General features: G+C 61.5%; 97 protein-coding genes and 1 riboswitch (2 of these 98 cut by a window edge). Of the genes, 57 read left to right on the forward strand and 40 right to left on the reverse strand.

What is annotated here, in order from left to right; genetic code table 11:
• A protein-coding gene (locus E4633_RS07810) for an aconitate hydratase (RefSeq protein WP_135869698.1) crosses the window boundary here: on the forward strand, window positions 1-85 show its 3' end. 1,862 nt of this gene lie to the left of the window's left edge; only the last 85 of its 1,947 coding nucleotides appear in the window; its start codon lies off the left edge, out of view; it ends in the stop codon at window positions 83-85.
• Window positions 69-1,046 (forward strand): pyruvate dehydrogenase (acetyl-transferring) E1 component subunit alpha, encoded by a 978-nt coding sequence (gene pdhA / locus E4633_RS07815; protein ID WP_135869699.1) that lies wholly within the window; start codon window positions 69-71, stop codon window positions 1,044-1,046. The genes E4633_RS07810 and pdhA overlap by 17 nt, the downstream gene beginning before the upstream one ends.
• On the opposite strand, the gene E4633_RS07820 is transcribed toward pdhA, so the two are convergent.
• Together E4633_RS07820 and secF are read right to left on the reverse strand one after the other, a co-directional pair.
• On the reverse strand, window positions 1,037-2,794 hold the full coding sequence (locus tag E4633_RS07820) for a cation:proton antiporter (protein WP_135869700.1): 1,758 nt from the start codon (window positions 2,792-2,794) through the stop codon (window positions 1,037-1,039). The two genes, pdhA and E4633_RS07820, sit on opposite strands and share 10 nt — an antisense overlap.
• A gap of 13 nt (window positions 2,795-2,807) precedes the next feature.
• Window positions 2,808-3,749 (reverse strand): protein translocase subunit SecF, encoded by a 942-nt coding sequence (secF, locus tag E4633_RS07825; protein WP_135869701.1) that lies wholly within the window; start codon window positions 3,747-3,749, stop codon window positions 2,808-2,810.
• 826 nt (window positions 3,750-4,575) lie between these two features.
• On the opposite strand from secF, the gene E4633_RS07830 reads away from it, so the two are divergent.
• The 4 genes from E4633_RS07830 to E4633_RS07845 all read left to right on the forward strand — a co-directional run bounded on the left by E4633_RS07830 (window position 4,576) and on the right by E4633_RS07845 (window position 8,621).
• Window positions 4,576-5,562, forward strand: coding sequence for an alpha-ketoacid dehydrogenase subunit beta (locus E4633_RS07830; RefSeq protein WP_135869702.1), 987 nt, complete (start codon window positions 4,576-4,578; stop codon window positions 5,560-5,562).
• 9 nt (window positions 5,563-5,571) lie between these two features.
• Entirely contained in the window at window positions 5,572-7,062 is a 1,491-nt protein-coding gene (locus tag E4633_RS20875; RefSeq protein ID WP_135869703.1) for a dihydrolipoamide acetyltransferase family protein, read from the forward strand.
• A gap of 237 nt (window positions 7,063-7,299) precedes the next feature.
• Window positions 7,300-7,695: a response regulator gene (locus E4633_RS07840; RefSeq protein WP_135869704.1), complete on the forward strand. Its 396-nt coding sequence runs from the start codon at window positions 7,300-7,302 to the stop codon at window positions 7,693-7,695.
• Between the two features lie 485 nt (window positions 7,696-8,180).
• Window positions 8,181-8,621 (forward strand): hypothetical protein, encoded by a 441-nt coding sequence (locus E4633_RS07845; RefSeq protein ID WP_135869705.1) that lies wholly within the window; start codon window positions 8,181-8,183, stop codon window positions 8,619-8,621.
• A gap of 4 nt (window positions 8,622-8,625) precedes the next feature.
• Here E4633_RS07845 and E4633_RS07850 read toward each other — a convergent pair whose 3' ends face one another.
• A complete protein-coding gene (locus E4633_RS07850) occupies window positions 8,626-9,666 on the reverse strand; it encodes a rhomboid family intramembrane serine protease (protein ID WP_135869706.1) in 1,041 nt (346 codons plus the stop codon).
• 124 nt (window positions 9,667-9,790) lie between these two features.
• Here E4633_RS07850 and E4633_RS07855 point away from each other — a divergent pair, with 124 nt between their 5' ends.
• Window positions 9,791-10,324, forward strand: coding sequence for a pyridoxamine 5'-phosphate oxidase family protein (locus E4633_RS07855; protein WP_246037975.1), 534 nt, complete (start codon window positions 9,791-9,793; stop codon window positions 10,322-10,324).
• Between the two features lie 15 nt (window positions 10,325-10,339).
• Here E4633_RS07855 and E4633_RS07860 read toward each other — a convergent pair whose 3' ends face one another.
• Window positions 10,340-10,519 carry a putative signal transducing protein gene (locus tag E4633_RS07860; protein ID WP_135869707.1) on the reverse strand — a complete coding sequence of 60 codons (180 nt, stop codon included), beginning with the start codon at window positions 10,517-10,519 and terminating at the stop codon, window positions 10,340-10,342.
• Window positions 10,520-10,977: 458 nt separating this feature from the next.
• Here E4633_RS07860 and E4633_RS07865 point away from each other — a divergent pair, with 458 nt between their 5' ends.
• Both E4633_RS07865 and E4633_RS07870 read left to right on the forward strand, forming a co-directional pair.
• Entirely contained in the window at window positions 10,978-11,334 is a 357-nt protein-coding gene (locus E4633_RS07865) for a response regulator (protein ID WP_135869708.1), read from the forward strand.
• Window positions 11,335-11,785: 451 nt separating this feature from the next.
• A complete protein-coding gene (locus E4633_RS07870) occupies window positions 11,786-12,661 on the forward strand; it encodes a hypothetical protein (protein ID WP_135869709.1) in 876 nt (291 codons plus the stop codon).
• A gap of 145 nt (window positions 12,662-12,806) precedes the next feature.
• Here the strand turns inward: E4633_RS07870 and E4633_RS07875 are convergent, their stop codons facing one another.
• The 3 genes from E4633_RS07875 to E4633_RS07885 are packed head-to-tail and all read right to left on the reverse strand — an operon-like array spanning window position 12,807 to window position 16,654.
• Window positions 12,807-13,217, reverse strand: a complete 411-nt coding sequence (locus tag E4633_RS07875; protein WP_135869710.1) for a bacteriohemerythrin — start codon at window positions 13,215-13,217, stop codon at window positions 12,807-12,809.
• Between the two features lie 60 nt (window positions 13,218-13,277).
• A complete protein-coding gene (locus E4633_RS07880) occupies window positions 13,278-15,278 on the reverse strand; it encodes a cache domain-containing protein (RefSeq protein ID WP_135869711.1) in 2,001 nt (666 codons plus the stop codon).
• The gene (locus tag E4633_RS07885) at window positions 15,278-16,654 is read right to left on the reverse strand and encodes a sigma-54-dependent transcriptional regulator (RefSeq protein WP_135869712.1); all 1,377 of its coding nucleotides are present in this window, start codon (window positions 16,652-16,654) and stop codon (window positions 15,278-15,280) included. The genes E4633_RS07880 and E4633_RS07885 overlap by 1 nt, the downstream gene beginning before the upstream one ends.
• 482 nt (window positions 16,655-17,136) lie before the next feature.
• Here E4633_RS07885 and E4633_RS07890 point away from each other — a divergent pair, with 482 nt between their 5' ends.
• The 7 genes from E4633_RS07890 (at window position 17,137) to E4633_RS07925 (ending at window position 27,099) form a co-directional block, all read left to right on the forward strand.
• Window positions 17,137-17,616: a DUF3124 domain-containing protein gene (locus E4633_RS07890; RefSeq protein WP_135869713.1), complete on the forward strand. Its 480-nt coding sequence runs from the start codon at window positions 17,137-17,139 to the stop codon at window positions 17,614-17,616.
• 54 nt (window positions 17,617-17,670) lie between these two features.
• A complete protein-coding gene (locus tag E4633_RS07895; protein WP_246037976.1) occupies window positions 17,671-20,421 on the forward strand; it encodes a cation-translocating P-type ATPase in 2,751 nt (916 codons plus the stop codon).
• A gap of 33 nt (window positions 20,422-20,454) precedes the next feature.
• On the forward strand, window positions 20,455-22,434 hold the full coding sequence (locus E4633_RS07900; RefSeq protein WP_135869715.1) for a monovalent cation:proton antiporter family protein: 1,980 nt from the start codon (window positions 20,455-20,457) through the stop codon (window positions 22,432-22,434).
• A gap of 101 nt (window positions 22,435-22,535) precedes the next feature.
• Window positions 22,536-25,034, forward strand: a complete 2,499-nt coding sequence (locus E4633_RS07905) for a glycogen/starch/alpha-glucan phosphorylase (protein WP_135869716.1) — start codon at window positions 22,536-22,538, stop codon at window positions 25,032-25,034.
• Window positions 25,035-25,151: 117 nt separating this feature from the next.
• Window positions 25,152-25,649, forward strand: a complete 498-nt coding sequence (locus E4633_RS07910; RefSeq protein ID WP_135869717.1) for a chemotaxis protein CheW — start codon at window positions 25,152-25,154, stop codon at window positions 25,647-25,649.
• A 798-nt stretch (window positions 25,650-26,447) separates the two neighbouring features.
• Window positions 26,448-26,651, forward strand: coding sequence for a 2-hydroxymuconate tautomerase family protein (locus E4633_RS07920; protein WP_129126198.1), 204 nt, complete (start codon window positions 26,448-26,450; stop codon window positions 26,649-26,651).
• Between the two features lie 265 nt (window positions 26,652-26,916).
• Window positions 26,917-27,099 (forward strand): hypothetical protein, encoded by a 183-nt coding sequence (locus E4633_RS07925; RefSeq protein WP_135869719.1) that lies wholly within the window; start codon window positions 26,917-26,919, stop codon window positions 27,097-27,099.
• Window positions 27,100-27,239: 140 nt separating this feature from the next.
• On the opposite strand, the gene E4633_RS07930 is transcribed toward E4633_RS07925, so the two are convergent.
• From E4633_RS07930 to E4633_RS07960, 7 genes are all read right to left on the reverse strand, one after another.
• On the reverse strand, window positions 27,240-27,944 hold the full coding sequence (locus E4633_RS07930) for a zinc ribbon domain-containing protein (protein WP_135869720.1): 705 nt from the start codon (window positions 27,942-27,944) through the stop codon (window positions 27,240-27,242).
• A gap of 127 nt (window positions 27,945-28,071) precedes the next feature.
• Window positions 28,072-29,613, reverse strand: a complete 1,542-nt coding sequence (locus E4633_RS07935; RefSeq protein ID WP_135869721.1) for a Ppx/GppA phosphatase family protein — start codon at window positions 29,611-29,613, stop codon at window positions 28,072-28,074.
• 41 nt (window positions 29,614-29,654) lie between these two features.
• Window positions 29,655-30,179 carry a helix-hairpin-helix domain-containing protein gene (locus E4633_RS07940; RefSeq protein WP_135869722.1) on the reverse strand — a complete coding sequence of 175 codons (525 nt, stop codon included), beginning with the start codon at window positions 30,177-30,179 and terminating at the stop codon, window positions 29,655-29,657.
• Between the two features lie 26 nt (window positions 30,180-30,205).
• Window positions 30,206-30,727, reverse strand: a complete 522-nt coding sequence (locus tag E4633_RS07945; RefSeq protein ID WP_135869723.1) for a SixA phosphatase family protein — start codon at window positions 30,725-30,727, stop codon at window positions 30,206-30,208.
• 167 nt (window positions 30,728-30,894) lie between these two features.
• Entirely contained in the window at window positions 30,895-31,470 is a 576-nt protein-coding gene (locus E4633_RS07950; RefSeq protein WP_135869724.1) for a hypothetical protein, read from the reverse strand.
• Window positions 31,471-31,611: 141 nt separating this feature from the next.
• Window positions 31,612-31,911 carry a hypothetical protein gene (locus E4633_RS07955; RefSeq protein WP_135869725.1) on the reverse strand — a complete coding sequence of 100 codons (300 nt, stop codon included), beginning with the start codon at window positions 31,909-31,911 and terminating at the stop codon, window positions 31,612-31,614.
• Between the two features lie 8 nt (window positions 31,912-31,919).
• Window positions 31,920-32,162: a hypothetical protein gene (locus E4633_RS07960; protein WP_135869726.1), complete on the reverse strand. Its 243-nt coding sequence runs from the start codon at window positions 32,160-32,162 to the stop codon at window positions 31,920-31,922.
• 389 nt (window positions 32,163-32,551) lie between these two features.
• On the opposite strand from E4633_RS07960, the gene E4633_RS07965 reads away from it, so the two are divergent.
• Entirely contained in the window at window positions 32,552-33,850 is a 1,299-nt protein-coding gene (locus tag E4633_RS07965; protein ID WP_135869727.1) for an amidohydrolase, read from the forward strand.
• Between the two features lie 268 nt (window positions 33,851-34,118).
• Here the strand turns inward: E4633_RS07965 and E4633_RS20755 are convergent, their stop codons facing one another.
• Window positions 34,119-35,792 carry a DUF3300 domain-containing protein gene (locus E4633_RS20755; RefSeq protein WP_246037977.1) on the reverse strand — a complete coding sequence of 558 codons (1,674 nt, stop codon included), beginning with the start codon at window positions 35,790-35,792 and terminating at the stop codon, window positions 34,119-34,121.
• Between the two features lie 87 nt (window positions 35,793-35,879).
• Window positions 35,880-38,276, reverse strand: a complete 2,397-nt coding sequence (locus E4633_RS07975; protein WP_135869728.1) for a hybrid sensor histidine kinase/response regulator — start codon at window positions 38,274-38,276, stop codon at window positions 35,880-35,882.
• A 297-nt stretch (window positions 38,277-38,573) separates the two neighbouring features.
• Between E4633_RS07975 and E4633_RS07980 the strand changes: the two genes are divergently transcribed.
• From E4633_RS07980 to E4633_RS07990, 3 genes are read left to right on the forward strand one after another with little or no spacing between them, the layout of a single operon-like run.
• Window positions 38,574-39,584, forward strand: a complete 1,011-nt coding sequence (locus E4633_RS07980; RefSeq protein WP_135869729.1) for an energy-coupling factor ABC transporter permease — start codon at window positions 38,574-38,576, stop codon at window positions 39,582-39,584.
• A 35-nt stretch (window positions 39,585-39,619) separates the two neighbouring features.
• Window positions 39,620-40,432 (forward strand): cobalt ECF transporter T component CbiQ, encoded by an 813-nt coding sequence (gene cbiQ / locus E4633_RS07985; RefSeq protein WP_135869730.1) that lies wholly within the window; start codon window positions 39,620-39,622, stop codon window positions 40,430-40,432.
• Complete coding sequence (locus E4633_RS07990; RefSeq protein WP_135869731.1) at window positions 40,429-41,178, forward strand: energy-coupling factor ABC transporter ATP-binding protein; 750 nt, start codon at window positions 40,429-40,431, stop codon at window positions 41,176-41,178. Before cbiQ ends, E4633_RS07990 begins: the two co-directional genes overlap by 4 nt.
• A gap of 66 nt (window positions 41,179-41,244) precedes the next feature.
• Here the strand turns inward: E4633_RS07990 and E4633_RS07995 are convergent, their stop codons facing one another.
• Window positions 41,245-41,445, reverse strand: a complete 201-nt coding sequence (locus tag E4633_RS07995; protein WP_129126184.1) for a cold-shock protein — start codon at window positions 41,443-41,445, stop codon at window positions 41,245-41,247.
• Window positions 41,446-41,912: 467 nt separating this feature from the next.
• On the opposite strand from E4633_RS07995, the gene E4633_RS08000 reads away from it, so the two are divergent.
• Window positions 41,913-43,268 (forward strand): J domain-containing protein, encoded by a 1,356-nt coding sequence (locus E4633_RS08000; protein ID WP_135869732.1) that lies wholly within the window; start codon window positions 41,913-41,915, stop codon window positions 43,266-43,268.
• A gap of 89 nt (window positions 43,269-43,357) precedes the next feature.
• Here E4633_RS08000 and E4633_RS08005 read toward each other — a convergent pair whose 3' ends face one another.
• Both E4633_RS08005 and E4633_RS08010 read right to left on the reverse strand, forming a co-directional pair.
• On the reverse strand, window positions 43,358-44,494 hold the full coding sequence (locus tag E4633_RS08005; protein ID WP_135869733.1) for a trans-sulfuration enzyme family protein: 1,137 nt from the start codon (window positions 44,492-44,494) through the stop codon (window positions 43,358-43,360).
• Window positions 44,495-44,505: 11 nt separating this feature from the next.
• The gene (locus tag E4633_RS08010) at window positions 44,506-45,639 is read right to left on the reverse strand and encodes a trans-sulfuration enzyme family protein (protein ID WP_135869734.1); all 1,134 of its coding nucleotides are present in this window, start codon (window positions 45,637-45,639) and stop codon (window positions 44,506-44,508) included.
• Between the two features lie 68 nt (window positions 45,640-45,707).
• Window positions 45,708-45,814, reverse strand: a riboswitch (SAM riboswitch).
• Window positions 45,815-46,267: 453 nt separating this feature from the next.
• Here E4633_RS08010 and E4633_RS08015 point away from each other — a divergent pair.
• Window positions 46,268-46,774 carry a MucR family transcriptional regulator gene (locus E4633_RS08015; RefSeq protein ID WP_135869735.1) on the forward strand — a complete coding sequence of 169 codons (507 nt, stop codon included), beginning with the start codon at window positions 46,268-46,270 and terminating at the stop codon, window positions 46,772-46,774.
• A gap of 90 nt (window positions 46,775-46,864) precedes the next feature.
• Here E4633_RS08015 and E4633_RS08020 read toward each other — a convergent pair whose 3' ends face one another.
• The 5 genes from E4633_RS08020 to E4633_RS08040 all read right to left on the reverse strand — a co-directional run bounded on the left by E4633_RS08020 (window position 46,865) and on the right by E4633_RS08040 (window position 53,785).
• Window positions 46,865-48,421 (reverse strand): DHA2 family efflux MFS transporter permease subunit, encoded by a 1,557-nt coding sequence (locus E4633_RS08020; RefSeq protein ID WP_135869736.1) that lies wholly within the window; start codon window positions 48,419-48,421, stop codon window positions 46,865-46,867.
• 150 nt (window positions 48,422-48,571) lie between these two features.
• Window positions 48,572-49,654 (reverse strand): HlyD family secretion protein, encoded by a 1,083-nt coding sequence (locus E4633_RS08025; protein WP_135869737.1) that lies wholly within the window; start codon window positions 49,652-49,654, stop codon window positions 48,572-48,574.
• Window positions 49,655-49,717: 63 nt separating this feature from the next.
• Complete coding sequence (locus tag E4633_RS08030; RefSeq protein ID WP_135869738.1) at window positions 49,718-50,983, reverse strand: TolC family protein; 1,266 nt, start codon at window positions 50,981-50,983, stop codon at window positions 49,718-49,720.
• A gap of 13 nt (window positions 50,984-50,996) precedes the next feature.
• Window positions 50,997-51,431: a MarR family winged helix-turn-helix transcriptional regulator gene (locus tag E4633_RS08035; RefSeq protein ID WP_135869739.1), complete on the reverse strand. Its 435-nt coding sequence runs from the start codon at window positions 51,429-51,431 to the stop codon at window positions 50,997-50,999.
• A 212-nt stretch (window positions 51,432-51,643) separates the two neighbouring features.
• On the reverse strand, window positions 51,644-53,785 hold the full coding sequence (locus tag E4633_RS08040; protein ID WP_135869740.1) for a lytic transglycosylase domain-containing protein: 2,142 nt from the start codon (window positions 53,783-53,785) through the stop codon (window positions 51,644-51,646).
• A 147-nt stretch (window positions 53,786-53,932) separates the two neighbouring features.
• Here E4633_RS08040 and E4633_RS08045 point away from each other — a divergent pair, with 147 nt between their 5' ends.
• The 31 genes from E4633_RS08045 to E4633_RS08195 all read left to right on the forward strand — a co-directional run bounded on the left by E4633_RS08045 (window position 53,933) and on the right by E4633_RS08195 (window position 86,908).
• Window positions 53,933-54,469: a ribosomal eL19 family protein gene (locus E4633_RS08045; protein ID WP_135869741.1), complete on the forward strand. Its 537-nt coding sequence runs from the start codon at window positions 53,933-53,935 to the stop codon at window positions 54,467-54,469.
• A 66-nt stretch (window positions 54,470-54,535) separates the two neighbouring features.
• Window positions 54,536-56,749 (forward strand): ribonuclease R, encoded by a 2,214-nt coding sequence (rnr, locus tag E4633_RS08050; RefSeq protein WP_135869742.1) that lies wholly within the window; start codon window positions 54,536-54,538, stop codon window positions 56,747-56,749.
• A gap of 81 nt (window positions 56,750-56,830) precedes the next feature.
• Window positions 56,831-57,676: a twin-arginine translocase subunit TatC gene (gene tatC, locus E4633_RS08055; protein ID WP_135869743.1), complete on the forward strand. Its 846-nt coding sequence runs from the start codon at window positions 56,831-56,833 to the stop codon at window positions 57,674-57,676.
• 15 nt (window positions 57,677-57,691) lie between these two features.
• Window positions 57,692-58,684 (forward strand): bifunctional riboflavin kinase/FAD synthetase, encoded by a 993-nt coding sequence (locus tag E4633_RS08060; RefSeq protein ID WP_135869744.1) that lies wholly within the window; start codon window positions 57,692-57,694, stop codon window positions 58,682-58,684.
• Between the two features lie 26 nt (window positions 58,685-58,710).
• Window positions 58,711-59,739: a lysylphosphatidylglycerol synthase transmembrane domain-containing protein gene (locus E4633_RS08065; protein ID WP_198419410.1), complete on the forward strand. Its 1,029-nt coding sequence runs from the start codon at window positions 58,711-58,713 to the stop codon at window positions 59,737-59,739.
• Window positions 59,729-61,588 carry a glycosyltransferase family 117 protein gene (locus E4633_RS08070; RefSeq protein ID WP_135869746.1) on the forward strand — a complete coding sequence of 620 codons (1,860 nt, stop codon included), beginning with the start codon at window positions 59,729-59,731 and terminating at the stop codon, window positions 61,586-61,588. The genes E4633_RS08065 and E4633_RS08070 overlap by 11 nt, the downstream gene beginning before the upstream one ends.
• Window positions 61,585-62,457 (forward strand): shikimate dehydrogenase, encoded by an 873-nt coding sequence (gene aroE, locus E4633_RS08075; RefSeq protein WP_135869747.1) that lies wholly within the window; start codon window positions 61,585-61,587, stop codon window positions 62,455-62,457. The genes E4633_RS08070 and aroE overlap by 4 nt, the downstream gene beginning before the upstream one ends.
• A gap of 57 nt (window positions 62,458-62,514) precedes the next feature.
• Window positions 62,515-64,221: a type IV-A pilus assembly ATPase PilB gene (gene pilB / locus E4633_RS08080; protein WP_135869748.1), complete on the forward strand. Its 1,707-nt coding sequence runs from the start codon at window positions 62,515-62,517 to the stop codon at window positions 64,219-64,221.
• A 35-nt stretch (window positions 64,222-64,256) separates the two neighbouring features.
• A complete protein-coding gene (locus E4633_RS08085) occupies window positions 64,257-65,354 on the forward strand; it encodes a type IV pilus twitching motility protein PilT (protein WP_135869749.1) in 1,098 nt (365 codons plus the stop codon).
• Between the two features lie 39 nt (window positions 65,355-65,393).
• On the forward strand, window positions 65,394-66,617 hold the full coding sequence (locus E4633_RS08090) for a type II secretion system F family protein (protein WP_135869750.1): 1,224 nt from the start codon (window positions 65,394-65,396) through the stop codon (window positions 66,615-66,617).
• A gap of 4 nt (window positions 66,618-66,621) precedes the next feature.
• Entirely contained in the window at window positions 66,622-68,247 is a 1,626-nt protein-coding gene (locus E4633_RS08095) for a two-component system sensor histidine kinase NtrB (RefSeq protein ID WP_135869751.1), read from the forward strand.
• A gap of 69 nt (window positions 68,248-68,316) precedes the next feature.
• On the forward strand, window positions 68,317-69,705 hold the full coding sequence (locus tag E4633_RS08100; protein WP_135869752.1) for a sigma-54-dependent transcriptional regulator: 1,389 nt from the start codon (window positions 68,317-68,319) through the stop codon (window positions 69,703-69,705).
• A gap of 16 nt (window positions 69,706-69,721) precedes the next feature.
• Window positions 69,722-69,928, forward strand: coding sequence for a type IV pilin protein (locus E4633_RS08105; RefSeq protein ID WP_135869753.1), 207 nt, complete (start codon window positions 69,722-69,724; stop codon window positions 69,926-69,928).
• Window positions 69,929-70,138: 210 nt separating this feature from the next.
• On the forward strand, window positions 70,139-70,345 hold the full coding sequence (locus tag E4633_RS08110; protein WP_129126162.1) for a type IV pilin protein: 207 nt from the start codon (window positions 70,139-70,141) through the stop codon (window positions 70,343-70,345).
• 54 nt (window positions 70,346-70,399) lie between these two features.
• Complete coding sequence (locus E4633_RS08115; protein WP_135869754.1) at window positions 70,400-70,774, forward strand: hypothetical protein; 375 nt, start codon at window positions 70,400-70,402, stop codon at window positions 70,772-70,774.
• An 88-nt stretch (window positions 70,775-70,862) separates the two neighbouring features.
• Window positions 70,863-71,669, forward strand: a complete 807-nt coding sequence (locus E4633_RS08120; RefSeq protein ID WP_162604959.1) for an ABC transporter permease — start codon at window positions 70,863-70,865, stop codon at window positions 71,667-71,669.
• A complete protein-coding gene (locus tag E4633_RS08125; RefSeq protein ID WP_135869756.1) occupies window positions 71,666-72,514 on the forward strand; it encodes a tetratricopeptide repeat protein in 849 nt (282 codons plus the stop codon). Before E4633_RS08120 ends, E4633_RS08125 begins: the two co-directional genes overlap by 4 nt.
• Entirely contained in the window at window positions 72,501-73,433 is a 933-nt protein-coding gene (locus E4633_RS08130; protein ID WP_135869757.1) for an ABC transporter ATP-binding protein, read from the forward strand. Before E4633_RS08125 ends, E4633_RS08130 begins: the two co-directional genes overlap by 14 nt.
• Window positions 73,430-75,106 (forward strand): hypothetical protein, encoded by a 1,677-nt coding sequence (locus tag E4633_RS08135; RefSeq protein ID WP_135869758.1) that lies wholly within the window; start codon window positions 73,430-73,432, stop codon window positions 75,104-75,106. The genes E4633_RS08130 and E4633_RS08135 overlap by 4 nt, the downstream gene beginning before the upstream one ends.
• A 72-nt stretch (window positions 75,107-75,178) precedes the next feature.
• Window positions 75,179-76,024 (forward strand): decaprenyl-phosphate phosphoribosyltransferase, encoded by an 846-nt coding sequence (locus E4633_RS08140; protein ID WP_246037978.1) that lies wholly within the window; start codon window positions 75,179-75,181, stop codon window positions 76,022-76,024.
• Window positions 76,021-76,836 carry an FkbM family methyltransferase gene (locus tag E4633_RS08145; protein ID WP_135869759.1) on the forward strand — a complete coding sequence of 272 codons (816 nt, stop codon included), beginning with the start codon at window positions 76,021-76,023 and terminating at the stop codon, window positions 76,834-76,836. Before E4633_RS08140 ends, E4633_RS08145 begins: the two co-directional genes overlap by 4 nt.
• Window positions 76,833-77,873, forward strand: a complete 1,041-nt coding sequence (locus tag E4633_RS08150; protein WP_135869760.1) for a glycosyltransferase family 4 protein — start codon at window positions 76,833-76,835, stop codon at window positions 77,871-77,873. The genes E4633_RS08145 and E4633_RS08150 overlap by 4 nt, the downstream gene beginning before the upstream one ends.
• Window positions 77,874-77,888: 15 nt before the next feature.
• Window positions 77,889-78,722 (forward strand): ABC transporter permease, encoded by an 834-nt coding sequence (locus E4633_RS08155; RefSeq protein WP_135869761.1) that lies wholly within the window; start codon window positions 77,889-77,891, stop codon window positions 78,720-78,722.
• 7 nt (window positions 78,723-78,729) lie between these two features.
• Window positions 78,730-79,980 carry an ABC transporter ATP-binding protein gene (locus E4633_RS08160; RefSeq protein WP_135869762.1) on the forward strand — a complete coding sequence of 417 codons (1,251 nt, stop codon included), beginning with the start codon at window positions 78,730-78,732 and terminating at the stop codon, window positions 79,978-79,980.
• A gap of 11 nt (window positions 79,981-79,991) precedes the next feature.
• A complete protein-coding gene (locus E4633_RS08165; RefSeq protein WP_135869763.1) occupies window positions 79,992-80,876 on the forward strand; it encodes a glycosyltransferase family 2 protein in 885 nt (294 codons plus the stop codon).
• Window positions 80,866-81,615: a DUF268 domain-containing protein gene (locus E4633_RS08170; protein ID WP_246037979.1), complete on the forward strand. Its 750-nt coding sequence runs from the start codon at window positions 80,866-80,868 to the stop codon at window positions 81,613-81,615. Before E4633_RS08165 ends, E4633_RS08170 begins: the two co-directional genes overlap by 11 nt.
• A gap of 30 nt (window positions 81,616-81,645) precedes the next feature.
• Window positions 81,646-82,620 carry a glycosyltransferase family 2 protein gene (locus tag E4633_RS08175; protein ID WP_135869764.1) on the forward strand — a complete coding sequence of 325 codons (975 nt, stop codon included), beginning with the start codon at window positions 81,646-81,648 and terminating at the stop codon, window positions 82,618-82,620.
• Window positions 82,617-83,561: an NAD-dependent epimerase/dehydratase family protein gene (locus E4633_RS08180; protein ID WP_135869765.1), complete on the forward strand. Its 945-nt coding sequence runs from the start codon at window positions 82,617-82,619 to the stop codon at window positions 83,559-83,561. The genes E4633_RS08175 and E4633_RS08180 overlap by 4 nt, the downstream gene beginning before the upstream one ends.
• Window positions 83,562-83,647: 86 nt before the next feature.
• Complete coding sequence (locus tag E4633_RS08185) at window positions 83,648-84,469, forward strand: FkbM family methyltransferase (protein ID WP_135869766.1); 822 nt, start codon at window positions 83,648-83,650, stop codon at window positions 84,467-84,469.
• Window positions 84,470-84,512: 43 nt separating this feature from the next.
• Entirely contained in the window at window positions 84,513-85,724 is a 1,212-nt protein-coding gene (locus tag E4633_RS08190; RefSeq protein WP_135869767.1) for a glycosyltransferase family 4 protein, read from the forward strand.
• The gene (locus E4633_RS08195) at window positions 85,721-86,908 is read left to right on the forward strand and encodes an acyltransferase family protein (RefSeq protein ID WP_135869768.1); all 1,188 of its coding nucleotides are present in this window, start codon (window positions 85,721-85,723) and stop codon (window positions 86,906-86,908) included. Before E4633_RS08190 ends, E4633_RS08195 begins: the two co-directional genes overlap by 4 nt.
• Before the next feature lie 86 nt (window positions 86,909-86,994).
• Here E4633_RS08195 and E4633_RS08200 read toward each other — a convergent pair whose 3' ends face one another.
• On the reverse strand, window positions 86,995-87,867 hold the full coding sequence (locus tag E4633_RS08200; RefSeq protein ID WP_135869769.1) for an alpha-1,2-fucosyltransferase: 873 nt from the start codon (window positions 87,865-87,867) through the stop codon (window positions 86,995-86,997).
• A gap of 25 nt (window positions 87,868-87,892) precedes the next feature.
• Complete coding sequence (locus E4633_RS08205) at window positions 87,893-88,945, reverse strand: NAD-dependent epimerase/dehydratase family protein (RefSeq protein ID WP_135869770.1); 1,053 nt, start codon at window positions 88,943-88,945, stop codon at window positions 87,893-87,895.
• 385 nt (window positions 88,946-89,330) lie between these two features.
• Between E4633_RS08205 and E4633_RS08210 the strand changes: the two genes are divergently transcribed.
• Both E4633_RS08210 and E4633_RS08215 read left to right on the forward strand, forming a co-directional pair.
• Window positions 89,331-90,404 carry a glycosyltransferase family 2 protein gene (locus E4633_RS08210; RefSeq protein ID WP_135869771.1) on the forward strand — a complete coding sequence of 358 codons (1,074 nt, stop codon included), beginning with the start codon at window positions 89,331-89,333 and terminating at the stop codon, window positions 90,402-90,404.
• Between the two features lie 105 nt (window positions 90,405-90,509).
• Entirely contained in the window at window positions 90,510-90,917 is a 408-nt protein-coding gene (locus tag E4633_RS08215; RefSeq protein ID WP_129126135.1) for a hemerythrin domain-containing protein, read from the forward strand.
• A 45-nt stretch (window positions 90,918-90,962) separates the two neighbouring features.
• Here E4633_RS08215 and E4633_RS08220 read toward each other — a convergent pair whose 3' ends face one another.
• Window positions 90,963-92,342: a DUF6056 family protein gene (locus E4633_RS08220; protein ID WP_135869772.1), complete on the reverse strand. Its 1,380-nt coding sequence runs from the start codon at window positions 92,340-92,342 to the stop codon at window positions 90,963-90,965.
• Window positions 92,343-92,626: 284 nt separating this feature from the next.
• Between E4633_RS08220 and E4633_RS08225 the strand changes: the two genes are divergently transcribed.
• Window positions 92,627-93,391 carry an undecaprenyl-diphosphate phosphatase gene (locus E4633_RS08225; RefSeq protein WP_135869773.1) on the forward strand — a complete coding sequence of 255 codons (765 nt, stop codon included), beginning with the start codon at window positions 92,627-92,629 and terminating at the stop codon, window positions 93,389-93,391.
• An 8-nt stretch (window positions 93,392-93,399) separates the two neighbouring features.
• Here the strand turns inward: E4633_RS08225 and E4633_RS08230 are convergent, their stop codons facing one another.
• The 8 genes from E4633_RS08230 to E4633_RS08265 all read right to left on the reverse strand — a co-directional run bounded on the left by E4633_RS08230 (window position 93,400) and on the right by E4633_RS08265 (window position 104,327).
• Complete coding sequence (locus tag E4633_RS08230; protein WP_135869774.1) at window positions 93,400-94,137, reverse strand: sulfite exporter TauE/SafE family protein; 738 nt, start codon at window positions 94,135-94,137, stop codon at window positions 93,400-93,402.
• A gap of 114 nt (window positions 94,138-94,251) precedes the next feature.
• Window positions 94,252-95,637 carry a NarK family nitrate/nitrite MFS transporter gene (locus E4633_RS08235; RefSeq protein ID WP_135869775.1) on the reverse strand — a complete coding sequence of 462 codons (1,386 nt, stop codon included), beginning with the start codon at window positions 95,635-95,637 and terminating at the stop codon, window positions 94,252-94,254.
• 26 nt (window positions 95,638-95,663) lie between these two features.
• Complete coding sequence (locus E4633_RS08240) at window positions 95,664-96,329, reverse strand: respiratory nitrate reductase subunit gamma (RefSeq protein ID WP_135869776.1); 666 nt, start codon at window positions 96,327-96,329, stop codon at window positions 95,664-95,666.
• Window positions 96,323-96,868 carry a nitrate reductase molybdenum cofactor assembly chaperone gene (narJ, locus tag E4633_RS08245; RefSeq protein WP_135869777.1) on the reverse strand — a complete coding sequence of 182 codons (546 nt, stop codon included), beginning with the start codon at window positions 96,866-96,868 and terminating at the stop codon, window positions 96,323-96,325. Before narJ ends, E4633_RS08240 begins: the two co-directional genes overlap by 7 nt.
• Window positions 96,865-98,319, reverse strand: a complete 1,455-nt coding sequence (narH, locus tag E4633_RS08250; RefSeq protein ID WP_135869778.1) for a nitrate reductase subunit beta — start codon at window positions 98,317-98,319, stop codon at window positions 96,865-96,867. Before narH ends, narJ begins: the two co-directional genes overlap by 4 nt.
• 16 nt (window positions 98,320-98,335) lie before the next feature.
• Window positions 98,336-101,908 (reverse strand): nitrate reductase subunit alpha, encoded by a 3,573-nt coding sequence (locus E4633_RS08255; RefSeq protein WP_135869779.1) that lies wholly within the window; start codon window positions 101,906-101,908, stop codon window positions 98,336-98,338.
• Window positions 101,908-102,732, reverse strand: coding sequence for a c-type cytochrome (locus E4633_RS08260; RefSeq protein ID WP_135869780.1), 825 nt, complete (start codon window positions 102,730-102,732; stop codon window positions 101,908-101,910). Before E4633_RS08260 ends, E4633_RS08255 begins: the two co-directional genes overlap by 1 nt.
• Before the next feature lie 380 nt (window positions 102,733-103,112).
• Window positions 103,113-104,327: a molybdopterin molybdotransferase MoeA gene (locus E4633_RS08265; protein ID WP_135869781.1), complete on the reverse strand. Its 1,215-nt coding sequence runs from the start codon at window positions 104,325-104,327 to the stop codon at window positions 103,113-103,115.
• Window positions 104,328-104,473: 146 nt separating this feature from the next.
• On the opposite strand from E4633_RS08265, the gene E4633_RS08270 reads away from it, so the two are divergent.
• Window positions 104,474-104,950, forward strand: a complete 477-nt coding sequence (locus E4633_RS08270) for a hypothetical protein (RefSeq protein ID WP_246037980.1) — start codon at window positions 104,474-104,476, stop codon at window positions 104,948-104,950.
• Between the two features lie 103 nt (window positions 104,951-105,053).
• Here E4633_RS08270 and E4633_RS08275 read toward each other — a convergent pair whose 3' ends face one another.
• From E4633_RS08275 to E4633_RS08295, 5 genes are all read right to left on the reverse strand, one after another.
• Entirely contained in the window at window positions 105,054-106,406 is a 1,353-nt protein-coding gene (locus tag E4633_RS08275; protein ID WP_135869783.1) for an ATP-binding protein, read from the reverse strand.
• Window positions 106,393-107,022, reverse strand: a complete 630-nt coding sequence (locus tag E4633_RS08280; protein ID WP_135869784.1) for a hypothetical protein — start codon at window positions 107,020-107,022, stop codon at window positions 106,393-106,395. The genes E4633_RS08275 and E4633_RS08280 overlap by 14 nt, the downstream gene beginning before the upstream one ends.
• The gene (locus tag E4633_RS08285; RefSeq protein WP_135869785.1) at window positions 107,019-110,669 is read right to left on the reverse strand and encodes an eCIS core domain-containing protein; all 3,651 of its coding nucleotides are present in this window, start codon (window positions 110,667-110,669) and stop codon (window positions 107,019-107,021) included. Before E4633_RS08285 ends, E4633_RS08280 begins: the two co-directional genes overlap by 4 nt.
• Before the next feature lie 10 nt (window positions 110,670-110,679).
• The gene (locus E4633_RS08290; protein WP_135869786.1) at window positions 110,680-112,098 is read right to left on the reverse strand and encodes a contractile injection system tape measure protein; all 1,419 of its coding nucleotides are present in this window, start codon (window positions 112,096-112,098) and stop codon (window positions 110,680-110,682) included.
• A 176-nt stretch (window positions 112,099-112,274) separates the two neighbouring features.
• Window positions 112,275-115,343, reverse strand: partial view of a hypothetical protein gene (locus E4633_RS08295; protein WP_135869787.1) — the 3' portion only. Its footprint extends 1,344 nt past the window's final position; only the last 3,069 of its 4,413 coding nucleotides appear in the window; the start codon falls outside the window, past its right edge — the gene reads right to left on this strand; it ends in the stop codon at window positions 112,275-112,277.

Raw genomic sequence — 115,343 nt, forward strand, 5'->3', positions numbered from 1 at the left:
GGCCTCGGAGCGCGAGCGCCGCGAACTGCTGGCAGGCGGGCTACTGAACGCGGTGAAGGAGGAGAGTCATGGCAGAAAAGCTTAGCGATCTGCTCCAGGCTGAGGAGCTAGTTGGATTTTACGAGCAGATGGTGCTCTGCCGCGAGTTCGAGGAGAGCTGCGCTGAGCAGTATTCGAAGGGGCACATCACCGGCTTCCTGCATCTCTACACCGGGCAGGAGGCGGTCGCCGTTGGGTGCACGGCGGGGCTCAAGAAGACGGACTACATGCTCTCCGCGTACCGCGACCACGCCCAGGCCATCGTGCGCGGCGCCGATCCCAAAAAGGTGATGGCGGAGCTCTTCGGCAAGGCGACCGGACTTTGCCGCGGGAAGGGGGGCTCCATGCACCTTTTCCAGCCCGACATCAACTTCATGGGGGGGTACGCCATCGTCGGCGGCCAGTTCCCCATCGCCACCGGTCTCGCCTGGGCGAGCCAGCTCCTCGACGAGGACCGCGTCACCGCCTGCTTCTTCGGTGACGGCTCGATGAACCAGGGGACCTTTCACGAAGCGCTCAACTGGTCGCGCCTTTGGGACCTCCCCGTCCTCTTCATCTGCGAGAACAACTTCTACGGCATCGGCACCGAGGTGCACCGCGCCTCCGCCCAGGCGGCGTTGCACCGGCGCACCTGCGGTTACGACATCCCGAGCGAGAAGGTGGACGGCATGGACGTGATCGCCATGTACGAGGCGACGAAAAGGGCGGCCGAGTGGGTCCGCGAGCGGCAGCGCCCCTATTTCATCGAGGCGGTCACCTACCGCTTCCGCGGCCACTCCATGTCCGACCCGGCGAAGTACCGAAGCGTCCAGGAGACCGACGTATGGAAGAGCCGCGACCCGATCCCGAACCTGTCGCGCCGGCTTTTGGAAGAGGGACTGGCGACCCGGGAGCAGCTCGAGGAGATCGACAGGCGCTGCCTCGCCCTGGTCGAGGAGAGCGTGCGCTTCGCCGAGGAGTCGCCCTGGCCCGAGGACGCCGAGGTCTATGAGGATATCTACGTGTGAGTGAGCACCGGACCGATGGGGCGGCCGGCTACGGCCAGTTCGCCCCTGACCCGGTCCCGCTCCCGTTCGATCTGTTCGTCAGTTGCACCGAGGGCGCGCATCATGTGCTCGGTCATGTTGAGCGCGACCTCTCCTTCGCCCGAGAACACCGCGTCAGCCCCGGCGCGGTAGAGTCCCGGGACATCCCGCAAGTAGGTGGCGCGCGCGAGGATGCGCACCTCCGGGTTCAGCTCCCTTGCCAGCTTTATCACGTCCTCTTCCCCCTGCATCCCGGCCGAAGTCAAAACTAGCGCCACGGCGGAGGCCATCCCGGCGGCCTCTAGGGTGTCCCTTAGCGTCACGTCTCCGTACAGGGCGGCGGTTCCCTCCTTTTGCAGCTGGCGAACGGTCTGCAGGTTCATCTCCACCACGAAGGGCTCGATGCCGTTTTCCGCGAGAAGGCGGGCGAGGGTCTTGCCCGTCGGGCCGTAGCCCACGACTACGGCGCGATCGGCGCCGTGCACCTCGTCGGCCGTCTCGACGCCGTCCCGCCCGGGTCGCGCGCGCTCCTCGAGATAACGCCAAAAGCGGGTCGTCTTCGCCCGCCGCTCCAACCCGGGGATCATGCGGTACAAAAGCGGGTTCAGGCTGATCGATATGATCGCGGCGGCCACTATGGTGTTGGCGCCGCTCTCCCCGAGCACCTTCAGATCCCTTCCCACCGATGCGAGGATGAAGGAGAACTCCCCGATCTGTGCGAGCGCCACGGCGACGGCCAGGGCGACCCGCGGCGGGTAGCGCAGGGCGAGCACGATCACCAGGGCGGCAAGCGGCTTGCCGAGCATGATGATGCCGAGCGTAGCGAGGACGAGGCCCGGGTGCTGCACCAGATGGGAGGGATCGAAGAGCATCCCGACCGAGACGAAGAAGAGCACCGCGAAGGCGTCCCTCATCGGGAGCGCCTCGGAGGCCGCCCGGAAGCTGAAATCCGACTGCTTCACCACCATCCCTGCCAAAAAGGCGCCGAGCGCCATGGACACCCCGAAGAAGCTGGCGGAGGCGACGGCGATACCGAGGGCCAGCACCAGGACGGCAAGGGTGAAGAGCTCCCGTGAATGCGTCGCGGCCACGTGCTCCAGGATGCGCGGGATCAGTTTCCCCCCCACCAGGAAGGTGACCGCGACCAGCAGCGCGATCTTCAATAGGGCGAAGGCGACCGCTGTGGCGAGGCCGGTCTCTGCGGTTCCCTGCGAGCCGAACAGCACCGGGAGGATGACCAGCAGGAACACGGTCAGGATGTCCTCCACCACGAGCCAGCCGACCGCGATGTGGCCGGCCTGGGTGTGCAGCTCGTTGTTGTCCACCAGGACGCGCAGAAGTACCACGGTACTCGCGACGGATACCGCGAAGCCGAAGATGATCGCCGCCGGCCAGCTCCAGCCAAGCCCAAGCGCCACCAGGGCGCTCAGGATGGTGGCCACCGCACTCTGTCCCAAGGCCCCCGGTATGGCGGCGCGTCGCACCTCGAGCAGTTCCTTGAAGTGGAACTGCAGCCCGACGCCGAACATGAGCAGGATGACGCCGATCTCGGCGAACTGCTCGGCCATGTGCCGGTCCGCCACGAAGCCCGGGGTGCGCGGGCCTACCGCGATGCCGGCCAGGAGGAAGCCGACGATCGAGGAAAGGCCGATGCGGTGCGCCAGGTAGCCGAAGACGAGGGCGGCCAGAAAGCCGCCGGTGACCGTCGTGATCAGGTTAAACTCGTGCATAAATCTCCTCCCGTTACGGCTCGTACCTTGGTGCTGCCAGGTCCCGCTTTAAGTGTCTTGCGTCCTGCCTTTTCTCCAGTTCCAGCACGATGGGGCTCGCGATGAAGATGGAGGAATATGTCGCCACTACCACCCCCGATACCAGGGCGAGCGCGAAGTCGTTTATTGCGGTGCCGCCGAAGATGTAGAGCGAGACGGCGGCCAGAAACGTCGTGAGTGAGGTGATCACCGTCCTTGGCAGTACCTCGTTGATGCTTCTGTTGAATAGGACATCCTTTTCTTCGGGTACGAACTTGCCGAGGCTCTCCCTGATCCGGTCGAAGATGACCACCGTATCGGTCAAAGAATAACCTGCAATGGTCAAAACGGCAGTAACGAATAGCAGGTTTATCTCTTTGCCGAGCAGGTAGAAGAGGGCGATCATGAAGAGGACGTCGTGCAAGGTGGCAGCTATCGCACCTATGCCGAAATTGAAATCGAAGCGCCACGCTATGTAGAGCACTATGCCGACCATGGAGAACGCTACTGCCTTCAGGGTATCCTTTTTGAGCTTGTCGCCGATGGACGGTCCCACCTCGTTGGAGCTTTCCACTGTCAGAGCGTTGTCGGGAAATTCCTGCTGCAGTCGTGCGGTAACCGTGTCGGCCACGTTCAGCGAGGCGGTTGCCGACCTGCCGACCTTGATCAACAGTTGGTTCGCACCGGTTATCTCCTGCAGGTGCACTTCCTTGTTGAGCTTCTCCGAGAGGATGTGCTGCACGCGCTCGAGAGGGACCGGCCGTGCAAAACTCACCTGCACCGACGTCCCGCCGGAGAAGTCGATCCCCATGTTGGCCTTGTTCCTTGCGATCTGCAGCGAGCCGATGAGACCGATGATGGCGATTAACGACGAGATGGCGAAGCTTATTTTCCGTTTTCCGATGAAGTCTATGCTGGTGTTTTTTATCAGTTCCATATGCGCTCCTTGAGCCGGTTGAATACCGGCCCCGTCTTTTGGTGGATGAATGGTCCGACCCGGGGCGCAGGCGCAGGTTGCACGAATCCCGCAATACCTTCTTTCAGATGCGGAAGGGGGGCGACGCTCTTTCGGGTGTCTCCGGTGCTGTGGGTACACGACAGCGCAGCCGCAGGCTTCACAACGAAGGTTGCCGGTGGTTACGGGAGGACCTAAAAAGGCGAGGGTGCAGGTTGCGGCGGATGTGCATGCCGTGCCTGGTACGAGCGGACTATGTGGAGATGTGACGCTGGAGGCTAGGCTGGAGGTGCTCTGGCCGAAACGGCAGAGGTGTCCGCCGGAGAAAAGAAGTTCCGTACGGGCGTTAGGTGAGCGGGAAGGGACGAAAGAAGCCTGATCGCCGGTGGTGTCGGGGCGAGCGCGGGGGCGGCTGACGTCTTGGCCGCCTTTACCTGCGCACCCTTGCCGGCGTTTTTCAGGAAGGCGTCCTGGGTGTCGCGGGTTACATGCTTTGCACTGAGCAGCGGGGTATGGAGGCGGCAGGGATCAGGTACCGCCGCTCCCTGAGTGAGGAAGACGACGGTGAAGACAGCGACCAATGTCAGGAGGGCTGTTCTGGATATCGATGACAGTGTCGCGGCAGGCTTCATGGCCTGTGACCGTACCGTAAATGGCCAATCGTTGCAAGGTATTTGCTCAGTGCCCTTCATGACGGCGGCATTATTTCTTTAATGTCGCTGTCACGTTGTTTTCCAAGCCTCCTTTGTTAAGATTGGAACCTTGTGTGCACTCGAAAGACCAACAACTGCATCAATGGAGAGGGTGTATGGCTGAGATGACCTACCGTGACGCCATCAACCTGGCGCTTAAAGAGGAGATGCGGCGCGACAAGAACGTCGTGGTTTACGGCGAGGACGTGGCACAGTACGAGGGGGCCTTCAAGGTGACCCGCGGACTGTTGGCCGAGTTCGGCGAACTGCGCGTGCGCGACTGCCCGATCTCCGAGAACACCATCGTAGGCGTCGCCGTCGGAGCGGCCATGGGGGGGATTCGACCGGTGGCCGAGCTGATGACGGTCAACTTCGCCCTGCTCGCCATGGATCAGATCGTGAACCACATGGCGAAGGTGCGCTACATGTTCGGCGGACAGACAAGGGTCCCCATGGTGGTGCGCATGCCGGGGGGCGGCGGGAGCCAGCTCGGCGCACAGCACTCGCAGAGTCTCGAGAGCTACTTCATGCACTGCCCCGGAATGCTGGTCGCCTACCCGGCGACACCTGCCGACGCGAAAGGGCTCTTGAAAAGTTCGATCAGGGACGACAACCCGGTCATCTTCCTCGAGCACGAGCTTCTATACAACAGCAAGGGCGAAGTCCCGGAGGACCCCGAGTTCCTGGTCCCCTTCGGGAAGGCGAACGTCCTCAAAAACGGTGAGCAGGTAACCGTCGTCGGCTACGGCCGCATGGCGATCCTGGCGCTGCAGGCAGCACTCGCGCTGGAAAAGGAAGGGGTGTCCTGCGAGGTGATCGACCTGCGCACCCTGGTGCCGCTCGACATGGAGACCGTCCTCGCGTCGGTGACGAAGACCGGCCGCGCCGTTGTGATCGAGGAATGCTGGAAAAGCGCGGGGCTTGGCGGGGATATCGCCTCGCGCATCTACGAGGGGTGCTTCGATACGCTGCTCGCCCCGGTGCGCCGCATCTCCGGGCTCGACGTCCCCATGCCGTACTCACGCAAGATCGAGAAGCTGTGCATCCCGCAGCTCGACGGGATCGTGCAGGGCGTACGTGATCTTCTGAACGAACCGTACTGAGGTGCCGCCATGAACGATATCGTGATGCCGAAGCTCTCCGATACCATGACCGAAGGGAGGCTCGTCTCCTGGAAAAAGCGGGTAGGGGATGAGGTGCGCCGCGGCGAGGTGATCGCGGAGGTTGAGACCGACAAGGCGAACATGGAGCTCGAGGCCTACGCGTCGGGGGTGATCCTGGAGCTAAAGGCGCAGCCGGGGGACCTGGTCCAGGTGGGGACGGTGATCGCCGTCGTAGGCAAGCCCGAGGAGAAGGGGGCGCCCGCACCGCAGGCCCAGGCCCCAGGAAAAGAGACGCCGACCGCCGGGCAGGCGCCCGAACCGGAGCCTGAAAAGGTGCCGGAGCCTGAAAAGGTACCGGAACCGGAAAAGGTACCGGAACCGGAGAAGGAACGGGTGGCGCAGGAGAAAGGAGACGAGTCATCCCAGGCCGCGCCTCCCCCCGCCGGGGCGAAGGAAGCCAAAGAGGCCGACCTCTTCCCCATGGAAGGGGAGAAGCAGGCTCCGGCCGCGCCCCCCGTCCCTGGTACCGATCAGGAACAGCCGGGAAAAGCGGCCGCGGGGCCGACGGAATACATCCACACGAGGGCTCCTGCCCCCGGCAAAGAGGCCCCCGAGTTCACCCCATCGGCGGCAGGGCGTGAACGCGCGGCTCCCGTGGTGCGCAGGCGTGCCCGCGAGCTTGGGATGGATCTCGCCCAGGTGCGCGGCAGCGGACCCGACGGGCGCATCCTTTTGCAGGACCTCGAGGGGACCGCCGGGTCCGAAGGCGCTGCGGCTCCAGAGCAGCCGCGCAAGGAACTGGCGCCGGCCGCCGGGCCGCGTCTCGTCGAGGAGGTGCGGACCATGTCCCGGCTGCGGGCCGCCGTGGCGAAGACGGTCGCCGATTCGTGGGAGCACATCCCGCACTTCAGCGTCACCATGGATATCCTCATGGACGAAGCGGAGGCTATAAGGCGCCAGTTGAAACAGGGCGGTATGCGCGTCACGGTGAACGACGTCATCGTAAAGGGGGTGGCCCTCGCCCTGGTGCAATACCCGCAGTTGAACGCACGTTACACGCCGGACGGCATCTCGTATCATGGCGAGGTCAACGTGAGCGTAGCGGTAGGTGTGCCGGAGGGTGTGCTCATGCCCGTGGTGCACCGGTGCCATGCATTAACCCTGCTGGAGATCGCCCAGGAGTCGGAGCGGCTCGTTAAACGTGCCCGCTCTGGTGCCCTGACCGAACAGGAGATGAACGGCGGTACCTTCTCCGTATCCAACCTCGGCATGTTCGGCGTGGACTGTTTCAGCGCCATCATCCATCCCGCCCAGGCGGGCGTACTCGCCGTCGGCGCGGTGCTCGACGCACCCGTGGTGCGCTCCGGGGTGCTGACGAGCGCCAAGGTGATGAAGGTGACCCTCTCGGCCGACCATCGCGTTGCGGACGGCGCATATGCCGCGGAATTTCTGAAGGCCCTGAAGGAGGTGCTGGAGAACCCGGTGCGCCTCTTGATCTGAGACCGCTGCGGGGGCGGGCCTTGCGCCTGCCCCCGCCTCATACCTCACCATGGTGCCCCGTGCGGCACCCCCCTCCAGCAACGCTTCCCTTCCAGCGATCCAATAGTCTCACGGCTTCATAAAGCCGCTAAAGTCTCATTCCAATGAACCGATACGGTTAAAAGCGCAGGGGCGCGGCTATTGGCTGCGGGCTCCCCCGGCGTCATCGAACATCACAACAGACACCTGGGGGAAGCTATGAAGTGCTTGATAGTAGATGACGAGTCTTTTTGCCGTGACTTTGTCGCCACCTTACTCAGTGCGACCGCGGATTGCCACCAGGCGAGCAGCGGCCAGGAGGCGCTCGAGAAGTACAAAGCCGCCCTTGCCTCCGGCGAACCTTTCGACCTGGTGATCATGGACATCATGATGCCCGGCATGAGCGGCCATGACGCCGCAAAGGCCATCAGGCACATCGAGAAGGAGCAAAAGCCGGCCAAGAGGGTGAACATAGTCATGCTCACCGCGCTCAACTCCTCCAACGACGCCATGGAGTCATTCTGCAACGCGCAATCGGCCGCCTACCTGGTCAAGCCGGTCTCCAAGGAAGGGCTCTTCAACGTCCTCTCCAAGCTCGGACTGATGAAACGTTAGATGTCGCAACCTTGTGGAGTGGCAGCACCGGTGCGTCCGGTGCTGTCGCTCCCGGTCGTCGGCTCTTCGCACCTGGCGCGTTTCGTGTCTCTCCTACCGCGTACCGTTCCACCCGTTGTCCCCCCTCGGCCCCGACCTTGCGCCCGACCGCTTAAATGCATGGCATCCGGCACCCACCTTTCTCACTGATTCTCACATCTCACTTTGCAGCGTGACATTTTGCCGTGCCAGGTTCTTGCCGTTTTCGAAACCGATCCCTTTATGTGAGTGATGTCGTAACTACTGACAGTAATATGTCGCGGAGATATAATGGGTGCAGTCTCGGCATCCAGACCCGGCGCCTTGTATGACTGTGCTTCGCGGTCTGTAGTCGGCGCGACTAGTTCTCCTCCTGCGGTAAGCGGGCGGATGTCGCCCCGTCGTGTGGGGAAGGTGAGGTCCTGGCGCGAGAAAACGGAATAAGCCGAGCCTGTTGAGGAGGAGTTATGAAGAGAACCTTTGTAAATAGTCTTCTCTCTGCCGTACTGCTTTTCGGGATGATTGCCGGCAACGCCGCGGCCGAGGTAAGCCTGAGCATCAACATCGGTCCGCCGGTAATAGTGGGGCCTCCCTCCGCCATGGTGATGGTCCCGGGAACCGGCGTCTACTTCGCCCCCGGCTTCGATGTCGACATCTTCTTCTATGGAGGGTACTGGTGGTCGCCGCGAGGTGAAAGGTGGTATCGCTCGAGCGATTACGGCGGACCGTGGCACGTTGTGCGTCGCGCTGCCGTACCGCGCGCCGTGTACCGCGTGCCCGGGGACTACCGGCAGGCTTACGCAAGAGAGCACCACATCCCCTACGGGCAGTGGAAGCAGGAACACGGGCGCGGCAAGGGGCATGGGCCTGGTAGGGGGCATGGGCGAGGGCATGGCCGGGGTGACTGAGGCATTATTGCCCTGAGTGCAGGATGGCCAGTCGCCACGCCCAGACGACCACCGAGGCGCTGGTGAGCGCAAGGAGAGCGTTGACCAGCCGTTTCGGCCTCCCTAGCCATCCCACGAGCATCTCCGCAAGGAGCCCGGCGAGCGTTCCGAACGCGAATCCGAAGAGGTGCGCCCCGAGGTCGGTCCGCTCCCCCTCCGTGCCCAGAAGCACCAGGAGCGAGAGCGCCGCGGCGATGGGAAGCGGCCAGCGCCTGCGCAGGTGGTGCCGGTAACGCACCATGCTGATGGCGCCGAGGATCCCGACGGCCCCGAAGACCGCCGTCGAGGCGCCGACCGAGGTGTGGCTTGGCAGTTGGAACCAGGCGTTGGCGAGATTGCCGCAGATGCCCGAGGCGAGGATGAGGGTCCAGGCAAGGCCCGAGCCCAAGTCGCGGCAGAGGTAGAGGATGAAAACGCCGCCGATGGCGAGGTTGCTGATGAGATGCAGCGCATCGGCGTGCAGGGTGAGGGCCGTGACGAGGCGCCACCACTCACCATGCAGGATAAGCCCGGCATGGGCGTTGCCGATCTCGAGCCAGTCGACCGGGTAGTGCCCCATGACCTTCAGGTCCAGGCTGGTCAGGTTGTGGAAGGTGGCCAGGAGGATCAGCACCGACAGGGTGGGGAGGGTGTTCTCCTTCATCGGGTGGACCGGAGGCATGAAGGGGGGCCAGTTGCGGTTCTCCTGCGCGTAGAGGTTCAGTTCGCGGCACGCCGTGTCGTAGCTCTCGGGCGGCACCCAGACCTGCCATCCCTTCTGGCCGGGCTCCACGCGGCACTCGATGAAGCGTGACTCCAAAACGAGCGCCCACAGCCGCGCCTGGCGCAGGGTGAGCCTCCTTCCCCTTTCCTCCACCCGCCATACCGGCACGATGCGCCAGCCGTCGCCAAGCTCCTTGTCCTGATCCCCGTCCCCAATCATGCCGGACAGTATGGCAGATCCTTCTTGCGCCGTCATCTCCAAAGGGGAGGGCTCGCCGCCCCCCTCTTCATGATCCCGCTGCATCCCGTCATCCACTAAGGCGCCCCCAAACTTGACTATTTATCACCCGGTGCTACAAGAACGTAACGCTGACGCGCGGTTAAATCAAGGGGGCGGCAAAGGATTGTTCCGGAAGGGGGCATCCACGATGCGATCGAAACCCATGATGATGCACGCGGGGACTGAGAACCAGGGGGGACGGCATCACCACCCCTCGCGCAGGTGGCCGATACGCCTGCGCTGGCATAGACGGCTGATCCGTATCGGCAAGAGGAGGTACGTCAACATGATCACTCAGGCGGTCAAGGACTTGGCCGAGAGGGTAGGGCATGCTTTCGTTGCGACTTCCGATGCGGGAGGCAACCCGCACCTTGCGGCGGGGAGGGGAGTGGCGCTTTTCGAGCCGAACCGGCTGGTGTTCGAGGCCTGGTTTTGCCCCACCACGATGCGCAACCTGCAGGACAACCGGCACGTAGCTGTGGTGGTGGCCGATCCCGACACGGGGAACGGCTTCCAGTTCGTGGGGGTGGTGGAGAGGAGTGCGGATACCGCCGTTTTGGACGGCTACATCCCCGATCTCGAGCCTCCCGGCTTGCCGCAGGTGCAATGGAGGCTGGAGATCAGGGTGGAGAAGGTCATGGCATTCAGCGCCGATGCCCACTCCGATCGACCGCTTGGGTGATCCTTCCGTTCCGTATTACCTGTTCTTGAGGAGGAGCTCTTCCGCCTTGGGAAGGTCCTCCTCCGCAACCTCGATCTCTCCGGATACGGCAGGCTCGGACAGGCTGCTTACGCTATACTCGATCCCCGCCTGTTTCAGTACCGTCTCGACCCGCGAGAGGTCCGCTTCTGTTTTGGCATCGTAGAATTTCACCATCGTTTTTTCCTCCTTCTTATGCGGTGCGATACCTCCAAGACCATCGTAGCAGATTTACGCCGCGTAGAAAAATAGCTTGCCGGCGCTCACCGCTTCCGTCATATCCCCGCACCTCCTTTGCCGCGCCATTTGCCACTGCTATACGTCATTTCACACAGCCTTGGTGATTTCACCGTGAAAAGACGCAGTGCGCTTTGGGTGTAAACGCGTCCTGAAACGGTATTTTTAACGCGTCATCATGTGTGCAGAGAATCATAGCCAGGTCTCCATATCACGAATCTCCTAAGGATTCCCGACATTTGGTATACGCGGTCTCGCGTACGCCCCCTCGAAGATGGCGTCCCAGTCGCAGAATGTTCGAATGTTGCACAATTTGGGCACGTTTTCGGCAAATAACTTTGTCAAATGCCGTGCATCGGTCAGGGTTTTCGTTTTATGCAGTTGTTATGAGGGGTGAAATGAAAAGAAGGGTCCTGATAGTTGATGATGTCGAAGACATCAGGCTGATGCTGCGTTTCATGATGGAGCGAGAGGGGTACGACGTGGTGGCTGAGGCCGCCAACGGCGTGGAGGCGGTGGAAAAGTACCGCCAGCACAGCCCCGACATCACCATCATGGACATCGATATGCCGGTGATGACCGGTGTCGAAGCGGCCCGAGTCATTCGCGCGATGGGGGGAAGCTCAAGGATCGTTTTCTGCACCGGCGGTTATTCCAAGTACGAGACGCCGCCGCAGGAGCTTCGCACCGAAGGGAACATGCTGCTGCGTAAACCCTTCCTCCCCGCGCAACTGTTCCAGGCTCTGGCCGCCTAATGTACTGATGTAATGCTTTTAGTGTACTGATGTAATGCTTTTAGTGTTCTGCTATGAATGTTTTGTTCTGTTATGTCTGTAGATGCGATTTAATGTTATGTCCTGTAATTTGATGACCTGTAATGCAATGCTTTGTATCTTGTGCTGATGATTGTTGTGTTATGTGTTGCGATGTTATGATGTGATGTGTTGTATGTAATGTTCTTTTAAATGCAATGTCTTTGATGCTATTGTTTTGAATGGAGATCGCAGGAGTTTCAATGTAGCGGCTGTGTGTGGCCGCGTGTACTGACTGGTTAATGTTTGTTTTTTCATCGTGTATGGGAGCCTCCGGCTCCCATTTTTTTTGCGAGATGCGCCGGCTTATGTTAGGGTAGAGACGCTGCACGCGGCAGGGCGCCCAAAGCCCGGGCCGATACGAAATACAAGGACGGCAGGACGGAATTTCACCATGACATCACAGTATCTGCAAAGCGTAACGAACCAGCTCAACAACCTGCACGGCCACGCCTATTTCCGGGCCACCGACGGTCCTCTCAAGGAGTGCCTGACCGGTATCATCCTCGATGCCGCAGAGGGGGACCTTGCCGAACAGCTTTCCGACGGCAGGTTCGATCTCGAGGTGAGCATAGGCGTACAGGAGGGGGACAGCGAGGCTACCGTGGATTTCAGGGTGGACCGTCCGGGCGTCATTTACCGCGCAGACACCCAGGTTTCCAGCCTTTCCGAAGCCGCGCTGGAGGACCTCACCCGTTACCTTGCGCATCTGGCCCAAGAAACGCCCGTGGTCGAGGAGAATGCGGAAGGTGGCGTCATCGTCCGCAAGAAGGTCGAGCACGACCACCACGAGAAGGAGGCCGCCGCGGCCCGTCTCAAGGTGACGCCGCAGTGGCTGAAGAGCGTTATTCCCTGCACCGAGTACAGCTACGACGAAATCGACGGCAAGAAATACATCAGGGAGTACTACTGGTCCCGCGACCTGATCGAGCGGCTTTTCAAAATCAAGACCATGAAGGCCACACCCGACGACGTGCAGTATGTCGCCAAGGAATGCTGCGACGGCGACGTCGACTGGGCCCGTGACCTGATCGCGCGGCTTAAATCACCGAACCGCCCCGAGCAGCAGAAGGAGCAGCAGCCAAAGGGGCAACCCCAAAAGGACAAGGAAAGGGAGAAGGAGAAGGGCGGAGCGCAGCAGCCCCAGCAGGCGAAGCCTGCCGGTGAGCGGAGCCGCCGTTCCCGGCACCGGAAGTCCTTCCGCCAGGGCAAGGACGGCGCGCGCAAGGAAGGTCAGCCCTCCGAAGCGAGAAAGCCGCAGGCCCCCTGACCGTTTCACAGCCAGGCTGCTTTCCCTGCGAAGGCAACGACGAAAAAAGGTCCCCCCTTGATAAAGGGAGGACCTTTTTTCCAGATGGGGCGGAAGGGTGTCGTGACGCCGGCTCGGTTCGAACGAGCGGTGCTGCCACCGGCACCTATATCTTTTTCTGCTCGCGCAGGTAACCCGCGAAGGCGGTGTCGACCCTCTTTATGTGCTGGATGAGCCAGGAGGAGAGGGTCTTGTTGGTCTGGATCACGAGCGGCAGGGTCGCCCCCTCGTCGCGGAACTCCCTGGTCAGCTTCTCCACGTCAGCCACGAACTGATGGTGCGCCGCCTTATGCGCGGGGTAATCCGGGTAGCCGCTGCGCATCTGCAGGTGCTCCTCGGCGGAGAAATGCTCCTTCACGTAATCGTCGAGAAAAAGCAGCAGTTTGAGCACTTCCTCCTTGCCCCTCCCCTCGCCACAGGCGGCGAAAAGGCTGTCGAACCTTCTGAAGATCTCCTTGTGCTGATTGTCGATTTCGTCCACGCCGATGGCGAGGTCGCTGGTCCATTCGATGTGCATCTGATTGCTCCTTTTCGTGGTAGTTCGCAGCCTGCCCTCATGCCGCCGAGGCGGTCGTCGCTATCCTTCGTGCTGTTCCATCGGGTCCACCCCGGGGAGCTCGATCTCGAAACAGGTCCCCATGCCGGGCGTGCTCGAGACCCTGATGTCGCCGCCGTGGTCCTTGACGATGCCGTAGGAGACCGAGAGACCGAGCCCGGTACCGCTGTCCTTGGTGGTGAAGAAGGGGGTGAAGATCTTTTCCAGGTGCTCTGCGTCGATCCCCTTGCCGGTGTCGCATATCTGGATGATGCAGCCGTTGCCGGGACCGTGAGGGCGGGTGGTGAGCCTCAACGTGCCGCCGGCCGGGAGCATCGCCTGCACCGCGTTCAGTATGATGTTGCTGAAGACCTGGCGCAACTGGTCCGTGTCGCCCGTCACCGGACCTAGGTTCAGATCGTACTCCCACTTGACCGAGATGGCGTCCATCGGGACCTGGTGCCTGATCTGGGCAACGATGTCGTCCAGCACCTCGTGCACCATGAACTGGCGCTGGTTGAGCGATTTTTGGCGTGCAAAGGTGAGCAGGTTCCCGACGATCTTCGCCATCCGCTCGGTCTGCTGGCTGATGATCTCGACCTCTTCGTGGTTCGGGTGCTCGGCTGGGAGGCACATCTCGAGGACTTCGGTGTTCCCCCGGATGATGGCAAGCGGCGTGTTGATCTCGTGGGCGACGCCGGCGGCGACGATGCCGAGGTCGGCGAGCTTCTCGGCGCGGGCGAGGTCGGCCTGCGTCTGGGCAAGAAGCCGCGTCTTGTCCGACAGCTGCGCGGTACGCTCCTCAATCTTGAGCTCGAGGGCGCGGTGCAGGAGCCCGATCTCGGCCTCCTGGCGCCCGAGGGCTCGGGTCATCAGGTTGAAGGCCTCGGCGAGGTCGCCCACCTCGTCGGTTGAGTGCACCTCGATCTGCAGGTTGCGCTCCCCCCGGGCGACCCGGTGCGCGAGTTTTTCCAGCTCCTTGATGGGGCGGGCGAGCAGGGTGCCGATGAAGCCCGATACCGCGATGCCGATCAGCGAGGTGAGGAAGAGCACCAGGTAGAGGATCGAGTTCACGCTCTTTTGCATGTGGGTGTACGGCTTTTCCAGCATACCCACGTAGAGCGAGCCGACCGCCTTCCCTTGCAGGTCGAGGATCGGCTCGTAGGCGGTGAAGTACCAGTCGTTAACGACGAAGGCGCGCCGGATCCACTTCTTCTTCTCGACGATGACGCGCTGGTACACCTCCTGCGACACCCGCGTGCCGATGGCCCGGGCTCCGTCGGTGGTGCGCACGTTGGTGGCGATGCGGGCGTCGCCCAGGAAGATGGTGGCGCTCCCGACGTCGGTCCCCCGGAACTTGACCCCCTCGTAGACGATATCCTTGATCTTGTCGACGAGGGCGTTGTTGTTGTTCAAAAGGATGCCGCCGTAAAGCGCCCCGATCACCTTCCCGTCGCGGTTTTTAAGGGGAAAGGCTGAGACCATGACCATCCCGGAGCGCTCGCTCTTGTCGGTGCGCGGGCGTGCGTGCGGCGTGCTGATGAGTGGGATGGTGGCGCGGTTAACGAGGGTGATACCCTCCTGGGAGAGCTGTTCCGGGGTGAGCACCGAGGTGCCCGTGACGGCGACCCCTTTGAGCGCCTGCTCCACGAAGTAGGTGGACTGCCGGTCGCCGCGCAGTTGCGGAGAATGGGCGCGGTAGAGTACCTTGCCGGTTGCGTCCACCGCGGTCAGGATATCCAGGTGCTTGTTCTGCAGGCGGTTGCGCAGCAGCTGCCGGATGCTTTCCTCGCCGGCGACGATGGAGGATGAGTTGTAGGGGTTGGTGGCGGTCAGATCCATGAGCTCGCGGATCCGCTCCAGTTCGTTGCGGTAGATCTCGCGGGCGGAGTTCAGGTCGGTCCGGACCTTCTCCTGGGCCTGGCTTGCGATCTTGTCGTTGATTATGTAGAGCCCGGCCAGGGAGCAGATGAAAAAGGCGACGAAGAGCGGGGCGACGGAGCCTACGGTGAGCTTCGCCCGGATCGGGAAGCGTCCCAGCATCAGCGGATCCCCTCGTCCTCAAGGCCGTATTCTTCTATCTTGCGGTCCAGGGTACGCCTGGCGATCTCGAGGATCTTCGCGGCGCGGCTTTTGTTATTGCCGGAGGCCTTCAGCACGTGCAGGATGTGCTCGCGCTCGATGGTTTCCAGTGAAACGAGCCTCTTGCCGCCGTTTTGCTTCGGTTCGGGCACCTGTGCCGTGCGCCAGACCGGCAGGGTCTCGGCGGTGATGGTGTTGCCGCGGGTGAGGATGGCGGCGCGCTCGATGGCGTTTTCCAGCTCGCGGATGTTGCCCGGCCAGTTGTACGACTTGAGCAGCTGCATCGCCTCGCGCGTGAAGTCGGTGATCTCACGCTTCATGCGCGCCGCGTACTTGGTGAGGAAATGCCGCGCGAGAAGCTCGATGTCCTCGCCCCGGTCACGCAGCGGGGGGAGGTGGAGCGAGATGACGTTCAAGCGGAAGAAAAGATCCTCGCGGAAGCGCTTTTCACGCACCTCCTCCTCGAGGTCCTTGTTCGTCGCGGCGACGAACCTTATGTCCACGCTCCTCGCCTTGGTGTCCCCAACCGGTATGAAATCACCTTCCTGAAGCACGCGCAGAAGCTTCGCCTGGATGGCCGGGCTCATGTCGCCTACCTCGTCGAGGAAGAGGGTGCCGTGGTTGGCGGCTTCAAGCAGGCCTTTCTGGGCGTTGATGGCGCCGGTGAAGGCACCCTTCACGTGCCCGAAGAGCTGGCTCTCGAGCAGGGTGTCGGAAAGGGCCGCGCAGTTTATGGTGAGGAAGCGCTCCTTGGCGCGCGGGCTGTTGTTGTGGATGAGGCTCGCGATGAGTTCCTTGCCGGTGCCGGATTCCCCCAGGATCACCACGTTCGACTCGCTCTGCGCCACGAGCATCGCCATGTCGTGCACGCGGCGGAAGGTCTCCGAAGCGAAGATAAGCGGGGTGGCGCCCGACGGTATGCCGAGCTCGTCCTTGAGCGCCGAGTTTTCCTTGAGAAGCTCCCTGCGCTCCAACACCTTTTCCAGGATGCCGAAGATCTTCTCCTTGGGGAAGGGCTTGGTCACATAGTCGTAGGCGCCGAGTTTCATCGCCTCGATGGCCGAGTTGATCGAGGCGTAGGCGGTCATCATAACGACCGGCACCTCGAGCTTCATCCTCTTCACGCGCTGCAGGATCTCCAGACCGTCAACGTCCGGCATCTTCACGTCGAGGAGCATCAGGTCGACATCGTCCATGCCGCGGTTTTCCATGACGCTCATCAGGGAAGTGCCGGAACTGAACACCTCCAGCTCAAGCCCCTTGGCCGAAAGTATCTTGCTCAGATACCTGAGGATCTCGACCTCGTCGTCACAAATGATCACCTTGCCGTTATACATGTTTTTCACCTGTTGCCGCGCCTTTCTGCCTGATTCCTTCCCGTCGCGCCCTCGCGTAAGAGCCGGGAGCAGGGTCCTGTAAACATTCGACCACTATCTTTCGCCGAAGGCGGCTTTGTCAAGGGAAAATCCCTATTTGCCTTCACGCAGTGCCCCTGTGCATGTAACCGCGGCTCACGATGGAACCGGGGCTTGTCCGCTATTTTATCCCGGTTGCCGCTTCACACGATGGCATTCGCCTGATGTGGTTGGTTACCCTACTGTTTGAGCGCAGGATCATACCACGTATTGGACCGTATAACCAGATCACGCGGGTGCCATATCCTGTCCCTGATGATGTTTTTAGTAACCGGTGCAGCAAAATATCCTGTCGCGGCAGCGGCTGTGCTATTTTTTTGCTATCCTATTGACTGAGCGTTGTCGCAACGCAGCTCTTAAAGCCTGTCGTGGCCATGCCACCTGCTATTAAACGGAGGGTCCCCATGCGTCTCATCGCCACCGCACTGCTGTTTGCACTTCTTGCACTCCCAAGGCACGGTTACTCCGCCACCCAGGAGATCCGCCTCTCGAAGGGACAGACGGTGTACGTACCGGTTTACTCCAACGTCTTCACCGGCCCGCGCAGCCTGCCGTTCCAGTTGGCTGCAACCCTTGGCGTCAGGAACACCGATCCCAACTCCTGGATCCGCATCACCTCGATCGAATATTACGACACGAGCGGGAAGCTGATCCGGCGCTACCAGGACAAGGACAAACCGCTCTCGCTCGCCCCGCTTGCCACCACCTACGTTCATATCGAGGAGAAGGACACCGCGGGCGGCTTCGGGGCTAACTTCATCGTCAGGTGGCAGGCCGACCGCGCCGTCAACGCCCCCATCGTGGAATGCGTCATGATCGGTGCCACTTCCGGGCAGGGGATCTCCTTCGTGAGTCCGGGGCAGGCGATACGCGAGGTGAGATGATCCGGCGCTGCCGGCATGACTAAGCGCCGTCGGACGGCGTACCTAGGAGTTGCTGTGGGCGAAACCGCAAGGGACACGCAACATCCCTCCTGGCATACCCTTGGAACGGGGGAGGTGCTATCTCTGCTCGAGAGCTCTCCCGAGGGGCTCGCGGCCGCCGAGGCTGCACGTCGCCTGGTCCGTTATGGCCCCAACGAGTTGGAGCCGCCCCGCTCGGTCTCGCCGTGGTCCGTCCTTATCCGGCAGTTCAAGAACGTCCTCATCCTAATCCTGCTGGTTTCCACCCTGTTGTCCGCTTTCCTCGGCCACGCCATGGAGGCCGCGGCGATCGCCGTGATCGTGCTCTTCGCCGTCCTTCTCGGTTTCATCCAGGAGTACCGCGCCGAGCGTGCCCTGGAGGCGCTGCGCCTCATGGCGGCCCCCGATGCCGTGCTCATAAGGGAAGGGAAGCTGGTGACCGCCCCTGCCCGCGAACTTGTGCCGGGCGACCTGCTCATGCTCCGCCCCGGCGACCGGGTCGCCGCTGACGTGCGCCTTGTCGAGGCGGTGAACCTCCAACTCGACGAGGCGGCGCTGACCGGCGAATCGGTGCCGGTCGAGAAGGATGCCGCGCCACTTGTCGACCCGGACGCCGCGCTGGCCGAGCGTAAGTGCATGGCCTACGCCGGGACCGTGGTGAGCAACGGGCGCGGACGCGGCGTCGTTGTCGCCACTGCCATGGGGACCGAGTTCGGCTCCATCGCCCGGATGCTCACCGGCATCGAGACCGGCAGGACGCCGTTGCAGGAGAACCTCGACCGGGTGGGGAACCTGCTTGCGCGCGCCGCTCTTGCCGTGGTGGCGGCCATCGTTATCCTCGGTTTGTGGCGCGGCGAGGCGCTCGTTGCGATGCTTCTCTTCGGCGTGGCGCTAGGCGTCGCCGCCGTTCCCGAGGCGCTTCCAGCTGTGGTCACCATTTCACTTGCCCTGGGCGTACAGCGCATGGTGAGGCGTCATGCGCTCATGCGCCGCCTTGCCGCCGTGGAAACGCTCGGGAGCACCACGGTGATCTGTTCCGACAAGACCGGTACGCTCACCCGCGACGAGATGACGGTGCGCAACTGCTACGCCGCAGGTACCTGGTACGATCTCACCGGCTCAGGGTACGCTCCCGAGGGGGAGTTCCTGCGCGAGGGGAGGGTGGTGCCCCCTTCGGCCGAACTTGCCGAGCTATTGAGGGTCGGGGTCCTTGCCTGCGACGCGTGCCTTGCCAGGGACGAGGAGACCGGGCGTTACCGCGTGCAGGGAGACCCGACCGAGGGCGCCCTGGTGGTGGCGGCCTCCAAGGCGGGCCTGGAGAGGGACGCCCTCAACGCGCGTTATCCGCGCGTCGACGAGATACCCTTCACCTCCGAGCGAAAGTGCATGACCACCCTGAACCGGGACGGAGCAGCACTCACCGCCTGCGTGAAAGGCGCCCCGGAAGTGGTCCTCGCCGCCTGCGCCTCGGAGCTTGCCGAGGACGGCGAACGACCTCTTGACGAAGCGGCGCGCCGGCGGCACCTGGAAGCGGCACGCATCATGGCCGAAGGTGCGCTCCGCGTGCTGGCGGTCGCGCGCAAGGAAGTGACGGGACGAAGCGACGCGGAAAAAGGCCTCACCTTTTTGGGGCTTGTCGGCATGATCGACCCGCCGCGCAGCGAGGCACGCGAAGCGATCGCCACCTGCAGGGAGGCGGGCATCATCCCGGTCATGATCACCGGCGATCACCCGGTCACCGCGGCAGCGGTGGCGCGGGAACTGGGGCTCATCGCGGACGGCCGCGTGGTCACCGGCGCCGAGCTGTCCGCAATGGACGACGACCTCCTCGAGCGCGAGGCGCAGGAGATCCGGGTCTACGCGCGGGTCTCTCCGGAGCACAAGCTCCGCGTGGTGAGCGCGCTGCAAAAGCGGGGACACGTGGTCGCCATGACCGGCGACGGGGTGAACGACGCGCCTGCGCTCAAGAAGGCGGATATCGGCATCGCCATGGGGATCACCGGGACCGAGGTGAGCAAGGAGGCCGCGGCCATGACGCTTACCGACGACAACTTCGCCTCCATCGTGGCCGCCGTGGAGGAAGGGCGCGGCATATTCGACAACATCAGGAAGTACCTTATGTACCTCCTCTCATCGAACATAGGGGAGATAGGCCTTATGGCCGGTACGATGCTGGCGGGCTTGCCACTTCCCCTGAGTGCGGTGCAGATCCTTTACGTCAATCTCGCCACCGACGGCCTCCCTGCACTGGCGCTCGCCGTCGACCCGGCCGAGGCGGATATCATGCGCCGCCCCCCGCGCCGCGCCTCCGGCGGCATCTTCACGAGGGGGGTGGTGGCGCTGATCCTCGTCGGCGGGATCTGGTCGGCGCTCGTCAACCTGCTCCTTTTCGCCTGGGCGCGCGCCTCCGGGTGCTCCGACCGCGAGGCGATGACCATGGCCTTCGTCTCACTGGTGCTGATCCAGTTTTTCAAGGCCTACAACTTCCGCTCGGACCGTCACTCGGTTTTCCGTCGTCCCTTCGCCAACCGGTGGCTGAACGGGGCGATCCTCTGGGAGTTCGCGCTACTGCTCCTGGTGGTGTATCTGCCGTTTTTGCACCGCCCCTTCGGCACCTTCTCCTTGACCCGGGGCGACTGGGGCGTCATTATTCTTGCCTCGGGCTCGATCTTCCCCGTGCTCGAGCTGGCGAAGTGGTTCCTGAGACGCCGGGACACCGGCCGCTCCGAACCAGCCGAGAAAAAAGATCCCCCCTGTCCCCCCTTCGCAAAGGGGGGAACCCAATAGGCAAGTGGTTGCTTTTTAAAACAGCGAGGTTTCATGGATTTTCATGCTTTACGCGATATCGTCGTCCTCTTCGGACTTGCCCTCTTTACCGTGGTCGTGCTGCGCAAGCTCAGGCTCCCCTCCATCATCGGCTTTCTGATCACCGGTTTCCTCGCCGGTCCCTACGCCCTCGGCTTCATCAGGAACACGCACCAGGTCGAACAGATGGCGGAGTACGGCGTGGTGCTCCTTCTTTTCACCATCGGCATGGAGTTCTCGCTTAAGGAGCTCATGCGCATCCGACACATGGTGCTGATCGGCGGCGGGCTGCAGCTTGTTCTCACCATCGTAGCGGTCGCCGTCATCGGGTCCCTGGACCATTTCCCCCTGTCGCAGGCCATCTTCTTCGGGTTTTTGGTCGCGCTCTCCTCCACCGCCATCGTCATGAAACTGATGATGGACGCCGGGGAGATGGACACCCCGCAGGGCAAGGCCGCGCTTGGCATCCTCATCTTCCAGGACCTCTGCATCGTCCCGCTCATGCTCTTCACCCCGTTTCTGGCCGGAGGTGGGGAGGGGCTCGCCGACATCGCCGTCGTCTCTGCCAAGGCGGGTGCCGTCGTCCTCGGCGCGCACTACGGCTCCCGCTTCGTGGTGCCGTGGCTCTTCGAACAGGTGGTGAAGACGAGAAGCCGCGAGCTCTTCGTCCTCTCCATCATCTTCATCGGCATGGGGACGGCCTGGCTCACCGCCCAGGTCGGGCTCTCACTCGCCCTGGGTGCCTTCATCGCAGGTCTCGCCATCTCCGAATCCGAGTACAGCCACCAGGCGCTGAGCGACATCATGCCCTTCCGCGAAGCCTTCATGAGCCTCTTTTTCATCTCGGTGGGGATGCTCTTGAAGCCGGTCATCCTGTTGAAGTTCCCGCTCCTCCTGATCGGCCTCGTCGTCTCGATCATCCTCATAAAGGCCGTGCTCACGACGGCGGTCGGTTTCGCCCTCGGGCTTCCCATGCGCATCGCGGTGATCGCCGGGCTTTCCCTCGCCCAGATCGGTGAATTCTCCTTCGTTCTTTCCAGAAGCGGGCTCTCCTACGGACTGCTTACCCGTGAGACCTACCAGCTCTTTCTGGGCGCGTCGATCGCCACCATGGCCCTGACTCCGCTCTGCCTGAAGATCTCCGGGCCGGTAGCGGACTTTCTCATCGGGGTATTACCGCACCACTGGACCCGCGGCCGGAGCAGCCTGGCGCAAAACGGCGACAAGGTCGCCTTGCGGGACCACGTCATCGTCGTAGGCTATGGCGTGAACGGGAAAAACCTGGCGGGCGTGCTGAAGAACCTCGAGATACCTCGCGTCATCATCGAGACAAACCCCTTCACGGTGCGCAGCCTGCGCAACCAGGGGGAATCGATCATCTTCGGCGACGCCTCCAAGCCGGAGATCCTCGAGCACGCCGCGATAGGGGACGCCCGCATCGTCGTCATCGCCATCTCGGACGCCGCCGCCAGTCGGCGCATCGCTGCCCTCGTCCGCCAGATGAACCCTTCCATTCACGTCATCGTGCGCACGCGCTACCTCCTCGAGATGGAGCCGCTCTTCAAACTGGGGGCGAACGAGGTGATTCCGGAGGAGTTCGAGACCTCGGTGGAGATACTGTCCCGCGTACTCAAGCGTTTCCTGATCCCACAGGACGTGATCGAGGAGTGCATTGCGGACGTGAGGCGCGACGGCTACGATATGCTGCGCAGCGCCTCGAAGCGCCACAGCCACGCCGTCGGGATTGCGGGCTTTCTCTCCGGAGCCGAGATCGGCAGCTTCCGGGTGCGCAAGAACGCCCCGCTCGAGGGGGAGAGCCTGAGGGGAGGGCTGCTGCGCACCCAGTCCGGTGCCACGGTGGTCGCCATCAAGCGTGGAGACCAGATCACCGCCAATCCCGACCCCATCTGGGAGTTCCAAACCGACGACATCGCACTGCTGCTTGCCACTCCCGAGCAGATGCGCGTCGCCGCCAGGCTCTTTGAGCCGGGGTGATTGCCTTCCTTCTTCAAGTTTATCCATCTCCAACCGAATGAAGTACCACGTGCCGGACCGGTTTTTTCGGACCAGCTTTCTCAGCAAAAGGAGTATCCGACATGAAACAGAAGAAATCCAAGGCGCTTTCTTCGCTAGATTTCTGTGACCTTTCCCCTCTTTCCATGGACCAGCAGGGGCTCGTGGATGATTTCATACACCACTACTGCCATCACCTGGGGCGTGACAAGTACTGCAGCAGTATGCGCTACCGTTACCAGGCCATAGCCCACACCATCCGTGAGCGCCTCATAGAGCGCTGGAACAACACGCGCTACGCCTACATAAACGCCGACTGCAAAACAGGTTATTACCTCTCCCTCGAGTTCCTGATGGGGCGCGCCATGGGAAACGCCCTTTTGAACCTCGGCATCTGCGGCCCGACCGGCGAAGCCATGCAGCAACTCGGGATGGATCTCGAGGAACTGGCTGAACAGGAGGTGGACGCGGGGCTCGGCAACGGCGGCCTTGGGCGCCTCGCTGCCTGCTTCCTGGACAGTTGCGCAACACTGCAGCTGCCGGTGATGGGTTACGGCATCCGCTATGAATACGGCATGTTCCGGCAGGACATCAAGGACGGCCGCCAGGTCGAGGAGCCCGATCACTGGCTTAGAGACGGCAACCCGTGGGAGATGGAGCGCCCCGAGTACACCCAGCGGGTGCGCTTCGGCGGCCGCTGTGAGATACGGCGCAACGACGACGGCACGCAGAGCTACTGCTGGCTCGACACGCATGACGTCCTCGCCGTCCCCTACGACATCCCGATCCCCGGGTACCGAAACGGCACCGTCAACACCCTGAGGCTCTGGAAGGCGGCGGCGACCGATGTCTTCGACCTCGACGAGTTCAACGCGGGAAGCTACACCGAATCGGTCGCCATGAAAAACGAGGCGGAGAACATCACCATGGTGCTCTACCCCAACGACGCGAGCGAAAACGGCAAGGCCCTGCGCCTGAGGCAGCAGTACTTCCTCGCCTCGGCGAGCCTGCAGGACGTCATGGAGCGTTGGATCTACCGCCAGGGGAAGGTGTTCGACCACTTCGCCGAGCGCAACTGCTTCCAACTGAACGACACCCATCCTAGCTGCGCCGTGCCCGAACTCATGCGGCTACTCATGGACGAACAGGGGCTTGGCTGGGACGAGGCCTGGGCCATCACCACGAGCACCATGGCCTACACGAACCACACCCTGCTCCCCGAGGCCCTGGAGAAGTGGTCGGTACCGCTTTTCAGGCAGCTCATGCCGCGGCTTCTCGATATCATCCTCGAGATCAACGCGCGCTTCCTGGCCGAGGTGGCGGCGCGCTGGCCCGGCGACGGGGAGCGTCTGGCCAGGATGTCCATCATCGAGGAAGGGGAGGTGCAGCAGGTCCGCATGGCTTACCTCGCCATCGTCGGGAGCTTCTCGGTGAACGGCGTCGCCGCGCTGCACTCGGAACTGCTGGTGCAGGGGCTTTTCCGCGATTTCTATGAACTTTGGCCCGAGAAGTTCAACAACAAGACCAATGGCGTCACGCCGCGCCGCTGGCTTGCGCGCTGCAACCCGGGCCTCACCACGCTCCTTGCCTCCAGGATCGGGGACGGCTTCGTGGCCGACCTCGCGAGGATATCCGGGGCCGCGCCCCTTGCCGATGATCCCGAATTCCGCGCTGCGTGGCACGCGGTGAAGAAGGCGAACAAGGAGCGGCTGGCTGCCCTCGTGCGTGAGCAGTGCGGCGTCGCCTTCAACACGGAAGGGCTCTTCGACGTCCAGGTGAAGCGCATCCACGAGTACAAGCGACAGCTCCTTAACGTGCTGCATGTGATACACCTCTACGACCGTATCAAGCGCGGCGACACCGCCGACTGGACCAACCGCTGCGTGCTCATCGGCGGCAAGGCGGCCCCTGGCTATTACATGGCAAAGTTGATCATCAAGCTGATCAACAACGTGGCGCGCGTGGTGAACGACGACCCCGAGGTGGGCGACCGCTTGAAGGTCGCCTTCTTACCCAATTACCGAGTCACCGCGATGGAGGTGATCTGCCCCGGGACCGACCTCTCCGAGCAGATCTCCACAGCCGGCAAGGAGGCATCCGGCACGGGCAACATGAAATTCATGATGAACGGCGCCATCACCATCGGCACCCTGGACGGCGCCAACATCGAGATCCGCGAGGAGGTGGGGGACGACAACTTCTTCGTCTTCGGGCTCACCGCCGAAGAGGTGGAGGGGCTGCGCAAAAGCTACAACCCGGCTGGCATCGTCGCCTCCTATCCCGACCTGGAGCGGGTCATGCAGCTTCTCGCCAGCGGACGCTTCAACATGTTCGAAAAGGGGATCTTCGACCCGATCATCGCCGCCATCATGAGCCCGGCTGATCCCTGGATGGTAGCCGCAGACTTCCGCAGCTACGTGAAGGCGCAGCGCAAGGCCGCAGAGAAGTACCGTGCACGCGAGGCCTGGACCAGGATGAGCATCATCAACAGTGCACGCAGCGGGAAGTTCTCCACGGACCGGACCATCTCGGAGTACAACGAGGGGATATGGCACCTGCGGCCGGTGCAGCCGAAGCGGTAAACGGTATCTGCGCAGGATTACGATAACTTTTCCTTAAGATAAGCGCAGAGGTGCCGATACGTCTGACAAAGTAGTGGAAGAGTGGTCGACACATTCATGGCAACTGCGGAGGAAGCGATGTCTACGGCAAATTTACCGGTTAAAAAGGGTGAGTCCAGCAGCGAGCTGATCCAGCTGGTGAGCTTCAATCTCGGGGCGGAGGAGTACGCCGTCGAGGTGCTCAAGGTACGCGAGATCATCAGGATGACCCCCATCACCCATATCCCCAATACCCCTCCGAGCGTGGAAGGGATCATCAACCTGCGCGGCAAGGTGATACCTATCGTGTCGCTCAGGAGCAGGTTCGGCATGAACAGCACCGAGGACGACCAGCACACGCGCATCATGGTCATGGACATCGACGGCAAGCTCATGGGGTTCATCGTCGACGGGGTATCCGAAGTGATCAGGATATCTAGCGGCGAGATACAGCCCCCGCCGAGCATCGCCGCCGGCGGCGTAGACCAGGACTTTATCTGCGGCGTCATCAAGCACGGCGAGCAGCTGCTCCTCATGTTGCAGCTCGACCGCATGTTCACCGGCGCCGAGCAGGACGCCTTCTCAAGCTTCGCTTAGCCAATCGCATTTCACACCCGCCCCTTCAAGCGCTCCCTCCCCCGGAGGGGGAGGGCAGGGGAGGGGGGAACTCTCAAAAATGAAGGGGAAGAACGGCTCCGGCCCTTCTTCCCCTTATGCTTTAAATAACCGTTCACCGACTCCCAACGTTGCGGCGCGGAGGCAGACCCCTTTGTCCCGTTCGAGCGCGTAGCTTCGCCAATCTGTCACTTTGACTCCTTAATTTGTCACTTTGCCCTCTAATTTGCACTTTTACCTCTCTAATTTGAAGATTTACCCCTCTAATTTGCAATTTAACCCTTCTAATTCGTCACTTTGACCCCTTAATTTGTCGTTTTGGTCATCCAATTTGACTATTGTAGTGCTACTTCGTCGATTTGCGCTCTGATATGACGGTTTACCCCCTCTCTTTGTTGATTTGATCCTGTAACTGTCGATTTCCCCGCTAAATTGGCGGATGACTATCGATTTTGCCGAATGGTCTTGAGCAGCATCGAAGAGAGCCGGTCGAGAAAGGCTCTCCTGTCCTTGTCATCGTAGAAGATGTCTCCTTTCTCGTTGCCTCGGAAGATCACATGCTGAAGGCTGCTATCTGTCGGCGGGAAGGTGCCCGTGCATGTCACCGGCAGGGTGGGGACACTGAGCTTCGAAGGTGGCGATATCATACAGGTCATTCAGTGACTACGGCTTTCCGCCTGAGTTTTGAAGGACCAACTTTGGGGTGTGCTCAGGTGCATTGTGTGGTAGAGTGGCGCTTCCCCGCTGCTGGGGGGATTTCGTGAGAAAAGGGGGGGGGACATGCCATTCGTCAACATCAAGATCACCAAAGACGGTGCCACTGCGGAACAGAAGGCGACGCTTATCAAGGGGGTAACGCAGTTGCTGGTGGATACCCTCGGCAAGAACCCGGCTACAACGGTCGTCGTCATCGAGGAGGTGGATACGGATAACTGGGGGATCGGCGGCGAGTCCGTCACCGCACGTAGGAAGGCGGGCATATAGCGGGGCATCTGTTCAATTTATCGACACTTCTGTTCAAAAAAAGTGTCGAAATGTTTTACACTTTACTCAGTTGACTGTAAAGGTCGCTGCCGATGAACTGGCGCGGGGCCTTGATGGCCGTATTTACGACCTTTTCAACGCAGTGAATAAACCTGCACTCCCATGCTGCCATGGCATCGTCTATGCTACATGTTTGACAACAGACGGCGGACCCCGAAACGGGGGCGGGCCAGACACCGTTTCCGCCAAGAGAAGGAGGTGGCCAATGGGATACTTAAGCTATGGCCACGAGTTCATACTATCGATTGTCTTACTGCTGGTGGTTCTGCATTTCGTTCTGGATCTGCTGCCGATGCTTTATAGCCGCGTGCGCCTGTTGTTCGCATCTACACCGGTGAGAATAACCAGCGGGCTCGTCATCATCATCGCCGCCTTCTTCCTGCTGTAAGGGTGCGTAGCAGTCTCACAGTACGCTCCCTTGCATGAAGCTGGCGAAGAGTTCTGCCACCTAAAACTAAAGCCGGATGGGTCATTCAGCGACCTTCCGGCTTTCGTGTTTATTTGAGCTTAGGGGCGGGGCCGAGTCCGCTAAATCGGGCGGCGCCTCGACTGAATCTGCCGGTACAGGATGCCGGCTCCCCAGGCGAGCCCGCCGATCATGAAGAGCGTACCGCAGAAGAAAGAGATCCGCGCGATGACATGGTCGTATTGAAGGAGCCCCAACCGTGTCAGGATAATTTCCCAGTCATGGTAGTCTTCGACTTCGCTCCCCGTTACTCCGCCGAGCAGCATCAATTGCCCAGCCCTAGCGTCGTCCATGTACGGCGCTATGTCCATGAAACTCTGGCCGAGCCACCAAACACCTACCGTAGCGGCGAAGTGATCCTTCCTTCGCAGAAAGGAAGCGGTTACCACCGCAGGCATGAGCCATTGGCCTAGTGTCCCACCCAGCACCTGGATGAAGCGCCCGAACGGAGCAAAGATGACGTGCCCGGCTTCGTGGAAGGGGAGGTTTACAAGGTGCATGTACGAGCGTGAAAAATCTTCGCCACTGATCGGCATGAAAATGAACTTGCCGCCCCACACAAGTAGTATCGCCCAGATCACAAGCCTACCCGCAAGCTGAAGGGTATCCATGCCCCCTGGTGTCTCTTCGATCGTCCCTTCATGGATGGAGGTCGGCGGGGACTGGGAAGCTGAGTGGTCGACACGCACCTTGGCAAAGATGACACCGCAGCGCAGACATACCTCGGTACCGTCGGGCTGTGCATGGGCGCATTTCGGGCAGATCATGAGGGTCCTTGTCGCTTGCGGGGGATGAGAATGGCTCTGGCCGCAGAATCTCGGGCATGCCGACCGACTATATGACAAGGCATGGCATGGTGTAAATCTCAGAAATGACGGACCGGCAGCCGAAAGATCATTGCGACTCGGAAACTCCGCAATGCAGCACGAGCCTCACCTTGCAGGCTTCCTGCAGCAGATCGCTCTTCGCCTTGGCGCCGTAAAGCTCGACGGACATCTCTTCCTCACCGTTCAGGGTGAGTTCCAAGGTGTCCTGGGTGAGGGCGCAGTCGACTCCATGCACCACGGCGTTGCGGCGGCGGTCGAGGCCGTCGCACAGGCGCAGGATCCCGCCCAGGCGGGCTACCAGCAGCTGGTCGTCCGGGGATAACCGGGTGAACTCCTCGTGCTTCTTCTTCGGGACCGATTTGCGGTGGTACCGCGCGATATTGGCCATCAGCTCGCGCTCGCGCGGCGTGAAGCCGAAGAGGTCGGCGTGGCGGATCAAGTGGTAGGAGTGCTTGTGGTGGCTTGAATAGCTTATGAAGTAGCCGACGTCGTGCATGATGGCGGCGGCATCTAATAGCCGCATCTCCTTCGGCCCCCAGCCGTAGCGTGGGGCAAGGGCCTTGAAGAGCTGCAAGGAGAGCCGCGCCACATGCTCGGCGTGTCCTTCGTCGATGTGGCAGGAGTGGGCGAATTCGAGCGCGCTGTCGCGCCAGGAGCGCAGTTTTTTTTCGGGCAGGAGGTTCCGTCTGCGCAGTCCGCGCAGGATGAGCCCTTCGCGGATGCCGCGCTCGTTCACCTTCAGGTGGTTCACCTGGAAGAAGTCCATCAGCTCGTCCACAACGGTCACTCCCGCGACGATGATGTCGGAGCGCTCCGGGTTGAGCCCCGGGACGGCGCGTCTCTCCTTGTCGCTCTTTCTGGCGAGCATGGCCAGCAGATGAACGATTTCCGAGCGCAGCAGCTCGTAGCCGTGCAGCGAGTCGAACTTCTCCTTACGCGCTGCCGCGACCATGGCGGCGATCGCGGTGACGGTGCCCCCGGAGCCGACGAGGCATTGCATCCCCGTCCGCTCGCCGGTGTAGGCTGTTTTCAGCGACTTGCGGATGTGCTTGCGCAGTTTCTGGTGCTCCGTGCCCAGTACCGGGTCGCTTTTTAAAAAGCTCTCGGTGAGGAATACGGCACCAAGCTCAAGGGAGAGCATCTCCTCGGTATGCGTGCCGAGGGCGGATATGAGCTCCAGGCTGCCGCCGCCGATGTCGAAGATCAGGTGCCGCACCCCCTCAAGCTCGAAGTTGTGCTGGGCCGAGAGAGCGGCAAGTTCCGCTTCCTCTTCGCCGCTGACCACCTCGATCTCGAGACCGGTGCTTTTCTTTATCGCCCGCACCAGTTCGGCACCATTGGACGCCTTGCGCACGGCGCTGGTGGCGACCGCATCGATGGCGCTCACCTTGTAACCGTCGATGATTTTTTTCTGGCGGGTGAGGGCCTCGATGGCGCGCTCCCACGCCGCGGGCGCGATGGCCCCGGTCTGGTGCAGTCCTTCGCCCAGGCGTGCCAGGACCTTCTCGTCGTCCAGGATCCTGTACTTGCCGTTTCCCGAGGTCTCTATGACGATGCTGCGGATGGAGTTGGTGCCGATGTCTATTGCGGCGAGCCTGGTCTGTTTCAACTGCTGCTCCTTGGACTGCGGTAGGAGGGGAGGGGGGATCGCTAGGCGAGAGCCCTCAGCACAACCTTTCTCGCTTTCTTGAAACCCTTGCGCACTTTCTTGAGGCTTGCCTCTTCCAGGCCCGTCACCTTCTTGCCGGCCTTTTGAAGCGCCTTTGCAAGGCGCTTTGAGCGCTTCTTCCCTACGTCCTGCATCTGCGCCAGCGCGTTTTCGATTCGCTCCAGGTCCGAGCCGAGCTTTCTGCCGCATTTCTCCGACATCTGCTCGGCAAACCTGTCGCGCGTGGTCTGTGCCAGGTTTTCCACCTTCTCGCGCACCTCGCTCACGCGCGCGAGCATCTGCTGTGCCGAGGCATTTTGATGCTCTTCAGCCATCCCGGCCAGCTCTGTCGCCTGTTGCAATATGGACTGGATGTGGCGCGTATTGATGCCGCGCACCTTGCGCAGCCCTTCCTCTCCGGCCTGGGCGATCTTGGCGAAGCTGTCATAACCTGCATCGTACAGCCGTTTGCCGAGGATCTCGCCGACCCCTTTCAACTGTCTGAAGTCTGCTGCCGACTGAACCATCGTAAGTGCTCCTTCTTTGTGTACTGTTATCCGCCTTGGCGCAGGCGGTCCATCGCCTTGCCGCGCGTGGTGACGATGCGTCCCCCGCCGGTCACCATTTGCAGAAAATGTGCGTCGCCCGTTCCGTCCGCGGCCCGCTTGAAGGAGACGGTGCTCCCCTTGGGAAGGGTGAGGGTGTCGGTCTCGCCAAAGAGCGCCTGCGTGACGAGGCCCAGGTCCGGCTCATGCCCTACCAGCGCTACTTCACCGGCCTGCGGGTAGAGCCCCAAAAGCTCATCCAGCGCTTCGGGGCGGAAACCGGGGGCGAGCTGCGTGGCGACGATCAGTTCTCGCTTGTAGGAGAGTTTCTCTGCGAGTATGTCCGCCGTCTGCACGGCGCGGATGAGTGGGCTGGTGAGGATGAGGTCAGGGGATATACCCAGGGTGGCCAGGCTTTTTGCCGCTTTCCTGAAACGTCGTCTGCCGCGGCGGGTGAGGTAGCGATGCTCTTCCTGTATCTCAGCTGTTCTCTCAACTGCTTCTGCGTGGCGCACGATATGGATGATCATGGCTTTCTCCATAGATTAGGCAACGCTAAAGACTTTAACCAATCTCTCTGGTTTTGCAACCGGTACTTTTATTTTAGTGCAGTAAGCGCACCGGGAAGGGATGGTGTGGCAGAGAGGGGCTTGCATGGTCCCTCCCCGTCGGGGGAGGGACTGATTGAGGGAGGTGGCTAGCGCTTTTCAACCAGAAGCTGTGCCAGGCTCTGCCTGACAGAGTCGGTGATGGCTTCGGAAGGAAGGGAGCCGCCTACGCCTCTGAGCCAGAAACGGTCTACCGCGGTATCGCCCAGTGTGTCGATGGTCATCTTGACCGGGAACAGGCAACGCATGCTGAAGTGATCCAACAGGTCGCCCAGGAAACCGAGCCGGTCGATTCCCTTGATCTCGATGAACACGCTTCCTTCATGGCGTGCGGCCGGTTCCATCCTGAATTCGAGAAGCTCGATCCGTGCCGCCTTGTGGTCCGGCTCGGTGGCGGCGAGGGCGAGGAAGTCGATGCCCTCCGGGCTCTTGACGAAGGGGGCACTCTTCAGTTCGAAGCGCGAGCGCCAGTGGCTGGCGTTCACCTTTTCGGCGGATCCGTTTATGATGCTGACGCGGTGATCGGCAAGGCCCGCTGCAAGCCTGCCGGTCCAGCCGGGGGCTAGAAAGCCGGAGAGTTCCAGCAGGTAGCCGTTCGGCCTAGCCGTCATCGGTACGATGGTGAAGCCGGCCGGCGCGAAGTCGGTAAGTGTTCTGTCGGTCATTGACTCTCTTTTCATGGCTAAGCTGTTCATTGCCGCTCCTTTATTTTCAGTGACGCGAGATATCTGCGAGTCCCCGCCCCCGTAGGGGGGAGGGCCAGGGAGGGGGCTCCACTGTCCGTTGTTTGTGCGCCGTCAGGGCGCTCATGGTCGGTGCTGCAGCATCTCCCTGCCGCATCCTGCGAGAAAGGCGAAGACCTCGCCGCGGCTCTCCAGAAAACGCGGCAGGTCGCGGTTCATAAGGTCCTCGAGAAAGTGCATGGTGTCTGCGTCATCGCACTGTAACTCGTCCATGACTGCGGTCAGCATTGGAACGATGTCGTAGAGGTCGTCGCGGTTGAAGGGTGAGGGATCGCCGGGGCCTGCGAATTTGGCCTCGTACTTCTGCTCCGTCACTTTCGGATACCGGTACTTAAGGTCTGAGGGGTGAACGGTGATACCCATGGCGCCTCCTAGCGGCATCCGCAGGTTGAACTGCTGCAGCTCGTCCTGCAGCTGAGCTGTGCTTGCGGGTTTCCGGCGTCTTGGTCGAAGGAGTCCAAGGACTCCCTGGTAATGAACCACCCTTGTTCTGAGAGGGTCCCCTGCAGGGCCTTTTGCTTCAGCAGCATGAGGATCTTCGTCTCGGTGGTTGAGAGCTCCGCCGCGGCTTCGGCGGCTGTGACGTGTTCCTTCCCGTCGATCATCTCGGTCATGGCAGTCCCTCCTTGAATTTGGGACTTTACACGGAGCATGCCAGTCAAGCTTCTTTGGGTGCAGGGAATGGTATTTCAGGGTGTTAGCTGTTAAGCGCTCTGTATGGCTTTAAGTCTGTTGCTGATTTAATAGCCATGGTGCTCTGCATGGGGCACTGGATTCAGCAGAGAGCGCGAAGGTTCGGGGCATTTTCTGGTAAGGCAAATCCCCTCTGTCCCCCCTTCGCGGAGGCGCTACGGGGGGCAGGCTCCCCCTTCGCACAGGGGACAGGCACCTGCGGAGCCAGTCCCCTGTGTTGCTGCTGCGGCGGGTGCAGTTGGCGGTTGATAACGTCGGCGGAACATAGTAACCTGCGGCGGTATTTTCATCGCCACGTCCGAGAGACTTTATGCTGACAAAATCGCTACGCGACTCCCTGGAGACGCTGGTCGAGGCCGAACTCCCTTCGCTGGTCGAGTCGTACAAGAAACTGCACGCCCATCCCGAGCTCTCGGGTCAGGAGCGGGAAACCGCCGCTTTCCTGGCGGGTGAGTTCCGCACGCTCGGCTTCGCGGTCAGTGAGGGAATCGGCAGGTACCAGCGCTTCGACTGGCCCGGCTACGGCATCGTGGCGGTGCTGGAGAACGGGGACGGGCCGACGGTCCTTCTCCGCGCCGACATGGACGCGCTTCCGGTGGAGGAAAAGACGGGGCTTCCCTATGCGAGCATGGCAAGGGGGACCTATCGCGACGGTAGCGAAGGGGCGGTCATGCATGCCTGCGGGCATGACGTGCACATGTCCTGCCTGCTGGGGGCGGCGCGCGTGCTTTCCCGCTGCCGCGCGAACTGGTCCGGTACGCTTGTGCTGGCGGCTCAGCCGGGAGAAGAGGGGGGCGACGGGGCACAGGCTATGATCGACGACGGTGCGTATCGGCTCTGCCCGAGACCCGATTTCGCCCTTGCGCTGCACAGCACGCTGTTTCTGAAGGCGGGGACCGCAGGCTGGGCGCCGGGGAATTTCCTTGCCAGTTTCACCGAGGTCGAGGTGGTGGTGCGCGGGGTAGGGGCGCACGGTTCGGCACCCGAATGCGGCAAGGACCCGGTGGTGCTTGCCGCGCAGCTTGTACTTGCCTTCCAGACCATCGTGAGTCGAGAGATATCGCCGCACGAACCTGCGGTACTCACCGTGGGGGCGATTCACGGCGGAGCCGCCTGCAACGTCATCCCTGAAGAGGTGGTGCTGCAACTTTCTATACGGAGCTTCGACGATCGGGTGCGCGACCGCATCATCGAGTCGGTGCGGCGTATCTGCGAGGGGACTGCGCTTGCCGCCGGGGTGCCGCAGGAGCTTTCGCCCGTGGTGCGGGTGCTTGCCGCGCATCCGGCGACCTGCAACGACCCGGTGCTCGCTGAGCGTCTGGCCGGTGCCTTGCGCTTGGCGCTTGGGGAGGCAAACGTGGTCCGGTCGGCGGCGCGCATGGTGAGCGAGGATTTCGGTTCCTGGGGGCTCGGAGGTGAGATTCCCATCTGCATGTTCTGGCTGGGTGCTGCGGACCCGAGCCGTTTCGAGGAGTGCGCGGCTTCTGGAGGGTCTCTTCCATCGCAGCATTCGCCGCTCTACGCTCCGGCTCCGGAGCCGACTTTGAGGGGCGGGGTGATGGCGTTAGCTACGGCGGTGTGCGAACTGCTGCAGGTGGGAAGTAGGTAGAGGTTCTATAAAAGGCAAATCCCCCCTGTCCCCCCTTCGCGGAGGCCGCTACGGGCGGCAGGCTCCCCCTTCGTAAAGTGGGGAACGCGAGGGCTCGAGCAGCGCCGTTGTGATACACACAGGCTGCTTCGTGGAACATTTCGGGTAGAACCAAAAGAGAAGGGGCGCACCGTGCGGTGCGCCCCTTCTTTATTGCCTTCGGCCGTCTTATTTCCTGTTCTGCGCTCTTGACGGCGTTTTGTGTCTTGTTCTTCGCTGCTATGTTGCGTCAGCGATCTTCCCTTTGCCGGGCGGGTGCATCTTCACGGCCGCGTCCACGGGAAGGCTCGGCCTCACGTGCTGGGGGCTCTGCGCGTTTTGGTGCCGGTTCCACGCCCTGCGGCTGAGGCGGTTTGACGCCCTGCGGCTGTGGCGGTTTGACGACGGGTGCGGGTCGTGTTGCGGCCGGATGGGGCGCCACGGGACGCGTCTGGGGCGCTGGGACAACGGCTGGTTCTTTTACCGCAGGCTCGGCAGCGGGGGGATGCCTTACCCCGCGTGGCGCGGTACCGCGCTCGGCCGGTTTTACCGGCGTAGGCGCGGGGACTGCCGGCGGCGCGGGTGTATGGGGCGCTGACGCGGGAGCTTGAGGTGTCGCAGCTGGTGCTTGCGGTTGCGGCTTGACGGCAGGACCCGGGCTCCTGCGCCTTTGTTCTCCCTTGCCTCGCTCGGCACCACGCTCGCCGGTGGTGGCGGAAGGCTGCGGCTTCCCGGTGGAGGGCGTTGCAGACGGCGGTGACGGCTTGCCGGGAGCGGCAGGCTGTACGCGGGTCGGTTGACCTTGCTGCGGAACCACCTGTCCTTTCGGCGCCTGAGGGGCGCGCGGCTGCGTGGCCCCAGGCTCGCGTTGTTTCGTGGCCGGCGGGGTGACACCGGGTTTCGTTGCGGGTGCCGTTGGTGTCGTCACGCCCGGGCGTAACGGCTCTCTACCGGTCCAGGGCTCACTGCGTCTTTCGGTTCTCGGGCGCGGCGCTTGTACGCCGCCGGGGCGAGGCGCCGAAGGTCTCGGCTGACGCGACACGCCCGCCGGCAGCGGCGGCATCCTTCTCTCGTCACGATGCCTTTTGGTCTCAACGCGAAGCTGCTCGCGGTACATGCGCGTGTCACGCTGGACCACCCGCTCGTTCACGCTGATCACGGCGGCCCTGCGGTTTATGTAGATGTTGCGCCGGTCATGCACGTAGGGACGTGAGCGCCGGACCCACCCGGAACCCCTCCAGCCGTGGTAGTACACGCGATGTCCGCGCCAGTCGCAGTCACGGTTGAGCCACGGACCAAGGGTAAAGGCGACACCGAAGGAGATGGCCGGGGTGGCTGGATAGAAACGCTCCACGTAGACCACGTAAGGGTCGTAAACCGGGACGTAGACGTACTGCGGTCTAGCCGGGACGATCCTTATCATGTCACCGTCGAAGAACACCTCCTGCTGGCGTGTCGAATAGAGGTTCCCCTGGTCGTACGCCCATCGGCGCAGCCGCTGGATCGAATCCATCACGTCCTGGGGCTGCTCAATGTAGGCCTGCCCGAGCGAAGCGGTCCACTGGTACTCCCGGTCCATCATGTAGAGGATCTGAGGGTAGTGGGCGACGGCACGCACGCTTATGTCCCAGGACTGGTAGTCGATGTCCGGCGTGTTGCCGTAGAACCTCACGTAGCGGGCTGCATCGTGGATCTGGTCCACGAAGGTCGCGGCAGGTAGGATCTGGGCGATGAGCGGGTCCGCGTAGAGTGCGATGGGAGCGAGCAGGTCGTCAAGTTCTTCCGGGTAGAGAAGATCTCCCTCGTACTGGTATTGATCGGAAGCGGTGTAATACCCGGGTTCTGATTGAGCTCTGAGCGGGGTGACTGCAAAGGAAAGGGAAAACAGCAGGGCCAGCATCAACGGTATATAGGATCTTTTCATGGTTTCTCCCGGTGGGATCTACTGTTAAGGCTTACCGTCCCAGTCTATCAAAGTCGGGCGACGATGGCAAAACTGGGTTGGAACTGGTCAGCAGCCGGACTGCACGGCCATGATCTTCTCGTGCAGCCCTTCCATGTTGAAGGGCTTCTGTATGTAATGCAGCTCTTTCTCAGGTTGAATGCCGCGCCTTGCGATCATCTCATCGGAGTAGCCGGTCATGAAAAGTACCTTGGTCTCCGGGCGCATGGTCGCTATGCCACGGGCCATATCGAAGCCGTTCATCTCCGGCATGATCACGTCGGATAGCACCATGTCGATCTTCTTGCTGATGTCGCCGCAGATGGCGAGGGCGAGATGGGGGCTGGCTGCCTGGATCACCTGGTAGCCTATCTTCTCTAGCATCTGCGTCGCCATGAGGCGCAGCATGTCGTCATCCTCGACAACGAGCACGGTGCCCGATCCGATCATCGCTGTCGGCTTGCTCTCCTGCTGGACTACGGCGTCGCCGGTTAGTTTCGGGAGGTAGATCTTGAAACAGGTGCCCCGTCCCGGTTCGCTTTCCACGTCGATGAAGCCGCCGTTTTGGGTGACGATGCCGTAGACCGTGGCAAGGCCTAGGCCGGTGCCGCGTCCCACCTCCTTGGTGGTGAAAAATGGCTCGAAGATGCGCCGCACCACCTCGCGCTCCATCCCGGTGCCGGTGTCGATGACACTCAGGCACGCATAGGGGCCGGGCTTCGCATCGAGGCGGAAGTCGCAGAACTCGGTATCGACGGTGATGTTACCGGTCGCAACGGTAAGCGTGCCTCCTTCGGGCATGGCGTCGCGGGCGTTTACCGCCAGGTTCATGAGGATCTGGTCTACCTGGGAGGGGTCGATGCGTACCGGCCAGAGCTCGTCGTCCGGTACGAAATCGAAACAGATCTCCTCACCGATCAGGCGGCTTAACGTCTTCTTCATCTCCAGGCAGTGATCGTTTAGGTTCACGCGTCTCGGGGAGATGATTTCCTTGCGGGAGAAAGCGAGGAGCTTGCGTACCATGTCGCGGGAGCGCTCCCCGGCCTTGATGACCTCATCGAGGTAAAGGGAGAGGGGGGACGCGCCGGCCGCTTCGAGCTGGCAGAGTTGGGCGTAACCGAGCATGACGCTCAGCATGTTGTTGAAGTCGTGCGCCACCCCGCCGGCCAACTGGCCGATCGACTCCATTTTCTGCGAGTGCCTTAACTGCGCCTCTACCTTCCTGTGCTCGGTTATGTCGATGCCGAAGCAGAGGGTGCCGACGACGGTCCCCTTTTCCACGATGGCGCTGTTGCGCCAGGAAATGGTGCGCATGGCCGCCGCTTTGGTCACGATTTGCCCCTCGCAGGCGCAACCTCCGGTGCCGGCCCCCGCCTCCTGCGGGATGCAGCACATCTTGTGGAAGGCCTCGGCACCCATCACGGTTTCGAACCAGCTCTTCCCCAGGAGCTCCTCCTGCCGATAGCCGGTCATCTCCTCGCCGGCACGGTTGATGAGGGTTACCTCCCCTTTCAGGTTAAGCCCCAGGATCATCACGCAGGCTGCCTGGATCAGGTTCTCGGTGTACTCCTTTGCAGCGGTGAGCGCCTCCACCGACTGCCTGCGCTCGGTGATGTTTTCGATGGAGAGCACGGTGCAGGCGATGCGCCCCTCCTGGTAGACCGGCGTGGCGCCGCAGGCGATCGATACCGTGCCGCCGTCTTTGGTGAGAAATTCCGCTTCGAACTTCACTATCTCGGCGGTGCCGGACGTGACGAGATGCAGCTGTCGCCGCACCATGTCGATGCAGTAGGGACAGACGAACGTGCCGATGTCGTGCCCGATAAATTCCGGGGGCTGAAATCCAGAGAGCTCGGTACAGCGCGCGTTGGCCATGTCCACGGTGCCGTCGAGGTTGAGGACGATGAGCGCGTTAGCGCTGCTTTCCATGACTTTTTTCAGGAAGGTGTAGGAGTCCTGCAGTTGTCGGTTGGCCTGGTTGATGACGCGGAAGGGGAGTAGTACGAAGACGATGAGGGAGACGCTGAAACCTGCGACCGCTACCAGGGCGGCCCTTTTGATGATGGGGCGCAGCGACCGGCTGATTTCGACGCTTCCGATGACCTTGTCGCCGTAGAGGATGGGGTGGGTACGCTGGATAACCGGTGCTGCGAGCTGCCCCCCGCTTGCGGCCAGTTCCCTTCCCCCTGCGTCCAGGATGCGGTGCCTCTCTGAGGTGGTGGGGGTGCCGTGGCTGGAGAGGATGGCATCCAGTCGGTGCGCTTCCTCATGCCAGGAGTCTGGGCGGATATTGCCAAGGGAGGTGATGATGCGGGCGTTGATCTCGGTCTCGGTCTCGAGGCTGCCCAGCGCATGCTGGTAGCTGACCGCAAAATAGCCGAACGGGAAAAAGAGGGTTACGAGAAGGGCGAGAACAACCGTGCAGTTGATGGTGAAATGGCCTGTCTGCTTCTCGGAACCGTTCATTGGGAGCGCTCCTTGCGCATCAACCAGGTGCGGGACTTCGTTGTCCGGTATCGTTGCCCGGCCCATCTGCACCTCGGCGCGCAGATTAGCATTGTATTAATAAAAAGAGAAGCGATTTGTAGGAAAAAAACCTCACGGAAGAGGGTTGGTGAAACGTATACGCGATCGTTGCCGTGACGGCCGCGTTCCCGGGGGATATGCGTTGACAGGGTAGAGGGCATCCTGTATAAAAAACCGTGTCACTGAATTGAAATTCGTGCTACGCGGTTTTGACCGGGAAGCACGCGGAGGAAACTGATGCATATGGCGGACGCTCTGCTATCCCCGTCGGTCGGGGGGACCATGTGGGCCGTCTCCGCAGGCGCCATCGCCTGGGGATCGGCGCGCCTTGGCCGCGAGAGCGACGATCGCATCGCCCCGCTTATGGGTGTGCTGGGCGGCTTTCTCTTCGCCGCCCAGATGATCAACTTCTCCATCCCCGGCACCGGCTCGAGCGGGCATCTAACCGGCGGTCTGCTCCTCGCCATTCTATTAGGCCCGAGCGCCGCCTTTCTCACCGTGGCGTCGGTGCTCGTCGTGCAGGCGCTCTTCTTCGCCGACGGCGGCCTCTTGGCCCTCGGGTGCAACATCTTCAACCTCGGGGTGATCCCCGCCTTCATCATCTATCCGCTTTTGTACAAAAGGCTGATCGGCACAGCACCGGGGCCCCGCCGCGAGGCGGCGGTGACGCTTTTCGCAGCGCTCTGCGCCATGCAACTGGGCGCTCTCTGCGTGGTGCTGGAGACGGCGCTCTCCGGGGTATCCGAGCTGCCGCTTGTGAAGTTCCTCGCGCTCATGCTCCCCATCCACTTGGCCATCGGCGCGGTCGAGGGGGCGGTTACCCTCGCCGTGGTCTCCTTCCTGCGCAAGGCCCGTCCGGAGTTGCTCGCCCGCCGGGCTCACGAAGAGGCCGCACCTTCGCTCAAGCCGTTTCTCGCCGCTGCCCTTGTCTGCGCCTTGCTGGTTGCAGGCGGGATCTCCCGTTTCGCCTCCGATAAGCCTGACGGGCTTGAATGGTCCGTCGCCGGTGCGTCCGGTAGCGCTGCGCCGGTTGCCCTGCATGGCGTGACCGCTTACCTGCACGCGCTGCAGGGAAGGTTCGCGTGGTTCGCCGAGTATCGCGTGCCGGCTGGGGACGGGGTGGCCGCTCAACAGGCGGGGCCGGGTGCCGCCGGTGTGGTCGGCACGCTCATCACCCTCGTTATCGTGGTCGCGGTGGCGGCGCTTCTGCGCCGGGCGAAAAGGGGAGGGGCCGCTCCCGAGGCGTAGGCGCGCTCGGCTGTGGTTTCGGCGAGGAAAAGGGCATGGCATCGGTACATGGGGCACTGCTTGATTTGAAGCGGCTGGATCGGCTCGCGGGGGGAGATACCGTGCTGCACCGACTGGATCCCCGCGCCAAGGTGCTCGCCACCTTAATCTTCATCCTCTGCGTCGTCTCCTTCGGGAGGTACGAGCTCTCCGCTTTGGTTCCCTTCCTGATTTACCCTGCCGTGCTCATCGCCGTCGGGCGGCTTCCCGCCGGGTACCTCGCATCGCGTGTTCTCCTGGTCTTCCCCTTCGTCGTCGCGGTCGGCATCTTCAACCCGTTTCTCGATAGGGAGGTACTCTTCCGTCTCGGTGACATCGGGGTGACCGGCGGCTGGATCTCCTTCGCCTCCATCATGCTGAGGACCGCGCTCACCGTGGCCGCCGCACTCACCTTGACCGCGCTTACCGGCTTCGTCCCCATCTGCCGCGCCCTTGTCGGGCTAGGCATGCCCAAGGTGTTCGCCATGCAGCTCCTTTTTCTCTACCGCTACCTCTTCGTGCTGGCCGATGAGGGGGGACGTGCGGCGCGGGCAAGGGAGATGCGCTCCTTTGGCGGCAAGGGGAGGGGGCTTGCGAGCTACGCTCCCCTGCTCGGGCACCTGCTCCTGCGCACCTGGCAGCGCGCGGAGCGCACCCACATGGCGATGCTGGCCCGCGGTTACAACGGCATGCTTCCCGCTGCCGAATCCAGGCGCCCGGGGCTTTCGGACTTTCTTTTCGTACTTTTCTGGGGCGGCCTCCTCGTCACCCTTAGGCTGTGCAACCTTCCCCGTCTCCTCGGGGCGCTGGTAACGGGAACCCTGTCATGAGCCATCACATCATCGAGATCGAACACCTGCGCCACGTTTACCCGGACGGCACCGAGGCGCTGCACGACGTAACCTTCAGCGTCACCCACGGCGAGTCCGTCGCCGTCATCGGCGCGAACGGGGCGGGAAAGTCGACGCTCCTAGCCCACCTGAACGGGCACCTGCTTTCCGAGTCGGGAGAGGTGCGCATAGGCCACGTACCGGTCAGCGGCGCGACCCTCGAACAGGTGCGGCGCACCGTCGGGATGGTGTTCCAGGACCCCGATGATCAGCTTTTCATGCCCACGGTCCGCGAGGATGTCGCCTTTGGTCCCATGAACCTGGGGATCACCGGCGAGGAGCTGAAGCGATGCGTGGCCGATGCGCTGTGCCGGGTGGACGCGGAGCATCTTGCAGAGAAGGCGCCGTATCATCTCTCCGCAGGCGAGAAGCGCAGGGTGGCCATCGCGACGGTGCTTTCCATGTCCCCAAACGTGCTGGTGATGGATGAGCCGACAAACGGCCTGGACCCTTACGCCCGCAGGCAGCTGATCGGGCTTTTGAAGGATTTCAGGCACAGCAAGATCATCACGAGCCACGATCTCGACATGGTGCTTGAGGTGTGCGAGCGGACCATCGTCCTCTCAGGGGGGGCGGTGCGCGCGGACGGTCCGACGAGGGAGATATTCAGGGACGAGCGGCTTTTGAGGGAGTGCCGTCTTGAGAAGCCGCTATCCATGCAGGGATGCCCGGTCTGCGGCGGGTGAGGGGAAACGAAAAAAGCCCCGAATCGCTCCGGGGCTTTTGATAAAGTTCTACGCTATATGTCGGACTTAGACCCTGGAAACGTTGGCCGCCTGAAGACCTTTCGGTCCCTTGACGATCTCGAAGGTCACGGAGTCACCCTCGGTGAGGGATTTGAAGCCGTCGCTGTTGATGGCGGAGAAGTGAACGAAGACATCCTCGCCGTTCTCCTGCTCAAGAAAACCAAACCCCTTGCTGTCGTTGAACCATTTTACCGTGCCGTTTACCATTTACTTACTTCTCCCTGTACTTCCGTTTTGTTATAACCTGCGGGAATTCGCGGGTGCGTAACCATACCAGTCTGCATACTCCGTGTCAATCATTTTTTAAGATCGGTTTAAAGTGTTCTGCTTAGTATACAGGGTCTGCCTGTACTGGCCTTGGCTTTGCCGTGCTGTCGGCTTTGTCAGGAGAGCCACGTCGCTTCGGGTACTTATGCCGATGATACGGTACGTCTGTGTCGTGTCGCTGGTGCATTTACTCTCACTGCATGAGGATGCCAAAATCTCATGTCTCGACGTATACGTCTCTGTCGGCGGCGCATCCTGTCGGTGCTGGTGCCCATGACAGTGGTTTACTTCCCTCAGACAATTTCCCTTTCATCTGATAAAATCCTTTTGTGTCAGAGCGCCTGCTCGTGTTAAGGTGCTATGATAAAGATCCGTTTTTAAAACAATCCTGAACTGCGTGACAATCCATGACCGCCCGTTACCAACAGAGATCACCTGAGGAAATAGAACTCGAGCAGAGGCGCGCCGAACTCGCTTCGCTGCGCGCACGCCATGCCGAGGCGAGCGCCGTGCTGCACCAGTTGCGCCAGGAGATCGCGGGCTTCGAGCGGAACTACCAGGAGACGCTGGGCAAACGGATGGCCGAGCTGGAAGGGATCGAAGCCGAGATCGACCGGCTCACCGGCGCCGGTAGCGTCGCGGAAGATGACTTCTGCGAGGGGACCGCTTCCGCACCGGACGACCAGGATGACTACCTGGACGGCCGCACCTACCAAAGCGGCAAGGCCTTCCGGGGCGGCGACGCGCACGGAAGCCGCGGTCGGGTCTGGAAGGCGGATGAGCAGGACATCAAGGCCCTGTACCGCGAGGTCGCCAAGGCGATCCATCCCGATCTCGCCGGTGACGGTCCCAATTCGGTGCGGCACGAACTGATGCTGAAGGCGAACCGCGCTTACGCCGAGGAGGATCACCGCACCCTCAGGGAGATCCTGAGGAACTGGCGGCGGCACTTCCCCGAGCAGGCCGAGCAGAGCGACATCCGGGCGGAGCTTGTCCGGGTGAAGCGGCAGATCGCTGTGGAGATGGAGGCGATCCGTGAGGTGAACGAGCAGATCGAGGAACTCCGTGCCAGTTACGTGCACCGCTTCAAGCTGCGGGTCGACGAGAGCATGGCGGCGGGGAGCGATCTCTTCGCGGAGATGGTGGCGGCGGCCGAGATCAACATCGCCCGTGCGCTGAGGCGTCTGGCCGCGCTCAAAGGGGAGAAGGCACGCAGCTCCGTGCGCGGTGCGACGAGGCAGGCGCGCATCGTCTCCTTCCCGGCCGATGCCGCGTGCGGCGACCTTTACCTGCGCGACCTGCGTTCTGCGAACTTCAGCGACTGGAAAAAGGGCGGGCCGGCCATCGGTTCGGTGCGGGTGTATCTCGATCAGGCGCTGCGCCTGGACGTGAAGGACGGGGTAGGGGAGAAGTTGAAGCTTTTGCAGGGGCTGAACCCGGAAGATCTGCAGGCGCTCTTTCTTTACGACGCGCTCGACGCCGATTTAGACCACATCGTGCATCTGACCGGCCTGGAGGAACTCTACCTCTGTGGGACCGCCCTGACCGACGCCGCGCTCCTCGGGATCTCGACGCTAACCGCGTTGAAGAGGATCTACCTGTACCAGACCAGCATCTCCGACCGCGGCCTCGTCTACCTGCAGGGGATGCAGGGACTGCAGGGGCTTACCAGCAGCGGCAACAGCATCACGGACGAGGGTCTGGCCGGGTTCCAGAGGGCATTCCCTGGGGTGAAGACGGTGAGTTTCAAGTGGAGGCGCTGAGGTATCAGGCGCTGCCAGCTCTTTTGAAAGAAGAAAGCCCGGGAGACGATTCTCCCGGGCTTTCTTGCGTTGGGGCTTGGCGGGGGAAATTAGATGTCCAGGAAACGCGCCATGTCGGCGATCAGGTCGTCCGGGTCCTCGAGACCTACGGAGAGACGCACCAGGGTGTCCTTGATGCCGCGTGCTTCCCTCTCTGCGGGGGGCATCGCGGCGTGGGACATCTTCGCCGGGTAGGAGAGGATGCTCTCCACGCCACCGAGGCTGACGGCAAAGGCGGCGAGTTTCACTCCCTCGAGCAGGCGCGTGGTGAGCTCGAAGCTCGAAAGCTCGAAGGAGAGCACGGCGCCCGGGCCGCTCGACTGGCGCTTGTGCACCTCGTAGCCCGGATGGTCGGGTAGCCCCGGGTAGTACACCCGCTCCACCTGCTTCTGCTCCTTCAGCCATAGCGCTATTTTTTGCGCACTTGCCTGGTGTTCCTCCATGCGAACCTTAAGTGTTTTCAGGCCGCGCAGCACGAGCCAGCAGTCCTGGGGGCCAAGCACCGCGCCGAAGGCGTTCTGGATGAAGCGGAGCCTCTTGCCGAGCTCGGGCTCGCGGGCGACGGCGAAACCGCAGATCACGTCGGAGTGACCGTTAAGAAACTTGGTGCCGCTGTGCAGCACGATGTCGCAGCCAAGCTCGAGCGGCCGCTGCAGGTACGGGGTCATGAAGGTGTTGTCCACGATGGTCAGGATGCCGTGCTCCGCCGCCAGCGCGACCGCCGCGGCAAGGTCGGTGATCTTTATGAGCGGGTTCGACGGGGTCTCCAGGTAGAGCGCCTTGGTCTCCGGGCGGATCGCGGCGGCAAGGGCCGCCGTGTCGGTGGCGTCCACGAAGGTGGCCTCGAGTCCCCACCCCTTGAACAGGGTGGACAGGAGCCTGAAGGTCCCGCCGTAGACGTCCTCGCACACGACGAGGTGGTCCCCCGGGGCGAAGAGGAGGATGGTGGATGCGATGGCCGCCATTCCCGAGGCGAAGGCAAGCCCGGTGGCACCCTTCTCGAGTCCCGCGACCGCTTCTTCCAGCGCCTCCCTGGTCGGGTTGCCGGATCGTGCGTAGTCGTAGCGGCCGAAATGATCCATCGACTGCTGGGCGAAGGTGGAGGTGTGGTAGATGGGGTGGCTCACCGAGCCGTGCTGGGGATCGATGGGGTCGCCGCCGTGGATCAGTTCGGTTGCGAATTTCATGCGTGCTCTCCTTATGCGAATGCCTGCGCCAGGTCGGCGATCAGGTCGTCCTTGTCTTCTATGCCTACCGAAAGCCGCAGCAGCAGGTCGTTGATGCCGAGGCGCTGCAGCGTCTCCGGCTCGATATCCGCGTGGGTCTGCACCTTCGGGAAGGTGATCAGGCTCTCGACGCCGCCGAGGCTTTCCGCGAAGGAGATGAGCCGTGTCTTCATAAGCAGCCGCTCGACGAGTTCTGGACGGGCCACCTCGAAGGCGATCATCGCACCGAAACCGGTGCACTGGCGCTGCATGAGGTCGTGGCCGGGATGTTCCGGCAGCCCCGGGTAATAGACCCGCCCGACGCCTGGGTGCTCCTTCAGCCACAAGGCGAGGGCGAGCGCGTTCTCCTGCTGGCGCTCCATCCGGATGGTGAGCGTCTTGATGCCGCGTATGGTGAGCCAGGAATCCTGGGGGCCGAGCACCGCGCCCGCGCCGTTTTGGTGGAAGTACACCTTTTCGGCGAGGGCGGCGTCCTTCACGGCGACGAGGCCGCACACCGTGTCGTTGTGGCCGGAGAGGTACTTGCTACCCGAGTAGACCGTGATGTCGGCGCCGAGATCGAGACAACGCACAAGGTACGGCGTCAGGAAGGTGTTGTCGACGATGCAGAGCATCCCCTTTTCCTTGCAGAGCGCCGCGAGCGCCGCCACGTCGGCCACCTTTAGAAGCGGGTTGGTGAGCGACTCGACGAAGAGGGCACGCGTGTTGGGGCGGATCGCCTGCCTGACCAGCTCGACGTCGCTCGTGTCGACGTAGCTGAAGCTCAGGCCGAACTGCTGGAACAGTTTTTCGAAGAGCCGGTAGCTCCCGCCGTAGAGGTCCTCGGTGACCACAAGGTGATCGCCGCGCTCGAAAAGGAACATGAGGCTCGTGATGGCCGCCATGCCGGAGGCGTAGGCAAAACCGCGGCTGCCCCCTTCCAGGCGCGCCATTCCCTCTTCGAGGGCCTGGCGGGTGGGGTTACCCGAGCGGCTGTAGTCGTAGCCGGTGCTCTGTCCAAGGCCTGGATGGCGGAAGGTCGCCGTCTGGTAAATCGGAACCGTTACCGCGCCGGTTCTCGTCTCGCGCTCCAGGCCGATCTGTGCTGCAGTTGTCGCGATGTTCATGTCTGCCTCCAATGCAAAAAGTCCCCTTCCGGGGGTGGAAGGGGACTTCGTTGGTATCGGTCCGCACTTCCTTATCTTCCGGAACGTTTCGTTCCGCAGGATTTGGCACCTTCCCCCCTGAGGGGAGGTTGCCGCGATGTCATAGGGCCAGTCCCTCGATCGCTCTGGATAAGTCATGCTATTCGGTTGTAAGGGGTCAATCCTTGAATACTAGTGAGATACTAATACAAGAGTGGTGCAGTTCTGTCAACGCTAAAAGTCTACTTCTTGACTAAAGTAAAAGTTATTTGCGGCCAATGTTTCCCTCGCACGCGACTGGGATGGCTGTGCATGTGCGTTGCGAAGTCATAGCGTTACCGGTGTGATGCCTTGTGGTGGCTTCCAGTCCTGTTTCATGGGCATCTTGCGGATGCACGCCAGTCTTTGTGGCAGCAATGTTTTGAGTTTGTGAATTCCTCTTTGGTCACAGCACTGGCAGATAAAACAAACCGCTGTCATTGGGCATCAAGTGCTGCTTCAGTCTCTTAGCTAAAGACGCTCTGTAATATAATTGAAAATACCAATTTGACAATGCAAAGAAACCTGCCACTATAATGCCAGCAAGTAATGATCAATGGAGGGAAAATAAATGGCCACTTTGGTAGAGATCGCGGCACAGATCGTAGCTTCGCATGCGTCGAGTACTCCCATGACCTCGGATCAGCTTATATTCGAAATCAGCAAAGTGCACAACGCGCTCAAAAACCTTGAAGCGGGTGAACCAGTCGAGGGATTAGAGGAAGCGAAGCCTTCCGTTTCTGTGAAGGATGCATTCAAGAAGGGCGAAGTCGTTTGCATGCTGTGTGGCAAGGGCGGTTTCAAGACGCTGGCGCGACATCTCAATACCGCCCACGGCATGAAACCGGGAGAGTACAAGAAGCAGTTCGGCATCCCGGGCAAGCAGCCGCTCGCCGCCAAGAACTATTCCGAGGCGCGCCGCAAGATGGCCCTCGATCGCGGTCTTGCCGACAACCTCGCCAAGGCCCGCGGTGTACGCATGGCCAACATCGAGGCAAAGAAATCGACCCCGGTGAAGCCCAGGGCAGCCAAGGCGTCCAAGGCCCCGAAAGAGACGGCCAAAGCGAAGACCGCCTGAGGTTCGTCACAGGTTCATGTGAAAATGGCCGCCCCGTTACGGGCGGCCATTTTTTTTGTCCTGAAGTATGGGTCGCAAACGCCTTTGTGGTTAATGCACCGCCCCCGGCGGCAGGTGTTTCACGGGTTTCTTCAGAAGCAGCAATAGCGGGATGATCACCACGAAGGCGATGCCTACGATGAAGAAGATCCTGTTGTAGGAGAGCATGTAGGCTTGCCGCGAGATCTTGCCGTAGATGATGGCAAGCGCGCCCTGTTCGGCGGCGACCGGTCCCAGGCCGCGCCCCATCATGGCCTGTTTGAGTACCGCGATCTGGGACTGCGCGAGCGGGTTGTACGGGGTCACGTGGGCTACCAGGCTGGTCTGGTAGAACTGGCCGTAACGCGCGAGGAGCGTGGCGGCGATGGCGATCCCGACGCTGCCGCCGATGTTGCGCAACAGGCTGAAGATGCCGGTCGCGTTTCCCATCTCCTCCCTCGTTATGGTGGCGAGGGTGACCGTGGTCAGCGGGACGAAGATCATGGCAAGCCCCACGCCCAGCACGACGCGCGGCCATACGAAGTCGCGGTAGGCTGCCTCCAGCGTGAAACCCTGCATCATGTGCATCGAGTAGGCGGCGATGATGAGGCCGACAAAGACGACCTTCCTGCCGTCGTAGCGCTGGATGATCGCACCGACGAAGGGCATGCAGATGAGCGTCGCGACACCCCCCGGGGCGAGCACCATGCCGGCCATGGTCGCGTTGTACCCCATGAGGGTCTGCAGGAACATCGGTATGAGCATGATCGAGCTGTAAAGGCAGAAACCCACCGCGAACATGATCAGGTTCCCCGCCGAGAAGGAGACGTTCTTGAACAGGCGCAGATTGACGACCGGGTGCGGGTGATTGAGCTCCACGTAGATCAGCGCGCTGAGCGCGACGGCGGTGACGACCGAACAGGCGACGATGAAGCCGGAGTTGAACCAGTCGTCCTGTTGTCCCTTGTCGAGTACGATCTGCAGTGCGCCGAGTCCCACCGTCAGGAGCATGAGTCCCCAGTAGTCGATCGATGTTCGGGCCCGCTTGATGTAGCTCGGGTCGTAGATGAAGAAGGTCGCCATGACCACGGCCACAATGCCGATCGGGATGTTGATGTAGAAGATCCAACGCCAGTTCAGGTTGTCGGTGATCCATCCCCCGAGGGCCGGGCCGATGATCGGGCCGAACATGGCCCCGACGCCGAAGATGGCCATCGCCATACCCTGCTGGTACGGCGGGAAGGTCTCCATCATGATCGCCTGGCTCATCGGTATGAGCGCGCCCCCGGCGGCCCCCTGCAGCACCCGGAAGAAGATGAGGAGACCTAGGTTGGGTGCCGCGCCGCACATGAGCGAGGCGAGGGTGAAGAGGGTGATGCAGGTGATGAGGAAGCGCTTGCGACCGAAGATCCCCGCGAGCCAGCCGGTCATGGGGAGGACGACGGCGTTACTCACGAGATACGAGGTGAGCACCCAGGTGACCTCGTCGGTACCTGCGTTAAGGCTCCCCTGCATGTGCGGCAGCGCCACGTTGGCGACCGAGGTGTCGACGATCTCCATGATCGCCGGCAGCATCACCGTTATCGTGATCAGCCACTTGTTGATGTTCTTTTCTTCAGCGCTTTTCATCGAACCGCCGCAGGTTATTGGTTAAGGGCGCGCAGGTGACCTCGCGCTCCCCCCTTTGCGAAGGGGGGACGGGGGGGATTTGCCTTTGCTCCCGGTTTCAAGCACCCGAGTTGCAGGCATCCCTTCGCAAAGGGATGGGATGTCCGCAATTTATCGGTTATGGTCCAGCCCGACGACCTGCCCGAAGCTCTGCCCGGTCAGGATGGTCGGCACCACGCTCATGCCTACGCGCAGGACGTGTTCCGGATCGCTCGTCTTGTCGATGGCGATGCGGACCGGGATCCTTTGTGTCACCTTCACGTAGTTGCCTGTGGCGTTCTCCGGCGGCAGCAGGGAAAAGGCGGCACCGGTGCCCGCCATGATGCTTTCCACCTTGCCGGAGAAGTGGCGCCCGGGGTAGCCGTCCACGGTGAACTCGACGGACTGCCCGGGGCGTACGGCGTTCAGCTGGCTTTCCTTGTAGTTCGCGGTGATCCAGGCGTCCTCGAGCGGGACGATAGCCATGAGCGCCTGTCCGGGCTGGACGAAGTTGCCGACCTCCACGCCTTTGCGGGTCACATACCCGTCGCTCGGCGCGACGACGTGGGTGTAGGAGAGGTTCAGCCGTGCCGCTTCGAGCTCGCCCTGCTTCTGCGCCACGCGTGCGTCTTTGGAACCGGTGCCTGAAACACCGATCATCGCCTTGGCGCGGTTCTCCGCTTCGCGTGCTTCCCTTACCTGCGCCTCCGCCACCTTGTGCGCGGTGCGCGTGCGGTCAAGCTGCTCCCTCGGGATTACTTCCTTCGCGTACAGCGCCTCGGCGCGCTTGAGGTCGAGGCTCGCCTGCTCCAGGCGGGCGGCGGCAAGGTTCACGTTGGCGCGTGCGCTCTCGACGCTTGCGTAATCGCCGGAGGTCTCGTTCTTGGCCATCTCGAGGGACGCCGCAGCGCTCGTCACCCGTGCCTGGTAGTCCGCCGGGTCGAGTTCCACCAGCAAGTCCCCTTTGTGCACGAACTGGTTGTCGACCACGGCAACCCGCTGCACCATAGCGGGCACCCGGCTCGCTACGGAGTGGACGTGCGCCTCGATGAAGGCGTTGTCGGTCTCGATATGGGTCTTGCTGCGTACCCACTGGCGCATGCCGAAGAGCCCGCCGGCCACGATGATGATCAAGAGGATGATGCCGCCGCGCTGTTTCTTGCTCAATCCGCCTTTGGCCTGGGGCTGCGGTTTTTCGATAGTTTGGTCTGCCATGGTATTTGCTCCGGTCGGGCCGTCGTCCGGTAAAACGGAAGGCCCTGGATGGTTAGAGATGGATCAAAGCTCGCCGGTTGCCCTCTTCACCCGGGCGGCGGAGACCTGCAGGTCGAAGATGCTGCGGTAGTAGTCGGTTCTCGTTCTGGTGAGAAGGGTCTGCGCGTCGATCACCTCGGTCGCCGTTCCCACGTGCTCCTGGTAGCGGTCCTTGGTGATGCGGAGGTTTTCCACCCCCTGGGTGATCGCCTTTTCAGCCACCGAGATCCTGTCCCTGGCCACCAGCATGTCGCTCACCGCCAGCGCGTATTCAAGCCTCGTGCGCTCCTCCATGTCCCTCAGCCGTTCTTCGTCGCGCGATCTTGCCTGTACCGCCTGCCTGACGCGTGCCGTCGAGGCCTGGCCGTCGAAGAGGTTCACCTTGAGCCCCACCGTGGCTGCCACGATGGCCTGCTCGCGTACCTTGCTGTTGGAAAGGTAGTCGATGCCGAACTTGGCGAACAACTCGGGGTAATGGATGGTCTTCGCTTCCTTGACCGCGTACTCGTCGGCGCCTACCACGGCCTTCAGCGCGGAAAGCTCGCCCCTTTTCGACATGTCGGGGGCCTCGGAGAGGGAAGGGGTAGAGGGGAGCTGCGAGTCGTCTTTCAGTTCCGCACGGCGCTCGGGGGGCGCACCGGTCAGGTAGTTCAGTAGCAGCCACCCCTTTTGCACCTCGTTCCTGGCGCTCAGGAGGCTCTGACGGCTGGACGCCACCCGGACCTCGGCCTGCAAGAGATCGTTTCTGGTGACGACCCCCTCGTCGAAGAGCGCCTGCGCCGTCTTCTGGTGCGAGAGCATCTGGGTGACCTCGTCCTCGGCCGCGTTGACGAGCTTTACTGCGGTCAGGATGCCGTAGTAGGCCTGCACCACCTGCATGAAGACGTCCTGCTCGTTTCCGGTGTAGGAGTAGCGGGCGGCCTCGCTCTGCATGCGCGCCATCCCCTCGGCTGCGCCGGTACGACCGAAGTCGTACAGGGTCTGGTAGACGCTGAAGTTGGCGAAGGGGTAGCGCGGGTCCTGGGTCTCCTGGGACTGTGACCCGAACTTGAACGCCTGGGCCTTGGCTTGTGCCACGTAACCCGCCTGCAGATCGACGCGCGGCAGACGTGTCGACCGGGCGACGCCTACCTGCTCCCGCGCTATCTCGACGTCGTGCGAGGCGGACTTCAGCCCGCGGCTCGTGGCGACCGCACCGTCGAGGCATTCCTTCAGCGTGAGCGTTTCCGCGTGCGCGGAACTGCAGATGGCGCAGAGTAGAAGCGCCAGTAGAACTACAACTTTGTGCATGAAAGCTCCGGGATTAGCTGCGTAGTTTTTGCAGCAGCGACGTCAGTGTTTCGACCTCGTTCGGTTCCAGTCTCGCGATGAACTCTGCCTGAGCCCTGAGCGCCACGGGCACGAGCTCGGGCTCAAGCGCCTTTCCCCTTTCGGTAAGGCAGATGCGGTAGGCCCGGCGATCGGCAGGGTCTGGGCGACGCATCACCAGCCCTTCCTTTTCAAGCCGGTCGATGAGTCCCCCCATCGTGGTCCGATCGATCTGGCTTTTTGCGGAAAGAAGCGACTGGCTGATGCCGTCCTCCTGCCACAGAAAGCCAAGCAGTCCGAACTGCTGCGGGGTCAGTTCGTACTGGTCGAACTGTTCCTTGAAGATGAGGCAGGCGCGCTGGTAAGCCTTAGCCAGCAGGAAGCCCACTGTTTTTTCGATGTCCATGTTGGGGGTCTGTTGTGCTTCCATAGCTTCTCCCGTGGAAGGGCAACGGTTTGATATCACGACCGAAAAGCTGCCCCGGCAAAGGAGAGCATTATGCACATAATCAGTATGCTGTCAATCAGCTTATTGAGGGGGTGAGAGCGGGGTTTTTCAGGAGGTGACAGGGTGGGGGAGTTTGGTGGTGAGGGACCGTGTCGACCTCCCCCCTCGGGGGGAGGTCGGCTTTACGATGCTGACTATTGCTGGGACGGGGAGGGCTGAGCGGCCACGTCTTGAGCGACCTTGCTTTCCTCCACCGCCTGCTGCGGGAGGACCGGTTTCGGTGCACCCGGCTCCTGGTAGGGAGGGAGGCGGTACAGCCGCTGGTACATCTGCATGCTGGTTACCACTTTTTTGACGTACTCGCGGGTCTCCCGGAAGGGGATGCTCTCGACGAACTCGTCCTGCGGCAGGTCGCCGTACGCCTTCTGCCAACGCTTCACGTTGCCCGAGCCCGCGTTGTAGGCGGCGACCGTGAGGGTGAGGTTCTTGTCGTACAGCTGCAGCAAGTCCTTCAGATGGCGTGCGCCTAGCTTGATGTTGAGGGCCGGGGTGGTCAAACGATTCGAGTCACCCTTGGAAATCGACTCGGCGGTGGCGGGCATGATCTGCATGAGACCGACGGCGCCCACCGGCGAAAGTGCGGCGGGGAAATAGTTGCTCTCGGTGCGCATAACAGCGTAAACCAGGCTCTCGGGGACCGCGGCCGCGGCGGCGTGTTTGGCGACATCTTCGCGGAAGGCGAGCGGGAAAGCGGCGCCGAGCACGGTGGCATTGTCGCCGCGCTTGGGCTTGTCGTTCCCGAGTGCGTGATAGGCGCCGTTGTAGTTCCCCATCTCGAGGTACAGGCGTGCGATACCCGATGGGTTCTTCCCTTTCTTGGAAAGTGAGAGTTCCCGCGCCGCTTCCTCGAAGAGTCCGAGCGCGATAAGCGCCTTCTCCCGTTCGAAGCCGGACGGCATCGGAAGGGCGTCGGCCAGGTTCTGGGGGGGCTGGGGGAGCGAGGCGGCGCTCTGGTTCTGGTTGCTGATCAGCGTGTAGTATCCGAGCGGGTATTCCGCGACCAGCGCGGCGAACATCACCTGTGCGCTCTTCTCATCGCCGGTGAGGGCAAGGGTTCTGCCTAGCCAGTAAAGCGCCTTGTCACGCAGGTCGTCGCGCTCGGCAAGTTTCCTGAACTGTGCCGCGGCATCGGCGTAGTCGCGTGACTGGTAGCTGCACCAAGCGGCTTCCCAGAGGACGTTGACGTTCTTCTGGTTCGGCGCCGCGGCAAGGTATTGCCTGAACAACGAAGCCGCTTCACTCCATTTCCTCTGGAAACGTTTCAGGTAGGCGGCCTCGAGCATCGCTTCCTGGGCCACCGTTCCACGCTTCGCGTCCTGGGAAAGCTTTTGATAAAGCTGGAAAGCCTCATCTCCCTTGCCTTCCTTGTCCAGGGTGCGGGCAAACCACAGATCCGCATCGCCGTATCCGGAAAGGGCCGCGAAGGTGCTCTGTGCCTGCTGGTAGCGTCTCGCCTTGAACAGCGCTTGTCCCTTCTTGAAAGTCACCTTGCGGATGAAGTCGTCGTTTTCACCGTTCAACTGGATCGCGGCAAAGGCCTCGGCGGCCTTCAGATGGCGCCCGAGATCGTAGAGGGTGCTGGCGCGTTTGTAGAGTTCGGCGCTGCTGTAAGGCTCAGCCTTGATGCCGGTCGCCGCTAGATTCTGCAGCTCGGCGGCCGCTTTGTCGGCATAGGGGGAGGCGGGGTAGCTGAGGTAGATGGTGCGTAAAACGGTCACGGCGGTCGCGGTATCTCCAAGCTTTTCGCGGGAGAGGGCGGAACCGTAAAGGGCCGAGATGGAATCGCTGCCGGAGGGGTAGCGCTCGACGAAGGTGGCGTAGCTTTGCTGCGCTTCCTTCGGGTAGCCGGCGGCGGCAAGGGAATCGGCGTAGAGGATGAGCGTCTGGCGCGCGAGCCGGCTCGCCGGGAAGTCCTTGAGAAGCTTGTACAGCGGCGGGAGTGCCTGGGCGTGGCGCTGCAGCTTGGAAAGGGCGAGCCCCTGGTAGTAGAGGGCGTAGTCGGCTAAGAGCGGGTAACCTTCAGCGGCGGCGGGGAGCTGTGCCGCGGCCTCTTCCCACTGCTCCATCTTGGCGGCGGCGATCCCCGCCATGAAGGAGCGGATTGCCGGGTCGTTGATGTTAAGGGCTGCGTCACGGGCGGCGCGGTAGTCCTTGGCCTGCATGCGCTTGGCGGAGGTGGTGAGAGCCTCGTCGGCCGGTTTGCTAAGGTTTGCTGCGGAGGCGGGAAGGACGGCGCAAAGCATCAGTGCTGCTGCTGCGATGGTACGGCAAAACATGGAGACTCCCTTACGTTGCAAAACTAACCTCGTATTTGTACCGAAGCGCGGCGCAAAAGGCAATTGTTAATGTATTGACCAATTACAACGAATCCCAACTTCTCATCGGTTAGCTCCGAATTTTGTTCCTACGGGGTCCACCGGCACGTGACCTCCATCGAGTGGCCTATCGCGCCGATCCAGTCCTTCATCGCACCGGACGAGTCGTTGATCGCATCCGACGAGTCGTTGATCGCACCTGACGAGTCGTTGATCGCACCCGACGAGTCGTTGATCGCACCTGACGAGTCGTTGATCCCACCCGATGAGTCGTTGATCGCACCTGACGAGTCGTTGGTCCCACCCGATGAGTCATTGATCGCACCTGATGAGTCGTCGATCGCACCTGATGAGTCGTTGATCGCACCTGACGAGTCGTTGATCGCACCCGACGAGTCGATGATCGCACCTGACGAGTCGTTGACCGCACGTGACGAGTCGTCGATCGCACCTGACGAGTCGTTGATCGCACCCGATGAGTCGTTGCTCGCACCCGATGAGTCGTTGATCGCACCTGACGAGTCGTTGATCGCACCTGACGAGTCGTCGATCGCATCTGATGAGTCGTCGATCGCACGTGACGAGTCGTTGATCCCTCTCGACGAGTCGTCTGCCGCGGCATTCGTGCCGCATCGCCTTTCTTGACTTTCCGTCGCCCCTTCTGCATTATCCAACGGTGCTGATTTTATTGTTTTTCCCGGAGGTTTATATATGCGCAAAGGCAAGGACGCGATCATGAGGCTGCTGGGCAAAGGGGAGCCGGTGCCGTACCGGCAGATGCTCAAGGCCCTCAACGTCTCCCGTCACGAGCGGGAACACCTGGACGATCAACTCGACTACCTGGTCGAAACAGGGGAGATCGCCAAGCTTCCGGGGCGTATTTATACCATGGCGGGAGCGGGTGGCTCGGTGCGCGGCAAACTCTCCATGCACCGCGACGGCTACGGTTTCGTGATGCCGGAGGACGGGGGCGAGGACCTCTTCGTCCCGGCTCGATACCTCACGGAATATATGAACGGCGACATCGTGGACGCCCAGGTTGTTTCCACCCGTCGTGACGGGAAAAGGGAAGGGCGTGTCACCGGCATCGTGAAGCGTGGCGTCACCGAGATCGTCGGCCGCTTCGAGGCGGCAGGGAAGGGGGGGCGCGTGATACCGGACGATCCTAAGCTCGGCCGCGACCTCTTCCTGACCCCCGGGGCCTCCGGTGGGGCCGCCAAGGCACGCACGGGGCAGATCGTGCTCGCCCAGATCACCTCGTACCCTTCCGGGGTGCGCCCGCTTGAGGGGCGCATCGTGGAGGTGCTTGGGGAGGCGAACGACCCCGAAGTGGAAGTCCTCTCCGTCATCAAGAAGTACGAGCTCCCGCATGTCTTCGATGCGAAGGTGATGGAGGAGGCCGAGCGCGAGCCGCAGGAGGTAAGCGAGGAGGCGCGGCAGGGGCGGGTCGATCTGCGCGAGCGGCTCATCGTCACCATAGACGGCGAGACCGCGCGCGACTTCGACGACGCGGTCTCCGTCTCTCGCGAGGGGGACAAGATCCGCCTCTGGGTTTCCATCGCGGACGTCGCGCACTACGTCACCGAAGGATCGCGCCTGGACACCGAGGCGTACCTGCGCGGGACCTCGGTCTACTTCCCGGACCGCTGCATTCCTATGCTCCCGGAAGAGCTCTCCAACGGCATCTGCTCGCTAAACCCGCAGGTGGACCGCCTGACCATGACCGCCGAGATGCTCTTCGACGAGTCCGGCGCCCGCGTGGACCAGAAGTTCTACGCGAGCGTCATCAAGAGCTCCGCCCGTCTCACCTATACCACGGTGAAGAAAGTTCTCGTGGACTTGGACGAGGAGACCATCGCGGCGAACCGGCACCTGGTCGAGGATCTCAAGGTGATGGAAGACCTGGCGCTCAGGCTCAATAAGGTGCGCGCGGGTCGTGGGAGCATCGATTTCGACCTGCCGGAGCCCCAGATCATCCTCGACACGCAGGGAGAAACCACGGCGATCGTGCGCGCCGAGAGAAACCTTGCGCACCGCATCATCGAGGAGTTCATGCTCGCCGCCAACGAGGCGGTGTCCCACTTTCTCGAAACGACACCGGTCCCTTCGCTCTACCGCATCCACGAGAATCCCGACCCGGTCAAGCTCCAGGACCTGTCCGAGTTCGTCTTCGGCTTCGGCTACATACTTAAAGTGGTGGACGAGAAGGTGAGCCCCAACGCGCTGCAAAAGCTACTGGAAGAGGTGGCGGGAAAGCCGGAGGAGCGGCTCATCAACGAGGTGCTGCTGCGCTGCATGAAGCAGGCGCGCTACAGCGCCGAGAACCTGGGCCACTTCGGCCTCGCCGCCGCGAGTTACACCCACTTCACCTCGCCGATTCGGCGCTATCCCGACCTCGTGGTGCACCGCATCCTTAAGCGCGTGCTCGCCGGGAAGATGAATAAGGCGGATAAGGACCGGCTCGAGGCGCGGCTCCCCGAGACCGCGCAGCACACGAGCAAGCGCGAACGGGTCGCCATGGAGGCGGAACGCGAGATGGTGGATCTCAAGAAAATGCAGTTCATGCGTGACAAGATAGGCGAGGAGTACGACGGGTACATCACCGGGGTCGCCCCGTTTGGTTTCTTCGTGGAGCTCGTCGACCTCTTTGTGGAGGGGATGGTGCCGGTCGCCACCCTACCGCAGGACTACTACGTGCACCTTGAGAAGAGCCACGCCCTGGTGGGTGAGCGAAGCCGCGCCATGTACCGCATCGCGGACAAGATCCGGGTGAAGGTGGCCGGGGTGAACGAGCCGGCGCGGCAGGTGGAATTCGCGCTCGTCGGGACCCTGGAGAAGCGTCCCGTCGAGCCGATCGCCGATGTCCGGAACGCCTACCAGCGCATCCCGATAAAGGGGAAGCGTCCCAAGCCGAAGCGGCGCTGAAAGCTGTTGCGCTGGATTTAAGCGCTGTGATATAAAAGCTGTTTGAGCTCTGCACGGCATTAATTAGGAGAAGAGAGGTATATGGAAGAAAAGGTATTGCCGTTCATGGAGCACCTGGTTGAACTCAGAAAACGGCTCATCGTCAGCGTAATTGCCATCGTCATCGGCATGGGGATCGCCTGGAACTTCTCCACCGACCTCTTGAAGTTCGTGGAACAGCCGCTCACCGGTCACACCTACCTGACCGACATGAAGAAATCCTTCTACGAGAAAGTCAAGCAGCGCTACCCCGAGGCGTACCAGCAGATGAAGCTCGGGGAGGAGCACCAGGTGGCCGAGAAGCCGCGCATGCTGAACTACAGCGCGCCGCTCGAGCCGTTCTTCGTGCAGTGCAAGATCTCCATGCTGGCCGGTTTCGTCATCGTGCTGCCGGTGCTCTTTCACCAGTTCTGGCTCTTCGTGGCGCCCGGGCTCACCCGCAAGGAGCGGCGCCTGGTGGTTCCCTTCGTCACCACGGCCACCGTCGCCTTCTGCGTCGGGGCGATGTTCTTCCTGCTCATCATCTGGCCCGTCATCATAAACTTCTCCCTCTCCTACGAGGCGACCGGGTTGCAGAGCTGGTACAACATCTCGGCCTACATAAATTTCTGTCTGCGCCTGATCCTGATGTTCGGCCTCATCTTCGAGCTCCCGATCCTTGCGCTCCTTTTGGCCCGTTTCGGCATCGTCAACTACCGGATGCTCGCCACGCGCAGGAAGTACGCGCTCCTGGCCAGCGCCATCGTTGCCGCCTTCCATGCCGACCTGGTCACCATGTTCGTCATCATGATCCCGCTCTACCTCATGTACGAGATCAGCATCTGGGTGGCCCTGGTCTTCGGGAAGAAGAAGGCGCCCCAGGTGGAGACCGAGGCGGCGGAAGCCTGAGGACCCCCATAGTCCATGGAAATTTTTAGAAGCATCCCTGAGATCAGGGAAAAACTGCGCCATCCGGTCGTCACCATCGGCAACTTCGACGGCGTGCACCTGGGGCACCGCGAGATCTTCAAGAGGGTGCGGCAAATCGCCCGCGAGATCGGCGGTGTTTCCGTGGTGATCACCTTCGTGCCGCACCCGCTCAAGGTCGTCGCGGCCCACAAGGAAGTGCGGCTCATCACCACAAGCCGCGAGAAGGAAGCCCTCATCGAGGGGTCCGGCATCGACTACCTCCTCGAGATCCCCTTCGACAAGGAATTCGCCTCGGTGCCGGCCGCCGTCTTCGTGGAAAAGGTGCTGGTCGACGCCATCGGTGTCGAGCGCCTGGTGATCGGCTACGACTACGCTTTCGGCCGCGGCAGGGAAGGGGACGTCGCCCTTTTGCGCCGGCTCGGCGAGCGTCACGGCTATACCGTGGAAGAGCTGGAGCCGATCTCGGACGGCTCCACCGTCTACAGCTCCACTGCCGTGCGCAGGATGGTGAGCGCAGGAAACGTCTCCTGCGCCGCGAGCCTTTTGGGACGGCACTTCTCCATCTCAGGCAAGGTGGTGCACGGCCACGAGCGCGGCCGCAACCTCGGCTTTCCCACTGCCAACATCGAAACGGAAAAGGACCTCATCCCATCGGTCGGGGTCTACGCGGTGAAGGTGTGCATGGGAGATCGGCTCTTCGACGGTGCCTGTAATATCGGCGCCAACCCGACCTTCGGCAACCAGCACCTCTCCATCGAGGTGTTCCTCCTCGACTTCGAAGGCGACCTTTACGGACGCGAGCTGACCCTTTTCTTCATCGAGAGGCTCAGGGGGGAGAAACGCTTCTCCGGACTCGACGAACTGAAAGAGGCCATTGCCGCGGACGTCGCGCGTTGCCGTGAGATCCTCAGTGACGCACGCCCGGTTCTGTCCGAGAGCGGCGGTGACTGGGATTGCGCAAGCCCCGGCACGGGCCGCCCAGATTGACAACGCAACCGATGACAGGAGCCCGATTGACCACGCAAAAACCAGATAAGAAGCTCTTGATCGGCATTGCAATCAGCGCTCTCTGCCTCTTTCTCCTCTTCAGGAAGATCGACTTCAGAAAGATGGCGGACGCCTTTGCCGCGATGGATTACCGCTACCTGGTGCCCGCGCTGGTGCTCACCTTTGTGAGCTACTACCTGCGTGCGGTACGCTGGAAGTTCCTGCTCGCCCCGATAAAAAGCACGCGCCTTGGGAATCTCTTCCCCTCGACCCTCATCGGATACATGGCGAACAACCTCCTCCCGGCGCGCCTGGGGGAGCTGGTGCGGGCCCACTCGCTCGGACAGAAGGAGGGGATCGGCACCAGCGCGGTCTTTGCCTCCCTGGTGCTTGACCGGCTCTGTGACGGCTTCACCGTCCTCCTCGTGCTCCTGATCACCTTCTTCACCATAAAGCTGCCAAGCGGGATGGAACGCGTACAGCACGGGCTCGTCACCGGCGGGTACGTCACCTTCGCCCTCTACCTTTTTGTCCTTGCCTTTCTTTTCCTGCTCAGGTGGCGCACCGAGTTCACCGTCAAGGTGGTGACCCGCGTGCTGCATCCTTTCTCCGCGCGGTTGGCTGAGCATGCCGGCGCTCTGCTGGTCTCCTTCATCTCGGGTATCCGCATTCCGACCAGTATCTCCGGCATTTCCGGTGTCGCGGTCAGCTCGCTTCTCGTGTGGGCCACCGCGATCTGGCCGGTCGACCTGATGCTGCGCTCCTTCGGTCTCTTTCTGCCTCCCTCGGCGTCCATGTTCATCATGGTCTTCCTGGTCTTCGCCGTGATGGTGCCGGCATCTCCGGGTTTTATCGGCACGTATCACATCGCCTGCGTCACCGCCCTTTCCGCATTCCAGATTGGCAGCGAAAAGGCGCTCAGCATCGCCATCGTCATTCACGCCATGGGCTTTTTCCCGGTCACCGTCGTCGGGCTGTACTGCCTCTGGCGGGACAAGGTCTCCATCCGGAGCATCGGCGTCACTAACACCGAGGAGCAGTTGCGTGAACCATAACGGAATCCTGCGCAGGCTCGACCCGTGCGCCATCGCGGCCTTCGTCATCCCGCTGTTCGTGTATCTCCTTACCCTGGCGCCCACGGTCACCTTCTTCGACAGCGGCGAGTTCCTGACCGCCATCTCTTCTCTCGGTACGGCGCACTCGCCGGGGTACCCGCTCTTCATCAACTACGCGAAGCCTTTCACCTTTCTCCCGCTCGGCAACATCGCCTTCCGGGTCAACTTCGCGACCGCGGTCTCCGCGGGGCTTGCCTGTTTCGGCGTCTATCTGCTCACCATCCAGCTGCTCAAGGGTGAGGAGACCCCCTGGCAGGGGCGGTTCGGTGCGCTTGTCCCCAGGCTCGCCGGTGTCGCGGCGGCGCTCACCTTCGCATTCACGCCGAGGCTTTGGCTGCAGTCAAACCACGACAAGCCTTACCCGCTGCTCGCCTTCATCTGCGCCATAATCTTCTACCTGATGCTTCTTTGGCGGGAGAGCTACCTCGAGGGACGGGAGCGCCCCGCGTACGTCTACCTGGGCGCCTTTCTCTGCGGGCTTGGGACCGGCGCGCACCAGATCATGGTGCTGATGATTCCGACCTACGCCTTCCTGATCTGGTCCGCGGACCGGCGTGTCATCTTCCGGGTGCGCGAGTTCTTCATCGCCTTCGCCTTCGGCCTGTTGGGCTTCGGCATCCACCTGCACCTCGTGGTCCGGGCGCTTAGGAAACCGATTCTGAACTGGGGCGACTCGAAGAACCTCACCCAGTTCCTCTGGAACATCCTGCGCAAGGGATACCCGGTCGACAAGCCGCACCGCGACCTCGATCTCCTCTGGGCGCAGATGAACGCCTTTAACATCCCCCACGAGTTCACCGTCGTTGGCCTTGTCCTTTTGCTGTTCGGTCTGTGGGCCCTGATGCGGACAAAGCGCGACCTGGTACTTGGCTACCTGATCGCACTCGGCTCGTTCCTGCTCGTCATCGTCGGCTACTTCAACACGCCAGGCGAGATGATCTTCCTGACCGAGGAGTTCTTCACCCCGCTTTACCTCCTCTCCGCGGTCTTCATCGGGGTCGGGCTCATCACCCTCATCAATGAGGCGGTGCAGCATCTTCCCGACGCACCTGCCGCACGCCTTTTTTTACCCGCGCTCCTCTTCGTGCTGCCGCTCGCCGTCTGTCTTTTGAACTACCGGGAGAACGACCAGCATAAAAACTACATCGCATTCGACTACGCCTCCAACACGCTCAGGTCCCTGCCGCAGGACGCCGTGCTCTTCACGTGGGGGGATTCGGGAGCCTTTCCGCTTTGGTATTTGCAGGGGGTGGAAAGGATGCGCGAGGATGTGGACCTGCCGCACACCCCGCACCTCGTCTTCGACTGGTACCTGGACAGCATGCCGCGCCTGTTCAAGAACTCGCGGTTGTACGAGCTACCCATGGATCAGCGCACCTCGGACGGGACGCTCATGATTGCGGTCGGGGAGCAGTACGGCAAACGGCCGGTTTACGTGGACTTCTCCACCAAGTACTCCATCGAGTTCAAGGATTTCGTCGTGCACCAGCGCGGCATCCTTTTCGCGCTCCAGGCGGCCGGCACCCCCGCGGCCCCACCGGACCTCGACGTATGGCCTCTTTTCTCCCTGCGCGGCGTGCTAGGTGACCGCGACATGTTCTTCCGCGACCTCGACACGGGGAAGGCGATCCTCATCTACGCAGCTTCCCTCATGGAGTCGGGGGAGACGCGCCTTCGTATGGGGCAGCGCGAGGCGGGGGCACGCGACCTGGAAGTGGCTGCAAGCATAGCGCCTGAGATCAGGCCGCGCGTCGCAGCACTTTTGAGTGCGAACGGGGTGGCCCAATGACCATTACCGGAAAGACCACGGTCACCGGTATCATCGGTGCCCCGGTTGCCCACTCGCTTTCGCCGGTGATGCACAACGCTGCCTTCGGGGCTCTCGGGCTTGACTGGGTCTACGTCCCTTTCCCCGTCCCCCCGGCTCGTCTTGAGGCTGCGGTGGCCGGGCTTGCCGCAGCGGGAGTCGCCGGCTTCAACGTCACCATTCCGCACAAGGTCGCCATCATGCCGTTTCTCGACGCAATCGACCCGGACGCGGAACTGATCGGCGCGGTGAACACGGTGCTGGTACGGGAAGGAAGGCTCACCGGATACAACACCGACGGCCTCGGCCTCGTGGCTGCACTCGCCGGAAAGCTTACCTTTGACCCGCGCGGCAAGAGCGTCCTCGTGCTCGGGGCTGGCGGGGCCGCCAGGAGCGCCGTCGTGTCGCTCGCACGTGCCGGTGCGGTGCGGGTGCATGTCGCGAACCGCACCACGGATGCGGCAGTTACCCTCGTCGACCTCGTCGCAGGACGGCTGGAGGGAACCGCCTTTGCCGCCGGCTCCCTCGACGCTCTTGCCGACCCGGCCTTCATAGGCTCCTTCGACCTCGTCGTCAACACCACCTCGGTCGGCATGTCCGGTGACTCTTTCTCAGGACTCGATCCGGCCCTGCTAAAGTCCGGCGCCTGTATTTACGATATGGTCTATGCACCGCCGGTTACGCCGCTTTTGGCGCAATGCGGTGCCCATGGCATCCCGTGCGCCAACGGTCTCGGCATGCTCGTGGCGCAGGGTGAAGCGGCCTTTCGCATCTGGACCGGGGTCGCGCCGCCCGAAGGGTGCATGGAAAGGGCTCTGGCGGCGTTTCTGCCGGAACCATGTAAGCCTTGACATTAACGCAATTACAAAATACCATTCACAGGATTCTCCACCCCCCTGAGGTAGTATATGCACGTAAGCAGACTCGGTGAGCTGCTGGTCACGAACAATCTGATCAACAAGGAACAGCTGAAGCAGGCCCTCGCTGAGCAGAAGGCGGCGGGGGGGCAACTGCGCCTTGGGTCCATCCTGGTCAGGGACGGGCTGATCAACGAGGCTGACCTCACCTCATTTCTTTCCAAGCAGTACGGTGTTCCCACCATAAACCTTGCCGACTATGAGGTCGATGCCGCGGTGGTGAAGATCATACCCGCGGAGATCGCCCATAAATACCAGATCGTTCCGGTGAACCGGGCCGGCTCCACGCTCATCATAGCGATGAGCGATCCTTCCAACATCTTCGCCATCGACGACATCAAGTTCATGACCGGCTACAACGTCGAGGTCGTCGTGGTTGCCGAGAGCGCGATAAAGTCCGCCATCGACAAGCTCTACGACCAGAGCGCGTCTTTGGCCGACGTCATGAGCGACCTGGAGATGGAGGACCTCGAGGTCATCGGGGAGGAAGAGGATATCGATGTCGGCTCGCTGGAGCGCGCCACCGAGGACGCCCCGGTCGTCAAGCTGGTCAACCTGATCCTCACCGACGCCATCAAGAAGAAGGCCTCCGATATCCATATCGAGCCGTACGAGAAGTTCTTCCGGGTGCGCTACCGCATCGACGGCGTGCTCTACGAGGTGATGAAACCGCCTCTGAAGCTGAAAAACGCCATCACCTCCCGCATCAAGATCATGAGCGAGCTCGACATCGCCGAGCGCCGCCTGCCGCAGGACGGCCGCATCAAGATCAAGCTTGGCGGCGGCAAGGACATGGACTACCGCGTCTCGGTGCTCCCGACCCTCTTCGGCGAGAAGATCGTTCTGCGTCTTCTGGACAAGAGCAACCTGCAACTGGACATGTCCAAGCTGGGGTACGAGCCGGAAGCGCTCGTCCACTTCAAGCGCGAGATCCACAAGCCGTTCGGCATGGTGCTCGTCACGGGGCCTACCGGTAGCGGTAAGACCGTTTCGCTCTACTCCGCGCTCTCCGAACTGAACAAGGTAACCGAGAACATCTCCACCGCCGAGGACCCGGTCGAGTTCAACTTCGCCGGGATCAACCAGGTGCAGATGCACGAGGACATCGGCCTCAACTTCGCGGCGGCGCTCAGGGCCTTCCTGCGCCAGGACCCGGACGTGATCATGATCGGTGAGATCCGTGACTTCGAGACCGCCGAGATCGGCGTGAAGGCGGCGCTCACCGGCCACCTGGTCCTCTCGACGCTGCATACGAACGACGCCCCATCGACCATCAACCGTCTCCTCAACATGGGGATCGAGCCGTTCCTGGTCGCCTCCGCCGTCAACCTCATTTCCGCCCAGCGCCTCGCGCGCCGCGTCTGCGGCGAGTGCAAGGTGGTCGAGGAGGTGCCGGTTCAAGCGCTCGTCGAAGCAGGCATCGCAGCCGAACAGGCTCCTTCCGTGGTATGCTATCGCGGCACCGGCTGTCCCAAATGCAACGGCACCGGTTACAAGGGGAGGGTGGGCTTCTACCAGGTCATGCCGATGCTCGAGCCGATCAAGGAGATGATCCTGAACGGCGCCAACACCGCGGAGATCAAGAGGGAGTCCATGCGCCTGGGTATCAAGACCATGCGCCAGTCCGGGCTCACCAAGCTGATCGAAGGGGTCACCTCCTTCGAGGAAGTGCTCCGGGTGACCGTGGCCGATGACTGACGCTTTTAAGCAGACAAACTGAGACGAGGGTTTTCATGATCAACTTTCACCAAATGCTCAAGGAACTTGTGGAGAGGGGCGGCTCCGACCTGCACATCACCACGAACACCTCGCCGCAGATCCGCATCGACGGCCAGCTGACCCCGATGGACGTTCCGCCGCTCACCGCCATCGAGACCAAGCAGCTTTGCTACAGCATCCTCACCGACGCCCAAAAGCACCGCTTCGAGGAGGACAACGAACTCGACCTCTCCTTCGGCGTCAAGGGGCTCTCCCGCTTCAGGGGGAACATCTTCGTGCAGCGCGGTGCCGTGGCAGGCGTTTTCAGGGTGATCCCCTACAAGATCCTCACCTTCGAGGAACTGGGGCTTCCGCCCGTGGCGCGCGCTCTTTGCGACAAGCCGCGCGGCCTGATCCTCGTCACCGGGCCTACCGGTAGCGGCAAGTCGACCACGCTCGCCTCGATGATCGACCACATAAACATCAACCGCCACGACCACATCGTCACCGTCGAGGACCCGATCGAGTACCTGCACCCGCACAAGGGGTGCATCGTGAACCAGCGCGAGGTGGGGGCCGACACGAAGAGCTTCAAGCATGCCCTTAAGTACGTGCTGCGCCAGGACCCAGACGTCGTCCTGATCGGCGAGTTGCGCGACCTGGAGACCATCGAGGCGGCGCTCACACTGGCCGAGACCGGCCACCTCTGCTTCGCCACGCTCCACACGAACTCCTGCGCCCAGACGATCAACAGGGTCATCGACGTCTTCCCCCCTTACCAGCAGACCCAGGTGAGGACCCAGCTCTCCTTCGTGCTCGAAGGGGTCATGTCCCAGACCCTGATACCGAGGGCCAACGGTCCCGGGCGCGCCCTCGCCCTCGAGGTTATGGTCCCGAACCCCGCGATCAGGAACCTGATCCGCGAGGACAAGGTGCACCAGATCTACTCCCAGATGCAGGTCGGTCAGGAGAAATTCGGCATGCAGACCATGAACCAGTGCCTGATGAGCCTGCTCTCCAGGCGCATCATAACCGTGGACGACGCGCTGGGGCGCTCCTCCGAGCCTGACGAGCTGAAGCAGATGCTGGCTCCCGGCGCGGCGGGGCAGATCAGAAGGCCGCCGCAAAGATAGCAACAGCCAGTCCCGGCGCAGCCGGGAAAGGAGTCACCGATGGCAAAATTCGATTGGGAAGCAAGAAGCAAGGCGGGAAGCGTCCAGAAGGGCGTCATGGAAGCCGCCAGCGCATCCATGGTCGAGGCGCAGCTTAAAAGATACGGTTTCACCGGCATCACAGTGAAGGAGGCGGGCAAGGGACTCTCCATGGAGCTCAAGATCCCGGGGCTCGGCGGTCCGAAGAAGATCGAGACCAAGGACCTCGTGGTCTTCACCAGGCAGTTCGCCACCATGATCGACTCCGGCCTGCCACTCGTGCAGTGTCTCGACATCCTCTCCAGCCAGCAGGAAAACAAGACCTTCAAGGATATCCTCGTCAAGGTGAAGGAAAGCGTGGAGAGCGGCTCCACCTTCGCCGATGCGCTCGCCAGACACCCCAAGGCCTTCGATCAGCTCTACGTGAACCTGGTCGCCGCAGGTGAGGTTGGCGGTATCCTCGACACCATCCTCGCCCGTCTGGCCGCCTACATCGAAAAGGCGATGAAACTCAAGAAGCAGGTGAAGGGGGCCATGGTGTATCCGATCACCATCCTCTCCATCGCCGTCATCGTCGTTGGCGTCATCCTCATCTTCGTCATCCCGACCTTCGCGAAGATGTTCGCCGACTTCGGTGGGGATCTGCCGGCGCCGACCAAGTTCGTCATCGCGCTTTCAAACTTCCTGGTCAAGTACATCGTGGTGATCATCGCCATCATGTTCGGCATCAAGTACGCCATCGGCAAGTACTACGACACCCCCAACGGCCGCAAGGTGCTGGACGCCTTCGCCCTCAAGGCCCCCATTGCCGGGCCGCTCATCCGCAAGGTGTCCGTTGCCAAGTTCACCCGTACCCTGGGGACCATGATCAGCTCCGGCGTGCCCATCATGGACGGCCTCGAGATCGTCGCGAAGACCGCGGGGAACAAGGTCGTGGAAGAGGCAATCTACAAGGTGCGCCAGTCCATTTCCGAAGGTAAGACCATCGCCGAGCCTCTCGCCGAGTGCGGCGTCTTTCCCCCCATGGTCGTGCAGATGATCTCGGTGGGTGAGGCGACCGGCGCCATGGACGCCATGCTGAACAAGATCGCCGACTTCTACGACGACGAGGTGGACGACGCCGTCGGGGCCCTCACCTCCATGATGGAACCTCTGCTGATGGTCTTCCTCGGCACCACGGTCGGCGGCCTGGTCGTCGCCATGTACCTGCCGATTTTCAAACTCGCCGGCGCCGTCAGCGGTTAGTTGGATGATCGAAAAAAAGAAGGTTTTCTGGTTCATACTGCTCAGACTGCTGGTGGTGACCGTATTCCTGGTCACCACCATTTATCTTGACGTACACACCTACGACGTGGGCGGTAAAGTGGCCGGGAAGGTGCTATTGCGCCTGATCGGCGCCACCTACCTCTTCTCCCTTTTATCGCTCGTCGCGCTCCGTCCCGCGACTCCGCGCCATGTGCGCACCCTGGCATACCTCCAGATCGTCTGGGACCTGATCCTCGTCACCGTGCTGATCCTCGTCTCGGGCGGGGTTACTTCGCACTACGCTTTTCTCTATTTCCTTTCCATCATCAGCGCGAGCGCTCTTTTGGCGCGCTCGCAGGCGTACTACACTGCGTCGCTTTGCGTGATCCTCTACGGCGCCATTCTCGACTTTCAGTACTACGACAAACTTGCCCCACTCGGGCTCGATTCGGCTCCCGCGCAGCAGTGGGGGGCGGGGTACCTCTTCTACCTCATCTTTCTGCACGGGGCTTCCTTTTTTCTGACCGCCGTACTAGCCGGGCACATGGCGGAACGGGCCCGTGTCTCCGAGAGCGCGCTGAAGGAAAAGGCGATCGATTACGAGGAGCTGGAGCGGCTTAATACCTCCATAGTTTCCACGATCGACAGCGGGCTGCTGACCATCAACACCGCAGGCCGGATCCGCGTGTTCAACCGCTTCGCCGAACTGCTCACCGGCGTCTCTCAAACCGACGCCTACGACCGGCCGCTGGCGGAAGTGCTCCCAGGGATTGCCGGCTTCGAGTCCTCCTTTTTCGAACCGGGGCAGGGCGAGTTCCGCCACGGTGCGACCGACGGCAGGGAACTGCTTTTGTCGTTCAAGTCGGTGCCCCTGCTCGACAAGGAAGGGGGGACGGTCGGGGCCCTGTTCGACCTGCACGACCTGACCGAGATGAAACGTATGGCTTCCGAGCTGAAAAGGGCGGACCGACTGGCCGCACTGGGCGAGCTCTCCGCGCGCATGGCGCACGAGATCCGCAACCCGCTCGCCGCCATCAGCGGCTCCGTGCAACTGGTTTCATTGAGGCCCTGGGTCGACGAAAAGGACCAGCGGCTTTTCTCCATCATCGTAAGGGAGACCGACCGGCTTGACGGCCTTTTGCGGGATTTCCTCTTCTACGCGAAGCCGAACCAGCCCACCAAGGTGAAGCTGCAACTGCGCAGGGTGATCGTCGATCTCTGTGCGCTGCTGGCCACCGATCCGCGTCTGGAGCGTGTAGAAATCGACAACCAGGTCCCTGATGATCTCGTGGTGCAGTTCGACAAGGACCAATGCTCCCAGGTTTTCTGGAACCTCCTCGTGAACAGCGCTGAGGCGATGAGCGGGGAGGGGCAGATCTGGATCTCAGGCGGCGTAACCAGGGAGAACGGCGGTCGCAGCGAGGTTTGCATCAGGGTTCGGGACAACGGGACGGGGATGAACCCAGAAGACGTGAAACGCGTCTTCGAACCCTTCTTCACCACGAAGAAGGGGGGGACCGGACTGGGGCTCGCCACGGTCTACCGCATCGTGGAGACCAACGGCGGGAGGATGACCGTCAACAGCACGCAGGGGAAGGGAACCACGGTCACCCTGCACTTCCCTTCGTAAGGCAGGGTGATTTGAGGCGGCGCTGCCGTCGGAACGTTCCGGATGGAAAGCAAGTGAGGTTTTGTGGAAATGCGCGCCAGGGTTTTGGTTGTTGATGATGAACTGAGCATGCGGGAATTTCTCGCCATACTGCTCGATGGCGAAGGGTACCTGGTGGACCAGGCGGAGAGCGCAGAGGACGCGCTTTCCCGCATGGCCCAGGAATACTACGACCTGGTGATCTCCGATGTCAGCATGCCCGGACTCGGCGGGATCGAGCTTCTCGGGCGGATCAAAACGGACTCTCCCGACACCGCGGTCCTGATGATCACCGCGTTCACCACGGCCGAGCAGGCGGTGGAGGCGATGAAGCTTGGCGCCTATGACTACATTGGAAAGCCTTTCAAGGTAGAAGAGGTGAAGGTGCTTGTGCGCAAGGCCCTGGAGAAACGGAGCCTCGTGCAGGAGAACAAGCGTCTGAAGGCCGAGGTGCAGGAACGCTTCGGTTTTAGCGGCTTGATCGGCAAGAGCAAGCTCATGCGCGAGGTCTACGACCTGATCGCCAAGGTGTCACACTCGACCGCGAACGTGCTGATCTCGGGGGAGAGCGGAACCGGCAAGGAGCTCGCGGCCAAGGCGATCCATTACAACAGCCCGCGCAAAAATGCTCCCTTTGTAGCGGTCAACTGTGGTGCCATACCCGACACCCTCATCGAGAGCGAACTCTTCGGACATGCCAAGGGGGCTTTCACCGGCGCCTTTGCGGACCGCCCCGGTCTGTTCGAGCAGGCCGAGGGGGGGACCCTTTTTCTCGACGAGATAGGAGAGCTCCCGCTGCTGCTCCAGGCGAAATTGCTGCGCGTGCTTCAGGAACGTGAATTCCGGCGCGTGGGGGGGGGCGTCTCGCTGAAGGCAGATGTCCGCATCGTGGCCGCCTCGAACCGTAACCTCGAGGAACAGGTTCGTGAAGGTACCTTCCGTGAGGACCTCTTCTACCGCCTCAACGTGGTGCAGATTCGGATGCCCTCGCTCAAGGAGAGGGGGGAGGACATCCCCGCCCTGGTGGAGCATTTCTATAAGAAATACGCGATCTGGTCCGGCTCCGGGGAGATCATCACGCCGGAGGCGCTGCACGCGCTCTTCAATTACCAGTTCCCGGGCAACGTGAGGGAGCTTGAGAACCTTGTGGAGCGCTGCGTGGTGCTCGGGAGCCGCGTCATCAACCTCGATTGTCTCCCTCAAAGCGTGCGCGAACAACGCATTGCCGCGCGTCCCTGCAGCGAAATGGAAATTCCCGATGAGGGTATGGACCTTCAGGCCTTTCTCGACACACTGGAACGGAAGCTTTTGGTGCAGGCCCTGGAGAAAAGCGGCGGGGTCAAAAAGAGGGCCGCGGTGCTTCTTGGCATGACCTTCAGGTCTTTCCGGTACAGACTTGCGAAGTTCGGCATGGAAGATGAAGACCAAGATGCAACTTAACCCGGGGGGGATTGTCATGGTTCAGGTTCGGATAGATCGCAGAGGCTTCACCCTGATCGAGCTCCTCATCGTGGTCGCGGTTATCGGCATCCTTGCTGCCATAGCGATTCCCAGCTTCAGTGCTTACCGTGTCAAAGCTTACAACAGCAGCGCCGTCGCTGATGTCACTTCCCTTAAGGTGCACCTGGAATCCTATTATCAGGACAACGTCAGGTATCCGTAGTGACAAAAATAGTCACTTTTGTCGTCCAAAATTGTCGCTGTGACGTTTTGCGGCAGTTCTGATAGGCAGGGAGGTTATGCTTGAAACAAGGATATTCGCAGTTTTGCAGTGATCCCGGTCCTGGCCCGTAATTTGCTAACCGTTATACGGCTAACGTCCTAGCAATACCAAGATCATTAGTCGGCAATCCACCACGAAAAGGAGAAACAGATGTTAAGAACACTCAGGAGCAAAAAGGGCTTCACCCTGATCGAGCTGTTGATCGTCGTTGCGATCATCGGCATCCTGGCCGCGATCGCCATTCCGCAGTTCTCGACCTACCGCGTCAAGTCGTACAACACGGCGGCCGCCAGCGACCTTAAAAACGTCAAGACGGCGCTCGAGGCGTACTACGCCGACAACCAGAAGTATCCCTGATTGGTGGCTGAACCCGCAACGACAAGCGCAGCTTAATCTAAAAGGAGAGATTTTATGTTGAAAAAAATAGCTTTAACTGTCTCCGCCATCGCCGCGACGGCGGCGGTTTCCTTCGCTGGCCCTGGCACTTCTTCCTTCCAGGACATCAGCACCATTGACGGCATCAACTTCAAGACTTCCGCCAAGGTTGTGGTCGGTTACAAAAACGACGGCATCACCGGTCCGCAGAAGTACGTAATCGCCGCCAAGCACGAATCCGGCGACATCATCTACGCGACCTCGAACCTGTCCACCGCGATCTACAAGCTGATCAACAGCGATTACATGGGTCACAGCCTCACGACCTACTTTACCGCTACCGAGGTCAGCAGTCTGAACGCAGGCGAGACCGTGTTCACCAACGCAGCCGCCGGCTACGCCCCGATGTAACCTCCGCTTCAATTGCAGACACGAAATGGGGCATGCTGGCGTGCCCCATTTTTTTTATTCCCCCTCTTCAAAACGGAGCGCCTGCATCATGCAGCAAAGATTTCCCATCGCGGCTGCCACCTTCAAAGGGGGCATGCGCGACAAGTTTCTGCTAGGGCTCGGCATCGTCTCGCTGCTTCTCGTCTGCACCATGCCTGTCTTCGGCTCGTTTTCCATGCGCGATGTGACCGGTGCGGCCACCACTTACGGGCTGTCGCTTGTCTCGGCTTTCGGCGTGCTGCTGGTCATCTTCATCGGCGGCACCCTGATCCCGCGCGACATCCAAAGCCGTTCGATATATTCCGCAGTCACCCTTCCTGTCTCGCGGACGCGCTACCTGCTCGAAAAATACCTTGGACTGGCTCAACTGCTCGGTTACTCCATGGCCGCTCTTGGCGTCGTGAACCTCGGGGCCCTTGCGCTCATGGCGTCCATGTATCCGCCTGACAAACCGCTCGCCTGGGGAAACTACCTCGTCTACCTTTTCTTCGATCTGGAGAAACTGCTCGTGCTCGCCGCGGTGCTCATCTTCTTCGCCTCGATCGCCACTTCCGCCTTTCTTCCCCAGGTGTTGACCGTTGCCGTCTACGCCATCGGTCTTACTACCGAGAAGGTGAAACTGTACGTGGAGTCGGCTGAAGGAGCCAAGCATATTTCGCCGGCGCTCAAGGTGGTGGTTCAGTGGCTTTATTACATCTGCCCGAACCTCTCTCCCTTCGATTTCAAGGTGCAGATGATTTACGCGCTGCCCGTTGACCCGAAGATCATGCTTTTGGCTTTGCTTTACGGGACCGGCTACATTGTCGTCATGCTCGTGCTTGCGTCCTTCGCTTTCAGCCGCAGAGATTTCGTATGAAACGCCTGCTCTGCCTGTGTGCCGGTCTGCTGTTGATGTCGACCCTGCCGTGGCTCACCGCTGCGCGCAACGACGCACCCTCCCCGGAGAAGCTGGGCTACAACCCCTCCTTCGAAGTCACCTACTTCTCGTCCCTCGAATACCGATACCTGTTGTCCGAGCTGCTCTTTTACGACGCAGCGTTCTATTACGGGACCATCATCGAGACGCCGGGGCAGCGCCCAGACTACATCATGATGGGGAGGTACATCGACTACGCGACGCGCCTCAACGCCTTCAACATCGACGCCTACTACCTCGGGCAGGCAATCCTGGTCTGGGAGGGGGGGCTTGTCAAGGACATGAACGTGATGCTGGAGAGGGGATTCAAGCGACGGAACTGGGATTTCTACCTTCCCTTTTTCCTCGGTTTCAATCATGCTTATTTCCTCAACGACCCCCAGGGGGCCGCGCAGTACATGTCGCAGGCGGCGAAGCTGAACCCTCGCATGACCTTCCTCCCCACCTATGTCGGCCGCCTGTACTACGAGGCTGACAAGACCGAGCAAGCCATCCAATATCTCAAGGTGGTCTACGAGGGAACCTTCGACCAGAAACTGCGCAAGTCGATCCTTGTGCGCATCTCCACCTTGGAAAGCATCCAGTTCCTGGAGGGTGCGGTCCGTAAGTTCGAACAGAAGACCGGACGCAGACCCGCCGAACTGGATGAACTGGTAACCGCGGGGATCCTCAAAGGGATTCCGCCTGATCCGTACGGGGGGCGCTTCTACTACGACCGCAGCGACGGTCGTGTCAAGACCTCGAGTAAAATGGCCTTACAGGGAGCAAAGAATGACCGCCATTGATGTACGTTCCATCGGCAAGACTTTTACCAAGAAACTCACCAAGAAGGTTTGCGCCCTGAACGACGTCTCCTTCTCCGTTGCTGAGGGGAGTGCTTTCGGGTTCATCGGTCCGAACGGTGCAGGCAAAAGCACCACGATAAAGATCCTCATGGGGCTGCTGCGCCCGGACTCGGGGAACACCTTTTTTTACGGCCAGAACTCGTTCGAGCCTGCCGCCCGCAAACGGGTCGGCTATCTCGCCGAGAACCCCGCCTACTACGATTACCTGACGCCGCGGGAGCTCCTCGAGTTCGTGGCATGCCACTACGATACCCCTGCGGCGGCGCGTGCCGACCGCGTCGACGAGGTGCTGGAGCAGGTGGGTCTCACCGCCGCCGCCGATCGCCCCATCCGCAGCCTTTCGAAGGGGATGGTGCAGCGTATCGGCCTTGGGCAGACGCTGGTGCATGACCCCGACCTGTACATCCTCGACGAGCCGATGTCCGGGCTCGACCCGCTCGGCAGGGTTCTGGTAGCCGACATCATCCAGCAACTGAAGCGGCGCGGGAAGACCGTTTTTTTCAGCACCCACATCATCAACGACGTGGAGCGCATCTGCGATGATGTGCTCTTGCTCGTTGGGGGAAGCGTCCGTTACCACGGCTCCGTAAAGACCGTCGTCGACCAGAGCTACAACACCTACGAGGTGGTGGTGCGAAACGATGCCGCGGCAGCTGCCATGGAGCCCGGCTTAGTCCTCAGCGAAGCGCGGGAAGGAGAGACCGTCCGACTCTCCGTGCCGAAGCAAAACCTCGAGGCGGTCATCGCAAAGGTTTCGCATCACGGCGAACTGCTCTCCGTAGAGCCGGAAAGAAGGACCCTCGAACAGATCTTCGTCGAGCTGATCAAGTCCAGTGGCGGCTCAAAGGGCGGTGAATGAGACCGCATCTTCTTGAAATCTGCATACTGGTTCTTGTCGGCGCCCTGACCTATCTCTGCGCCACCCAGGCAGGTTTTCTCGCGATCGACGACGTGGGGATGGTGCAAAACATAACCAGCAACAGCTACACGCTTGGCGGGCTCTTTTTTTCCGGAGCCAGCGAGTACTACCGGCCGCTTGCCGTCATCTCCTACTACGCCAACGCCTCGTTTGCCGGGACCGATCCTTTCTACTTTCACCTGGTGAACGTCGTCATCCACATCGCGAACGCCCTGCTCGTTTACTGGCTTGCGCTCGTGCTGTTCGCGAGGCGCGACGACGTGAACTTGGTCGCCTTTCTGGCAGCGCTCTTCTTTCTGGTTTCCCCGCTGAACAGCGAGGCCGCCTCCTGGGTATCGGCGCGTCCCGACCTTCTTTGCACCTTTTTCTTTCTTCTCGCTGTGGTTTTGCTGGTGAAGGTGCGGGAACAGGCGACGGTGCGGTCCATGTTCCTGGTGGGGGTTGCCTACCTGGCTTCCCTATGCGCCAAGGAGGCTTCCATCTCCATGGCGGCGATTGCCCCTTTGTACCTGGTTTTGCAGGCCAAGCGCGAACGCTTGAAGGATGCGGTGCTGCTTGCGGTGCCGGTTATCGCCACTACCGGCATCTACCTTTTCTTGCGGTTCGGCAGGACCCTTTCCGTCGACAAGGGGGTGAAGAGCGTGGTGACGGGCGCCGTCGCCAACGGTAGCGCTACCACGCCGCCGCTTTTGGACGGTGTCGGCGCTTTCGGCTTTTACCTGCAAAAGCTCGTCTTTCCTTTTCCGCTTAATTTCACCATCCTGCGCTACGACCGCCCTGTGGCGTACATGGCTCTCGTCGCCGGGTGTCTTGCGGCCGCGTATCTGTTGTACCGTCACCGCCGGGACACCCTGCTGCCGCTGCTTATCGTCTTCATCGGGATAGTTCCTGCCGTGCTCGCCTACCTTGGAAGGATCCCGTGGACCCCTTTCGGCGAGCGTTACCTTTACCTGCCGATGGTCGGGTTCTCGCTCCTTGTTGCACTGGCACTTTCAAGGCTGAAGCGCCTGCCGCGCATCGTTCCGGTTGCTTGCGTGATGCTGCTTGCCATACCTACCATGGCCCGGGTGGCGCTTTGGTGCGATCCGGATGCGTTTTGGAAGGACGCGCTGAAAAAGGGACCGGGACTTGCGAAGAGTCACTCCGCCCTTGGCGCCTATGCCTACGAGCAGCAGCGTTACGACGATGCCGAGCGGTACATGAAAAAGTCGCTCTCCCTGAGCGAGGAGCCCCTGGTCTGGCAAAACCTGGCCCGCGTGTACCTGGCCAAGAAGGATATGAAGAAATACGAGGAGGCCATGCTGCGCGCCGCCTCGCTGTCGCCGCATCCGACCGGCATCTACCAGGATCTGATCCTTAACCTCATGTCCAACCCCGGCCAAGAGGGTGTAGCCGGCATGTATCGGAAGGCGGTCCGGTATCATCTCCTTGCCTTCTCGAAGGATCCGGGCTATGTCGACGCCTACTACTACGCCGGCAAACTCTGCCTTGCCAACAAGGAGGCTGGGACGGCCAGGAAATATTTCGGCATCTACCTCGAAAAGGCTCCCAGTGGGTACTATCGCCCCTTCGCCCAGAAGATGTTCGACAGGCTGTCGGCCGGGGCCACCTGATATGAGACGGTCCCGTCCTTTACTCGAAAAGGCGCCCGCTATTAAAGCGGGTGCGACACGTAAGGTGCGTGCTTGAAAGTTTCCGACCTGACCAAAATAATCAGACCCGCACAGTGGCTGAAAAACCTGATGCTGTTTTTCCCCCCGTTTCTGGGCGGGTACCTTTTCGACCCGGAGCTTTTGCTGCGCGGCGTGGCGCCTTTCGTCGCCTTTTGTCTTGCCGCGAGTTCCGCCTATGTGCTAAACGACCTGTGCGACCGCGAGAACGACAGCCACCATCCCAAAAAGAAGCTGCGCCCGATCGCCTCGGGGCGGGTGCCGGTCGTCGTTGCAGCCGTTCTCTGCCTTTCGCTGCTGGTGCCCGCGCTTTGGATCGCGTTTGGCATCTCCGCCAGATTCGCCGTATTGCTTGTCGCCTATCTCGCCATATCTGGCCTGTATTCGCTGAAACTCAAGGATATTCCGGTCGTCGACCTCTTTTGCATCTCCTCCGGCTTTTTGCTCCGGCTGCAGGCGGGGGGCGAGGTATTCGGCGTGGTCATATCGGACTGGCTCTTCCTGTCGGTATTCCTTCTTTCCCTTTTCCTGAGCACCGGTAAAAGGCTTGGGGAATCCAGCTCGCTTGGGAGCATGGCCGGGTCGCACCGCAGGTCGCTGAAACTTTACCCCGCAGGCTTTCTGGACGGGATTCTCGTGCTTTCCGGAGCGGCCGTCCTCGTCACCTACACCATGTACGTCATCACGCGCCATGCCCTTGTGTACACCGTCATCCTCTGTTGTTTCGGGCTGCTGCGCTTCATCTTCCGCGTGAAGTCCGGCATGGGCGGGGACCCCACCGAATCGCTTCTAAAGGATCGGCAGCTTCTCGCCGTGAGCGTCGCGTGGGCGCTGATGGTTTCCTGGATCGTCTACCGATGAAGGCATTACGGATGCTAGCCTGGTCGTTGAGACTGGATTGCCGGCTGCTGTTCAGCGTGCGCGGTCTTCCCATCCTCGCAAAGCTCGCGCTGATACTGCGAAAGTACTGCCATTACCTGATCGCACGCAGCACCGGCCCCGCACAGAGATGCACTACGGTCTTCGGGGCGACGTTTTGCTGCGAGGATGCTTTGGGGCTTGCCTCGCTGCAGCGGGTGTACTGCGACAGCTACCGGCTGAAGGAATACCTCCCTGCGCGGCCGGTCGTGATCGACGTCGGCGCCAACATCGGCCAGTTCGCCTTTTTCGCCAGGCAGTACCTGGAAGCGGCCCGCGTGGTCAGCGTGGAACCGCTCCCGGAAAGCAACCGGATGCTTCTTAGAAACGCGCCCGAGCCCGGCGACTGCCTCTGCTGTGCGGTGAGCGACCGGGAAGGAAGCGTTGTGTTTCATGTCGCTCAGGAGACGACGCAACTGAGTTCCTACGTCCCGGAGCCTGACGACGTCTACAGCGCAAGCCATACCGTTGCCGCGAGGACTCTCGACGCCATCGCGGCGGAACTCGGGGTAGGGGAGGTGGACCTCTTAAAGATCGATACCGAAGGAAGCGAGTACGACGTCCTCAGATCGGGGCGGGAACTCCTTGGCCGCTGCAGGTTCGTGCTGGTGGAGATGAGCGTCTTCCGGAACTGCTCCGGCAACCTCTTCAGTATCGGCGCCTTTCTCAAGGAGCAGGGGTTCGAGCTCGTGGCGCTTTCGCCCTGCGGGCAGGAGCATCCCCGCGACCTGGACGGTCTGTTTAAAAGGGTATGAGGATCGTCTACTTCGCACATAGTGTCCTGAACCGGGGAGGCGACAAGATGGTGCTCGCCCACCTGTGCCACCTGGCGGAGGCCGGGCACGAGGTCACCATCCGCTCCAATGTAGTCGCCACCAAGTTCCCGCTGCACCACGCGTTCCGGCTTGAGAAACCGATGTTCCCCGGGAAGCTCGGGACACTGGCCAGTGCGCTTTTTGAGCGGCGGCGGGGGGACGTGGCCGTGGCGTCCATCGTCCCTACCGCGGTCATGCTCGGGCTTAGAAACCCGGGGCGCGTGTTCCATTTCGCCCAGGACGACAACGAGACCTCCTGCGGGTTCCCCGGCAACCTGGTCATGAGATGGCTGTACCGGTTCGCGTTCGGTGCGCTCTCCATCCCATGCATCTGCGTATCGCGCAGTTTGGCGGAGCATTTCCGGGCACGCTACGGGGCGGAGTGCACCCTGGTCGAGAACGGCGTCGACACCACCGCCTTCTTCCCCGCACCTTCTGCGGAGCTGGTGCAGGGTAAGCAGGGGCGTCGCGCCATTTTGCTTCTCTCCCGCTCGGACCGTCGCAAAGGGTTCGATGTGGCGCAGGACGTCGTGGAGCGCCTGGCGAAAAGCCTTCCCGGCGGGGTCGAGGTCTGGATGGTCGGAGAACCGACCGCCTGGCAGCCGCACGACGTACCGTGCCGGCACTTCGGCGTGGTCGGCGAAAAGCAGTTGCGGGAGATCATGAGCAGCGCCGATGTCTTTTTGAGTCCCAGCCGCTCGGAAGGGTTTCCCCTCATGGTGCTGGAGGCGTTTGCCTGCGGCTGCCCGGTGGTCACCACCGATGCGGTCGGCTTCGTGCGCGACGAAGAGGACGCCCTCGTCGCCCCCGTAGGCGACGTCCCCGCGCTGGTCGCAAGGCTCGAGCGCCTTCTGGCCGACGCGAGGCTCGCCGCGCGGCTTCGCGGCGCCGGGCTTCGTTTCGCCGGCGAGCACTCCCTCGCCGCCTCCAGCGGGATGTTTGCCCAAAGTCTGTCGAAATTTTTCCCCGGTGTCTGACCGGTGGCAGGGATTATGGAAAAGGACCGCAACCAAGACATCGTCATCGAGGCCGGCAGAAACACGGCCAGGTACTGGCGCGACCTTTGGGCCTACAGGGAGCTCTTCTTCTTCCTCGCCTGGAGGGACGTGCTCGTCCGCTACAAGCAGACCGTGGTCGGGGTACTCTGGTGCGTTCTTAAACCGGTGATGACCATGATCGTTTTCACCGTCGTATTCGGCAAGCTTGCCAAGCTCCCCTCGGACGGCGCGCCTTACCCGGTCCTGGTCTTCGCGGCACTGCTGCCGTGGCAATTTTTCGCCGGCGCCATCACCGAATGCTCGAACTCGCTGGTAAGTAACGGGAACCTCCTCGCCAAGACCTACTTCCCGAGGCTGATCGTTCCGGCAAGCTCGGTGATCGTCGGACTCGTCGATTTTTTCGTCTCCTTCCTGATCCTTCTGGGGCTCATGGCCTTCTACCAGTTCTGGCCGGGATGGCGCATCGTCGCGCTGCCACTTTTTCTAGGGCTTGCCTTTGGCTGCGCCCTTGGTGGGGGACTGCTTTTCGCCGCACTGAACGTCACCTACCGGGATTTCCGCGTGATCGTCCCTTTCCTGGTCCAGTTCGGGCTCTTCGTCTCGCCGGTCGGGTTCTCGAGCAGCGTCGTGCCGCAGGCCTGGCGCCCCCTTTACGCAGCGAACCCGATGGTTGCGGTTATCGACGGTTTCCGCTGGTCGGTTACCGGAACCGCTCCGCCGCCGGAGCCTGTGAGCCTCGCGCTTTGCTGCGTGGTGACCGTCGTCCTGCTTTGCACCGGGGTCTGGTATTTCCGCCGCACCGAGCGGTGCTTCGCCGACGTCATCTGAGGGAGCTATGTCCGTAGCGATCGGCATCGAAAATCTCGGCAAGAAGTACCTCTTAAGCCACGACGAGCAGCTGCGCTTCCCGACGCTTCGGGACACGCTGACCGACCTAGTCCGGCGGGCCACCTTCGCCACGTCCAGGCCGCCCAAGCGTCCCCGTGAGGAGTTCTGGGCGCTGCGCGACCTGAACCTTGATATCAGGCGTGGGGAGCGGGTCGCCATCATCGGCCGCAACGGCGCCGGGAAATCGACCCTGCTGAAGATCTTAAGCCGGATCACCGAACCGACCACCGGGCGCGCGACGGTACGCGGCAGGCTGGCGAGCCTGCTCGAAGTGGGCACCGGATTTCACCCGGAGCTCACCGGGCGTGAAAACATCTTCTTAAACGGCGCCATCCTCGGCATGAGCCGCAGCGAGATCGCGCGCAAGTTCGACGAGATCGTAGATTTTGCCGAGGTGGAGCGTTTCCTCGACACGCCGGTGAAGCGGTACTCCTCTGGGATGTACGTAAGGCTCGCCTTTGCCGTGGCGGCGCACCTGGAACCGGAGATCCTCATCGTCGACGAGGTGCTGGCGGTGGGGGACGCGCAGTTTCAGAAAAAGTGCCTCGGCAAGATGGAGAGCGTCTCCAGGGACGACCGCACCGTGCTGTTCGTCAGCCACAACATGGGTGCGGTAACCGCCCTGTGCAACAGAGGGGTCCTTCTCGAAGCGGGGCAGGCGGTCTGTGTGGGGCCCATCGATGAGGTCGTTGCGCGGTACACCATGGGGCTTTCCGGCAGGGAGGTGTCCGTGGACAACTGCAACCGCAGGGGGGGCTCCGGCGGCATCCGGGTGCGCCGGGTGTGGCTTTGCGATGCAAAGGGAGAGATCACCAACCGGGTGACCTCAGGCGCGGCGGTGAGCTTCCATCTCGAGGCGTCCGTAGAGGAAGGGTACCGAAATGGCAAGGCGGTCGTGGTCGGCTTCGCTATCGACACGCTGCACGGACAGCGTCTCCTCACCTGCGTCTCCTCCTGGGCCGACAACGAGATCGTGACCGCCGGGGGGCTTTTGACGGTCGCCTGCAGCGTTCCATCGCTGCCGCTGGTACAGGACAAGTACCTGATCACCGTCTCGGTCAGCTTCCAAAACGACACGCTCGATTACGTCGAGCACTGCGAGTACGTTGAGGTCGAGGCATCGGATCTCTCCCTCTCCCTTGGGCGTGAACCGGCGCACGGCCGGATCGCGCTTCCCTGCCGGTTCGAGCAGCAGTGAGCGGGGCGAGCATGGCACCCAAGGTTTCCATCTGCATCCCGGCGTATCTCCAGAAGGACCTCCTGCTGCGTACCCTTGATTCCGTTTTCGCACAGGACTACACCGACTTCGAGGTGATCGTCACCGACGATTCTCCCGACCGGTCCATCGAGGAGGCGCTGCGCACGCACCCAAATGGCGAAAAGGTAATTTACGTCAGAAACCGGGAGAGGATGGGGTCGCCCGCCAACTGGAACGAGGCCGTGCGTCTTGCCAAAGGCGAGTACGTAAAGATCCTGCACCACGACGACTGGTTCAATTCGGCGACGAGCCTTGGGGCGTATGTGGCGGCGCTGGACGGTGATCACGGCGCCGATTTCGCCTTCAGCTCGGCCGAGGTGCACGACGTTTCTGTGGGGAACGTCTACCTGCACATGGCCAACGCTCGTCAGTTGCGGGAGCTGCGTCGCCATCCCGGCGCGCTCTTCCAGGGCAACTTCATCGGCGCACCCAGCGCGACCATCTTCAGAAGAAAGAGCTTCGTACCCTTCGATACGAACCTGAAATGGGTCGTCGACGTCGACTTTTACCTGCAGATGCTGTTTCGAAACCCGGGGTTTTGTCATCTGCCTGAGCCCCTTGTCTGCACCACGGCCGGCTCGCCCCACCAGGTCACCACGGAGTGCGCCGGGGATAAGGGGGTCGTGCTCTTCGAGTGGCTGTACCTTTACTGCAAGAGCGCAGAGAAGCACCGCGTCTGCAGCACCATGTTCAGGGCCATCCGCGAGCTGATCGCACGTTACGACGTCAGATCCGTGGACGAATTCCGTTTCCATGCCGCCCCTTACCAGGTACCGATGTCCGTGCGGGCGATGGTGTGGCTGCGCAGCCTGAGGAGCTCCGCCATTGTTCGATAACCTGATTGAGCGTCTACGCAAACGCCGCCGCCTTATGAGGGATAAGCGGACCTACAAGGAGCAATTCCGCGCCTTCCAGTCTCAATCCGGCCCTGAGGGGCGTTTTGCACTGGACTGGCAGGAGAGGCTCCCGTGCCTTAACGACAAGACCGTCACCACCGCGTTCGACAGGCACTACGTGTACCACCTCGCCTGGGCGGCGCGCATCCTGAGTCAGACGAGGCCCGAGTCGCACGTAGACATATCTTCCAGTCTTTTCTTCAGCGCTACCGTGTCCGCCTTTCTCCCGGTCCGGTTTTACGATTACCGACCGGCCCCTCTCGGGCTCGATGGACTTTCATGCGATGCCGCAGACCTTTTGGGGCTTCCCTTTGCCGATGAGAGCGTTTCTTCCATTTCGTGCATGCACGTGGTGGAACATGTCGGCCTGGGGCGTTACGGAGACCCGCTCGATCCGGATGGGGACCTCAAGGCCATCGCGGAGCTTAAAAGGGTGCTTGCCCCCGGTGGCGACCTGCTTTACGTGGTGCCGACCGGCGGCACTGCGCTCATCATGTTCAACGCGCACCGCATCTACACCTATGAGCAGACCCTGCAGTATTTCGAAGGGCTCGAACTGACGGAGTTCGCCCTCATACCGGAAAACCCGGAAGACGGCGGTTTGGTTCGGGGTGCCTCGAAGGAACTTGCCGACCGCCAGAAGTACGGTTGCGGCTGTTTTTGGTTCAGGAAACTATAGGAAGCCCAGGCAACCTAACGAGGAGTCAGCATGTGTACCACCCCTGCGATCAGCGTACTGCTGCCGGTTTACAACGGTAGCCGTTATCTGAGGGAGGCCCTGAACAGCATCCTGCAGCAGACCTGCGCGGATTTCGAACTGATCATAATCAACGACGGTTCCAAGGACGATTCTGCCGACATCATCGCTTCCTTTACGGATCCGCGTATCAGGTATTTCGAGCAGGAGAACATCGGCCTTGCCGCAACGCTCAACAGGGCGATTTCGCTGTCGCGCGGAGCGTACCTTGCCCGGCAGGACCAGGACGACATCTCGTATCCCGAGCGCTTCAAAAAGCAGCTGCGCTTTCTCGAGGAGCACCCGGCCTGCGGCATGGTCGGCACCTGGGCCGAGATATGGCAGGAAGAACAAAAGACCGGGAAGCAGCACCTGCACCCCGCGGACAACGCCACGCTCCAGTTCGAGCTGCTCTTCAACAACCCTTTCGTGCACAGCTCGCTTATGATTCGGCGCGAGGTCTTCGACCGGGTCGGCCTCTACTGCACCGACACCTCGCGGCAGCCGCCGGAGGATTACGAGATGTGGTCCCGGATCGCCAGAAGCTATGAGGTGGCCAACATCCCCGAAGTGCTGCACGTCTACCGCGGTACCGGCTCGGGGATGTCGCAGCAGAACTGGCAGAAGATCATGGACAAGGTGGTGCTCATCAGCGCGGAAAACATCGCCTTTGCTGCCGGCGCGGACCCCTTTGACCCCGATGTCGTCAATACCGCCGCGCTGGTGAACTGCGTCTTCAGAAATCTGAGCGGCCGCCCCAGTCTCATGGGGATCAAGAAGGTCTTCGACCGCGCGGCGCAATCGGTTGCCGGCTCATGCCGGGACGAAACCGGTTCGCTTGCCTTAGCGGTCAAGACCCGCTGGCGCAACCTCTGCCTCAACTATTACCAGTGCAGCATCAGACCGGCGCTCCACAAGGTGCTGGATGTTTTCAGGAAAAAGAGATGAAAAACTGCTACCTGATCGGCGGTTCCGGCTTCATCGGCCGACACCTCGCTCAACTGCTCTCCGGGACCCAAAGGCGCCTCACCGTTGTCGGCAGAAAGCCCGTGTGCGATCCCCCCTTGCCTGAAGGGGTCAACTACCTTAGCGGCAATTACGGAGACGATGAGATCCTCGACGCGATCTGCGGCGATGCCGACGAGATCGTGCTGCTCGCCTATTCGACGGTGCCGAAGACGAGTTTTGACGACCCGGTGCTCGATATCATGACCAACCTTCCCGCCGCGGTGAAGCTGTTCGAGAAGGCGTCGCACAGCAGGGTGGGGAAGTTGGTCTTCGTCTCCTCCGGGGGGACCGTCTACGGCAATCCGTCCGCCCTCCCGATTGCCGAAGATCATCACACCACTCCCATCTCGCCGTACGGGATAACCAAGCTCGCCATCGAAAAGTACGCCGCCATGTTTCACCAGACCGCGGGGCTTCCCGTCATCTGCGTGCGCCCGGGCAATGCCTACGGCGAAGGGCAGCGCCCATTTTCCGGCCAAGGGTTCATCGCCACTGCGATGGCCTCCATCGTCCAGGGGAAGGAGGTCGTCCTCTTTGGTGCGACGGGTACCGTCCGCGACTACCTGCACGTCTCAGAACTGGCCGAGGGGGTGCTGGCCGTCCTGGATCACGGTCGCGTCGGCGAGGCGTACAACATCGGCAGCGGTCGCGGCTATTCGAACCGGGACATCCTCGACTGCATCGCGCCGATGGCCGCCGCAGCAGGCCTCGACATGGTCGTGAACGTGCTGCCGCCTCGTCTTTTCGACGTGCAGGTAAACATCCTTGATTGCGCCAAGATGGAACGCGAAACCGGCTGGCGGGCGGTCGGTGACCTGAAGGAAGGATTGCAGAAGACCTGGGACTGGTTCTTGTCCGCGAGGGGCGGCAACACCCCTTGAAGTGCGCAGGATGCCTGGCCCCGGAACGGTTATGCTCCGGCGTCACGTGTAGACCGCGCCCGTCGGGTATTTACAGAGGAGAAAACATGCGGGACCTGCTTGATTACAAGAAGGACGTCTTCACCCAAAACGGCGAGGACGGCATTATTGAAGCGATATTGGGCGCCGTCGGCACCCCATCGAGGACCTGCTGCGAGTTCGGTGCCTGGGACGGCATTCACTTCAGTAACTGCCGCAGGCTGATCCTCGACGGGTGGCGTGCGCTGATGATAGAGGGGGATGCCGGCCGGTACCAGGACCTGGTACGCAATTACCAGGGAAACGACTCGGTCTTCTGCGTGAACCGTTTCGTGGATACCGGCGTGAACTCGCTCGGCTCGATACTGAAAGAGTACGGCATTGAGGAGCTCGATTTCCTCAGCATCGACATAGACGGCTATGACTACGACGTATTGAAGACCCTGGACGTGCGTCCCCGCGTCATCTGCATAGAAGTGAACGCAGGCCACAGCCCCGAGAGCGATACGTTGATCGATCGGGAGATAGCGAAGGACAACGTGGGGCAGCCGATGCCGTTGTTCGTCTTGCTTGCGGCGGAGATGGGGTATCAACTCGTTTGCTACTCCGGAAACGCTTTCCTCGTTCGTGACGACCTGATGGCCGGCTCCTCGCTCACTACCTTGACCAGCGTCGAGGCCTATGCCGGCTTCATCGACCATCTCCCCGTCGCCGCCAGGGAATGGCTGTACCTTGTGAACCTCGGGCTCGTCCCACCTTATTACCGTTACGGCAACCCGTATCTGGCCCACGACCGCCTGGGGATCGGCGCATCCAGGGCCTTCAAATTGAAGTCGAGGGCCGCGTTGCGAAACATGGTCCGGCAGGTTCGTAACATCGCAGGGAGATAGCGTCAGCTGATGCTGACCGCGCCCATACCTTAACCGAGGTCACATGCGCCCTTTGAGAATCCTACATACCGTTGAGTCCTACCACCCGTCGGTGGGAGGCATGCAGGAGGTCGTGCGCCAGCTTTCCGAGCGTCTGGCGAAGCTTGGCCACAGCGTTACGGTGGCGACTTCGAAGTCGCCGCAGCGTAGCTTCCAGGAACTGAACGGGGTAAGGATCGCCGAATTCGACGTTTCCGGCAACGACGTGCGCGGCTACCTCGGGGATCCCGACAGCTACCGTCGCTTTCTTCTGGCTGGGGAGTTCGACGTGGTCATCAATTTCGCCGCCCAGCAGTGGGCCACCGATCTCGCGTTTCCTCTGCTGGACCAGATCCGTGGAAAGAAGGTGTTCGTCCCTACCGGTTTTTCGGGGCTTTTCTGGCCCCAGTACCAGGAGTACTTCACCAAAATGCCCGGCTGGATGAAGCGCTACGACATGAACGTCTTTCTCTCCGACGACTACCGCGACATAAATTTCGCGCGGCAACACGGGGTGGAACGGACCATGCTGATCCCAAACGGAGCCGGCGCAGACGAGTTCCTCTCCACGCCGGGGGCGGATGTGCGCGAACTGCACGAAATACCTTCCGATCACCTGCTGGTGATCATGGTCGGCTCGCACACCGGCGTGAAGGGGCATGCGGAGGCGATGCGGATCTTCTCGCGCGCGCGGCTTGACGGTGCGACGCTGTTGATTATCGCCAACGATCTCGGGGGAGGGTGCACCGAACTCTGCCGCCTGCGGGAGCGTTGGTTGAACAGGTGGCACCGGTTCACCGGAAAAAGGAAACGGATACTGGTGCGGAGCCTGTCACGGGAGGAAACCGTCGCGGCCTATCAGCAGGCGGACCTTTTCCTGTTCCCCTCGAACATAGAGTGTTCCCCGATCGTGCTATTCGAATGCATGGCGTCGCGCACGCCGTTTCTGTCCACGGACGTCGGCAACGCCGTCGAGATCGCGAGGTGGTCCGATGGCGGGCGCATCCTGCCGACGCGAAAGACCCGCAAGGGGTTCAGCAAGGCGAGGATAGGCCCCTCGGCGCGCATGCTGGAGGACCTGGCAGGGGACACGGCTTTGCGGGCGTCGCTTGCGGACGCCGGGCACCGCGCGTGGCGTGAGCGCTTCACGTGGGAGCGCATCGCCGGCAGTTACGAACGGCTTTATCTCGACCTGGTCGGAGGGGGGACCGCTTTCGCTCCCGAAAGGCAGCCATGAAGCATGAAAACGCCGGCACCCTAGCCGCTGCCAATCCCTCCATCGCCGAACCGGCCGATTACCGCTCGTACATCGACGGCTGGCGCGGCATCGCGATCCTGCTCGTCATGATGGTGCACACGAGCCAGTATTGCGGCAACCAGGGGCATGGGACCTTTCTCCTGCCTTGGAGCGAGAGGTTTTTCAACAGCGGCGCGAGGGGCGTTCAGCTCTTCTTCATCCTGAGCGCTTTCACCCTTTTCAACTCGTCCTACCGGCGTTTCAAAATCGATGAGAATCCCCGGCGGGATTTCTACCTGCGCAGGGCGTTTCGCATCCTCCCCATGTGGCTGATCGTCGTGGCGATATATCGGCACCTGGGGGATAAGCCTTTCTCTGTCGCACTTTTGAACGCCGGTTTTCTCTTCGGGTTCGTGAGGTTCGATAAAGGTCTCGAACTCGTGCCCGGCGGATGGTCCCTGTTCGTCGAGGAGACCTTTTACCTCATGCTGCCGATCATCTTCGGCAGGCTTACCTCGCTGCGCCGTGCTTCGAACTTCACCGTCGCCTTGATGTTCCTGGCGATGGCGTGGTGCGCGCTTCCCTATTTTCACTTTCCGATCCCCAACGGAAACGACTTCACCTTTCTCGCGCCGGTAAACCACTGGTACTTCTTCGGTTTCGGCATCATCCTGCACTACATCGTGAGCAGTGGTTCGCTGTCGGTAGGGAAGGGGAGCGCCGCCTGGCGCTGGGACGTAGCCGCGCTATGCCTCATGCCCGTTTTCCTTACCACCTACCTGTCGGCGATCGCGGCCATGTTCGTTTTCTGCATCCTCGTATCTTCCCAAGAGGGTACGGCGATGAACCGCTTGATGAACAACGCGCTGCTGCGCAGGTTCGGCGTCTACTGCTACTCCATCTACCTTTTTCACTTCCTGGTGCTCAGGTTCATGGAACCTTTCATGACCGCCTGGTCGGCCCGCCTCGGCATCGCGCAGGCCGCCGTCGAGATCCGGTTCCTGGCGACGTTTCCACTGGTTGCCGCGGCGTGTCTTTTAACCGGGTTCCTCTTTTTCAACCTGGTCGAGAAACCCTCGGTGCGGCTTGGCAAACGGGTGATAGCAAGGCTTGGTGCACGGGAGCGTGCCGCTGATCTTCTGGGAGGGGCGGCGCAAGAGACGGAGGCGGGTGAAACTCGATGAACACGCCGCGATCTCTTGCGCCGTCTCTGTTTGACGCGAGGGGCTTTGTGCCGGTGAACCGGACGAAGGAGTAGCAGGTTTGCCGCTTAGATCCGCAGCCAGGAACCCGGCACGAGGTCGGAGGTATCGATCTTCGGATCGTTGAACCAGCGCAGGGGGGCGATGACCCGTTTCTCAGGATGCGAGCAGAGCCAGGCGGCCCACCAGGCGAAACTGCTGTTGGGGATGATGAAGTGCCTGCACGACGTCATCAGAAACAAGTAGTCCATGAAGTCGGGCCCCGCGTATTCGTGCCCGACCACCGTGGTGTCGGGTGAGCCGGAAAACTGTTCCCTGCACCATGCGACGTCATCGGAAAAGACGTAGTACCTGGTGTTTTTTAACGACGCATCGAGGAGTTTTCGCCCCTCGCCGAAGTAGTCCATCCCAAGGCAGCCGTGAAAGCTGTTGTTCAGAAAGTCCCCTCTCCGCACGTTGATGCAGACCGAGTTGCTTCCCTTTATCTCTTCGCAGAGCCTTGCCACATGATCGTCGCCTGAACCTAGCGGCTGTAACTCGGTGCGGATGGTCCCTTCGATCTCCTCGAAGTACTTTGTGGACTGCCAGTAACCGTCGAGATAGATGTCACCGGTGGCCTTTTTAAAGCGTGGGTTGAACTTGATATCCGGATCGGTCAGGTAGCAGGGCTGCACGCAGCCTAGTAACTGCTTTACCCGGGTCAGCAGCCGCTTGGGCGACCCGTGACGGCCGAAGCGCTGCAGTTCCTCGTCCGTGGCGAACTCTGGCTTTATGTTGAAGTTGTAGAGCTCGTATTTTCTCGGGACACACCCAGGCGGAGGGTTGCTGTAATGGCTCAGGTCGAGTTTGAGCACGTCCTTGTTCGCGTGAGCGAGGGCGCGCCCGGCGGCGTATTGAAACATCTGGTTTCCAAGTCCGCCCATCAGCTTGACTACGATCACGATTGCTTACCTCCCTGCAGCACAGTTACGACAACCTGTCGCGCCACGACTGGACGATCTCCTCGATCGTCGCGGTGAGGGTTCTGGTGATGTCCCACGACGGGTAGTGCGATCTCATCTTGCTGAGATCGCTGTAGTAGCAGATATGATCACCTATACGGTTCTCTTCCACATAGCTGTAGAGCTGCTTCTTGCCGCTGAAGCCTTCAACCAGTTCGAAGGCCTCAAGTATCGAGCAGGAGTTGTTCTTGCCGCCGCCCAGGTTGTAGACCTCGCCGCAGCGAGGGGCGCTGTAAAAGGCGTGGATGAAGCGCGCCACGTCCTCGGAATGGATGTTGTCGCGGACCTGTTTTCCCTTGTAGCCGAAGATGCGGTACTCGATTCCCTCGAGGTTGCACCTGACAAGGTAGCTTAAAAAGCCGTGCAACTGGACCCCGGAATGGTTGGGGCCGGTCAGGCAGCCTCCGCGCAGGCAGCAGGTGGGCATGTTGAAGTACCGGCCGTACTCCTGGACCATGACGTCCCCTGCGACTTTTGATGCGCCGAAGAGCGAATGCTTGGACTGGTCGATGGAAAAGGTTTCCGGGATCCCGTTCGCGTACGCCGGGTCATCGTACTCCCAGCGCGTCGGCAGTTCCTTGAGAGCGATGGTGTTGGGGAGGTCGCCGTACACCTTGTTGGTCGACATGTGGATGAAGGGAGCCTCGGGGCAGGCCCTGCGAGCCGCTTCCAGGAGGTTCAGCGTTCCGACCGCGTTGGTGTCGAAGTCGTCAAAGGGGATATCCGCGGCACGGTCGTGGGACGGCTGTGCCGCCGCGTGCACGATGACGTCGGGCTTAAGATCCTTGACCAGGTTGAGAATCGCTTCGCGGTTTCTTATGTCGACGGCATGGTGGCGATAGTTCTGCAACGCGGTTTGCAGTCGCTTTAGACTCCACTGGGTGTCACCTTGGGGGCCGAAAAAGACGGCCCGCTGGTTGTTATCGATGCCGTGTACGGTAAAGCCCTGGCCATGGAAAAAAGTCGCTACTTCCGAACCTATGAGTCCTGCTGAGCCGGTTACCAAAACGGATTTCATGTTTCACCTCTCTATGACAGAGTCATCAGAATTATTTGCAGCCTGAAAAATGCGCTGATTTCAGAAGCCTCAGCTATGTCGACAATGGATTTCCGTGAGGAGCGTCAGATGTCGGCGGGGAAGGGGATATGATGGTTTGAAGGGTGTCTTTCATAGTACCTGCTTCGGTCAAATATCTCGGGCATATTATCATGAAGCGACCCCTTTTGGCCATAGTGCAAAAGAAGCTTTTTGTGGAACTGGTCGAAAACCACTTTACCTTCAGGTCCGGCAACGAATTTGTGTTTGAAGTTGTCGGTTTTTGTCGGTAAGATCCGACGCTGCCGGATCATCAGGCTCGCCTGACAGGTCTTTGTGGCTGCGTAATAACAGACTGGAGAAAGATGTGACTATTGCGGCGTTGGCCCACCCGGCGGTGACGGTGCTGATGGCGGTCTACAACGGAGAGGCGTTCCTGCGCGAGGCGGTGGAGAGCATCCTCACCCAGACCTTCAAGGATTTCGAGCTCCTGGTGATCGACGATGGATCGACCGACGGTTCCGCAGACATCGTCGCAAGCTTTGTCGATCCGCGTGTACTGCTCGTCCGCAACGGGAAAAACCTCGGCCTCATCGCGACCCTGAACCGCGGCATCGAACTTGCCCGCGGCGCCTATATCGTGCGCATGGACTGCGACGACGTGAGCCTCCCGGAGCGGCTGCAACGGCAGGTCGATTTCATGGAGGCCCATCCCGAGGTCGGCGTCTGCGGTGTGTGGTACCTCGAGTTCGGCGAGCGCGTGCGCAGGACGACGCGCTGCGCTTGCGACCACGACAGCATAAGGTGCGGCACCCTCTTCAACCCGGTGGTGGGGCACCCGACGGTGATTCTGCGCAAAAGGCTTCTCGAGGAGCACGGCCTGCGCTACGATGCCGACTTCGGCCATGCCGAGGATTTCAGGTTGTGGGCCGAGGCGCTCAGGTACTGCCGCTTCGCCAACATCCCCGAGGTACTGTTGCACTACCGGCTTCATCCCGGCCAGGTCACCAGCGTGCATGCGCAGCAGCAGATGGAATCCTCGGGCCGGGTGCGCCGCGACCTGCTGCGTGAACTCGGCATAGATCCGACGCCGGAGGAGTTCGAGGTCCACCAGCTGCTGAGTGCCCTGACCCGCCCCGTCCATTTTCCCATCCAGAACCTTCCCGTCCCAGAACAGCTCGCCAGGATCGACGCCTGGCTTTGCAAGCTGAAAAGGGCGAACGATGCCCGCGGCATCTACCCCGAACCTCAGTTCTCCCGGATGCTGGTGGAGCGCTGGGTGGGCGTCTGCGTGGTCAACTTCCTCGCCAGGGGGATCCTCTCTCCCGGGCTCTTCACGGCGCCGGAACTTTTCCGGCATACCGGTTCCGCATGGCGTTACGCCTTTGCCTTCATCTCCCACCGCATCCGCACAGCCCTCCGCGATTCCTTAATTTCTTGACCTGCATCAAGCCGCAGCGCTCCGGCCTGGCCTATACTCCGATCATACAAAGCAAACGTTCTGATCTAGTTGCAGGACAAAGACGGCATCAAGGAGAGGTGGCTCATGGCAAGGTTGATCGACGAGTTGAAGAGGGACCACGTGGAAATCGAGGCGATGCTCAATCGCGTGAAGGATACCACCATCACCAACAAGGAAGCGCACAGGATCCTCGTTGCGGCGCAAAACACGCTGCTCGCCCACCTGAGGAAGGAAGACACCCAGCTTTACCCGGTGCTGAACCGTGCCGCGCAGACGGACCAGGCGCTCAAGCGCACCGTCGATTTCTACGCGAAGGACATGGAGGAGATCTCAGGCAACGCCATCGCCTTCTTCAAGAAGTACGCGGCGGACGACGCTCCCATCGACATCGAGTTCGCCAGGGCGCTCGGGCGACTCTTCGCGACCATATCGAGGAGGCTGCGCAGCGAGGAGAACACCCTGTACGCCTCTTACGAAAAGCTCAGCGCTTGAGGTCGTTTCACAAAGGGTTCGGCCGCTTGTTCTAAAGGAATCGGCTTATAGCTTCTTGTACGTCGTCGCTATTGCCTTCAAGTGAAAATACTGGGCGTACGACACGTTTTTCCAGTCATCCTTTTTCGTTGTTATGTCGGCTGAGAAGATCGTGCCCGGATTTTCGGACAGTACCGGTACCTTTAGTTCAGCGGCCTGTCCGCGATGCAGTTCGATCTTTTGGTAGCGTTCGTTCAACTGCTTCGAGTAATCGGGTGCGATGGCCAGATCCTTCAGCGCCCTGGCGCCGTTGCCGGTTGTGAAGAGGCATATGGCGAAGATTACGGCGATGAAGCGAAGGAAGCTTTTAGAAAAAATGGAACTCTTTATGGAGAGCAGGGATGTGCCGAGGCTGACCATGAGGAACCATCCGATCAGAAACAACATGTAGTTGATGCTGAGCGTCCTGTTCGGCGGAGCGTACCCCATGCTCCAAAACGCCGGGAAGAACAGGGCGGTCAAAGTCGACAGCCACAAAAGCGCCGCAAAAGCGCCGCTCTTGAAGTTCAAGCGAGATGCAGCGTTCGGTGCGTGTGCAGCTGTTGCGGCGACCCAAAGCAGAGTTGCCAGCCACATGATCGGCAATTTCCCCCAGGAAACGAACCTGATTGCGGACCAGCGTATCGACTCTTTGATGGAAAAGGCTATGTCATGCGCTGCGGGATAGTAACTGGAACGAACCGCGTTCCCCGGTGCGGCGGCGACGATTGCCGCCCCGACGAGGCTAGTCAGGGTAAACATCAGGAGGCGGTAGCGCTGGGGTGTTTTTCTTGCGAAGGCATAGGTCGCCATGACTGCGAGGGACATCGACTGCAGCAGCATGATGGTCTCATTCAGTCCTGCGATGGCTAGTATCAGAAAACTGGTGGCCACGACGAGCCTGGTGGTTCCCTCGCCGCGGTGCAGTTTGATCAGGGCCGCCAGCAGTAGTACGTACAGGGAGTTGCCCAACTGGTAGCTGATTCCTCCGGCCAACCAGTAGATGGTTTCGGATGTTGAGGGAAGGCCGGATAAGTAGAGCGCGGTAAGCGCAAGGCCATAGCACCAAATAGAAAGCGCCGGCTTGCTCCACTTCCAGATGGAGTGCGCCAGCGCGACGAACGATGCGCCCGTTGTCACGATCAGAAACAGCGGTAATAGCCAAAAGCCCCGTAACAGATCGAACCCGGCGATGAAACCGCTGATGATCGCCGTACTGGTGTAGCGTCCGCTCCAGGTCAGGTATGTGGAGTATTGGCTTTTGAGGAAGCCTTCCTCGATCAGTTTGTTGGCGAAATTGAAATCGTCAGCGGCAGGGTGGGCATAGAAACTAAGGCATGTATAGATGCCGATATATGCCAGTGTTGAAATGAGAATGATCCAGGTGGCGGTCCTGTCGCTTTCCAACGCCGATACTCCATCTTTGCCTATCACAGTTCCCAAGCCTCATTTCATTTAAGGTTTAAAACAACTCTGGGGCCGCGCTATACGGAAGCGCTTCAAACCTCGGCATCCTAGCATGCCACGCCTGTTTTTCAAAAAACAATAATCACATGATATTGGCCCCAGTGGGCTTTTCCTTAAACTGATCCGGTCTGAGTCACGGGCACCTTTACAAGGCGAAGATGATGGGGTATGTTACCTCGCTTTGATTACCAGCGACTGCGCCGGCAGTACGAGGAGTGTTTTCCGTGGGGATTTTTGACGCGATCATACTTGGCATCGTGGAAGGGCTTAGCGAGTTTCTTCCCATTTCATCAACCGGGCACCTCATCCTGGCATCCGCACTTTTGAAACTGCCGCAAACCGATGCTCACAAGGTATTCGAGGTGGTCATCCAACTCGGGGCGATGCTTGCCGTCGTCGAGGTGTACCGAAAACAGCTCTTCGCGCGCCCGGAACTGCTCAAGAAGCTCTGCTGGGCATTCCTGCCCACCGGCACTATCGGGTTTCTCCTTTACAAACTGGTCAAGTCCTTCTTCCAGCCCTCCCTGGTGAGTTACATGCTCATCGCTGGTGGCGTCGCTTTCATCGTCATAGAGCTCTGGATGAAGGACCGCCCAGCCACGACCCATACTCTTGACGAAGTCAGCTACCGGCAGGCCTTCATCATCGGCCTCGTGCAGTGCATCTCCATGGTCCCCGGCGTCTCGCGTTCAGGCGCCACCATCATCGGCGGGCTTGTCTGCGGGCTCGACCGCAAGGACGCCGCCGAATTTTCCTTTCTCCTCGCGCTTCCCACCATGTTCGCCGCCACCTGCTACGACATTTACAAGAACCACTCCGTGTTTCATATGGGGGACTGGCAGAACATCGCCGTAGGTTTCGTCGTTTCGTTCATCTTCGGCGTGATCGGCATCAAGGCCCTCCTCAAGTTCGTCACCAGCCACACCTTCATCCCCTTTGGCATCTACCGCATCGCCGCCGGTATCATCTTCCTGGTTTTCATGTTCTAGTTTGGAGGCTAAACCAGCAAAAGCTTGAAGCCGGCGATGGTGAGTACGAGCGATAACACCCGCATGATGGTGGGGACGGGGAGATGACGGCTACCCAGCAGCGAACCGATGGCGCCGCCCAGAAGGGCGCTTCCGGCCATGAGCGGCGCGTAGCTCGGTATCGCCTGAACGCCGCTCAGATGCCCGAGTAACCCGGCGCAGGAGTTCACCAGGATGAACAGGGCGGCGACCGCCGAGACCTCGCGCAGCTCGCCCCATTTGCAGAGCAGCAGAAGTGGACTCAGGAAAATACCGCCGCCGACTCCGGTCAGGCCTGAGAGAAGCCCTAGCGCGGCTCCTATGACGAGAGCGACCGGCAGGGACGGGGGAGTGGTGCGGACAGGGGCTGCGTTTTTCTGCAGCAAAAGACGCGATGCCGACAGGAGCAGCACCACTCCGACCAGCGGCCGGTAGATATGGGCGGGGAGGGTGAGGTATCCGCCGAGGAAACTGAACGGAATCGAGGTCGCGGCGAAGGGCCAGAAAAGCCGCCACGAGAAATGCCCGGCGCGGAAAAACGACCACGTGGTGATTCCGGCGACCAGCAGGTTCAGGGTGAGCGCGGTCGGCTTGAAGACCTCGGGCGACACGCTGAACAGGGCGAGTACCGCGATGTATCCGGATGCGCCGCCGTGGCCGACGCAGGAGTACAAAAGTGCCACCAGCAGCGTGCAGAAAAGCATCGGTATGAGAAGTTGCAGGATCATGTAACCCTCCGGCGGGCGGCGGGGGACGGCGCCATTGCCGTCGCCCCGCCTCAACTCTGCTGGAGACACCGGGGGAAGACAACACGCTTCCCCGTTCCCTTCACAGCGCTTACCTTAACAAGGCATGTCGGCATTTTTCCGCGAATAACAGTACCAGGTCAGGGCCAGGCAGCTCAGGTAGAAGGCCAGAAAGCCGTACAGGGCCAGATGCGGGGCTCCGGTGTGGGTGATCGAGCTGCCGAAGGCCTTGGGTATGAAGAAGGCCCCGTAGGCCGCGAACGCCGAGCAGAAGCCGAGAACTGCCGCCGCTTCTTTGCCCGCCTCGGCCGTCGCCTGGGCCTGTGCTTTCGGGCCGCCATCCTGCGCGGCGCGCTGGCGCTCGGTCAAGAAGATAACCGGTATCATCCTGAATGTGGAACCGTTGCCGATCCCGGTGGTGATGAACATAAGGATGAACATGGCGAGGAAGCCCCAGAAGTTGCCCGGGTTTTCCTGGCTCGGGAGGTAGTACAGCACGCCGACGGCGGTCGCCGCCATGGCGATGAAGTTCCAGAAGGTGACCCGCGCGCCGCCCAGTTTGTCGGCGATCCAGCCGCCGACCGGACGGAACAGGGCGCCCAGCAGGGGGCCGATGAAGGCGTACTGGGTCGGGCTGACCGCGGGGAACTGGGACTTGATCAAGAGCGGCAGACCGGCCGAGTAGCCGATGAAGGAGCCGAAGGTGCCGAGGTAGAGCCAGCACATGATCCAGTTGTGCTTGCGCTTGAAGATGACCGACTGCTCCTTGAAGGACGCCTTCGCATCGGCGATGTCGTTCATGCCGAACCAGGCGGCGAGGGTGGCGAGCACGATGAAGGGTACCCAGATGAAGCCGGCGTTCTGCATCCATACCGATTCAGCCGTCCCCTTGATAACGCAAAGCTGGGGATCACCGCAGAGCGCACGGAAGGAACTGGTGGTGATGACGATCGGCACCAGGAACTGCATGGCGCTGACGCCCAGGTTGCCGAGCCCCGCGTTCAAGCCAAGGGCGGTCCCTTTCAGCGATTTCGGGAAGAAAAAGCTGATGTTGGACATGCTAGACGCGAAGTTACCCCCTCCCAGGCCGCAGAGAAAGGCGAGCAGCAGCATGGTCGTGTAACTCGTGCTCGGGTCGCGCACGGCGAAGCCGATGCCGACCGCGGGGATGAGAAGCGAAGCTGTGCTGATCGTGGTCCAGGTCCTGCCGCCGAAGATGGGGACCATGAAAGAGTAGAAGATCCTCAGGGTGGCGCCGGAAAGTCCCGGAAGCGCCGCCAGCCAGAAAAGTTTGTCCGCGTCGAAGGCGAAGCCGATCGACTGCAGGTTAACCACCACCACGCTCCAGACCATCCATACCGCGAATGAGATGAACAGGGCCGGGATCGAGATCCACAGGTTTCGATAGGCGACCGCCTTGCCCTGATCCTCCCAGAATGTTGCATCCTCCGGGCTCCATACTGCCAATACTCGTGACGACATCGACCCTCCTGTAAAGTATTAAATAGCTATTTCGAACGCCAGCGGTACAGAAGCGGCGGGTCCTTCAGGAAATCTACGGGGAGGTAGAGCATGTGCACGAGTTTCGTGAACGGGAGCACCGCGACGATCAGGAAGGCGCAGGCGGCGTGCAGCTTGAACACGAGCGGCAGGTCGGCAACGTACTCGATCTGCGGCCGGAACGAGACGATCGACCAGAGGTAGGGAACCGCGGTGTGCAGGTACCACTGTGAGCCCCAGCGCATGAAGTAGCCGATGTAGATCCCGGTACCCGCCTGGAAGGCGAGGAGATAAAGCACGAGCCAGTCCGAACTGAAGGTGACCCGCTTCAGCATTCCCGAGTTCACGCGCCGCAGCAAAAGGAGCAGCACGCCGAAAAAGGCGAAGGCGCCGAGCCCGAAGAGTACGCTTTCCGTCGCGAAAAGGGTCTGCTGGTTCCCGAGGAACCCCTTGAAGAAACCGGGGAAGGCGAAGCCCAGGACATGGGCCAGGAGGATGGGAAGGATGCCGTAGTGCCACGGGTTGATCCCCCAGTAGAGGACCTTTCGCTCGAGAAACTGCGTCGAGTAGGCCGACCAGGTGAGCCGATTGCTCAAAAAGCGGTACGGCGTGACCAGGAGCACCAGCGCGAGCGCTGCGTAAGGGAGCGCTATGAAGATCAGATCGTTCAGCATGAGGGAACCTCCCGGCAGTCCGCGCTGCAAAGTAGCTCGGCCGCCTCGACCAGGGTGAACCATGGGGACGTGTCGCGCGGGGCCTGGGCCCCGATCAGCTTGTTGATGCCGGGCAGCACCAGTTTCCCGATGAACTCGCGGCGCGCCTCGTCCTCGCCATGCCGCGCCAGGTGTGCGAGGAAGGAGAGAAGCACCGCCAGGTGGTCCGGGAGTTCCTCGTCGGGCGCGACGAAGCCGTGCCTCGAGTACTCCTGTTTCACCTGGATCATGTATCCCCCTTTTTTCTGGTTGTCGCCGTACAGGTGGTGACCCAGGTACGGCGCCCCGGCCGGGTTGAAGTCGAAGCGGGCGACGTACTCTTCCTGCAGTTTTTCCAGCGTCGATCCGGTCACCAGCTCGCCGAAAAGGTTCAGCCGTGACTGGATCTCGTTTTGCCGCAGGTAGCCAGCGACACTGGCGAAGGATGCCTGCAGCTCCTCCCTTTGCCTTGGATACTCGAACAGTCTCGCCAGGGCGTCATAGCTCTGCTGAATGCTCATTTGCCGCCCCTCCTGGTCTTTTTAAGGATGCCGAAGCCTCCCTCCTGCCTGCGTTTCTCCGGATCGTTCTCCTCGCGCTGCTGCGGCGGGATCACGTTGCGCTCGTTGTAGCCCGCGATGGTGAAGAGCCGGTACAGCCTCTTTGCCGCCGCTTCGTCGAGCCCCGCGTCCGCAAGGAGCTCCGGGTCGGCCGGGAGTCCGAGGTTTTCGGCCCGCATCCGCACCCTGATCGCGATCAGCTTTTTAAGCGCCTCCTCGATCACCGCGTGGTTCCCGCCGGAGAGAAGGCTCGCCAGGTAACCGATGGGAACGCGCAGAGTCTCCAGCGCCGGGATCATGCCGTGCTCGAGGAGCTTGTGGGTATCGCCCCAGGTAGAGAGGACCGGGGAGAGGGAAGGGATGTAGTACGCCATCGGGAGCGTCCTGAATTCCGGGTGCAGCGGGAGAGCAACGCGGAACTCCTTCACCAGCGCGTAGACCGGGGACGCAGCAGCGGCATCCAGCCACTGGTCGGAGATGCCGTTCTCCTTGGCCTGTCTGCAGACCTCCGGGTCGCGCGGATCGAGGATCACGTCGCGGTGCGCCTCGACGAGTTCGGCGTCCCCTTTCAGTGCTGCCGCCTCGACGGCGTCCGCGTCGTAAAGGAGCACGCCCACGTAGCGGATGCGCCCGACGCAGCTGTGGGCGCAGGCGTTGCACTGCCCACCCTCGACGCGGGGGTAGCAGAAGATGCACTTCTCCGCCTTGCCGGTACTCCAGTTGAAGTAGACCTTCTTGTACGGGCAGGCACTGGTGCAGAAGCGCCACCCCTTGCACACCTCCTGGTCGACGAGGACGATGCCGTCTTCGCCGCGCTTGTAGAGGGCGCGCGACGGGCAGGAGGCGACGCAGGCCGGGTTCAGGCAGTGGTTGCAGATGCGCGGCAGGTACTGCATGAACATCGAGTCGTAGGACTCGATCACCTTCTTGTCTTTGAGGTTCAGGTCCTTGGCCGCGTAGACCTGGGAGCCGGAGAGGTCGTCGTCCCAGTTGGGGCCTCCCTGGATCTCCTCAATCTTTTTCCCGGAGATCTGGGAGAAGGCCTCGGCTACCGGCTGGTCCTTCGACTCCTTGGCGCCGGCCAAGTTCCCGTAATCGAAGTCGAAGGGCTCGTAGTAGTCCTCGATCTTCGGCATGTTGGGCTGGAAGAACATGTTGGCGAGGGTGGGGCCTTTGCCCATGGCCTTGAGCTTCAGTTTCTTGCCGTCGACCACCCAGCCCCCCTTGAAGCGCTCCTGGTCCTCCCACTGCCGCGGGTAGCCGACGCCGGGCTTGGTCTCGACGTTGTTCCACCACATGTATTCGGCGCCCTTCCTGTCGGTCCAGATGTTCTTGCAGGAAATGGAACAGGTGTGGCAGCCGATGCACTTGTCCAGGTTGAACACCATGACTATTTGGGCTCTAACATCCATTTATGGCTCCTTGATCCTATTTCAGTTTCCTGACCACCACGTAACTGTCGCGGTTCACGCCGGTTGGGCCCCAGTAGTTGAAGTAGTAGCTGAACTGCGCGTACCCACCGAGCATCAGGGTCGGCTTCAAGCGGATACGCGAGAGGCTGTTGTGAACGCCACCCCTTTTCCCGCTTTTCTTCGACTTCTTGATGTTCAGGGTTCGCTCCGGTGCGTGATACATGATCGCAGCGCCGCGCGGTATGCGGGACGAGACGATGGAGCGGCAGACGACCGCGCCGTTTGAGTTGTACACCTCGATGGTCTCGTTGTCTTCGATACCGGCACCGGCCGCGTCCAGATGGTTCAGCCATATCGCCTGCCCGCCGCGGGAGAGGGTGAGCATCCTCAGGTTGTCGCTGTAGGTGGAGTGGATGCCCCATTTCCCGTGCGGGGTGAGGAAGTTCAGCACGAGCCCCTGTTCCCCCTCGGTCTCGTCCAGAAGCGCTGGGTTCAGTTTCCCCTTGAAGGTGGGGAGCCCCTCGTGGAACTCACGGTAGTACGGGTGATCCAGGTAGAGCGATTGACGCCCGGTCAGGGTGCGCCAGGGGACCTCGTGCTCGACGTTCAGCGTGAACGGCGCGTACGGGCGACCGCCGTTCACGAGCCCGCTCCAGATCGGGGAGTTCAGCACCCGGCGCGGTTTCTGGGTCACGTCCTCCCATTTGATCCGCACATCGCGCGACCCTTCGGCTAGCTGCGCGAGCGGCTTGCCGACCCTCTTCTCCAGGTTGCGGTAGGCGCGGTGCGCAAGTTCGCCGTTGGTCTCGGGGGCAAGCGACAGAATTACGTCCGCCACCACCTTCTCGTCGGCGATGTCGATGAAGCTCTTGCCGTTCCAGCTACGGTTGGGAAGGGTTTCCCGCAGTTTCTCGTGCTCGTCATCCGCGTCGTAGTAGTTTCCGTGTGAACCGAGGTGCCCGATCTCGGGGCCGACCGATAGGTAGCGGTTGTAGAGGTTCACGTAGTCGCGCTCGACGATTGCGAGGTTGGGCATGGTCTTGCCCGGCACCGGCTCGCACTCGCCGAGTTTCCAGTCCTTTACCGTGCGCTGTGCAATCTCGCCCGGGGTGTCGTGCAAAAGCGGCGCGGCAATAACGTCGCGTACCGGCTCGGGGAGGTGCGTTACCGCGAGCTCACTCACCTTCTTGGCGATCATGGTGAAGATCTTCCAGTCCGATTTGGATTCCCAGGAAGGGGGGACCGCCGCGTCCATGCAGTTAACGAAGGAGTGCATGTCGGTGGTGTTCAGGTCGCTCTTCTCGTACCAGGTTGCCGCCGGAAGGACGATGTCCGAGTACATGGTCGAGGTGTCCATCCTGAAGTTGAGATCGATGACGAGGTCGACCTTCCCCTCGGGGGCTTTTTCGTGCCAGACGATGTCTTGCACCTCGCCCTTGGCAGCCTCGCGTGCGGTGCAGCTTGCGTTCGGGGCGCCGAGCACATGCTTCAGGAAGAACTCGTGCCCCTTGGCGCTTGCCGAGATCGCGTTGCCGCGCCAGATGAACCACACCTTCGGGCAGTTCCCCTCCCTGTCCGGATCCTCGATGGCAAAGCGGGTCGTGCCGCTTTTCAGGCGTTGTACAAGCCACGCGCGCGTCGCCGCGTCGTCCTCGCACCCCGCCTCCTTCGCCTGTTTCATCAGCGAAAGGGGGTTCTCGTTGAAATGCGGGGCGAAGGGGAGCCAGCCAAGCCGAACCGCTTTCGCGTTGAAGTCCGCGGCGTGCACCGGCATTTTCTCGCCGGTCTCCGGCTTGAAGTAATCCACGAAGCTGCGGTCGTAGCGCCACTGGTCCGAGTGCATGTACCAAAAGCTCGGGGTGTTCTGCAGACGGGACCCCTTGATCCAGTCGTGCGCCATGGCGATGGAGGTCCAGGGCGAGAGCGGCTGGACCTTCTCCTGCCCGACGTAATGGGCGAGGCCTGCGCCGTTTCTCCCGACACTCCCGGTCAGGATGAGGGCGGTTATCGCGGCGCGGTAGATGAGGTCTTGGTGGTACCAGTGGTTCACACCGGCCCCGATGATGACCATGTTGCGCCCGTTACTTTTCTCGCCGTTCTCACCCCATTCGCGTGCGATCTTCAGGACGGTCTCGGCGTCGATGCCGGTGTGCTTCTCCTGCCACTTCGGGGTGAAGGGAAGCTCGGAATGGTACCCGGCCGGGTAGTCGCCGGAAAGGCCGCGGGAGACGCCGAACTGTGCCATCAAGAGATCGAAGACCGTGGTGACCACGATCTCGCCCTTGTCGGTGGTGACGCGCTGCACCGGGACCTCGCGGACCGCGTCGGTTTCACCCTCGAAACGGAAGCGCACCCTGCGGGTCTCTCCCCCCAGGAAGGTGAGGGCGGGGTCGATCGCGCCGCCGTCCACCACGTCCTTCATCTCGAGGTTCCAGTTCCCCTCCTGTTTGCTCCAGCGCGTGCCGAGGCTCCCGTTGGGGACGCGTACCGAGCCGTCCTGGTCGGCAACGCACAGGCACCATTCCGCATGTTCGAGGTTTGCCGAGCGCTCGAACTGGGCGGCGCGCACCAATTCACCCTGGCGCCAGACGCCGTCTTGTTCCGTTAGCTCAACGAGGAAAGGGAAATCGGTGTACTTGGTGACGTAATCCTTGAAGAAGGGGACTTCGCGCTCGGCGTAGAACTCCTTGAGGAGCACGTGGTTCACCGCCATCCAGAAGGCGCCGTCGTGCCCCTGTTCCACCGGGAGCCAAGCGTCGGCGAACTTGGTCGCTATGGAGAAGTCCGGCGACATCACCACCACCTTGGTGCCGCGGTAGCGCGCCTCGGTCAGGTAGTGGGCGTCCGGGGTGCGGGTCATCGGGACGTTGGAACCGCAAAGGACGATGTAGGAGGCGTTGTACCAGTCCGCCGACTCGTTCACGTCGGTCTGCTCGCCCCAGACCTGCGGGGAGGCGGGGGGAAGGTCGCAGTACCAGTCGTAGAAGCTCATGGCGACGCCGCCGAAGAGCTGCAGGAAGCGCGTTCCCGCCGCATAGCTGATCATAGACATGGCGGGAATGGGGGAAAATCCGACGACGCGGTCCGGGCCGTGCTTCTTCGCTGTGTAGATGTTGGAGGCGGCGATGATCTCGGTCACGGTATCCCAGTCGCCGCGCCTAAAGCCCCCCATGCCGCGCTGGCCGGTGTAGGAGGCGCGTTTCTCCTTGTCCTCTACGATGCTCGCCCAGGCGTCCACCGGGTCGGCGTGAAGCTTTCTCGCCTCGGTCCAGCGGTCGAGCAGCGCGCCGCGCAGGTAGGGGTGCTTGACCCTCAGGGGGCTGTAGAGGTACCAGGAGAAGGTGATGCCGCGCGTGCAGCCGCGGGGCTCGTGGTTCGGGATGGTGCCGTCGAACTGCGGGTAGTCGTTCGCCTGCAGTTCCCAGCCGACGATGCCGTCCTTCACGTGCACCATCCAGCTACAGCCGCCGGTACAGTTGACGCCGTGGGTGCTGCGCACCACCTTGTCGTACTGGTGGCGGTTGCGGTAGAACTCCTCCCATTGCCGGTTTTGCGGCGAACGTTCGTCCTTGATCCTGTCGTGTGACATTATTTGTATCTCCTCTTGAAGGCGAGCGCGGCGATAAGGCAGAAGGCGAAGAAGCCAAGGCCGGCAATGGGGTAGGGATCACTTTGGGCCTGCTTTCGGGCGGAGGCATCCTTGAAAAGCGCGGTGAGCGCGGTCGCCTCATCGTCGGTCAGCGGGCGGTCCGCGTAGATCTTTTTCATCACCGGGAAGTTGAGGCTTTTCAGCACGCCGCGCACGCCGTTCTCGCCCATCTTGCCGTAGAGACCGGTAAGGTCGGCGGCAAGGGCTCCGCTGTGGATCCCGGGGTAGTCGAAGTGATGGCAGGAGACGCAAGGGGCGCCACCTTTGGCGAAGCGCTGTTTCCCGGTGAAGAGGTCCCGTCCCGTCGCGAGGAGCTCCTTGGTGACCACGACCTCCGCAGGCGGGGCGGCATTGGTCTCAGCAGGTGCTGGCGCACTACCTGACGCAGCGGAACCCGCAGCGGCGCCCGGCGCGGGAGCGCCACCACCCAGGAAGGCGACGATCTTCTCGGCATCCGGGCGGCTCACCCCGAGGCTCGGCATCTCCATGCCGTACTTTTTAACCAACTCGGCCTGAGCCGGGTCCTTCGACGCGGTGAGCTTCGCCGGGTCGGTGATGATCTGCACCAGCCACTCGGAAGAACGCTTGGTACCGACCCCTTTAAGGTCGGGGCCGGCCCCGTCACCGCCGCCGATGGTGTGACAGGAGGAACACATCTTGTCGAAAAGGTCCTTGCCCGCATCGGCGCGAACGGTTCCCGAGGCGAACAGCACCAATGTCATCGACAAAATCAAACGGCCGAGTTTTGAAAGGGCAGGCTGCATGGATTTTCTCCTTGTGCTTCCATGTTGGTTGTACGGGGAGGGGCTCTTGAGGAAGCCTTCGGCCCGGTAGTGTAAACGTTTTGGAGCAAGACGACTCTAGAACACTATTCTGTGGATAATTTTGACCTAGATCAAAAAAAGCGATAAGGCTGTCTTCCCCTTTTGCGGACTGAGGCGATACCGCGAGCTGGACCGATCCTGGGAAAAAAGGTAGCAGGGAAAATTTTGTTAATTAGGCTTGGACGGGTCGGGACCTAATTATAACAAGGCAAAGAGGATTTGCAGGTTGAAGCGGAAAAATGGCGGCGGCCGTCGTTTATGCAGCAACGGCCGCCTCGAAAAGGGGAGGGGGCTGGGTGGGAGAGACGGAACGGTTCGGGTTACTCCTGCAAAAGGCCCATCTCGAAATTGCGGTCGAGCAGCATGACCTCCACCTCGTTGCCGGACTCGATCCTGGATTCCGGTGCGAGCTTCATGAGACCGTTGCCCAGGGTGAGGGAGGAGAGCCGCCCCGAGCTCTGGTTGCCGGTGGTGGAGACAAGGTAACGCCCGTCGCACTGCGAGACGATGCCGCGCACGAGGTGGGGGCGGTTCCCCTTGTTGACCGCAGGCTCCTGCAGCACGGCCCGGACCGTCGGCCGGAACACGCGCCGGTGCCCCATCGCCTTCAAAAGGGAAGGGCGCACGAAAAGCTCGAACGAAACCATGGCAGCGACCGGGTTGCCGGGAAGAGCGAAGACGGGTTTCCCCTGCAGCGTGGCGTAGGCGAGCGGCTTGCCCGGTTTCATGTTCACCTTCCAGAAGTTCACGCTGCCGCCCAGCTCCTCGATGGCCGCCTTCACGAAGTCGCGGTCGCCGACCGAGACCCCGCCGGTTATCACGAGTAAATCCGCGTTGAGCCCAGCTCTTATCTTTTCGCAGGTGGCCTCGAGGTCGTCGGTGGCGATGCCGAGCAGCACCGGGTCGCCGCCTGCGTCGAGCACCTGTGCGGCAAGGCTGTAGCTGTTGCTGTTGATGAGCTTGCCAGGTTCGGGCGTGGCCCCTGGCTCGAGGAGTTCGTCGCCGGTTGCGAGGATGGCGACGCGGGTGCGCCGGTAGACGGCGAGCGAGGTGTTCCCCATGGCGGATAGCATGCCGATTTCCTGCGGGCGCAAGAGCGAGCCCGTCGGGATGACGACATCGCCGCGGGATATGTCCTCGCCGCGCCGGCGCACATGGTCGCCCGCTTTCACCTTGCCTCGGATGACAATGGCGTCGCCGTCCGTTTCGACATCCTCGATGGGCACCACGGTGTCGCACCCCGGCGGGATCGGGGCCCCGGTCATGATGCGCACCGCGCTACCCGGCGGCACCGTCTCACGGCGCACCTCACCGGCAGGGAGAAAGCCGCAGACGCTGAGGCGATTATCCTGGACCGACGAGTGGAGAAAGGCGAAGCCGTCCATCGCCGAGTTGTCCGCGGCGGGGATGTCCCACGGTGCTACGTGATCCTCAGGCGTGATGCGGTTCAGTCCGTGGAAGACGGTTACTTTCTCGATCTCGAGCGGAACGATCTGTTCCAGGATGATCCGCTGTGCTTCTTCGATACTCACCATGGCGACGCTGCCTCCTGAACGTGAATAGATATCTCTTTATCGGCTTGACACTGCTGCCGGTCACTGTACATTTTGTCGGGATATTCTACCGCTTTCCATGGAGAGTCAAAGTCAAAGTGAAAAAGATTCGTGTTTGTGTCAATGACATGATGCAGAGAGACTACGTCTATTACCGTACCGAGCCGGTCGGTGAGAACTTCCATCCGGAGTTCAAACCCGATCTGACGCCTAAAGAGATGCTGGAGATGGGAGTTTTTGGCGGCAAGTACATGACCGATTGCCGGGATGAGTTTCCCGAGGACTGGTTTGAGAACGCGAGGCTCTGTCACGAACGGCATGTGGCTGAGTACAACTTCTTCGGGGTCAACGCATCGAAGCCGCTTGCGTATTGGCGTGAGAAAGGGTGGATCTACAGCGACGACCCGCGCGGCTGGTTCCAGTGGTACTGCCGCTACTACATGGGGCGCAGGTGCCCGGATGACGCGCGGCAGATCAAGCGCTGGAAGGCGATGACGAGGCACATCGCCCAGATCAGGAACAACTGTCCGGAAGGAGTGCTCACCTGCCGCCGCAGGCAGCGCCAGGCGCTCCTGCACTGGGCGTACGACAGCAGAAGGTTTTAAAAGCGAGGTTCTACGTTCTATGTTCTACGTTCTACGTTAAAGGCCAGGCTTCTAAACATAGAACTTAGAACATAGAACGTAGAACGTAGAACGTAGAACGGCTTCATACGACCTTTCCTTCCTTCACGTATTCCCTCAATATCGCCCCTTCCAGCCTTTTGAGATCCAGGCGGCGCGACTGGTCGGCCAACACCTCCAGGGCGCAGTACTGCATGACGTTCATGATCCCGGCGCCGGAGAGCTCGTACTTCGCCGCAATCTGCCGCCAGTCGATCTCGGCTGCGATCTCGATCTGCGGCGGAAAGGCGCCGCTCCAGATCAGGTAACGTTCCTCCGGCCGCGGGATGGGGAAGTGGATGATGGCCTGAAAGCGCCGCACGAAGGCCTCGTCGAGTTGGTTGCGCTTGTTGCTGGCGAGGATCACGAGCCCCCGGTACTGCTCGATGCGCTGCAACAGGTAGGAGATCTCCTGGTTCGCGAAACGGTCGTGGGCGTCGCGAACGTCGGTCCTCTTGCCGAAGAGGGCGTCGGCCTCGTCGAAGAAGAGGATCCACTCCTTGTACTCGGCTTTCTCGAACAAGAGGGCGAGGTTCTTCTCGGTCTCCCCGATGTACTTGGAAACCACCCGCGACAGGTCGATGCGGAACACGTCCCGACCGGTGTACTTCCCCAGCAGCGTCGCGGTCAGGGTCTTGCCGGTGCCGGGGGGGCCGTGGAAGAAGGCGCGGTAGCCGTGCGCCAGCTTCTTCTTCATCCCCCATTCTTCCATGAGGACGTCCTTGTGCCGGACCCAGCTCTCGATCTCGCGGATCTGGCGCAGCGTGTCCGGGTGCAGCACCAGGTCCTCCCATCCCATCTCCGTCTCGATCGCCTGGGCCGGGAACTCGATGCCGAAGCGCGGCTTTCCCACCGTGCCGAGGGTCACCCATTCCACGAGCTCGGGGTCGATGCAAAGGCGCCCGCTCATCATCGGCTCGCCGGGACGCACCGTGTCGAGCCAGACGACCTTTTTCTTGGCGAACCAGTGCTCGGCGCCGAACATGCGCTGCACCTCGATCCTTTTGCGCACGTCGTTCCCGGCCAGGATGAACTGGGCGGTCTCCCCGGTGGGGAGGATGGCCCGGTGATCGGAGCCGTGCACACCGCCGAACTCGTGCACCTCGCCCCCCTCTGGAAGAAACTGTGCGAGTATCTTGTTGTAGAAGCCGGGACGCAGGTGGGGCGCCAGCGCCATCATCACGACGGCGAATTCCTCCATGCCCGGGTCCTGGCTCTTTATGAAGAGCTCCAGCGGCGAATCCTCGCTGCAAAACTCGAGCGGCGGCGGCTCGAAGCTCTCGGCCCGCTCAAAACGAAGGGCGAGATAGCCGGTTACCAGCTGCTCGATCCAGTCCAGGGCGAGGCCCAGGTTCGTCGCTTCCGCGCTTGGGTGCTGAGTATTCCTATCCCCGGACATGGGTCACCGCCCCGGCCGCTTCGAGAAAAGAGAGCGTGAGCTCGGGGTACTCTCCCTGGAAGAAGGAGGCGTCGCCGGAACCTAGCGCCGCGCGCAGGTGGAAAGCCTTTTCATCGACGCGGACCACCTGTATGACCGGGTCCGGGGCCGCCGCCACCTTCCTTGCCGCTACCAATTCCTTATCGTTAGCGAGACGGCGCGCCGTTTCCCGCGCCTTTTCTTCCGAGTCAAAGCTTCCGGCCACCAGGCAAGAGAAGGGCTCGAACTTGTAGCTCTCCACGAGCGGCGAGTAGTCGTCGATGTCGTCTATCCCGAGATAGCCGAGCTTCAGCGGTCGTATCGCCACCTGCGCCTTGAAATGGACTGTCACACGCCAGATGAAGTCCCACCTCGATTCCCATCCCCCTTCGGACCAGTACTCGCTGTAAAAGTTGCAGCGGTACGGCTTTATCGACCACTTAAGCGGGATGGTGCCGATCTCAAGCGTGGAGGCCAGCGCGCTCACGAAGCGCTCCGAGCCGCCTCCAATTTGGTCCGAATCCCCACGCGTCAGGATGCAGTCGAGAACCTTGCCGTCCCCGCTTACCGACGGATGCCACAGATACAACATGCTCATGTCCCATCTCCCGGACCTCTGAATTTTATGGTGACTCGCTTTGAATAACTGTCGGGAAGCTTTGCCCCCATGGAACTGTTCTCGCTGTAGGGAACGACCTCCATCCCTTTTATGTCATTGAAGTAATCGAGGCGTTTTTTGTGATAGGTCGTTCTCCCTGTTTCATTCCAGTGCTGGACCACAGCCTGCTTCTTGTGGTCGATGGTGGGGGACTCCTTGTACTTGAGCGTCTTGTCCCACCACTTGTTGTTCCACTTGTACAGATTGGGCTTGGTCGGGTGCCTCAGCTTTTTGGGATCGTTCACCTGGTCGTCGCGCCATTCGTACACGTCGGTGCGGTAGCCCTTGGCGTAGAAACTGTCGCGGATGTACTCCTTGGTGCTGAACTCCGGCTTGAGTACGTACTGATGCCCCTTGCGCGTGACGTACAGCGACTTGTGCTTTCTGAGACGTTTCTTCTTCGTACCGCTCTTTGTCGGGTTGACGGTGGCGCGTATGCTGTCGTAGACCTCGTCCTCGTCCGCATCAGCTTCGACCAGTTCGATCAGGATCAGGTGGTACTTCGTCTTGATTGCCGGGAGCGCCTGCTTGATTTCAGCGGCGTCCTTGTTTTCGTCCTCCAGGAGGGCGGTGGCATCGGCGAGGGCCGCGTCGAGATCCGCCTGCTTCTGCGCCTCGCTCCGTGCGTCCTTTTTCCCGTCCTTGGCGTCCTTGTCGATTCCTTTTCCCTTCAACTGGACCGGTTTCGCGCTCTTCCCCCCCGCCTTCGGGGTAACCACCCAGTTCTCCCCCTTGGCCTGCACGTCGAAAGTGATCCCCTTCACCGATCCCTTGATCTTTCCAAGTTCCGCGTCCAGCATGGCGCGGGTGAAAGGGCCGCCCGACCGGAGTGCGCCCAGGGGCTTCGCCGCAGCCTGGAAGATCTTCGCCGTTTCCTGGTCCTTCACCCCCTTCGGGTCCGGTTTGGCCGATTTGGTCCCGGCAGGTGGTGTCTTCCCTTTCTTGGTCGGTTTCGGCTCCGGCTTCTTCGGTGCCGGTTTCTTCGGGGGGATGGTCGGTGGCGGGATGCTCCCGTCGTTTTTGAAGGTGCCGCTGCCGCTCCCCTTGGCGCCGGACTTCTCGGGCAGCTTGTCGTCCACCATGCTGGTCATGAACTTGGACGGGTCGAACTCCGGCTTCTTCAGTTCGATCTCCGGGACGGTGCCCGAGCCGAGCACGTACTCCTTTACCACCGCGCTGACGCCGACCGGGTCGGAGAGGGGCCACTGCTTGGAGAATAGTGGCCAGGTCCATCGGTGGTCGGAGATCGGCGACCACCATGGCGCTTCCAGGGCGATGAAGAAATCGCCGCCTAGGTCGAGCATGGGCTGGGCCACGATGTCCAGCGTTCCGCCGACGTAGAAAACGCCGGGGTCGCGATAGCCGATGGTGGGGCGGGCGTCGGCGTACGCCATGAGCCCCACGTCCACCTGGATCCCTACGCCGAACTTCAGGTCATGCGACGCGATCTCGATCCCGGCGCCCCCCTCGGCGCGCAGTCTCAGGCCGGCATAGGCAGAGATGTTGAAAGAGGCCGAGATCTGGATGAACTTCTGGACCTCGGGGTCTGTCGAGTAGGTCCCCAGAATCTCGATGTTGTAGATCTTGGCCGGGCCGAGCCGCGCCAGCGCCCAAAGGCTTATGTTGGCGAATAGGTTCAGGTTGCCGACCACGGGGATGCCGTAATATGCCTTCGCCTCTAACTTGACGATCTCCCGGTCGAAGTTCTTCTGCGGGAAGAGCGGGATTTCGCCGGGCGGCGCGATCTTGCTCACCACGGTCAACAGGCCGCGTCCGTCGACCACGACCCATACGGTACCGGCAAACCACTGGGTCAGGTGGAACTGCAACTGCCCCGTGGCCGCGATGGCGCGGCTCTTCTTCTCCGGCTTTGGTGCAGGTATCGGCGGGGGAGGACCGGTCGCCTCGATGTTCTCCTTGCCTCCTGCCGCGGCGATCGCGTCCTTGGCGAACTTATTGGCCGAATCGAGATCGGTGGCGATGAAAGAGACCTCGCCGGAGAGTTTGTCCGCGTTGTAGGCCGCCTTGCCGCCTATATCAACGCTGCCGTCCGGCTTGTAGATGACCGTCGCGGAACCGGAGAAGGACTTGTGGTTGACCGCCAGGGTGAGCTGACCGGTGAGGGGGCCCTTGGTGTTGTCCACCTTGAGGTCCCCCTTCACCATCCCCTTCACGTCGACGGTGGCGCTCGCGTCGATCTTCGGCTTCGCGACGTTTTCTACCAGGATGTTGAAGTCGGCGTCCAGGAACCCGCCGATTTCGACCTTCAGGTTTTCGACGCCCAGGGTGAGCTTGCCGGATTCGAAAGTGTTCTTGGGTTTCGGGAGCCTCTCGACCTTGAGGCCCAGTCCTCCCAGCAGTTCCGCGTTTTTCTGCAGCGCCCGCAGCCAATCGTTGGTGTCGCCGCCCTTGGGTTTCAGCGATGCGTAGCCGCCGGTCACCTCGTTGTTCTTGATGGTGAAGTTGATGTGCATCCCGCCGATCTGGTCGGTCCACGGGTTTTGCAGGGGCATGGTTCCCTTGCCGATCGAGTCGAGGTTCTTCTTGCTGTCCATGTGGACCTTGACCCGTCCCTCGGCGGTCAGTCCCTTCACGATCACGCGTACTTCAAGGCCTTTGTCCTTGGAGGCCTCGATCTCGTCTTTAACCTTTTGCGAGGGGGCGAAGACGGAGGAGGAGAGATCCACCACTTGGGAACTCACCGGACCGGCATCGACTGCAGGCGCGGCTTTGGGGGGAGCGGGGGCGGGTGCCCGCATGATTCGCGACTCGTCGCGCTTTTCCTTGTGCGGGTTCCCCTGGCGGGCGACCCCCTCGCCCTGTTGTACGGTGTGGGCCAGTTCGTGGGCTAAGAGCCGCTTCCCCTCGCTAGTTCCGGGCTGGTAGGCGTCGCGGGAGAAGAAGACGTGGTTCCCATAGGTGAAGGCGCGGGCGGAAAGGTCATTCGAGAGCCGGGCGGAACGCTCGTCGTCGTGGACACGGACCGCGCCGAAGTCGCTGCCGAAGCGGGGCTCCATGTAATCCCGCACCTCGCTTGCCAACGGGCGCCCACCTGAGGCGCCGCTTTTCACGGCGGACTGGGTCGCCTCGCCGACCACAGGGGGGGCACCGGCCTCGGAGCGCAGGACGTTGTCCTTCTCCGCCCCCTCCTTGCTGAGCTTTTCGTCCTCCTTGCGTCTTAGCTTCTCTTCGTTTCCCTGCCGGGAAAGACGACCCTGTTCACGCTGCGGCTTCTCGTCCTTCTGCTTCTGCAGGCGCTCCTCATTCCCCTGTTTCTGAACGCGCTCCTCCTGCCGCTGCATACGCTCGTCGGGCAGACGGCTGACCTTCTCCTCGTTTCCTTGCTTTCCGAGGCGTTCTTCCTGGCGCTGGAGCGGCTCCTGTTGCCGGGAGATTTCTTCCTTCGGGCCTTCCGGGGCGCTCATGCGCATGACCCGGTCCGCGGTCCGGTCCGCTTGCTGCTCGAGCTTGTCGCCCGGCTTGCTGACCGTCATCTTCCTCTGCACGGCAGGGGAGAGAAACGGCTCTCTGGCGACTTGAGCCGCTGCGGTCGAAGCAGAAGAAGATTTTTCCGCGCACGATTTCATCGCCGCACTCCTAGTTCCACTGCACCCACAAGAGCTTCTCCATCCAGGGGAGTTTCACCATCGAAATGCTGTACGGGAGCTGGTCCAGCAGAATGTCGCAGCTGTTCTTCTCGACCTGCAAAAGCCACTCGTCGTTATCCCGCACGGTCAGCTTCGCCGGCCGCATCAGGAAGGCGCCGCGCAAGCCGTTCAATGAGCTGTTACGCAGAGCACCCCAGTGCTGGAGCAGGGCTTTAAGCAGGCTGTCGCACATTTCGATGTCCAGTTCGGTCAGTTCCATGTTTCGTGCGATCGGGATATGCAGTGGGATGCTGCACAGGATCTTTTGCAGCGCCAGCAGATATTCCGGCGGCTCGGTTGACCCCGAGGCAAGGTAGTGCAGGACGGCGACGCCGCGCTCGGGTGCGAGTATGTGGTTTCCGTTGCTGATCTCAAGCGCCTCGAAGAGCCGGGTAAGGTACGGATGCAGCAGCACCACGCCGCCGTTTTCGATGTAGATACCTTCCTGCACCGCCTCAGGCTTGTCCGCTCCTTCGATCTTCTCCGCATGCCCGGCTGACGGCTCCTCATTCTGTTTATGGGTGGCGCTTTTTGACTCTTCGACCGTTGCCTCTGGCTTGCTCGAACCGACGGCTCCGGGCCAGTGCCGCTCCAGGGCGACTGAGACCTCGGGATGCCTTCGTAACCATTCCGGGAGCCCGAGCCACGCGCGGGAGATGAGTTCGTGCTCGGTTGCGCTGACGTGGTTTGCCGCGGCAGCCAGGCCGTTGTCCCACACCTTTTCTCGGATCGGGGCTACCGCTGTCGAAGGAAGCGCAACACCGGAAAGCCGCTCCAGTACCGCCGCAACCCTAATGCCGACTTGCGGTGCGATGATCGGCAACAGCAGCGAGCGGAAGCGCTCCGTGAACTGCAGGATCAGCCGCCTGCGCGCCGATTCCTTCTGTAGCGGGATGAGGACCTCTTCCAGGGTGATGACGGCGGCGCCGTAGGGGAGGCTTTCGTCCAACCAGCACTCAAGCAGTACCTGTTCAAGCTCCTTTCCCGCCTGGAGCTGAAACCACCATGGTAGAGAACCCTGTTCCAGGAAATGCATGAACACCTCGGTCATCGCCTGGAGTTTGTTCCTGCGTCTGGAGTTGATGCGCGGACTTTGCAGCTCCTCGCCCAAAGCCTGCTGCATTCCTTCCTGCACGGCTTGAGAAAGGTCGGCCTCCATCTGGTCCAGCGGGATGATCCCCGCGTCGATGACGACTTCTTCCAGCAGGATGTGTTCATCTTCCGCCGCGTGTTCGTTCAGGACGACCTCCATTACAGGTAGTAGGGAGTCGTAGCAGAAGCGCTCCAGTCGGCGCTGCAGCGCCGCGACCTCCGACTCCGGCCCGTGAAACTCGATATGGAGGCGCTTTTTGCGGATTACGTGGGGCATTATCGGGGCTCCAGTTTGTCGGACAGTCGGACCGGTAAAGCGGTGACGGCAGCCGTGACTCCCTCCCCCGGAGGGGGAGGGGCGGGGAGGGGGCGCAGCGTCCGTTCAGACATCCCCCCTCCCGACCTCCCCCCTCCGGGGGGAGGCGTTGCGTGTCTCAAGCGGGCGGGGTCGGTCTACAGCTCCTTCTTCGTTGCTCCGAAGCACCCTTTGCGGATGATAGCGGCTAATTGCACCGGGCCATTGGGGCGCTGCACCTGCGCATCTACCTGCTCCCCTTCGTAGAAGGGCTCGCTGCTGTTCGCAAGCGGCAGGTCCCACACCCAGGCGGCTACTTCCTCTCTCGGCAGGTTCCCCACCTTTCCTTCCAGCCGCACACCGTTCTCCGTGGCGCGCTCCACATTCATGTCCAGTTCCGGCTGCGGCCCTTCGCAGAGCTTTTGGTAGTCGGTGTGCGTGCACTGGTTGCGCTCGCTGCAGTCGAAGGCGGGAACCCTGGTCTCCTTGTTGTTCAGGCGTTGGTTGATGAAGACTGCGCCGTCGAAGGGCGCGCCGGTCGCCGCCGGCTCGTTCGTGTAGCGGATCACCATCGAGAAGGCCGGGTTCGGTCTGGCGAAGCTGTAACGGAACTCGAGGTTGAAGTTGTCGCAGACAAAGTACTCGATGAAGAGCACGGCGAAGGGAAGGGCGTCGTCGGGCTGGAAGCTGAAGACCAGACGTCCCGGCGCGGCGCCCGCCTGCTCGACCAGGGCCTGGTTGACCACCTCGTTCAATGCCTTCACGTAGCTCCCGACGGCATCGTTGAAGTTCTCGTTCAAATGGCCCGCATCGGGTATGGGGAGCCCGTCGGCGCGCAGCGTTATGTCCCGGCCGTTGAAACGCAGCCGCACCTCGCGCTCCTGTCGATAGCTCTCGTAGCGCACGTCCTGGAAGGGGGGCTGAATCCAGAGCCGGTAGGCACAGCGGCGCGACTGGCCGCCGCAAGGAAGGTCGCAGGCCTGTTCGCAGTTGTGCTGCACCTGGAGCGAGGCGGTGCAGTTGTTGTGGTCGGCAACGGTAACAGAGAAACTGTTTCCGCTTGGGATGGGATCGGTGTTGAAGAAATTCCCGGTGACCGGCTTGTCGTTCGCCGTGAAGGGGGGCGTTCCTCCTTCGATGCGGATGAAGGAGCGATAGCTCGCGGTCCCCTCGCAACTGAAATCGGTCTCCCGCAGCACGAGGGGCGGCGGCACCACTATGGTTTGCGGCGCGGTCGCGGTCCCGGCTGCGTCGTGCACGATGATGCTGTGCCCGCCGACGTTCAGCTTCAACGCCTGGTTTGCCGGAGCGGGCTGAGCGGTGTCGATCTGTACGTTGTATGGAGCGGTGCCGCCGGTCACCTTTATCTCGACCGGGGCCTGGTTGTCCGGGGCGGTGCATCCGACCGTGGCACTGAAGGCGAGCGGCTGGGTGCAGGTGTGCCTGAGGGTGGCCGAGGCGCTGCAGTTGCGCGCGTCGGTGATGACGATCTCGACGTCGGTGTCACCGGGGAGGTTGCCGCTGGAATAAGCGGTCCCGTTGACCGAGCCGCGGTTAGGCGTGTACGGGGGGGTGCCGCCCTCTATGTCCATGACGGCGACGTAAGTTCCGGTGTCGCCGATGCAGTCGAAGCGCGGCTCCCCGAGGACGAGTTGCGCCGGGATCGATACCGTTTGCGGCGCGGAGACGGTTGCCTCCTGGTCGCGTATAGAGATGACGTGGGTTCCGGCGGAGAGGGCCAGCACACCGGCCAGCGGCGTGAAGTCCTGCTGGTCCACCTTCACGCTGTAGGGCGCCGTCCCCCCCTCGGGGGTGATGGTCACCTCCGCCTGGTTGTTGGCGTTAGTGCAGCCGGTCTGCACGGTGAAGCTGAGCGGCGGCGTGGGAAGTACGAACTGCACGGGTGCGCAGTCCGAGCAGCAGAGATAAGGGAGGTAGAAGTCGGCGATGACGGCGCCGTCCTCCAGCTCCCGTACCGTCTGTTCGATGATGTCTTCGGCACCGGTCCGTGGCGGTCGCGTCACGCCAAGGTCCGGCACCCGTCCCGTGAAGGCCCCCAGTACGAGCCGTACGTCAGGGTCCGCCGCGAGTTCGGGCTTGCTCGCCATCCTGGTGAAGGCGTCCATCATGGCGGCGGGCTCCACGTCGGCGCAGAGTGTGGCCGTTCCCGAAGGTGCCGCCGGTCCCGTCCTGGCGGTAACGCCCTCTGGTGCCACGGGCCTGTCGAAGCGGAAGCGGTCCCTGAGCCCGCCGAGATCGATCCCGCCTCTGGGCTGGAGCACCCTGGCCGGTTCTTCGTGATAGACGACGATGAAGGTGCCACCTAACGGAACCCCGGCCTTGTGTTGGATGCCGGGGTGATCGCGCAGGAAGGTCCCGAGGTAGAGCCTCTGCTTCACCTCCCTCAACCGGTCCTCGAACTCTCCCTCCAGCGCCTTCACTACGTCCAGGCGGCAGTGGTACAGGATCGCCTCGAGCCGGTCGTCGAGCTCCTCCCAGCGGAGCAGGTTGATGGTTCCTTCGATGGCTCCGGCCGCATCCTCCCGTTCCTTCTCCACCGCCTCGGTCACCCGCAAAAGATCCTGGTAACGCTTTTCGAAGGCGGTGTAGTCAAGCTCGGCGAGCGACGCCGCGTACTGCTCGAAAAGCTTCGCCACGCACGCGATCACGTAGAAGATGATCAGGTTTGATTGCCCCGCGTTCTGGCTGTTCAGGAAGTTGATGATGACGTTCGGATCGATCTCGGGGACGGCCCCGCCGGGCTGGTTCGCCAGGAAGTCCTCGAAGAGCCGTCCCAGCGTCTGGGGCTGTACCAGGAAATCGGGCGCGCAGTTGGCGAGCACGGCGAGTTGCGGCTTGACCGGGGTGGTGACCGGCGAGCGGGTCTCGAAGGGTAGCGCGTAAAAGTAGCGCAGCTCCGCGCAAAGAAAGCAGGTAGATTCCGCCTTCACGCTCTCGTAGAGCGTCTCGAGGTCCTGGAATCGACATCCCTTTTTGGAGAGATCGACGGTCACCTTTTCGTCGAAGGCGCCGGTGCGCAGCGCGATTACCTCGATGGGGAGGCGGTAGCGTGACTTGAGCGTCAGGAGCGTCGTCATCACGCGTTGGTAGTTCTTGCCGAGGTGCCCCTCGACGCGCAGGAAGTTGTACGGCTCCAGGTCGTAACGCAGCGTCTGCGTCACGAAGTTCGGGGCAGGTGGCTGGTAGGAGTCGGAACGGTAGCCGAG

Origin of the sequence: Geomonas terrae, assembly GCF_004791675.1 — a bacterium.
Classification (GTDB): domain Bacteria; phylum Desulfobacterota; class Desulfuromonadia; order Geobacterales; family Geobacteraceae; genus Geomonas; species Geomonas edaphica.

Excerpts from the sequence above, each read along its gene's own strand:
- E4633_RS07930 (WP_135869720.1), bottom strand. The coding sequence starts at position 27,944 with ATGATCTGCCCGAAATGCGCCCATGCACAGCCCGACGGTACCGAGGTA.
- pdhA (WP_135869699.1), top strand. The coding sequence starts at position 69 with ATGGCAGAAAAGCTTAGCGATCTGCTCCAGGCTGAGGAGCTAGTTGGA.
- E4633_RS08155 (WP_135869761.1), top strand. The coding sequence starts at position 77,889 with ATGGAAAAGGACCGCAACCAAGACATCGTCATCGAGGCCGGCAGAAAC.
- E4633_RS07975 (WP_135869728.1), bottom strand. The coding sequence starts at position 38,276 with ATGAACGGTTCCGAGAAGCAGACAGGCCATTTCACCATCAACTGCACG.
- E4633_RS07845 (WP_135869705.1), top strand. The coding sequence starts at position 8,181 with ATGAAGAGAACCTTTGTAAATAGTCTTCTCTCTGCCGTACTGCTTTTC.
- E4633_RS08040 (WP_135869740.1), bottom strand. The coding sequence starts at position 53,785 with ATGTTTTGCCGTACCATCGCAGCAGCAGCACTGATGCTTTGCGCCGTC.
- E4633_RS08180 (WP_135869765.1), top strand. The coding sequence starts at position 82,617 with ATGAAAAACTGCTACCTGATCGGCGGTTCCGGCTTCATCGGCCGACAC.
- E4633_RS08240 (WP_135869776.1), bottom strand. The coding sequence starts at position 96,329 with ATGCTGAACGATCTGATCTTCATAGCGCTCCCTTACGCAGCGCTCGCG.
- E4633_RS08105 (WP_135869753.1), top strand. The coding sequence starts at position 69,722 with ATGGTTCAGGTTCGGATAGATCGCAGAGGCTTCACCCTGATCGAGCTC.
- E4633_RS07990 (WP_135869731.1), top strand. The coding sequence starts at position 40,429 with ATGAGCCATCACATCATCGAGATCGAACACCTGCGCCACGTTTACCCG.
- E4633_RS07980 (WP_135869729.1), top strand. The coding sequence starts at position 38,574 with ATGCATATGGCGGACGCTCTGCTATCCCCGTCGGTCGGGGGGACCATG.
- E4633_RS07900 (WP_135869715.1), top strand. The coding sequence starts at position 20,455 with ATGGATTTTCATGCTTTACGCGATATCGTCGTCCTCTTCGGACTTGCC.
- E4633_RS07920 (WP_129126198.1), top strand. The coding sequence starts at position 26,448 with ATGCCATTCGTCAACATCAAGATCACCAAAGACGGTGCCACTGCGGAA.
- narH (WP_135869778.1), bottom strand. The coding sequence starts at position 98,319 with ATGGATGTTAGAGCCCAAATAGTCATGGTGTTCAACCTGGACAAGTGC.
- E4633_RS07925 (WP_135869719.1), top strand. The coding sequence starts at position 26,917 with ATGGGATACTTAAGCTATGGCCACGAGTTCATACTATCGATTGTCTTA.
- E4633_RS08005 (WP_135869733.1), bottom strand. The coding sequence starts at position 44,494 with ATGAAATTCGCAACCGAACTGATCCACGGCGGCGACCCCATCGATCCC.
- pilB (WP_135869748.1), top strand. The coding sequence starts at position 62,515 with ATGCACGTAAGCAGACTCGGTGAGCTGCTGGTCACGAACAATCTGATC.
- E4633_RS08215 (WP_129126135.1), top strand. The coding sequence starts at position 90,510 with ATGGCAAGGTTGATCGACGAGTTGAAGAGGGACCACGTGGAAATCGAG.
- E4633_RS07875 (WP_135869710.1), bottom strand. The coding sequence starts at position 13,217 with ATGCACATCGAATGGACCAGCGACCTCGCCATCGGCGTGGACGAAATC.
- E4633_RS08150 (WP_135869760.1), top strand. The coding sequence starts at position 76,833 with ATGAGGATCGTCTACTTCGCACATAGTGTCCTGAACCGGGGAGGCGAC.
- E4633_RS07850 (WP_135869706.1), bottom strand. The coding sequence starts at position 9,666 with ATGCAGCGGGATCATGAAGAGGGGGGCGGCGAGCCCTCCCCTTTGGAG.
- E4633_RS08130 (WP_135869757.1), top strand. The coding sequence starts at position 72,501 with ATGACCGCCATTGATGTACGTTCCATCGGCAAGACTTTTACCAAGAAA.
- secF (WP_135869701.1), bottom strand. The coding sequence starts at position 3,749 with ATGGAACTGATAAAAAACACCAGCATAGACTTCATCGGAAAACGGAAA.
- rnr (WP_135869742.1), top strand. The coding sequence starts at position 54,536 with ATGCGCAAAGGCAAGGACGCGATCATGAGGCTGCTGGGCAAAGGGGAG.
- E4633_RS08060 (WP_135869744.1), top strand. The coding sequence starts at position 57,692 with ATGGAAATTTTTAGAAGCATCCCTGAGATCAGGGAAAAACTGCGCCAT.
- E4633_RS07890 (WP_135869713.1), top strand. The coding sequence starts at position 17,137 with ATGCGTCTCATCGCCACCGCACTGCTGTTTGCACTTCTTGCACTCCCA.
- E4633_RS08100 (WP_135869752.1), top strand. The coding sequence starts at position 68,317 with ATGCGCGCCAGGGTTTTGGTTGTTGATGATGAACTGAGCATGCGGGAA.
- E4633_RS07960 (WP_135869726.1), bottom strand. The coding sequence starts at position 32,162 with ATGACCGAGATGATCGACGGGAAGGAACACGTCACAGCCGCCGAAGCC.
- E4633_RS07945 (WP_135869723.1), bottom strand. The coding sequence starts at position 30,727 with ATGATCATCCATATCGTGCGCCACGCAGAAGCAGTTGAGAGAACAGCT.
- tatC (WP_135869743.1), top strand. The coding sequence starts at position 56,831 with ATGGAAGAAAAGGTATTGCCGTTCATGGAGCACCTGGTTGAACTCAGA.
- E4633_RS07865 (WP_135869708.1), top strand. The coding sequence starts at position 10,978 with ATGAAAAGAAGGGTCCTGATAGTTGATGATGTCGAAGACATCAGGCTG.
- E4633_RS08230 (WP_135869774.1), bottom strand. The coding sequence starts at position 94,137 with ATGATCCTGCAACTTCTCATACCGATGCTTTTCTGCACGCTGCTGGTG.
- E4633_RS08270 (WP_246037980.1), top strand. The coding sequence starts at position 104,474 with ATGATGCAGAGAGACTACGTCTATTACCGTACCGAGCCGGTCGGTGAG.
- E4633_RS20755 (WP_246037977.1), bottom strand. The coding sequence starts at position 35,792 with ATGAAAAGATCCTATATACCGTTGATGCTGGCCCTGCTGTTTTCCCTT.
- E4633_RS08185 (WP_135869766.1), top strand. The coding sequence starts at position 83,648 with ATGCGGGACCTGCTTGATTACAAGAAGGACGTCTTCACCCAAAACGGC.
- E4633_RS07995 (WP_129126184.1), bottom strand. The coding sequence starts at position 41,445 with ATGGTAAACGGCACGGTAAAATGGTTCAACGACAGCAAGGGGTTTGGT.
- narJ (WP_135869777.1), bottom strand. The coding sequence starts at position 96,868 with ATGAGCATTCAGCAGAGCTATGACGCCCTGGCGAGACTGTTCGAGTAT.
- E4633_RS07940 (WP_135869722.1), bottom strand. The coding sequence starts at position 30,179 with ATGGTTCAGTCGGCAGCAGACTTCAGACAGTTGAAAGGGGTCGGCGAG.
- E4633_RS08090 (WP_135869750.1), top strand. The coding sequence starts at position 65,394 with ATGGCAAAATTCGATTGGGAAGCAAGAAGCAAGGCGGGAAGCGTCCAG.
- E4633_RS08260 (WP_135869780.1), bottom strand. The coding sequence starts at position 102,732 with ATGCAGCCTGCCCTTTCAAAACTCGGCCGTTTGATTTTGTCGATGACA.
- E4633_RS08125 (WP_135869756.1), top strand. The coding sequence starts at position 71,666 with ATGAAACGCCTGCTCTGCCTGTGTGCCGGTCTGCTGTTGATGTCGACC.
- E4633_RS08000 (WP_135869732.1), top strand. The coding sequence starts at position 41,913 with ATGACCGCCCGTTACCAACAGAGATCACCTGAGGAAATAGAACTCGAG.
- E4633_RS08115 (WP_135869754.1), top strand. The coding sequence starts at position 70,400 with ATGTTGAAAAAAATAGCTTTAACTGTCTCCGCCATCGCCGCGACGGCG.
- E4633_RS08235 (WP_135869775.1), bottom strand. The coding sequence starts at position 95,637 with ATGTCGTCACGAGTATTGGCAGTATGGAGCCCGGAGGATGCAACATTC.
- E4633_RS08255 (WP_135869779.1), bottom strand. The coding sequence starts at position 101,908 with ATGTCACACGACAGGATCAAGGACGAACGTTCGCCGCAAAACCGGCAA.
- E4633_RS08165 (WP_135869763.1), top strand. The coding sequence starts at position 79,992 with ATGGCACCCAAGGTTTCCATCTGCATCCCGGCGTATCTCCAGAAGGAC.
- E4633_RS07870 (WP_135869709.1), top strand. The coding sequence starts at position 11,786 with ATGACATCACAGTATCTGCAAAGCGTAACGAACCAGCTCAACAACCTG.
- E4633_RS08085 (WP_135869749.1), top strand. The coding sequence starts at position 64,257 with ATGATCAACTTTCACCAAATGCTCAAGGAACTTGTGGAGAGGGGCGGC.
- E4633_RS07855 (WP_246037975.1), top strand. The coding sequence starts at position 9,791 with ATGCGATCGAAACCCATGATGATGCACGCGGGGACTGAGAACCAGGGG.
- E4633_RS08110 (WP_129126162.1), top strand. The coding sequence starts at position 70,139 with ATGTTAAGAACACTCAGGAGCAAAAAGGGCTTCACCCTGATCGAGCTG.
- E4633_RS08160 (WP_135869762.1), top strand. The coding sequence starts at position 78,730 with ATGTCCGTAGCGATCGGCATCGAAAATCTCGGCAAGAAGTACCTCTTA.
- E4633_RS07880 (WP_135869711.1), bottom strand. The coding sequence starts at position 15,278 with ATGCTGGGACGCTTCCCGATCCGGGCGAAGCTCACCGTAGGCTCCGTC.
- E4633_RS08175 (WP_135869764.1), top strand. The coding sequence starts at position 81,646 with ATGTGTACCACCCCTGCGATCAGCGTACTGCTGCCGGTTTACAACGGT.
- E4633_RS08190 (WP_135869767.1), top strand. The coding sequence starts at position 84,513 with ATGCGCCCTTTGAGAATCCTACATACCGTTGAGTCCTACCACCCGTCG.
- E4633_RS07910 (WP_135869717.1), top strand. The coding sequence starts at position 25,152 with ATGTCTACGGCAAATTTACCGGTTAAAAAGGGTGAGTCCAGCAGCGAG.
- E4633_RS08015 (WP_135869735.1), top strand. The coding sequence starts at position 46,268 with ATGGCCACTTTGGTAGAGATCGCGGCACAGATCGTAGCTTCGCATGCG.
- E4633_RS08135 (WP_135869758.1), top strand. The coding sequence starts at position 73,430 with ATGAGACCGCATCTTCTTGAAATCTGCATACTGGTTCTTGTCGGCGCC.
- E4633_RS07885 (WP_135869712.1), bottom strand. The coding sequence starts at position 16,654 with ATGTATAACGGCAAGGTGATCATTTGTGACGACGAGGTCGAGATCCTC.
- E4633_RS08205 (WP_135869770.1), bottom strand. The coding sequence starts at position 88,945 with ATGAAATCCGTTTTGGTAACCGGCTCAGCAGGACTCATAGGTTCGGAA.
- E4633_RS08035 (WP_135869739.1), bottom strand. The coding sequence starts at position 51,431 with ATGGAAGCACAACAGACCCCCAACATGGACATCGAAAAAACAGTGGGC.
- E4633_RS08025 (WP_135869737.1), bottom strand. The coding sequence starts at position 49,654 with ATGGCAGACCAAACTATCGAAAAACCGCAGCCCCAGGCCAAAGGCGGA.
- E4633_RS07965 (WP_135869727.1), top strand. The coding sequence starts at position 32,552 with ATGCTGACAAAATCGCTACGCGACTCCCTGGAGACGCTGGTCGAGGCC.
- cbiQ (WP_135869730.1), top strand. The coding sequence starts at position 39,620 with ATGGCATCGGTACATGGGGCACTGCTTGATTTGAAGCGGCTGGATCGG.
- E4633_RS08195 (WP_135869768.1), top strand. The coding sequence starts at position 85,721 with ATGAAGCATGAAAACGCCGGCACCCTAGCCGCTGCCAATCCCTCCATC.
- E4633_RS08290 (WP_135869786.1), bottom strand. The coding sequence starts at position 112,098 with ATGCCCCACGTAATCCGCAAAAAGCGCCTCCATATCGAGTTTCACGGG.
- E4633_RS08280 (WP_135869784.1), bottom strand. The coding sequence starts at position 107,022 with ATGAGCATGTTGTATCTGTGGCATCCGTCGGTAAGCGGGGACGGCAAG.
- E4633_RS07905 (WP_135869716.1), top strand. The coding sequence starts at position 22,536 with ATGAAACAGAAGAAATCCAAGGCGCTTTCTTCGCTAGATTTCTGTGAC.
- E4633_RS08275 (WP_135869783.1), bottom strand. The coding sequence starts at position 106,406 with ATGTCCGGGGATAGGAATACTCAGCACCCAAGCGCGGAAGCGACGAAC.
- E4633_RS08030 (WP_135869738.1), bottom strand. The coding sequence starts at position 50,983 with ATGCACAAAGTTGTAGTTCTACTGGCGCTTCTACTCTGCGCCATCTGC.
- E4633_RS08010 (WP_135869734.1), bottom strand. The coding sequence starts at position 45,639 with ATGAACATCGCGACAACTGCAGCACAGATCGGCCTGGAGCGCGAGACG.
- E4633_RS20875 (WP_135869703.1), top strand. The coding sequence starts at position 5,572 with ATGAACGATATCGTGATGCCGAAGCTCTCCGATACCATGACCGAAGGG.
- E4633_RS08265 (WP_135869781.1), bottom strand. The coding sequence starts at position 104,327 with ATGGTGAGTATCGAAGAAGCACAGCGGATCATCCTGGAACAGATCGTT.
- E4633_RS08285 (WP_135869785.1), bottom strand. The coding sequence starts at position 110,669 with ATGAAATCGTGCGCGGAAAAATCTTCTTCTGCTTCGACCGCAGCGGCT.
- E4633_RS08120 (WP_162604959.1), top strand. The coding sequence starts at position 70,863 with ATGCAGCAAAGATTTCCCATCGCGGCTGCCACCTTCAAAGGGGGCATG.
- E4633_RS07820 (WP_135869700.1), bottom strand. The coding sequence starts at position 2,794 with ATGCACGAGTTTAACCTGATCACGACGGTCACCGGCGGCTTTCTGGCC.
- E4633_RS07955 (WP_135869725.1), bottom strand. The coding sequence starts at position 31,911 with ATGGGTATCACCGTTCACCCCTCAGACCTTAAGTACCGGTATCCGAAA.
- E4633_RS07950 (WP_135869724.1), bottom strand. The coding sequence starts at position 31,470 with ATGACCGACAGAACACTTACCGACTTCGCGCCGGCCGGCTTCACCATC.
- E4633_RS07860 (WP_135869707.1), bottom strand. The coding sequence starts at position 10,519 with ATGGTGAAATTCTACGATGCCAAAACAGAAGCGGACCTCTCGCGGGTC.
- aroE (WP_135869747.1), top strand. The coding sequence starts at position 61,585 with ATGACCATTACCGGAAAGACCACGGTCACCGGTATCATCGGTGCCCCG.
- E4633_RS08095 (WP_135869751.1), top strand. The coding sequence starts at position 66,622 with ATGATCGAAAAAAAGAAGGTTTTCTGGTTCATACTGCTCAGACTGCTG.
- E4633_RS08145 (WP_135869759.1), top strand. The coding sequence starts at position 76,021 with ATGAAGGCATTACGGATGCTAGCCTGGTCGTTGAGACTGGATTGCCGG.
- E4633_RS08020 (WP_135869736.1), bottom strand. The coding sequence starts at position 48,421 with ATGAAAAGCGCTGAAGAAAAGAACATCAACAAGTGGCTGATCACGATA.
- E4633_RS07830 (WP_135869702.1), top strand. The coding sequence starts at position 4,576 with ATGGCTGAGATGACCTACCGTGACGCCATCAACCTGGCGCTTAAAGAG.
- E4633_RS07840 (WP_135869704.1), top strand. The coding sequence starts at position 7,300 with ATGAAGTGCTTGATAGTAGATGACGAGTCTTTTTGCCGTGACTTTGTC.